Below are 115,343 nucleotides of genomic sequence, written 5' to 3'. Positions count from 1 at the left end.
CTCGCCGCTGGCGGCATTTTCCAGATAGTCGGTGCTGAACTGGTAGTTATCAATAGCGATATCTTGGTCGTCGATGCAGCTACCGTGGAAATGGGCGATGGGTAGCCCTTCCAGCTCATCAAGTCGGTACAGCGCAACGCTGACATCGCCCTGGGCGCAGGCGCACAGATCGTTTTCCAGCGTTCGACGGACATCTTCCCAGCTCTCAAAGCGTGTCTGGTTAAAGCTGTTCAGGTAGAGCTTAAAGCTTTTTGATTCAATCAGATTGAGACTGGTGTAATCCAGCTCGACATGACCCACGGCAACCTGCGGTAGCCCTTTTGCATTCAGCCATGACAGTTCATACAACGTCCAGATATCCGCACCGTGAAAAGGCAAATTATCTGCTTTTAAATCCAGCGGATCGCGATTCAGGCTGCGCGGGACGCCCTGCAACAAACTTGCGTCGTAAATATCCCGATAATCAGTTGATTTACCGAGAGTCAGGCCGTCAAGCGCCTGATGGTTTTCATAAGAAGACATGTTTCACCGTCATAAACCAGATACACTATGCGTCAAGTGTATCCTGCTTTTGTTAAGAGAGAAATCGGTGGACGAACAGACAGCACAGGCCCTGAAGGCCTTTACAACACGCTATTGTGACGCCTGGCATGAAAAAAACGCCAGTTGGCCGCTGAGCGAAGAACTCTACGGCGTTCCTTCACCCTGTGTTATTTCTTCAACCGGTGAGGCAGTGTACTGGCAGCCGCAACCTTTTGAAGGAGAGGCGAATGTAAACTCGGTTGAACGGGCTTTTGATATTGTGATACAACCCGCAATTCATGCTTTTTATACCACCCAGTTTGCCGGGGATATGCCCGCGCAGTTTGCCGATGAGACATTGACGCTGCTGCAAACCTGGAGTGTGGATGATTTCAGACGCGTTCAGGAAAACCTGATCGGTCATCTGGTCACACAGAAACGTCTCAAGTTATCGCCGACGCTTTTTATTGCCACCCTGGAAAATGAACTCGAGGTCATTTCGGTGTGCAATCTGTCTGGAGAAGTGTGCAAAGAGACGCTGGGCACGCGTAATCGTACTGTCCTGGCCGCCTCTCTTGCGGATTTCCTGACTCAGCTTAAACCTCTTCTGTAATCCCCATCGCCCATTTCTTTGTGAGAGATCTCTTACAAACCCTGTAAGAGATCGCCAGGATATAAGTAAAAGCCTAACCCATTGCTAACGCAGTAAATCAATGATAATCAATTGGTTATCTGTTGAATGCTCACTTTCAAATGAAAATATCCTTAAGGTATTGCCTGTAAGTGCCTTGTAAGACATGACGAAACAGGCGATTCTATGTCTGTCGACAAGGAGTCGCACACCGAAGTGAACATCAGGATGATGACACTTCAGCAGGACACACCAGGACGGTGTAGCAAGGAAAGGCTTCAGGATGAAGTGAAGAGGACAGCGCAGGATGCGTTAATGGACACCTCCAGGAGGGAGAACGAGAGCCGGTCAGGATGTTCGGTGGGTCAGGATGGCCAGGAAACTTCAGGATGAAGTTGATCGCACTGGGGTGGTGTGAAGCAGGATGCTGACGTTCAGGATGAACAGGTCGCAAGACCACAGGAAAAGTTGTCATGGATGAGCAGGGAGCACTAAAAGTAGCTGGATGGCTGCGAAACGAACCGGGAGCACTGTTTATACAGTGCTCCCTTTTTTTATTTGCCCGTCTATAAATGCTATTCTTCGCGCCAATTTTTCATCAATGAGGTTTTTATCGTGACGACTCATGAACGTGTGCGCCAGCAGTTACATGCGCTTGAAGCTCTGCTGCGTGAACATCAACACTGGCGAATGGACGAACCACAAGCTCACCTGTTTACCAGCTCACAGCCTTTTTGTATGGATACCATGGCGCCTGTCGAATGGTTGCAATGGGTGCTGATCCCTCGTATGCATGCGTTGATCGACAACGCGCAGCCGCTCCCGGACGCCTTTGCTATCGCCCCTTATTATGAAATGGCACTGGAGGCCGATCATCCTCAGCGCGAGATACTCCTGCAGGCGTTGCAGGAACTGGATGCGTTGTTCACAAGCGATAAAGCCTGATGCTGGAAATTCTGTACCAGGACGAGTGGCTGGTTGCCGTCAATAAACCCTCCGGTTGGTTAGTTCACCGAAGCTGGCTGGATCGCGATGAAAAAGTCGTGGTGATGCAAACGGTGCGTGACCAGATTGGTCAGCACGTATTTACCGCTCATCGACTCGACAGACCCACTTCCGGCGTACTGCTGATGGGATTATCCAGCGAAGCCGGGCGTCGGCTTTCGCAGCAATTTGAACAGCATCAAATCCAGAAACGCTACCATGCAATTGTCCGTGGCTGGTTAATGGATGACGCTGTACTGGACTACCCGCTGGTGGAAGAGCTGGATAAAATTGCCGATAAGTTTGCCCGTGATGATAAAGGGCCACAGCCTGCGGTGACGCATTATCGCGGCCTGGCGACCGTTGAAATGCCGGTGGCGACCGGACGCTACCCAACGACCCGTTATGGTTTAGTCGAGCTGGATCCCAAAACGGGTCGTAAGCACCAGCTCCGGCGCCATCTGGCGCATTTGCGTCATCCCATCATTGGTGACAGCAAACACGGTGATTTGCGCCAGAACCGCAGTGCCGCAGAACATTTTGGTTGCCAGAGATTGATGCTGCATGCGAGCCAGCTTGAGCTGACACATCCATTCACTGGCGAACCGCTGACGATTCGTGCCGGGCTGGACGCCGTCTGGATGCAGGCATTATCACAGTTTGGCTGGTGCGGACTTCTCCCTGAGAATGAAAGGGTTGAGTTTAGTGAGCTCTCCGGTCAGGATGAGAATCATCAGGTTTAATTCAGGGAGAAAATCGTCATGGCGGAAATTGGTATTTTTGTCGGCACAATGTATGGAAACGCGCTGCTGGTTGCGGAGGAGGCGGAAGCTATCCTTACCGCGCAGGGTCATAACGCGAAAGTGTTTGAAGATCCCGAATTGACCGACTGGCAGCCGTATCTGGATAAAGTCGTTCTGGTGGTGACCTCAACGACAGGTCAGGGCGATCTTCCCGACAGTATTGTGCCGTTGTTCCAGGGCATCAAAGAGAGTCTCGGTTTCCAGCCAAATCTGCGTTATGGCGTGATTGCATTGGGCGACAGTAGCTACACCAATTTCTGTAACGGCGGTAAGCAATTTGATGCGTTATTGCAGGAACAAAGCGCGCAACGGGTGGGGGAAATGTTGCTGATTGATGCCGGTGAGCATCCTGAACCTGAAAGCGAATCAAATCCCTGGGTTGAACACTGGGGCACGTTACTCTCCTGAACCCATGCCCCAATGAGGGGCATCTCTTCATTGTTATTTACCACTCAACAAAAGGCGATGCGCCAGGTGTTGCCTGTGACGTTCAGTTTGCGCGAGCGTTAGGCATCTGCACCAAAAGCGGCGGCGCCAGGTAAGATAACGGCGATCGATACGCACTGGATTTGGCAGGAAGGTAATCAACGCCTGACCAAAGAACCGTTTGAAATTAAAGGCGGTATGGGCCAGGTGATGAAAGCGCACGAGTTGTATCAGCGACACGGTCTGGGGGCGCGATGATGCTATGGGAATGCAGTACCTGATCCCTAACTGGACATTCGACAACAAGCGCCCGTGCATGGTACGCTAAGAGTTATGGTACCGCTCCCATGAGAGGCGGTTCTTCTCTCGGTGTATGCTTAACAGAGTCAACATGCATTAAGGATGCTTTATGAAAATAGTGATCGCGCCGGACTCATATAAGGAAAGTTTGAGTGCTCTTGAAGTGGCGACCGCCATCGAGCAGGGGTTTCGCGAAATCTGGCCTGATGCGGATTACGTGAAGATTCCGGTTGCTGACGGTGGAGAAGGAACGGTTGAGGCCATGGTGGAGGCGACGGCGGGTCGTATTGTTCGTGTTAACGTGACGGGACCTCTGGGTAAACCTGTTGACGCATTTTACGGATTGTCTGGCGATGAGCGCTCGGCCTTCATCGAAATGGCTGCTGCCAGCGGTCTGGAACTCGTCCCATCAGGACTGCGCGATCCGCTAAAAACGACCTCGTGGGGGACGGGTGAGCTTATTCGACACGCCTTAGATGCGGGCGTCGAACATATCATTATCGGTATTGGCGGCAGCGCCACGAATGATGGCGGCGCGGGCATGATGCAGGCGCTGGGCGCGAGATTACTGGATTCCCAACAAAACGAAATAGTGCCGGGCGGCGCAGCGCTGGAAACGCTCGCGCAGATCGAGATCGGCCAACTGGATACGCGCCTTGCCGCGTGCCGCATTGAAGTGGCGTGCGATGTGACCAATCCATTGACCGGAAACGAGGGCGCGTCGGCTGTTTTTGGTCCGCAGAAAGGGGCGACACCGGAAATGATCGTACGCCTGGATAAGGCACTGGCGCATTACGCGCAGTTGATTGCCCGCGATCTCAATGTTGATGTCTCCGGGCTGGCCGGCGGCGGCGCGGCGGGCGGAATGGGCGCGGCGCTGTACGCGTTTTGCGGTGCTGAATTGCGCAGAGGGATTGAGATAGTGACCGATGCCCTGCAGCTGGATGCCTGTGTCGTCGATGCAGATTTGGTGATTACCGGGGAAGGGCGGATCGACAGCCAGACGGTTCACGGCAAAGTCCCCGTCGGCGTTGCCAGCGTCGCGAAACGCTACAATAAGCCGGTGATCGGCATTGCCGGGAGTTTAACGGCGGATGTCGGTGTGGTGCATCAGCATGGCATTGATGCCGTGTTTAGTGTGATTTATAACATTTGCACACTCGATGATGCGCTGAAAAATGCCGCCGAGAATGTGCGGATGACCGCAAGAAACGTGGCTGCGACCATCAGGCTGGGGCAGCTTATACGCTGAGTGTCTGTTGAGACTCGCTTATCTGGCCTGGGCATGCGAGCCATCAGGCCAGATAAGACGCATTGCCATTCGGTCCTGGCGTTTTATCCCAGCATCTTTTTGGCTTCCCGCGCAACGTTATCCATTTCATCGAGCAGCTCCAGCAGTTCCGGCTCCAGCTCTTCTTCTTTGATCCCGCTACGCAGTTGTTGCTCAATGAACTGGCAAAGGCTTTTCATGCGCGGTACGCCGCTGTAACCGCAGCTACCATGCAATTTGTGGATTAAATCAACAAGGCCTTCCGGGTTTTCGCCGACCAGTTGCTCTTCAATCTTATTGCGAACCTCTGGCAAGAAGTCGAGCAACATTTGCAGCATATCCCGCGCCAGGGAGGATTTTCCGGCAGCCTGCCTGAGCGCCAGTTGCCAGTCGAGCGTGGCATTCGGGTTGAAGATAAATTCGGCCGGTTCGGGTACCTGTGGTCGGTTTATCACTCCCGTTCCTGGCTTGTAGCGCAGCAGCAGGTTGTAGAGCTTCTCTTCTTCAATCGGTTTAGCCAGATAGTCGTTCATTCCCGCACTCAGCAACTTCTCTTTTTGCCCCGCCATGGCATGTGCGGTGACGGCAATCACGGGGGTTTGCTGTTGGTGAGGGAGTTGATGAATCAGTTCGCAGGCGCGAATGCCATCCATATCAGGCATCTGAATATCCATCAGGATCAAATCAAACTGCAGCTGTTTGGCGCGATCCACCGCCTGATGGCCGCTGTCGCAAAGCTCGACGTGCTGCACGATATCTTCCAGCAGAGCGCCGATCAGCTTCAGGTTGGCAGGGTTATCATCCACCGCCATAACCGACATCGCAATTTTGCTTTCATTAACGGGCAGTAGCTCGGTGCTTTGATTCAGATGGCAATATTCGCTCAATACAGGCAGTAAACGGGTAGAGGTCAGCGGTTTCAATAGACAGGCGGCCGCGCCTCCCTGTTTGAGTTCTTCCGCGTTGATTTGCGCATGGCAAGGTAGCGCCAGGAGCAGGAATTCGGTCATTGATGCCGCTTTTGCCAGTCTTTCATGCTGCATGGTGAGTGGCTCGCGGAGCGTCACCGGCACGCTCAGCAGCAGAATATCGTAGTGATCGATCGGTAAGGCTGAAAACGTCGGGCTATAAATCACTTCAAGCGGCGTATCACTCAGCAGATCCAGGGTGCATTGTGCGGCGGTGGCATTAGGTTCGACATACGCCAGACGTTTACCCGCCAGACAGCGGGTCGAGGGACCATCGCTGATAACGTTAGGGTTGAGATCGAGATTGATGTGGAACCAGAAGGTGGAGCCGCGATTAGGCTGGCTGTGGAACGAGATATCCCCACCCATTTCGTTGACCAGTTTTTGCGTAATCACCAGCCCTAACCCGGTTCCCCCGTGGCGGCGCGAAATGCTGGCGTCAGCCTGGCGGAATGCCTGGAACAACCGCGACTGATCGCGTTCAGGAATACCGATACCGGTATCGCGGATCTGCACTTCAATCTGCACCTTGGTGTTACTGAGCGCGCGTTTCTCCACCAGAATATCGATATTACCGCTTTCGGTGAATTTAATGGCGTTCCCCACCAGATTGGTGATCACTTGCTGTAAACGCAGCGGATCGCCAATGACGTTGTCTGGCACGTCATTTTTAATATTGAGCGTCAGCTCCAGCCCTTTATCGTGCGAGGAATGGGCTAAGAGGGTCACGACTTCGTCGAGCGCATTACGCAGCGGGAAGGGAATACTCTCCAGTATCAGTTTGCCTGCTTCCAGCTTGGAGAAGTCGAGCACATCATTAATGATCGCCAGCAGATTATTCGCCGAACGTTCAATGGTATTCAGGTGATCGCGCTGGGTTGGGTTTAACTCGGTTTTTAACGTCAGACGGGTAAAGCCAATCACGCCATTGAGCGGGGTACGCAGTTCGTGGGACATGTTCGCCAGAAACTCAGACTTAATGCGTGCGGCCTCCTGGGCGCGTTTTTTCGCCAGGTCCAGTTCAACGTTCTGGATCTCCATCTGTTCCAGCGTTTCACGCAGGTCCGAGGTCGCCTGATCAATGTTGTGCTGCATCTCTTCATGATAAGCCGCAAGCGACATGGCCATCGAGTTGATGCCATTTTTCAGCATATCCAGCTCGCCGAGCATGAATCCTTCAACGCGACTGTCGAGCTGCCCACGGCGGATCCTGTCAACGGTATTCACCATATTACGAATAGGACCGGTGACGTCGCGCATCAGCCGCCAGCCGAAAATTAACGCGATGCCGATGCAAAACAGCATCATGACGCTGGAAATAAAGATTTCTTTGTACTGCTGTAGCCGCACCGAGCGAAGATCCAGTTCCAGCGCCACATATCCCAACATGTTTTTGGTGTTTTTGGCGTCGCTCACCGCAGACTCATCCGGCGAATAGCTCTCGGAAATAATGGGCGTGCGAAGGATCATGATATCCCCGTGGCGGGTCACACTTAGCCTGCGGGGGAAGGGTGCGCCAGTGGCGAGCTGCATGTCTGTCGGATCGAGGTGAAAATTCGAGGTGACGAACAGCCGATTGTTTTCATCAAAGACCGAAATCGCCCGCACAATATCGGAATGACGGCGATGCAGGACACTGATCAACTGACCGATGGATTCGCGGTTCTGCAGATTCATGCCATATTCGCTGGAGACAGCAAGGGGTTCGATAATGCTGGCACCGGCATCTTCCAGTTGACGCTGCAAGTCGTGATAGCGATGCACGACGAAAAAGATACTGAGCAGTAAACCAATAAGGACAGTCGGTGCCAGGATCAGAATCATCATGCGTGCGCGCAGGCTGTAGTTGGTCATGGAGTTCCGTTATGGGACAATTAGGGTCACACTGTTAAATTGAGAAAAATCTCGTCAATGGCGCAATTCTACTCTGCAAAACGACGCGTGACGACGCGTCAGATCATAACCGTTACAGTCAATGACCTGGATCCCTTTGGCCAGGGCGTTGCTCGCCACAACGGAAAGGCCTTGTTTATCCCGGGATTGTTGCCGCAAGAAAGCGCTGAAGTCGTGATTACCGAAGATAAAAAACAGTACGCCCGCGCCCAGGTTAAACGTCGTCTGAAAGAGAGTCCGGAGCGTGAAACGCCACGCTGTCCGCATTTTGGCGTCTGCGGTGGATGTCAGCAACAACATGCCAGCATTGCTCTGCAACAGCAAAGCAAAAGTGCGGCGCTCGCGCGTTTAATGAAAAATGAGGTTTCTGAAGTCATTGCCGGTTCTGCGTGGAATTACCGTCGTCGCGCGCGACTGAGCCTGAACTATCAGCCCAAAACGCAGCATCTTCAGATGGGATTTCGCAAAGCCAACTCCAGTGACATTGTTGAAGTGATGCAGTGCCCCGTTTTGGTGCCCCAGCTTGAGGCCTTGCTGCCCGGTCTCAGGGCGTGTCTTGCCGACCTGCAGGCCATTCGCCATCTTGGCCATGTTGAGTTGGTGCAGGCAGAGAATGGCACGCTGATGATCCTGCGTTATACCGGACCCTTAAGTGCGGCAGACAAAGAAAAACTGGAACGCTTTTCGCATTCTGAGGGACTGTTTCTGTTTCTGGCGCCTCAAAGCGACATACTTGAGCCGATTTCCGGGGAGGCGCCCTGGTACGATTCAAACGGGCTACGCTTAACCTTCAGTCCGCGTGACTTTATCCAGGTTAACGCCGGGGTAAACCAACTTATGGTCGCGCGAGCGATGGAGTGGCTGGATATCCAACCCGACGATCGCGTATTAGATCTTTTCTGCGGTATGGGCAATTTTACCCTGCCATTGGCAACGCGCGCGCGTCACGTGGTGGGCGTAGAAGGCGTCCCCGCCCTGGTAGAAAAAGGGCGTGAAAATGCGTTGCGCAACGGATTACACAATGTGACATTCTTTCACGAGAATCTCGAAGACGATGTGACTCAGCAGCCGTGGGCGGCTGAAGGCTTCGACAAAATCTTGCTCGATCCTGCTCGCGCTGGGGCTGCAGGCGTGATGCAACATATTATAAAATTGAACCCTGGCCGCATTGTTTATGTATCCTGTAACCCTGCCACGCTGGCTCGTGACAGCGAAGCGTTGTTGAGCGCAGGTTACCAAATTAAGCGGCTGGCGATGCTCGACATGTTCCCGCACACTGGGCACCTGGAGTCGATGGTGTTGTTTGAGCAGTTGTAATGAATTACGGTTTGCTGACGTTGGCAGGCCTGGTCCCTTAAGGAGAGGACAATGGTTGCGGTAAGAAGTGCACATCTTAATAAAGCGGGTGAATTTGATCCGAAAAAATGGATCACGAGTCTGGGAATCACCAACCAGCCGTCGTGTGAGCGCTTAGCCGAAACCTGGGCGTATTGCCTGCAACAGACACAGGGACACCCGAATGCCGAGTTGTTGCTGTGGCGCGGCGTGGAGATGGTGGAAATCCTCTCTATGCTGAGTATGGATATCGACACGTTGCGGGCTGCGCTGTTGTTCCCTCTGGCGGATGGTAATGTTGTCAGTGAGGATGTTCTGCGCGAGAGCGTAGGTAAGTCCATCGTCAATCTTATTCATGGTGTTCGCGACATGGCGGCAATCCGCCAGCTTAAAGCGACGCACACCGACTCCGTCTCGTCTGAACAGGTTGATAATGTTCGCCGGATGCTGCTGGCGATGGTGGACGATTTCCGCTGCGTGGTGATCAAGCTGGCGGAACGTATTGCGCATCTGCGTGAAGTGAAAGACGCGCCGGAAGACGAACGCGTGCTGGCGGCAAAAGAGTGCACCAACATCTACGCACCGCTGGCAAACCGCTTAGGGATCGGGCAACTGAAATGGGAACTGGAAGATTACTGCTTCCGTTACCTGCACCCGGCAGAATACAAACGCATTGCCAAACTGCTGCATGAACGGCGTATTGACCGTGAGCATTACATCGACGAGTTTGTCGGTCACCTGCGCGCGGAGATGAAGACCGAAGGCGTGAAAGCGGAAGTGTACGGTCGCCCGAAACACATTTACAGCATCTGGCGCAAAATGCAGAAAAAGCAGCTGGCGTTTGATGAGCTGTTCGATGTGCGCGCTGTACGCATCGTGGCGGAGCGTTTACAGGATTGCTACGCCGCGCTGGGGATTGTGCATACGCACTATCGCCATCTCCCCGATGAGTTTGACGACTACGTCGCCAATCCGAAACCCAATGGTTATCAGTCTATCCATACCGTTGTGCTTGGGCCGGGTGGAAAAACCATAGAAATTCAAATTCGTACCCGACAGATGCATGAAGACGCCGAATTGGGCGTCGCCGCGCACTGGAAGTACAAAGAGGGCCCCGCCTCGGGGGCGGCTGCACGTTCCGGTCACGAAGACCGGATCGCCTGGCTGCGTAAGCTGATTGCCTGGCAGGAAGAGATGGCGGATTCCGGCGAAATGCTGGACGAAGTCCGTAGCCAGGTCTTTGATGACCGTGTGTATGTCTTTACCCCAAAAGGCGACGTGGTGGACTTGCCCGCAGGCTCTACGCCGCTCGACTTTGCTTACCATATCCACAGTGATGTGGGGCACCGCTGCATCGGGGCGAAAATCGGCGGACGCATCGTGCCGTTTACCTATCAGCTGCAAATGGGCGATCAGATAGAAATCATCACCCAGAAGCAGCCAAACCCCAGTCGCGACTGGCTCAATCCGAACCTGGGCTATGTCACCACCAGCCGCGGCCGGTCAAAAATTCATGCCTGGTTCCGCAAACAGGACCGGGACAAAAACATCCTTGCGGGTCGCCAGATCCTTGACGACGAACTGGAACATTTGGGCATCAGCCTGAAGGAAGCGGAAAAACATCTGCTGCCACGATACAGCTTTAACGAGCTGGATGAACTGCTGGCGGCAATAGGCGGAGGGGATATCCGTCTGAATCAGATGGTGAACTTCCTGCAGTCACAGTTCAATAAACCCAGCGCCGCTGAACAGGATGCTGCCGCGCTGAAACAGCTACAGCAGAAATCGCAAGCGCCGCAGAACCGTCGCAAAGATGATGGCCGTGTAGTGGTCGAAGGTGTCGGGAACCTGATGCACCACATTGCCCGCTGCTGCCAGCCGATTCCGGGCGATGAGATTGTCGGTTTCATCACTCAGGGGCGTGGTATTTCCGTGCACCGTGCGGACTGCGAGCAACTGACAGAACTGCGTTCCCACGCGCCGGAGCGGATTGTGGATGCAGTCTGGGGCGAAAGTTATTCCGCCGGTTATTCGCTGGTTGTGCGTGTTCAGGCCAACGATCGCAGCGGACTGCTGCGCGACATCACCACCATTCTGGCGAACGAAAAAGTGAACGTACTGGGCGTTGCCAGCCGCAGTGATACCAGGCAACAGCTTGCCACAATTGATATGACTATCGAAATTTACAACCTGCAGGTGCTGGGCCGCGTGCTCGGTAAGCTGAACCAGGTGCCGGATGTGATCGACGCACGTCGTTTGCACGGAAGTTAATTTTAATCTTTAGGCCGGATAAGGCATTAGCCGCTATCCGGCATTTTTTTGCCTGATGGCGACGCAAGACGTCTTATCAGGCCAACATTGGTTACAACTCTCAGGATCTCACATGAATCAAATCGACCGCCTGCTCGGCATCATGAAGCGTCTGCGTGACCCGGAAAATGGCTGTCCGTGGGATAAAGAGCAAACTTTTGCCACCATTGCGCCGCATACGCTGGAAGAGACTTACGAAGTGCTGGATGCCATTGCCCGCGAAGATTTTGACGATCTGCGTGGTGAATTGGGCGATCTGTTATTTCAGGTTGTGTTCTACGCCCAGATGGCGCAGGAAGAGGGGCGATTCGATTTTAACGATATTTGCGCCGCCATTAGCGACAAACTTGAACGTCGCCATCCGCATGTGTTTGCCGATGCGTGCGCCAATACCAGTACCGAAGTGCTTACCCGCTGGGAGCAGATCAAAACGGAAGAACGTGCCGACAAAGCACAGCTTTCGGCACTGGATGACATTCCCCGCAGTTTACCGGCATTAATGCGCGCGCAAAAAATCCAGAAACGCTGTTCAAATGTTGGCTTTGACTGGACAACGCTCGGACCGGTCGTCGACAAGGTTTACGAAGAGATTGACGAGGTCATGTTTGAGGCGCGGCAGGTCGTCGTAGACCAGGCTAAACTGGAGGAGGAAATGGGCGATTTGCTGTTTGCGACAGTGAATATGGCCCGCCATTTAGGCACCAAAGCGGAGACTGCGTTACAAAAAGCGAACGAAAAGTTCGAACGTCGCTTTCGTGAGGTTGAACGTATTGTCGCAGCCCGCGGTCTGGAAATGACTGGGGTAGATTTGGAAACCATGGAAGAGGTCTGGCAGCAGGTAAAACGCCAGGAAATTGATCTCTAAGGAATTTAAGCGGTCAAGGGCGTTTTGTGTGATTTTTTAAATAACAAGCTCTTGATTTGCGTCAAAAACATTTAGCCCAAAGGGGCTATTTTCTCACTCCCAATATTAATGTGAGCCTGATGAAGAGGAGGAATAATGAAAGTTTGTGGCGTACGTCATGTTCGGGTATACTGCTTTCCCGTCTTGGTTATTCCATCGTCTTTTAAACCTAACTTCTCAGGTTCAGCATGACAACGAACTATATTTTTGTGACCGGCGGGGTTGTATCCTCTCTGGGAAAAGGCATTGCCGCAGCCTCCCTCGCAGCCATTCTTGAAGCCCGTGGTCTCAATGTGACCATGATGAAACTGGATCCGTATATCAACGTCGATCCGGGCACTATGAGCCCAATCCAACACGGGGAAGTGTTCGTTACTGAAGACGGCGCCGAAACCGATCTGGACCTGGGTCACTATGAGCGTTTCATCCGCACCAAAATGAGCCGCCGCAACAACTTCACCACAGGTCGTATCTACTCCGACGTTTTGCGTAAAGAACGCCGTGGCGATTATCTTGGCGCAACCGTACAGGTTATCCCGCACATCACCAATGCGATTAAAGAGCGCGTTCTGGCGGGTGGCGAAGGTCACGACGTGGTGCTGGTTGAAATCGGCGGTACCGTCGGTGATATCGAGTCCTTACCGTTCCTTGAAGCGATTCGCCAGCTGGCAGTGGATATCGGTCGTGAACACGCTCTGTTCATGCACCTGACCCTGGTGCCTTATCTGGCCGCGGCCGGTGAAGTCAAAACCAAACCGACTCAGCACTCTGTAAAAGAGCTGTTGTCCATCGGTATTCAGCCTGACATCCTGGTTTGCCGTTCTGACCGTGCGATTCCGGCCAACGAACGTGCAAAAATTGCATTGTTCTGTAACGTGCCAGAAAAAGCCGTTATTTCAATGAAAGATGTCGATTCCATTTATAAAATTCCAGGCCTGTTGAAATCTCAGGGTCTTGACGATTATATTTGTAAACGATTCAGCTTGAACTGTCCGGAAGCTAATCTGTCAGAATGGGAACAGGTTATCTACGAAGAAGCTAATCCGGCAGGCGAAGTGACGATTGGTATGGTCGGCAAGTACATTGAACTGCCGGACGCCTACAAATCAGTGATTGAAGCGCTGAAACACGGTGGCCTGAAAAACCGCGTGACCGTTAACATCAAGCTGATTGATTCGCAGGATGTGGAAACGCGCGGCGTCGAAATTCTGAAAGATTTGGATGCTATTCTTATCCCGGGCGGCTTCGGCTACCGTGGTGTAGAAGGCAAGATCGCTACCGCACGCTTTGCGCGTGAGAACAATATTCCTTATCTGGGCATTTGCCTGGGTATGCAGGTTGCGTTGATTGAGTTTGCGCGTAACGTCGTCGGTATGGACAACGCCAACTCGACGGAATTTGTGCCAGACTGTAAGTACCCGGTGGTGGCCCTGATTACCGAATGGCGTGACGAAGACGGCAACGTTGAAGTCCGTACCGAAAAGAGCGATCTGGGCGGCACGATGCGCCTTGGCGCGCAGCAGTGTCAGTTGGACGACGAGAGTCTGGTGCGTAAGCTGTACGGTACGCCGACGATTGTTGAACGCCATCGCCACCGCTACGAAGTCAACAATATGCTGTTGAAACAAATTGAAGCTGCGGGTCTGCGCGTTGCAGGCCGTTCCGGTGATGATCAGTTGGTCGAGATCATTGAGGTACCGAATCATCCGTGGTTCGTGGCCTGTCAGTTCCATCCGGAATTTACTTCCACGCCACGTGATGGCCATCCGCTGTTTGCGGGCTTTGTGAAAGCCGCCAGCGAGCATCAGAAGCGTCAGGCGAAGTAAGAAGTAAAAAGTTAGAACGGCAACGCGTACCTTAGGTACGCGTTGTTTGTCTGGAGTTTTAGTTTAACTTGTACTGAGGAAAATCTAATGTCCAAAATCGTTAAAGTCATCGGTCGTGAAATCATCGACTCCCGTGGTAACCCGACTGTTGAAGCCGAAGTACACCTGGAGGGTGGTTTCGTAGGTATGGCAGCTGCTCCGTCAGGTGCTTCTACTGGTTCCCGCGAAGCGCTGGAACTGCGCGATGGCGACAAATCCCGTTTCCTGGGTAAAGGCGTAACCAAAGCTGTTGGCGCGGTTAACGGCCCGATCGCTCAGGCACTCCTTGGCAAAGACGCCAAAGATCAGGCCGGCATCGACAAGATCATGATCGACCTGGACGGTACTGAAAACAAATCCAACTTCGGTGCGAACGCAATCCTGGCTGTGTCTCTGGCTAACGCCAAAGCTGCTGCTGCCGCTAAAGGCATGCCGCTGTACGAGCACATCGCTGAGCTGAACGGTACTCCGGGCAAATACTCTATGCCGGTTCCGATGATGAACATCATCAACGGTGGTGAGCACGCTGACAACAACGTTGATATCCAAGAGTTCATGATTCAGCCTGTTGGCGCGAAAACGCTGAAAGAAGCCATCCGTATGGGTTCTGAAGTGTTCCACACCCTGGCTAAAGTTCTGAAATCTAAAGGCATGGGTACTGCTGTTGGTGACGAAGGTGGCTACGCGCCGAACCTGGGTTCCAACGCAGAAGCGCTGGCTGTTATTGCTGAAGCGGTTAAAGCTGCAGGTTACGAGCTGGGCACCGACATCACTCTGGCGATGGACTGTGCAGCGTCTGAATTCTACAAAGACGGTAAATACGTTCTGGCTGGCGAAGGCAACAAATCTTTCACCTCTGAAGAATTTACCCACTTCCTGGAAGACCTGACTAAACAGTACCCGATCGTTTCCATCGAAGACGGTCTGGACGAGTCTGACTGGGATGGTTTCGCATACCAGACTAAAGTTATGGGCGACAAACTTCAGTTAGTTGGTGACGACCTGTTCGTAACTAACACCAAAATCCTGAAACGTGGTATCGACAACGGTATCGCTAACTCCATTCTGATCAAATTCAACCAGATCGGTTCTCTGACCGAAACTCTGGCTGCGATCAAAATGGCGAAAGACGCTGGCTACACTGCAGTTATCTCTCACCGTTCTGGCGAAACTGAAGATGCGACCATCGCTGACCTGGCTGTTGGTACCGCTGCAGGCCAGATCAAAACCGGTTCTATGAGCCGTTCTGACCGTGTTGCTAAGTACAACCAGCTGATTCGTATCGAAGAAGCGCTGGGTGAAAAAGCACCGTACAACGGTCGTAAAGAGATCAAAGGTCAGTAATCTGAACCTTACCTCTTAAGAAAAAACCCGCCTCGGCGGGTTTTTTTATGCCTGCGCTACAGCAGCAGCGGTAGCGTCGCGCTGGCCGTTTGTTGGCTTACATTGCTGTAACCCTCGTCCAGTGCAATCAGCGATGTTGTGAGCAGTTCAACTAACAGCATTACCCCGACTTTGGCATTCAACGCCCCGGCGCTCAGCGGCCCTTCCGGTTTGGCGGCCACCAGTTGGAAATCACTCAATGAACCCAGCGGGCTACGCGGCGTATTACTCAGCACCAACACCGGAACGCCACGCTTGCGGGCAAGCTTAACCACATGCAGTAAATCGCGGGTCGAGCCTGAACTGGAGATCGCCACCACCAGCGTCTCTTTTGAAAGCGCTGTAGCATTCATGGCGGCACGATGCATGTCGCTGAACAGCTGCGCAGGTTTACCGAGTCGCAGGAGTTTGTAATGCAAATACTCCCCAAGAATTGCACTGGCGGCCACGCCGTAGATCTGCACAGCGTGCGCTTGATGCAGCGCCAGCGCGGCTTTTTCCAGCATCGCTCTGTCGAGTAATTTTGCCGTGTCCTGCAATGCCTGCACAGACTCATTGACGACGTTATCAATCTCATCGCCACTCTGCTGAACGGGTTGCCCCTGCTGGATATCCAGCGCCAGCGCCATCTTAAATTCGTTATAGCCTTTACATCCCAGCGTGCGGCATAAGCGCGTGACGCTTGCTTCACTGGTATCACTTTCCCGGGCCAGTTCGGTAATCGTCAGGTAGAGCACTTTTGCCGGATCGTTCAGGACAAACTCTCCCAGCTTTTGCTGAGTCGGGCTGTATCCGGAAACCCCCTGGCGCAGCCTCAGCAGCAGATTTTCATTTTCTGACATGCAAGATCCTTAATGCGTTTCTCTGCGGCTAGTGTGGCGGAAAGCAGGGGGGCGATGCCAGTTATTTTAAAAAAGTATGATCCGCTTCCTGGATTTTTGGTGATAATTTTCACTTTTATATATTTGTGTGGTAAAAATTTTCATCGATTGATGGGGAAGTGAAAAAATGATGCAAATATTCAGCGGTGCCTCCTCGGGTGCCTGGTTTGAAAAGGCGCAACGATTCGGTAAATCGTTCATGCTGCCGATTGCGGTGTTGCCTGCCGCGGGCTTGTTATTGGGGATCGGTGGCGCGCTCTCGAATCCGAACACCATAACAGCCTATCCGTTTTTGGATATCGGCTGGTTACAGGCCATTTTTACGATCATGAGCAGCGCGGGCTCGATTGTATTTGCCAACCTCTCGGTGCTGTTTGCTGTTGGGGTAGCGGTCGGGCTGGCGAAAACCGATAAAGGTACGGCCGGGCTTGCGGCGCTGCTGGCATTTTTAGTGATGAACGCCACGATCAACGCCTTGCTGATCCTGACCGGTACGCTGGCGCTCGAGAATCCTGGCGCGGTCGGGCAGGGGATGACGCTGGGTATCCAGACCCTGGAAACGGGGGTCTTCGGCGGCGTGGTGATTGGTCTGGTGACCTGCGTTCTGCATCAGCGCTTCAACAAAATTGCATTGCCGCAGTTCCTGGGCTTCTTTGGCGGCTCACGTTTTGTGCCAATCATCAGTTCGCTGGCGGCGATTCTGGTTGGCGCGGCGATGACCGTGGTGTGGCCGCATTTCCAGAAACTGATTTTTGGTCTGGGTGGCCTGGTGGATGCGACAGGGTATCTGGGGACGTTTCTGTACGGCTTTATTCTGCGTATGCTCGGTCCGTTTGGCCTGCACCATATCTTCTATCTGCCCTTCTGGACGACGGCGCTGGGGGGAAGTGAAATCGTCAATGGTCAACTGGTTGAAGGTACGCAGCGTATTTTCTTCGCCCAGCTTGCCGACCCTGCTGTTCAACAGTTTTACATCGGCACTTCGCGTTTTATGTCCGGTCGCTTTATCACCATGATGTTCGGCCTGATTGGCGCGTGTCTGGCGATGTATCACACGGCAAACGCTGAGAACAAGAAACGGGTTGCCGGGTTGCTGTTGTCTGCCGCGCTGACCTCTTTCCTGACGGGGATCACCGAACCGATTGAGTTCTCCTTCCTGTTTGTGGCGCCGGTTCTGTATGTCATTCATGCCTTCTTCGACGGGCTGGCGTTTATGATCGCGCATATTCTGCATATCACGATCGGCCAGACGTTCTCTGGCGGGTTTATCGATTTCATTCTCTTTGGCGTGCTGCAGGGCGAGGCCAAAACCCACTGGATGTATGTACCGCTGGTCGGTGTACCGTGGTTCTTCCTGTACTACTTTACGTTCCGCTACCTGATTAACCGCTTTGGTTTTCTGACGCCGGGGCGTGAGAAAGAGACAACAGTAGAAAGTGTGCTCCCGCAAAGCGAACGCGCGGCGGCAGTGATTGCCGGATTGGGCGGCAAAGACAACCTTGAAGAGGTGGACTGCTGTGCAACGCGTTTGCGCGTCACGGTCAAAGAGGGCGCAAAGGTGGATGAAGCGGCATTGAAAGCGACCGGCGCGCGTGGCGTCATCCTGCGTGGTAACGGGGTCCAGGTCATTTATGGCCCGCACGTCACGATCATCAAAAATGAAATTGAAGAGACATTATCGCAATGAAAACTGTACTGGATAACCTGAAAGGCAAGTTAGTCGTCTCCTGCCAGGCGCTGGAACATGAACCCTTACACAGCCCGTTTATTATGTCGCGCATGGCGCTGGCGGCAGCACAAGGCGGAGCGGTGGCGATCCGCGCAAATAGCGTGGTGGATATTGCCGCCATCAAACAGCAGGTCTCTTTACCGGTGATTGGCATCATCAAGCGTGATTACCCGGACAGCGAGGTATTTATTACCGCCACGATGAAAGAAGTGGATGAGCTGATGAGCGTGGGACCGGAAATTATTGCTCTCGACGCCACAGCGCGTCCACGCCCGCAGGGGCAAACGCTGGAGGCGCTGGTTGCGCAGATCCGTTCCCGCTATCCGGCAGTTTTACTGATGGCGGATATTGCCAGCGTAGAAGAGGCGGTCACGGCGCAGGCGCTGGGGTTTGACTGCGTAGGGACCACGCTCTATGGCTACACCGCAGAGACGGCAGGCCACCGCTTACCGGAGAATGACTGCAACTTTTTACGCGATGTGCTGGCGGCTGTGACGGTCCCGGTGGTGGCGGAAGGGAATGTCGAAACGCCGGAGCTGGCAGCGCGCTGTCTTGCGTTAGGCGCACATACCGTTGTGGTGGGTGGTGCGATCACCCGTCCGCAGCAGATCACGGAACGCTTTATTGCGGCAATCACCGCCTAAAGCACCGATGGGGCATGATACTTTGGCGGGGATCTGCGATAATTATCGTTTATCCCCACATTGAGATGATTATGCAGTACCCGATTAACGAGATGTTCCAGACCCTGCAAGGTGAGGGTTATTTTACCGGTGTCCCCGCCATTTTTATTCGTTTACAGGGATGCCCGGTTGGCTGTGCCTGGTGCGACACCAAACACACCTGGGATAAGCTTGAGGATCGGGAAGTTTCCCTGTATAGCATCCTGGCGAAAACCAAAGAGAGCGACAAATGGGGCGCGGCGAGCAGCGAAGATCTGCTGGCGGTAATTGGCCGACAGGGTTATACCGCACGTCATGTGGTGATTACCGGCGGTGAACCCTGCATTCATGATTTGATGCCGCTCACCGAGTTACTGGAAAAGAACGGTTTCAGCTGCCAGATTGAGACCAGCGGCACCCACGAAGTCCGCTGTTCGACCAACACCTGGGTGACGGTTTCTCCGAAAGTGAATATGCGTGGTGGCTATGACGTGCTCTCACAGGCGCTGGAGCGAGCCAATGAAATCAAGCATCCGGTTGGGCGGGTTCGCGATATCGAAGCGCTGGATGAACTGCTGGCCACATTGACCGATGATAAACCGCGCATTATTGCTCTGCAGCCTATCAGTCAGAAAGAAGACGCGACGCGTCTGTGCATTGAAACCTGTATCGCCCGCAACTGGCGTCTCTCCATGCAGACGCACAAATATCTGAATATCGCGTGACTTAAAAGCCGGATGGCGCTGCGCTTATCCGGCCTAAAAGGACGACGGGTTTTGTAGGCCGGGTAAGGCGAAGCCGCCACCCGGCAAAAAGCAAAAATCACTCGCCGCGATAAATGCAGCCCGCTGTGCAGGTTTCTTTCACCATCACCGCGCTTAGCAGAGGGACGACAGGTTTAACCTGGTCCCAAATCCAGTGCGCCAGCACTTCGCTGGTCGGATTCTCCAGACCAGGGATATCGTTCAGATAGTAGTGATCCAGACGATCGTAGGTCGGTTTGAACGCCGCTTTGAGTTCGGCGAAATCGATGATCCAACCTGTGTGCGGATCGACTTCACCGGTAATTTCGAGTCGCACCATGAACGAATGACCGTGCAGACGGCCACATTTATGCCCGGCCGGTACATGCGGCAGGCGGTGGGCGGCTTCGAAGGTGAAATCTTTAAACAGGGTGGTGGTCATGATTAGCTCTCAATGATACGAAAAACCGCCGTAGGGTACCGGAAAGTACATTTTTTATCATTAACTAAAACGGCGCTCAGCCGCTGATTACGCTATTTATCCCGATTAACTTTTTTATTTTCTTTAATTTCATGGAATTAGATAATCGTTTTTGCTGTTAATAAGTATAGTTAAAACAGGTTAGTCCATTTGGTTATTTGTTATTTCCATCCCTTCTTTAATTGTTACTATCCTCGCCGTTAACCTTATCATCAGTTTGGGTTTTATTGCTTAAATCCGCATAGCTTACTGGAACATAACGACGCATGACGACACAGGCCCCACCTTCCGCTTTGCTTCCGCTGAACCCGGAGCAACTGGCACGCCTTCAGGCGGCCGCGACCGATCTTACGCCTACGCAGCTTGCGTGGGTTTCCGGCTATTTCTGGGGCATGCTGAATCAGCAACCCGGTTCGACGGCTGTGGCACCCGCGCCTGCGGCTGAAATGCCGGGCATCACGTTGCTTTGCGCATCGCAAACCGGCAATGCGCGCCGTGTGGCCGAAGCCCTGCGCGACGATCTGCTGGCGGCAAAACTCAGCGTCACGTTGGTCAACGCGGGCGACTACAAATTCAAACAGATCGCCAATGAAAAACTGCTGATCGTTGTCGCGTCGACCCAGGGGGAAGGGGAGCCGGCAGAAGAAGCCGTCGCATTGCATAAATTCCTGTTCTCGAAAAAAGCGCCAAAACTCGACGGCACCGCGTTTGCAGTCTTTGGACTCGGCGATACCTCCTATGAGTTTTTCTGCCAGTCCGGTAAAGATTTTGACAGCAAACTGGCGGAGCTCGGCGGTGAACGCCTGCTGGATCGCGTCGATGCCGATGTGGAATACCAGCCAGCCGCAAGCGAGTGGCGTGCCCGGGTGGTAGAGGTGCTGAAAGCGCGTGCGCCAGTTGCCACACCTTCACTGTCGGTTGCGACAGGGGCGGTCAACGAAATTCATAGCAGCCCGTATACCAAAGAAGCGCCGCTTACTGCGAGCCTTTCCGTTAATCAGAAAATTACTGGTCGTGATTCTGAAAAAGACGTGCGTCATATCGAAATCGATTTAGGCGATTCTGGCCTGCGTTATCAGCCTGGCGATGCGCTGGGCGTCTGGTATCAAAACGATTCGGCGCTGGTCAAAGAGATTGTTGAGCTGCTGTGGCTGAAAGGGGATGAACCCGTCACCGTCGAGGGCAAAATTCTGCCGCTTTCAGACGCATTGGCGTGGCATTTTGAACTGACGGTCAACACCGCCAATATCGTTGAAAACTATGCCACGCTGACGCGCAGTGAATCGCTGCTGCCGCTGGTGGGCGATAAAGCGAAGTTGCAGCACTACGCCGCGACCACCCCGATAGTCGATATGGTGCGCTTCTCTCCGGCGCAACTGGACGCCGAAGCGTTAGCCGGTCTGCTGCGTCCGCTGACGCCGCGCCTCTACTCCATCGCCTCGTCGCAGGCGGAGGTGGAGAGCGAAGTGCACGTCACCGTTGGCGTGGTGCGCTATGACATCGAAGGCCGTGCCCGTGCCGGTGGCGCCTCCAGCTTCCTCGCCGATCGCGTAGAGGAAGAAGGTGAAGTGCGCGTGTTTATCGAACACAACGACAACTTCCGTCTGCCAGCCAATCCGGAAACACCGGTCATTATGATTGGCCCGGGTACCGGTATCGCGCCGTTCCGCGCCTTTATGCAGCAGCGTGCGGCAGATGAAGCGCCGGGCAAAAACTGGCTCTTCTTCGGCAACCCGCACTTTACGGAAGATTTCCTTTACCAGGTCGAATGGCAGCGCTACGTCAAAGAGGGCGTGCTAAACCGCATCGATCTGGCCTGGTCACGCGACCAAAAACAAAAAATATACGTACAAGACAAACTGCGCGAACAGGGCGCGGAGCTGTGGCGCTGGATCAATGATGGTGCCCACCTTTATGTCTGCGGCGACGCTAATCGCATGGCGAAAGACGTTGAACAGGCTTTGCTGGACGTGATTGCTGAATTCGGCGGTATGGACGCCGAAGCAGCGGATGAATTTTTAAGTGAGCTGCGCGTTGAGCGCCGTTATCAGCGAGATGTCTACTAATGAGCGAAAAACACCCTGGACCTTTAGTGGTCGAAGGCAAGCTGACTGATGCCGAGCGCATGAAGCTGGAAAGCAACTACCTGCGCGGCACCATTGCTGAAGATTTGAATGACACGCTTACCGGCGGTTTCAAAGGCGACAACTTCCTGCTGATCCGCTTCCACGGCATGTACCAGCAGGACGATCGCGATATCCGCGCCGAGCGTGCCGAACAGAAGCTGGAGCCGCGTCATGCGATGCTGCTGCGCTGCCGTCTGCCAGGTGGGGTGATCACCACCAAACAGTGGCAGGCGATTGATAAATTCGCCCATGACAACACGATCTACGGCAGCATCCGTCTGACTAACCGTCAGACTTTCCAGTTCCACGGCATTTTGAAGAAGAATGTGAAACCAGTGCATCAGATGCTGCACTCGGTGGGGCTGGACGCGCTGGCAACCGCCAACGACATGAACCGTAACGTGCTCTGTACGTCGAACCCGTACGAGTCCGAACTGCACGCCGAAGCTTACGAATGGGCGAAGAAGATCTCGGAACACCTGCTGCCGCGTACTCGCGCCTATGCGGAGATCTGGCTCGATCAGGAGAAGGTTGCGACCACCGATGAAGAACCGATCCTCGGTCAGACCTATCTGCCGCGTAAGTTCAAAACCACGGTAGTGATCCCGCCGCAGAACGATATCGATCTGCACGCCAACGACATGAATTTCGTGGCGATTGCCGAAAACGGCAAACTGGTGGGCTTTAACCTGCTGGTGGGCGGTGGGCTTTCCATCGAACACGGCAACAAAAAAACCTATGCCCGTACGGCGAGCGAATTTGGCTATATTCCGCTGGAGCACACGCTGGCGGTGGCGGAAGCGGTGGTCACTACCCAGCGCGACTGGGGTAACCGTACCGACCGTAAAAACGCGAAAACCAAATACACGCTGGAGCGCGTCGGCGTTGAGACGTTCAAAGAAGAGGTGGAGCGTCGCGCGGGCATTAAATTTGCGCCAATCCGCCCCTATGAATTTACCGGACGTGGCGATCGCATCGGTTGGGTGAAAGGCATCGACAATAAATGGCATCTGACGCTGTTTATTGAGAACGGTCGTATTCTGGATTATCCGGGGCGTCCGCTGAAAACCGGTCTGCTGGAGATCTCGAAGATCCACAAAGGCGAGTTTCGTATTACCGCCAACCAGAATCTGATCATCGCCGGGGTGCCAGAGAGCCAGAAAGCGAAGATCGAAAAACTGGCGCGCGACAGCGGTCTGATGGACTCAGTCACGCCGCAGCGCGAAAACTCAATGGCCTGCGTGTCGTTCCCGACCTGTCCGCTGGCGATGGCGGAAGCAGAGCGTTTCCTGCCGACGTTTATCGATAATATCGACACGCTGATGGCGAAGCACGGCGTCAGCGACGAACATATTGTGATGCGTGTGACGGGGTGTCCGAACGGTTGCGGTCGCGCCATGCTGGCAGAAGTCGGCCTGGTCGGGAAAGCGCCAGGGCGTTACAACCTGCACCTGGGCGGTAATCGCATCGGGACGCGCATCCCGCGGATGTTCAAAGAGAATATCACCGAGCCGGAGATTCTGGCCTCTCTCGATGAACTGATTGGGCGCTGGGTGAAAGAGCGTGAAGCGGGTGAAGGCTTCGGTGATTTTACCGTGCGTGCGGGCATCATTCGCCCGGTGCTCGATCCGGCCCGCGATTTCTGGGAATAACGTCTCATTGCCGGATGGCGGCGTGAACGCCTTATCCGGCCTACGGATTTTGTAGGCCTGATAAGCGTAGCGCCATCAGGCAAAGCAAACAGTGAGGAACCTATGTCCGTATTCGATTTACAGGCGTTGAACGCGCTGCCGAAAGTTGAGCGGGTGATGGCGCTGGCGGAAATCAACAGCCAGCTGGAAAAACGGGACGCTGAAGGGCGCGTGGCGTGGGCGCTGGAAAATCTGCCCGGCGAATATGTGCTCTCTTCCAGCTTCGGCATCCAGGCGGCAGTCAGCCTGCATCTGGTCAATCAGATCCGCCCGGATATCCCGGTGATCCTCACCGATACCGGCTATCTGTTCCCGGAAACCTACCAGTTTATAGACGAGTTAGCAGACAAGCTCAGGCTGAACCTGAAGGTTTATCGCGCGACGGAGAGCGCCGCATGGCAGGAAGCGCGCTACGGTAAGCTGTGGGAGCAGGGCGTTGAAGGTATTGAAAAATACAATGAGATCAACAAAGTCGAACCGATGAATCGGGCGTTAAACGATCTTAACGCACAAACCTGGTTTGCTGGCCTACGCCGGGAGCAGTCCGGCAGTCGCGCGCATCTGCCCGTGTTGGCGATTCAGCGTGGGATCTTTAAAGTGCTGCCGATTATCGACTGGGACAACCGTACGGTTTATCAGTACCTGCAAAAACATGGCCTGAAATATCACCCGTTGTGGGATCAGGGGTATCTGTCGGTTGGTGACACTCACACGACCCGCAAATGGGAACCCGGAATGGCCGAAGAGGAAACCCGTTTCTTCGGACTCAAGCGCGAGTGCGGGCTGCACGAAGGTTGAGTTTTCCCAATGCAATTAACGCCTCCTGCCGCAAGGCCGGGGGCGTTTTTTTAATCTGTGAACCGCTAGGCTTTCTCTGCTTTTGCCAGCTCTTTCACCAGCGGCAGCATGATGCGAACCACGTCACGGCTACGATGCTCAATGCGTCCAGGCAGCGCCTTGTCGATATGCTGCTGGTTATCCAGCCGCACGTTGTGCCAGCTATTTCCGGCAGGGAAAGAGGCGGTTTTCGCGCGTTGCTGATAACCGTCTTTTTTACCCAGGTTCCAGTTAGTGGCTTCAACAGAGAGCACCGCAATCCCCGCTTTATCGAAAACCTCTGCATCGTTGCAGCATCCCGTTCCTTTTGGATAATTCTTGTTAAAACCGGGGTTGGAACTGGCGGCGATGCCATGATGACGGGCGATGGCCAGGGCGCGATCGCGCGTCAGTTTACGCACCGCTTCCGGCGTTTTTTGCCCGCTATTAAAGTAGAGCTTATCGCCGACGATCAGGTTATCGAGATTGATAACCAGCAGCGTATTTTTCTTCTCGGTGGCGCTCATCCGCTTAAGCAGGTTTTCGGCACCCAGTTTTCCCTCTTCTTCGCCGCTGGTGGCGATAAAGCGGATGCTGTATTCGGTGGTAACATCTTTCAGTCTTTCCGCCAGTTCCAGCATGACGCCCAACCCTGCTGCGTTATCGTCAATGCCCTGTAACGTCAGCCCGCCAAGATTGGCATCGGAGTCCGCATCGCTTTGCGGTGCGTAGGTATCCAGGTGCGCCATAATAATAATCTGCTGTGGCACTTTACCTTCATGCGCGGCAATAACAGTACTGCCCGTAATGTTATGCCAGTTTTTGCGATTGTCCCTGGCGGTATAAATATAACGACTGTTAAACGTCCGAATATCACTGCGATATCCCATCTGTTCAAATTGCTGACGAAGATAATCGGCAGACAGCATTTCCGCGGGAGAACCGGTCATTCGTCCCGGAAAAAAAGTCGCAATATGTCGAGCCTGGGTATTTGCAATAGTGCCAGTGTTCGGCGACGTCGCGTGTGCGGGAAGGATAAAGCATACGCCGAGCGCCAGGGCAGCGGTACGGTGGCGCAATGCGGAAAACATAGTGAGTCCTTAAATGCAAAGCAGAAATTTTTACCCGCCTAGTATGAAACCGTGACAGAAGTAAGACAATTTCATTTGCTCCGAAATGCCCGAATTTCGGTGGGTTAAGCACTTTTTGATATTTGCTTTCTCAAATCGTTATTCTTTTGAGGAACTACTCATTCCAATTCGTAATTTCATTCGTTCCCTTGCGCTCCCTATAGTCACTCTATTCCTGATTGGTAGCGAGTTGTAACTTGTGAACTATTTGCCCTTATTTGTTGCGATAAAAGAGAGACCCGTCCTGGTGGTGGGGACGGGTGAGATTGCCGATCGCAACGTCGCATTCTTGCATCGTGCGGGTGCGCAGGTGCAGGTAGTCAGCGACGCGGATTTTGTGGAATCGCAAATCGACAGCGTGGTGCTGGTCGTTGCCGCCACCCGTGACCGTGAACTCAACCAACGGATCTCCAGGGCCGCACAAGCCCGCCATCGCCTGGTCAACGTGGTGGATGATCCGCCGGAATGCTCATTTATCTTCCCGTCGATTGTCGATCGTTCACCGTTGTTAGTGGCGATCTCCTCCGGTGGTACCGCGCCGGTTCTGACGCGCGTGCTGCGGGAAAAAATCGAAGCGTTGCTGCCGACGAGCCTGGGGCGCATGGCGGAAAAAGCCAGCTACTGGCGTAATCATCTGAAAACGCGTCTGACCAGCGTGACTGAACGCCGTCGTTTCTGGGAACGCGTTTTCCGTGGCCGCTTTGCAAGTCTAATGCATGCCGGTAATGAGTCTGCCGCGCAGCAGATTCTGGAAGATGAGTTGGATAATCCAGGGAGTAGCGCCGGGGAACTGATTCTGGTGGGCGCCGGGCCGGGAGATGCCGGGTTGCTGACCCTGCGCGGCTTACAGGTACTGCAGGATGCCGACGTGGTGTTCTATGACCACCTGGTGAGCGACGGCGTGCGGGAGCTGATTCGTCGCGATGCTGAACAGATCTGCGTGGGTAAACGGGCGGGTGAACACGCCGTGCCGCAGCACGAAACCAATCAGATGCTGATTGCGGCAGCGAAGGCGGGCAAAACCGTTGTCCGTCTCAAAGGGGGCGATCCGTTCATTTTTGGGCGCGGTGGTGAGGAACTTCAGGCGGCCGCCGAAGCGGGTGTGCCGTTTCAGGTGGTTCCGGGGATCACGGCGGCATCCGCCGTCACTGCATATGCCGGTATTCCGCTCACCCATCGCGATTACGCCCAGAGCGTGACGTTTGTGACGGGGCACTACAAGGCTGACAGCACCCCTTTTGATTGGGCGCATCTGGCCCAGAGCCGACAGACGCTTGCTATCTATATGGGCACGATGAAAGCGGCGGAAATCAGCGAACAACTCATTCAACACGGTCGCGATGCGACAACGCCGGTGGCGGTGATTTCTCGCGGAACGCGCGTCGATCAGCACGTTGCGACCGGCACACTACACAACCTTGCACACCTTGCGAAAGACGCCCCTATGCCCTCTCTGATCGTCGTAGGGGAAGTCGTGCAACTTCACGACACGCTCGCCTGGTTTCAACACACAACAGACGCAGAAGGCTTCGGTTCTTCTGTTATAAATCTGGCTTAAGGAACGGTTATGGACCAAAAACGACTCACCCACCTGCGGCAACTGGAAGCGGAAAGCATCCATATCATTCGCGAGGTGGCCGCCGAATTCTCTAATCCGGTGATGATGTATTCCATCGGTAAAGATTCCAGCGTGATGCTGCATCTGGCGCGTAAAGCGTTTTATCCAGGCTCGCTGCCGTTCCCGCTGCTGCATGTTGATACGGGCTGGAAATTTCGCGAGATGTATGAATTTCGTGACCGCACTGCCAAAACCTACGGCTGCGAATTGCTGGTCCACAAAAACCCGGAAGGGGTGGCGATGGGGATAAACCCCTTCGTCCACGGTAGCGCGAAACATACCGACATCATGAAGACCGAAGGGCTGAAACAGGCGCTGAATAAATACGGTTTTGATGCCGCGTTTGGCGGCGCGCGTCGCGATGAAGAGAAATCCCGCGCCAAAGAACGTATCTATTCCTTCCGCGACCGTTTTCATCGCTGGGACCCGAAGAACCAGCGTCCGGAACTGTGGCACAACTACAACGGGCAGATAAACAAAGGCGAAAGCATTCGCGTTTTTCCGCTCTCCAACTGGACCGAACAGGATATCTGGCAGTACATCTGGCTGGAAAATATTGAGATCGTCCCGCTGTATCTGGCGGCTGAACGCCCGGTGCTGGAGCGTGACGGTATGCTGATGATGATCGATGACAATCGGATCGATCTGCAGCCTGGCGAAGTGATTAAAAAGCGGATGGTGCGTTTCCGTACTTTGGGCTGCTGGCCGCTGACCGGCGCGGTGGAGTCGAATGCGCAAACGTTGCCGGAGATCATCGAAGAGATGCTGGTTTCAACCACCAGTGAACGTCAGGGGCGCGTAATCGACCGCGACCAGGCGGGCTCCATGGAGCTGAAGAAACGTCAGGGGTATTTCTAAGGAGCCGCTATGAACATCGCACTTGCCCAACAAATCGCTAATGAAGGCGGCGTCGAAGCCTGGATGGTCGCCCAACAACATAAAAGTCTGCTGCGCTTTTTAACCTGCGGTAGCGTGGACGACGGTAAAAGTACGCTGATTGGCCGCTTGCTGCACGATACGCGCCAGATTTACGAAGATCAGCTTTCTTCGCTGCACAATGACAGCAAACGTCACGGTACGCAGGGCGAGAAACTCGATCTGGCGCTGCTGGTGGATGGCCTGCAGGCCGAACGCGAGCAGGGGATCACGATTGACGTGGCCTACCGCTATTTCTCTACCGAGAAACGTAAATTTATCATTGCCGATACCCCGGGCCATGAGCAGTACACCCGTAATATGGCGACAGGCGCCTCAACCTGCGATCTGGCGATCTTACTGATCGATGCCCGTAAAGGGGTGTTGGATCAGACCCGTCGCCACAGTTTCATCTCTACGCTGCTTGGGATCAAACACCTGGTGGTCGCGATCAACAAAATGGATCTGGTGGATTTCAGCGAAGAGACATTTGTCCGTATTCGCGAAGATTACCTGACGTTTGCCGAACAGTTGCCGGGGAATCTGGATATTCGTTTTGTCCCGCTCTCTGCGCTGGAAGGCGATAATGTGGCGTCTCAGAGCGTGAACATGCGGTGGTACAGTGGTCCGACGCTGTTGGAAATGCTGGAAACTGTCGACATTCAGCGCGTGGTCGATACCCAGCCGATGCGTTTCCCGGTGCAGTATGTGAACCGCCCGAATCTGGATTTTCGCGGTTACGCCGGAACGCTCGCGTCTGGCACCGTGAAGGTTGGCCAGCGAATCAAAGTGCTGCCCTCCGGCGTTGAATCCAGCGTGGCGCGCATTGTGACCTTTGACGGCGATTTGCCACAGGCCCATGCGGGTGAAGCCATCACCCTGGTGCTGAAGGATGAAATCGACATCAGTCGCGGCGACCTGCTGCTTGATGCCAGCGAAGCATTACCTGCGGTGCAGCGTGCCGCCATTGATGTGGTCTGGATGGCGGAGCAGCCGCTGTCGGCGGGGCAGAGTTATGATATTAAGATTGCCGGGAAAAAGACCCGCGCCCGTGTTGATCATGTTCAATATCAGGTTGATATCAATAATCTGACCCAGCGCGAGGTTGAAAATCTGCCGCTGAACGGCATCGGCCTGGTGAATTTCACCTTCGATGAACCCCTGGCCCTGGAGAGCTATCAGCAAAACCCGGTGACCGGAGGGCTGATTATTATAGATCGCCTGAGTAATGTGACCGTCGGGGCGGGTATGGTACGCCAACCGCTCGCAGAATCTGTCTCAACGCCGTCTGAATTCAGCGCGTTTGAGCTGGAACTGAATGCATTGGTTCGCCGTCACTTCCCGCACTGGGGTGCGCGTGATTTGCTGGGAGGCCAATAATGGCGCTGCATGACGAAAACGTCGTCTGGCATGCGCATCCCGTAACACCGCAACAGCGCGAGCAACACCACGGTCACCGTGGTGTCGTTCTGTGGTTTACCGGGCTTTCCGGCTCGGGTAAATCCACGGTGGCGGGGGCGCTGGAAGAGGCGCTGCATCAACGCGGTGTGAGTACATATCTGTTGGATGGCGACAACGTACGCCACGGCTTGTGCAGCGATCTCGGCTTTAGCGAAGCCGATCGCAAAGAGAACATCCGTCGGGTGGGGGAAGTCGCCAATCTGATGGTCGATGCCGGACTGGTGGTGTTGACGGCGTTTATTTCCCCGCATCGCGCCGAGAGACAGGCGGTACGTGAACGCGTCGGGAGCGGGCGCTTTATCGAAGTCTTTGTGGATACCCCGCTGGCCACCTGCGAAGCGCGCGATCCAAAAGGCTTGTACAAAAAAGCGCGGGCGGGTGAGTTACGTCATTTCACCGGCATTGACTCGGTTTATGAAGCGCCAGAATCACCAGAAATTCACCTGGATGGTGAACAATTAGTAACAAATTTAGTCCGCCAATTATTAGATCTACTGAGAGAGGGCGATATGATCAGATCCTGAGACACTACCGGGCTTGCGTGCCTGGCTCGTCAAGGTCACAGGATTTCATATGCGTAATAGCCATAACATTACTATCACAACGTCAGATACGTTCACCGTCGAAGACGAAACCACCTGGTCGCTATCCGGGGCCGTGGTCGGTTTCGTGTCGTGGCTGCTGGCGTTGGGTTTCCCTTTCCTCATTTATGGCTCTAACACGCTGTTTTTCTTTCTTTATACCTGGCCCTTCTTTCTGGCGCTCATGCCCGTTGCCGTGGTGGTAGGCATTGCCCTACATTCACTGATGAAGGGCAAACTGCTGTTCAGTATTATCTCAACCTTGTTAACCGTCGGCGCGATGTTTGGCGCTTTGTTCATGTGGTTGCTGGGGTAGGTCGCTTCTCTTCTTTTTTGATGACTGCTGCGGCTGGTCATAATTCAAACCGTAACCAACAATTAGATTATGTTCTCCCTGTTCGAGGTGTGCGGATCGGGGGATAAATGTGGTACATTTGCCCGCGTTGTCGCGGCATTCCCGCCCTCTGAGTAGAGTCTCAGAGGAAGTTATGGGATGATGGCGCCGTTTTTCAGGGGGCAGGATGGGTAAACTAACGCTGCTGTTGCTGGCTTTACTGGTCTGGCTGCAGTATTCACTGTGGTTCGGTAAGAACGGCTTACACGACTATAGCCGCGTCAATGATGACGTCGTCGCGCAGCAAGATACAAATGCGAAGCTCAAAGCGCGTAACGATCAGCTTTTTGCCGAAATTGACGATCTTAATGGCGGCCAGGAAGCCATTGAAGAGCGTGCTCGCAACGAACTGAGTATGACTAAACCGGGCGAAACCTTTTTCCGTCTGGTGCCCGATGCGTCTAAGCGCGCTCAGACGACGGGGCAAAACAATCGATAAACAGCCAAGGATTTAACATGGCAGCCACTTTTTTGGACGTTTGCGCCGTGGTGCCGGCTGCCGGATTTGGCCGTCGGATGCAAACGGAATGTCCGAAGCAGTACCTCTCAATCGGTGATAAAACCATTCTTGAACACTCGGTTCATGCGCTATTGGCGCATCCCCGGGTGACGCGTGTTGTCATTGCGATCAGCCCCGGCGACAGCCGCTTTGCACAACTGCCTTTGGCGCAACATCCGCAGATTACGGTCGTCGATGGCGGCAATGAGCGCGCAGACTCCGTGCTCGCCGGGCTGCAGGCCGTCGGCGAAGCGCAGTGGGTGCTGGTACATGACGCCGCCAGACCTTGTCTGCATCAGGACGATCTCGCCCGCCTGCTCGCCCTCAGTGAAACCAGTCGTACGGGAGGCATCCTTGCCGCGCCGGTACGCGACACCATGAAACGCGCCGAGCCGGGTAAAACCGCCATTGCGCATACCGTGGAGCGTACCGATTTATGGCATGCGTTAACCCCGCAATTTTTCCCCCGCGAGCTGTTGCACGACTGCCTGACCCGCGCGCTCAATGACGGCGCGACCATCACCGATGAAGCCTCCGCGCTGGAATATTGTGGTTATCATCCTGCGCTTGTTGAAGGGCGCGCTGATAATATTAAAGTGACCCGTCCGGAAGATTTGGCGCTGGCTGAATTCTATTTGACCCGAACCATCCACCAGGAGAATGCATAATGCGAATTGGACACGGTTTTGACGTACACGCCTTTGGTGGCGTAGGCCCAATTATCATTGGTGGCGTGCGTATTCCGTATGAAAAAGGGTTACTGGCGCATTCGGATGGCGATGTTGCGCTGCATGCGTTGACCGACGCGTTATTAGGGGCGGCGGCGCTGGGGGATATCGGTAAACTTTTCCCTGACACCGATCCGGCCTTTAAAGGGGCGGACAGCCGTGAACTGCTGCGTGAAGCTTGGCGTCGTATACAGGCCAAAGGCTATACCCTGGGTAACGTGGATGTAACCATCATTGCCCAGGCACCAAAGATGTTGACGCATATTCCGCAAATGCGCGTGTTCATTGCCGAAGATCTCGGCTGCCATATGGATGACGTTAACGTTAAAGCGACCACCACGGAAAAACTCGGCTTTACCGGGCGTGGGGAAGGGATTGCCTGTGAAGCGGTGGCGCTCCTCATTAAGGCAACGAAATGACACAGTTTGAAAACCTGACTTACCTCCACGGGAAACCACAAGGGAGCGGTTTGTTGAAAGCAAACCCGGAAGACTTTGTGGTCATCGAAGATTTAGGCTTCGAGCCAGACGGGGAAGGTGAGCATATTCTGGTGCGTATTCTCAAAAACGGCTGCAATACCCGTTTTGTGGCAGATGCGCTGGCAAAGTTCCTGAAAATTCATGCCCGTGAAGTCAGCTTTGCCGGGCAGAAAGACAAACACGCGGTCACGGAGCAGTGGCTGTGCGCGCGCCTGCCGGGCAAAGATCTGCCCGATCTTAGCGCATTTCAGCTAGAAGGTTGTAAAGTGCTGGAATACGCTCGTCACAAGCGTAAGCTGCGGTTAGGTGCCCTGAAAGGTAACGCGTTTACGCTGGTTCTGCGCGAAGTGAGCCATCGTGATGACGTTGAAGCGCGTCTGCAGGCGATTAGCGAGCGGGGTGTGCCGAACTATTTTGGCGCGCAGCGCTTCGGCATTGGCGGCAGTAACCTGCAGGGCGCGCTACGTTGGGCGCAAAGCGATGCACCGGTACGCGATCGCAATAAACGCAGTTTTTGGTTGTCGGCAGCCCGCAGTGCGTTGTTTAATCAAATTGTCGACGAACGTTTGAAAAAAACAGACTTTAATCAAGTTGTTGACGGCGATGCGCTACAATTAGCGGGGCGCGGCAGCTGGTTTGTTGCCACAACCGAAGAACAGGCTGAATTACAACGCCGCGTCGATGATAAAGAATTAATGATTACAGCTGCGTTACCTGGCAGCGGTGAGTGGGGAACCCAGCGTGAGGCGCTGGCGTTTGAAGAAGCTGCCATCGCCAGTGAAACTGAGCTGCAATCGCTGTTGTTGCGGGAAAAGGTGGAGGCTTCGCGCCGCGCCATGCTGCTGTATCCGCAACAATTAAGCTGGAACTGGTGGGATGACGTAACCGTCGAGTTAAGCTTTTGGCTACCGGCAGGGAGTTTTGCCACCAGTGTTGTAAGGGAACTTATCAACACATTGGGTGATTATGCGCATATTGCTGAGTAACGATGATGGGGTTCACGCGCCTGGTATACAAACGCTGGCAAAAGCCCTGCGTGAGTTTGCTGACGTACAGGTGGTTGCCCCCGATCGTAACCGCAGCGGCGCGTCTAACTCGCTGACGCTGGAATCTTCGCTTCGCACTTTTACCTTTGATAACGGTGATATCGCCGTACAAATGGGGACGCCAACGGACTGCGTATATCTCGGGGTCAACGCATTGATGCGTCCGCGTCCGGACATTGTGGTGTCAGGAATTAACGCGGGCCCGAATCTGGGTGATGATGTCATCTATTCCGGCACGGTCGCTGCGGCGATGGAAGGACGTCACCTCGGTTATCCGGCGCTGGCGGTCTCACTGGATGGTCATAAACATTACGATACCGCCGCCGCAATCACCTGTACTATTTTGCGTGCTCTACGTCGTGAACCTCTGCGAACCGGCCGTATTCTGAATATCAACGTACCGGATCTTCCGTTGGATCAAATCAAAGGCATTCGTGTAACGCGTTGCGGCACCCGTCATCCGGCGGATAAAGTGATCCCGCAGCAAGATCCTCGTGGTAATACGTTGTACTGGATTGGCCCGCCAGGCGATAAATGCGACGCCGGGCCGGACACCGATTTTGCTGCGGTCGATGAAGGCTACGTCTCCGTAACGCCGCTGCATGTGGATTTAACCGCCTACAGCGCGCATGATGTTGTTTCAACGTGGTTAGAAAGCGTGGGAGTTGACACGCAATGGTAAGCAGACGCGTACACACCCTTCTTGAACAATTGCGCGCTCAGGGGATCCGCGATGAGCTGGTGCTGAACGCACTTGCCGCAGTACCGCGCGAAAAATTCATTGATGAAGCGTTTGAACACAAAGCCTGGGAAAACATTGCATTGCCGATTGGCCAGGGACAGACGATTTCGCAGCCCTATATGGTGGCGCGAATGACGGAGTTACTGGAACTGACGCCGCAATCCCGGGTGCTGGAAATAGGTACCGGTTCGGGATACCAGACGGCGATACTGGCGCATCTGGTGCACCATGTATGCTCCGTCGAGCGTATCAAAGGGCTGCAATGGCAGGCGCGTCGCCGCCTGAAGCAGCTCGACTTACACAATGTTTCGACCCGTCATGGCGATGGCTGGCAAGGCTGGCAAGCTCGTGCCCCGTTTGATGCCATCATTGTGACGGCTGCGCCGCCGGAGATTCCCACTGCGTTAATGGCACAGTTGGATGAAGGCGGTATTCTCGTCTTGCCTGTGGGTGATGAGCACCAGTATTTGAAACGGGTGCGTCGTCGGGGAGGCGAATTTATTATCGATACCGTGGAAGCCGTTCGCTTTGTTCCTTTAGTCAAAGGTGAACTGGCATAGCGCATTCCTGAATACCTGGATTTTTCCTGGTTATTTTGTAAAGGGTAAGCGTATGGTGAACACGTTTTCCAGTGTTCAGCCTGATGCATTGCACGGTTATTACGTCACTGGTTATTAACCAAAATTTTCCTGGGGGATAAATGAGCGCGGGAAGCCCAAAATTCACCGTTAGCCGCATTGCGGCATTGTCACTGGTTTCGCTGTGGCTGGCAGGTTGTTCCAACACCTCTAATCCGCCTGCACCCGTCAACTCTGTTGATGGCGGCGCACCGTCAAGCACCAATTCAGGTATGCTGATCACCCCTCCACCAAAAATGGGGACAGCGGCGACGCAACAAACGCCGCAAATTCAGCCCGTGCAGCAGCAGCCTCAGATAACCCAACCTGCGCAAATCCAGCCTGTCGCGCAACAGCCCGTGCAGACGGAAAATGGCCGTATTGTTTACAACCGCAAATACGGCGACATTCCGAAAGGTAGCTACACCGGCGGCAGCACCTACACCGTTAAGAAAGGCGACACTCTTTTCTATATTGCCTGGATAACCGGAAACGACTTCCGTGACCTTGCTCAGCGCAATAATGTTGCAGCTCCCTACGGGTTGAACGTAGGACAAACGCTTCAGGTGGGTAATGCATCCGGCGCGCCAATTACGGGTGGAAACGCCATCACCCAGGCGGATGCAGCACAGCAAGGAGTTGTGACCAACCCTGCACAAAATTCCACCGTTGCTGTTGCGTCCAAACCGACAATTACGTATTCTGAGGACTCAGGTGAACAAAGTGCTAATAAAATGTTGCCGAACAACCAGCCTGCTGGGACAGTTGTCACAGCCCCTGTAACGGCATCATCAACGAGCGCAACCCAACCGACTGCAAGCAGTATGTCTACCAGTGCGCCAATCTCTAAATGGCTCTGGCCGACCGACGGCAAAGTGATCGAAAACTTCGCGGCTACCGAGGGTGGCAATAAAGGTATCGACATTGCAGGCAGTAAAGGACAGGCAATCGTCGCGACCGGAGATGGACGCGTTGTGTATGCCGGTAATGCTCTGCGCGGTTACGGTAATTTAATTATCATCAAACACAATGATGATTACCTGAGTGCCTACGCCCATAACGATACGATGCTGGTCCGGGAACAACAAGACATCAAGGCGGGGCAAAAAATCGCTACCATGGGTAGCACCGGAACCAGTTCAACACGCTTGCATTTTGAAATTCGTTACAAGGGGAAATCCGTAAACCCGCTGCAATATTTGCCGCAGCGATAAAGCGTCGGAACCAGGCTTTCACTTGCTAGTTCCGTCAAGGGATCACGGGTAGGAGCCACCTTATGAGTCAGAATACGCTGAAAGTTCATGATTTAAATGAAGACGCGGAATTTGATGAGAACGGAGTAGAGGCTTTTGATGAAAAAGCCTTGAGTGAAGAGGAACCCAGTGATAACGACCTGGCTGAAGAAGAGCTGTTATCGCAGGGTGCTACACAGCGTGTGTTGGACGCGACTCAGCTTTACCTTGGTGAGATTGGTTATTCGCCACTGTTAACGGCCGAAGAAGAAGTTTATTTCGCGCGTCGCGCACTGCGTGGAGATGTTGCCTCTCGCCGTCGGATGATTGAAAGTAACCTGCGTCTGGTGGTGAAAATTGCCCGCCGTTATGGCAATCGCGGTCTGGCATTGCTGGATCTGATTGAAGAGGGCAATCTGGGACTTATCCGTGCCGTCGAGAAGTTTGACCCTGAGCGTGGGTTCCGCTTCTCAACATACGCAACCTGGTGGATCCGCCAGACGATTGAACGGGCGATTATGAACCAAACCCGTACGATTCGACTGCCGATTCACATTGTTAAAGAGCTGAACGTCTATCTGCGTACTGCGCGTGAGTTGTCGCATAAACTGGACCACGAACCAAGTGCGGAAGAGATTGCAGAGCAACTGGATAAACCGGTTGATGACGTTAGCCGCATGCTTCGTCTTAACGAGCGCATTACCTCGGTAGACACCCCGTTGGGTGGCGATTCCGAAAAAGCGTTGCTGGATATCCTGGCCGATGAAAAAGAAAACGGTCCGGAAGACACCACGCAAGATGATGATATGAAACAAAGTATCGTCAAATGGCTGTTCGAACTGAACGCCAAACAGCGTGAAGTGCTGGCACGTCGTTTCGGTCTGCTGGGATATGAAGCTGCGACACTGGAAGATGTGGGCCGTGAAATTGGCCTCACGCGTGAACGTGTTCGCCAGATTCAGGTAGAAGGCCTGCGTCGTCTGCGTGAAATCCTGCAGACTCAGGGGCTGAATATCGAAGCGTTGTTCCGCGAGTAAGCAAAGTTCTATCAAGAAAGGCCAGTCTCAATGAGACTGGCCTTTTTCTTTTGCGTGACTCGTCCTGAACAGTTGTAGGCCTGATAAGCGAAGCGCCATCAGACAATGTTTCCCGGAATCACCCCATCATCTTGCGGACCAGTTGCGTAAATTGCTCGCGCTCTTCATCACTTAAACGACCCAGAAACTCCTCATCAACGCAATTTCCCAGCGGCGTAACGCTCGCCAGTAATGTTTCCCCTTCTGTCGTCAGATGCACGAAACGACGTCGCTTATCCTGAGGATCGTTTTCCCGCTTCACCAGGCCCCGACTTTCCATCCGGCTCAGCATTTCAGCCAGCGTCGCTTTGGTACTGACCGCGGCTTCCATGAGGGCTACCTGCTCAATGCCGGGGCGCTCCGCAATGGCACGCATCACCGCATACTGAGGTTTGGTCAGACTCGGTAATTCATGCTGCCAGCGAGCAGTATGTTGCTGAAAAAGCTGACGTAGCAGGTGAAACGCTTTGTTTCGTAACTCCATGAGAACTCCGGGATGACTGTCTGCGTCTATCATAACGGGTTCCAGCCAGTTTTTTAATGTGGGAATTTTTAAGCGTTCAGTGCGGCGCGTTACGCTGCGACTTGTCGTGACGATATCTCAGGCGTATTTTATTCAAAACGTTCGTATGCGAACAAATATTGAGGCGATGAATGAGACTGATTGTTGGAATGACTGGCGCCACGGGTGCACCGCTCGGCGTCGCGCTACTTCAGGTGCTGCGCGAGATGCCAGACGTTGAAACCCACCTGGTGATGTCGACGTGGGCGAAAACCACTATTGCGCTGGAAACGCCCTGGAGTGCCCGCGAGGTTGCTGCGTTGGCCGATTATCGCTACAGCCCCACGGACCAGGCGGCGACCATTTCATCTGGCTCATTCCACACCGACGGCATGATTATCATTCCGTGCAGCATGAAAACGCTGGCGGGGATTCGCGCCGGTTACGCCGATGGCCTGGTGGGCCGTGCTGCCGACGTGGTGCTGAAAGAGGGGCGCAAGCTGGTGCTGGTGCCGCGCGAAATGCCGCTCAGCACCATTCATCTGGAAAACATGCTTGCACTTTCGCGCATGGGGGTGGCGATGGTGCCGCCCATGCCCGCGTTCTACAACCATCCACAAAGCGTTGATGACATCACACAGCACATTGTGGCGCGCGTGCTGGATCAATTTGGCCTGAAACACCCGCACACCAGGCGCTGGCAAGGATTGCAGCAGACACTGAATTTTTCTCAGGAGAATGAATAATGGCATTTGATGATTTGCGAAGCTTTTTACAGGCGCTCGACGACCACGGGCAGTTGCTGAAAATTAGCGAGGAGGTCAACGCCGAGCCGGACCTGGCTGCTGCCGCTAACGCCACCGGGCGTATTGGTGACGCTGCACCAGCGCTTTGGTTTGATAACATTCGCGGTTTTACCGACGCTCGCGTCGCAATGAACACTATCGGTTCCTGGCACAACCACGCGATTTCTCTCGGCCTGCCGCCCAATACTCCAGTCAAAAAGCAGATTGATGAGTTTATCCGCCGCTGGGATAACTTCCCCATTGCGCCGGAGCGTCGCGCTAACCCGGCATGGGCCGAGAATACCGTCGACGGCGAAGAGATTAATCTGTTCGATATTCTGCCGCTGTTTCGTTTAAACGACGGCGACGGCGGTTTTTATCTCGATAAAGCCTGCGTGGTGTCCCGCGACCCGCTTGATCCTGAACATTTCGGCAAGCAAAACGTTGGTATCTACCGCATGGAAGTGAAGGGAAAACGTAAGCTCGGCTTGCAACCGGTGCCGATGCACGATATCGCCCTGCACCTGCATAAAGCGGAGGAGCGCGGCGAAGATCTGCCCATCGCGATTACGCTGGGTAACGATCCGATCATCACCCTGATGGGCGCGACGCCGCTGAAATACGATCAGTCCGAATACGAAATGGCGGGCGCGCTGCGCGAAAGCCCGTACCCGATCGCCACCGCGCCGCTGACCGGTTTTGATGTGCCGTGGGGGTCAGAAGTCATTCTCGAAGGTGTCATCGAAAGCCGCAAACGTGAAATCGAAGGACCGTTCGGCGAATTTACCGGGCACTACTCCGGCGGGCGCAACATGACGGTGGTGCGCATCGATAAAGTCTCTTATCGCACGAAACCGATTTTTGAATCGCTGTATCTCGGCATGCCGTGGACCGAAATTGACTACCTGATGGGACCGGCCACCTGCGTCCCACTTTACCAGCAACTGAAAGCCGAATTCCCGGAAGTGCAGGCGGTAAACGCCATGTACACCCACGGCCTGCTGGCGATTATTTCCACCAAAAAACGCTACGGCGGTTTTGCCCGCGCGGTTGGCCTGCGTGCAATGACCACGCCGCATGGTCTGGGTTACGTGAAAATGGTGATCATGGTCGATGAAGACGTTGACCCGTTTAACCTGCCGCAGGTGATGTGGGCGCTCTCCTCGAAAGTGAACCCAGCGGGCGACCTGGTGCAGTTGCCGAATATGTCGGTGCTGGAACTTGACCCCGGCTCCAGTCCGGCGGGGATCACCGACAAACTGATTATCGACGCCACCACGCCGGTCGCGCCGGACAAGCGCGGTCACTATAGCCAGCCGGTGGTTGATTTACCGGAAACCAAAGCCTGGGCTGAAAAACTGACCGCCATGCTGGCCGCACGTAAATAAGGAGAAGATGATGATTTGCCCACGTTGTGCTGATGAACAGATTGAAGTGATGGCGACATCGCCGGTGAAAGGTGTGTGGACGGTTTACCAGTGCCAGCACTGCCTCTATACCTGGCGTGATACCGAACCGCTGCGCCGCACCAGCCGCGAACACTATCCCCAAGCGTTTCGGATGACGCAAAAAGATATTGATGATGCGCCGATGGTGCCGAGCATTCCGCCGCTGCTGGCGGAGGATAAGCGCTAATAAAACAGTGCCGGGTAAGGCTTCATCTTACCCGGCCTACAGGGTTATCCCCGAGGGTCAATGCCTCCGGGGATCATTGGGGTTACACCAAACTTTTCAACCGATAAATCCACTCCAGCGCCTGGCGCGGCGTCAGGGAATCGGGATCAAGGTTCTCCAGCGCTTCAACGGCAGGGGAGGTCTCTTCCGGGGCTGACAGCAGGGACATCTGTGTACCGTCTACCTGCGTGGCGGCGGCATTCGGCGAAAGGCTTTCCAGCTCGCGCAGCTTCTGGCGTGCGCGTTTAATCACCTCTTTCGGCACGCCCGCCAGCGCGGCAACCGCCAGACCGTAGCTCTTGCTGGCTGCGCCATCCTGCACGCTGTGCATAAACGCGATAGTTTCACCGTGCTCCAGCGCATCCAGATGGACGTTGGCAACGCCCTCCATTTTCTCCGGCAACTGAGTCAGTTCGAAGTAGTGGGTGGCAAACAACGTCAACGCTTTGATTTTATTTGCCAGATTTTCTGCACAGGCCCACGCCAGCGACAGGCCGTCGTAGGTGGAAGTGCCGCGGCCAATCTCATCCATTAACACCAGGCTGTTTTCGGTGGCGTTGTGCAGGATATTGGCGGTTTCAGTCATCTCCACCATAAAGGTTGAGCGACCGGAAGCCAGATCGTCCGCCGCGCCGACGCGGGTGAAAATACGGTCGATAGGACCGATCTCCACGCTTTGCGCAGGAACATAGCTGCCGATGTAGGCCAGTAACGCAATCAGCGCAGTTTGACGCATATAGGTACTTTTACCGCCCATATTCGGACCGGTAATAATCAGCATCCGCCGCTGCGGAGAGAGGGTTAGCGGGTTGGCGATAAACGGTTCAGAGAGCACCTGTTCCACCACCGGATGGCGACCTTCGATAATCCGAATACCGGGTTTATCCGTGAAGGTTGGGCAGGTGTAGTTCAGCGTATACGCGCGTTCGGCGAGATTGATCAGTACGTCCAGCTCAGCCAGTGCAGCCGCGCTCTGTTGCAGGTCTGCCAGGTGTGGCAACAGCAGGTCAAACAGCTCGTCATACAGCTGTTTTTCCAGCGCCAGCGCCTTGCCTTTGGAGGTGAGAACTTTGTCCTCGTACTCTTTCAGTTCAGGGATAATGTAGCGCTCGGCATTCTTCAGCGTCTGGCGGCGCACATAGTTGATTGGTGCAAGATGGCTCTGGCCACGGCTGATCTGAATGTAATAACCGTGCACCGCGTTATAGCCAACTTTCAGGGTATCCAGCCCAGTCCGTTCACGTTCGCGAATTTCCAGTCTGTCGAGATAGTCGGTTGCGCCATCTGCCAGCGCACGCCACTCGTCCAGTTCTTCATTGTAACCCGGAGCAATGACGCCGCCGTCGCGGACCAGCACCGGCGGTGCATCGACAACCGCCCGTTCCAGTAGCTCACGCAGCTCCGTAAACTCGCCCATTTTTTCACGCAACATCTGTACGGGATCGCTGTTCACCGTTGCCAACTGAGTGCGCAGTTCTGGCAACTGCTGGAAGGCGTGACGCATGCGGGCGAGATCGCGTGGGCGGGCGGTTCGCAGCGCCAGACGGGCGAGAATACGTTCCAGATCGCCAACCTGTCGCAGTACCGGTTGCAGTTCGCCGGTGGCGTCCTGCAACGCGCCAATGGTTTGCTGGCGTTCGGTCAGAATTTTGGTGTCGCGCACCGGCATATGCAGCCAGCGTTTGAGCATTCGACTGCCCATTGGGGTAACGGTGCAATCAAGCACGGAAGCCAGCGTATTCTCCACGCCCCCCGCCAGGTTTTGCGTGATCTCCAGGTTGCGGCGTGTGGCCGCATCCATGATGATGCTGTCCTGCTGGTGTTCCATGGTGATGGAGCGAATGTGCGGCAGCGACGTGCGCTGAGTATCCTTCACGTACTGCAACAGGCAGCCCGCGGCGCATAATCCGCGCGGAGCGTTCTCCACACCAAAGCCAATCAGATCCCGCGTGCCAAATTGCAGGTTCAGCTGCTGGCGAGCAGTATCGATTTCAAATTCCCACAGCGGACGGCGGCGTAAACCGCGACGGCCTTCAATCAGCGCGGTTTCAGCGAAATCTTCCGCGTAGAGCAGTTCGGCGGGGTTGGTCCGCTGTAACTCAGCGGCCATGGTTTCACGGTCGGCGGGCTCGCTCACGCGAAAACGCCCGGAACTGATATCCAGCGTGGCGTAACCGTAGCCTTTACCGTCTTGCCAGATAGCGGCCAACAGGTTGTCCTGGCGTTCCTGCAACAACGCTTCATCACTGATGGTGCCTGGCGTAACAATACGCACGACCTTGCGCTCAACCGGGCCTTTACTGGTCGCCGGATCGCCTATCTGTTCGCAAATCGCAACGGACTCGCCCTGATTGACCAATTTGGCGAGGTAATTTTCGACCGCATGATGCGGGATGCCCGCCATCGGGATAGGTTCGCCTGCAGAGGCGCCGCGTTTGGTCAGCGAGATATCGAGCAGTTGAGACGCACGCTTAGCATCGTCATAAAACAGTTCGTAAAAATCGCCCATGCGATAGAACAGCAGGATCTCAGGGTGCTGTGCTTTCAGCTTGAGATACTGCTGCATCATGGGGGTATGAGAATCTAAATTTGCTATTGAAGTCATTGGTTTGTGATGTCCATTTTCTTTAATTTTAATGAGTGAGTGATTTTTATTGTTCTCATTAAGTTTCACGGCGTCTCATTGGATCTCATGAACGTCTGCATATCAGTTCATGACTACATAGAGAGCATGATAACGGACTCTTTATGGCAGGAAAACAAGCGGCAGAGTCTCTGTCGTTTAAAACGCCAGAAATGATGACGTCAGGTGATAAGCGCAACATTGTGATTAGCGAAAATCGGGGCTTGTACATTTCTCGCGGTACAACTGGAGTAGCGTCTTTCATTTGCCGTTACAGCCGCCCTACAACTGACCATCAGATTATATGAAGTCGTGTAGAAACCTTGGTATAATGGTTAGAGATTACACATTCGATAGCTGAGGAACCGCGATGAGCAATAGCAAAAAAACGCAGGCGTATTATGTTAAGCCGTCTCGTGCCGACATCGTTCGCTCGGTAGCTACGTCAACCGCAGTTGAAACGGGTCAATCCTCTGAGAAGATCGAAGCTTCGCTTGAAGCTACGCGCAAAAAATTCGCCCATCTTCGCCTTGCCGTTTAGTCACTGCGCAACGCCGTTTTGACCCAATAGCACATTGGGTTGTAGTCCATCGACATACCTGCATGGATAGCCGAAATGTATTTGGCTTTGTTTTGCTCCCAACTTTGATAATCCAGTGGTTTGTATCCTCCCTGAACCGCCATCACATCGGCTAAAAGTCGCGATAAACGTCCGTTGCCTTCCCTGAATGGATGGATGAGTATCAACTCTACATGGGTTACAGCAATAGCCTCAATGAGTTGTTCCTTGCTCATGTCGGTACAGGGTGTATATCGGGCCAGGTACTTAGTGTCGAATTCGTGTAGTAGTTTTGGCAACTGTGCAGAGGGGGCGAACATAAAGCTACCCTTGCTGATGTTTACCGCTCTTTCTTGCCCAGCCCACTCGTAGATGTTCCCCAGCCAGCGGCGGTGCCAGTTTTTCAGCAGAGCAATGGTGAGCTGTCCTGATGGAAACTGTTCTTCAAAAACAAACCGATAGAGTTGTTCTAACAGGACAAGTTCTGCCTCATCCATCTCATCAGAATGAGTAATCCCCAGCTTGTTTGCCAGAATTTGCTCGCCAGAGTTTTTCTCATACTGTCCTTCACTACCGGAGACATGGTATCGGCTCATGGGAACATCCTGCGTTAATGAGGGAAGAAATCGTTGGAAAACCAGAAAATTATAACGCTGGACGCGTAGGACAACAATTTTTCATAATCAGCTAGTTACAAGATCTCCGGTTAAAATATAGTTTTCTATTTTAATAGAAAAAATCGTTAAAAATCAGTATTAACAGAGTAATGCATCATGGGAGATTTAAAATCTAAATTTGCTATTGAAGCCATTGGTTTGTGATGCCCATAGCCGTTCCCCCCCGCCCAATTTACGGATTAACTGACCCGAATTAATAATCTGCATCTCTCGGTACACCGCTGCATCGGGAAACATTTCGCCATGGCATGATGTTATTTCAGGTCGCAAAATTAATATCGCTGACTATTAATTCCAATTGCATTAATAATAATAGAAGCAAGAATCAAACATGCCCTTAAAATGCAACAAACGGTTCGTTTGAAATATATTTTTTAGCTACCATGATGGGTAATTCTACTAATTATGGTAGTAGAAGTGATTGCAGGGATGGGGTAATGAAATTCATCGCTATTTTAATTTTATTTCATGTAAATCAATGCGATAGGTGTATTTGGTTGCAATGTAAAATGCAAAGAAGACCTTTTAAAAGCCTTTGCCAGGATTAATCCTATAATAGCCTGAAACCCTCTAAATATGGTGGGTAATGGCCAGATAATATTGAATTGACGAAAAGCTTATGTACACTTGTTTCCTGTTTGTTAAAAATTCCAGGATAAAATAGGGCCTTATTCTGTAAGGCTATTGCGGTAGCTATACCCAAATGATAGTAACCCCTATAAAGTATCTGGAATATTCTTAACGATAGCATTCAAATCAAATTTACCTCTCATGTTGATCATTATCTAAATATCGCTACGGAAAAGCATATGAAAATGCGCGTACTGTTTTCACTTCTGTTTGTAATGGCAGTGGCGGGCTGTAAAGCGCCGCAGAAACCTGTGATTACCGACGATACCATTGTTACCAGCCAGGTGAATGGCGTCACGTTAACCCACCGACATGTTGTTGTTCCGCCTGCGGAATTTACGCCAGTGAACGAACCTTATCGCGCAATGTATCCGGCTTCTCTGATGAGCCGCCCAGACTACAGCGGAAAGGTCATCCGTACCCTTGAGACCGGTAAAACCTACACGGTACTGGGACAGGTAGAGTCCTTCTGGATGGCGCTCGCCGACGAGGGCAACGATCAACTGATCGGTTATGTGCCAATGCGGGCCGTGATTAAGGCCGACCAGTATGAGGCGACGGTACGTAAGCAAGCCATGCGACCAAAAGCGCGTAAGAAAACGACCTGCGTAGACGTAGACGGTAACAGCAAAGCCTGCAAAGACAACGCCAACGGGACCTGGATCCTGAACTAAACGGGCTTCACGAGCTTATTTTTATGAATAATAAAAATTTTCACAGGATGTGGTTGGCGTTTTTCGTGGTGCTATTCACCCTGGTTAGCGGTTGTTCATCGTCTTCACACAGCGATCCCTCCCGCTACAATCTGCAGTTTCAGGCCCATCCGCAAATCAATGATTCGGCGCCGCTCAAAGTGAGAGTGCTGCTGCTGAAATCTGATGCGGATTTCATGTCCAGCGACTTTTATTCCCTACAGAACAACGCGTCGGCCACGCTTGGCGCGAATCTGCTTAACAGCGATGTGTTCTTTCTGATGCCTGACCAGCTTTCGAAAACCCTGAGCGGACAAAGCTCGCCTGAAGCACGCTACATCGGTGTGATGGCGGAATACCAGATGCTGGATGGAAAAAAGTGGCGCGTCTCTCTCCCGTTGCCTGTCCCTGGCGAAAATCATCTTTACCAGTTCTGGAAAGGGTCCGCAGACGAACTGCAGGCCAGCGTCTTTCTTGACGTAAACGGGATCCGGGTCATCAGCCAGTAACGCGCTTCATAACAGGAATCACATCATCATGACGAAAGCAGAAAAGGTCGTCTGGACCGAAGGGATGTTTCTGCGTCCACACCATTTTCAGCGGACAGAAAGTTACCTGCTCAACCACGTGCGTGAATGGGGAGCGCTGCAACGATCGTATCTGTGGGGATTTCTCGATGTTGAACTGGACGAGGCGATGCTCCGTCAGGGATGCATTGCGCTGAGCTACGCGAGTGGGCTACTTCCCGACGGCACCTTTTTCCACCTGCGTAATGGCCGCAACGCGCCGCCGCCGCTGAAAATCCCTGACAACCTCACCAATGAAAAGGTCGTGCTGGCATTGCCGGTTCGCCGGGGTGAGCGTGAAGAAGTCATCTTTAGTGAAGAGCAGGCTTCGCTGGCGCGCTTCATGGCCTATGAGCAAGACGTTGAAGACGATAACGCGATGTCGGTAGGCGACGCCACGGTACAGTTTGGTCGGCTGCGCCTGAAGCTGATGCTGGAAAACGATCTGACGGCGGAATGGACCGCTATCGGCGTGGCGTTCGTCACTGAGAAGCGTAACGACAATCACGTGCGGCTGGATAACACCTATATTCCGCCGATGCTGAATGCCAACAACAGCCCGCAGCTTTACAGCATGATTAACGATCTCCACGGTTTACTGGTTCAGCGCAGCCAGCAGATCGGGGGACGTTTGCGCCAGCCTGGGCGTTTTAACACGTCTGAACTGATTGAATTTACGCTGCTGTCGCTGGTGAATCGCCATCTTGGCGAGGTGTCGCATTTCAAAACGCTCCCGCTGCTGCACCCGGAAACGCTCTGGCGCAGCTGGCTGCCGTTTGCCACTGAACTCGCTACCTGGACGTCGCAGCGCACCGCAGAAAGCATACTGCCCGTATACGATCATGACGATCTGGCGGGCTGCTTTAGCAAGCTGATGCTGATGCTCCGTCAGGGGCTGTCGCTGGTGATGGAAGACCATGCGATTCAGTTGCCGCTCAACGAACGCTCCCACGGCCTGAATATTGCCACCGTACCGGAAACGAGCATGGTGCGTGAGTTCGGTTTCGTGCTGGCCGTGAAAGCCAACGTGCCGGGCGAGCAGCTGCAAACCCATTTCCCTGCGCAAATGAAAGTGGCGCCCGTCTCTAAAATCCGCGATCTGGTTCAGCTTCAGTTGCCGGGCATTATGCTGCGCGCTATGCCCGTCGCGCCGCCGCAGATCCCCTGGCACGCTGGCTACAGCTACTTCGAGCTGGAAAAGGGGGGAGAGTTGTGGAACGAGATGGATAAGTCCGGCGCGTTCGCCCTGCATCTTGCGGGGGAGTTCCCTGGACTCGATATGGAGTTTTGGGCTATCCGTAGCCCGACAGAATAATAAGGCGAGCGCTTACTATGCAGGAACGACAGGATCCCGGCAGCGATGCCGCGTTTACCACAGCGAGTGGGAATAACCCGCTGGTGGCGGCCGCCAATCCGCTGCTCAATGCGATTGCGCAAATCCGTCATTCGGTTTCTCACGATGATCAATTGGCGTTGCGCCAGCGCTTAATTGACGAAATTCGCCGCTTCGAAGTGCGCTGCCAGCAGGTAGGATTGCCGTATGAAGTGATCGTCGGCGCACGCTACTGCCTGTGCACGGCGCTGGACGAAGCCGCCGCGCTCACCCCCTGGGGCAGCAGCGGCGTCTGGTCCAGCAGCGGACTGCTGGTGACCTTTCATAACGAAACCTGGGGCGGGGAGAAGTTCTTCCAGCTGTTGGCGCGTCTGTCGCAGAATCCGCGTGAACACCTCCTGTTGCTGGAGATGATCAACTACTGTCTGCTGCTCGGTTTCGAGGGGCGCTATCGGGTGCTGGATAACGGTCGTACCCAGCTTGAAACCATCAAGCAGCGGCTGTGGCAGATGATCCGTGGCGTGCGCGGTAGCTATCCGCCCGCGCTCTCTCCGCATCCGGAAGATCGTCCTGTGCTGCGCAAACTCTGGCGGCCGATGGTGCCGCTGTGGGCCTGCGTGGCGCTGGGCGGTTTTATCGCCTGCCTGTTCTATATCATTCTTAACTGGCGCCTTGGTGACAGCACCAATCCGGTGCTGGCGAAGATCTACCAGTCTCAACTGCCGGAAACCACGATTCAACATCCGGCGCCACAGCTGCCTGCGGTGCTGAACCTGCGCGGTTTCCTGAAACCTGAAATTGATGCCGGGCTGGTGGTGGTGAAGGATGAAGCGGATCGCAGCGTGGTGATTCTGAAAGGTGACGGTCTGTTCGCTTCCGCCTCCACGGTGGTGCGTGACCGCTATGAACCGGTCATCGACCGCATCGCCCAGGCGATGAATAACGTCAGCGGCAAAATTCTGGTGGTGGGGTACAGCGACAACCTGCCGATTCGCAGCGCGCGCTTCGCCTCCAACTATGAACTTTCGCTGGAACGCGCACGCTCAGTACAAAAACAATTGCAGGGAAGACTCTCGCAACCTGAACGCGTGAAAGCGGAAGGGCGAGGCGAGATCAATCCCGTCGCGCCAAACAACACGCCAGAAAACCGCGCCCGTAACCGCCGTGTGGAAATTACTCTGCTGGTGTCGCCTGAAAATACCCAGGCTGAGCTGAACGGATTGCCGCAAGGAAACTAAGGATGCTGACAACTCTTCTTTCCATTCTCACCAATCGCGTGCTGTGGAGCCTGCTCGGCGTAACGGCGCTCGCTGCGGTGATCTGGATGATTGGCCCGCTGCTCTCCATCGTGGATACCCGGCCGCTCGAATCTGAACAGAACCGCATCATCAGCATCGCGGTGGTCTACCTGATTTGGGCCCAGAGCCACATTCTGCCGCGTTTGTATAACGCCTGGCTAAACCGCAAGTTGATGGACAAGCTCAATGAGAACACCACCAGCCCGGAAGCGGCGGATCCCCAGAAACGGCTGAACAGCGAGGAGCAGGTCCTCGCAGGACGTTTCGACGAAGCGGCGCAGATGCTGAAAAAAGCCCACTTCAGCAAAGCGGGTAACCGCACCCAGTGGACCCAGCGGTTCAGTACGCAATATCTCTATCAGTTGCCGTGGTATGTGATCATCGGCGCGCCGGGTTCCGGCAAAACGACAGCGCTGGCCAATTCCGGGCTGCAATTCCCGCTGGCGGATCGCTTCGGTAAAACCGCGCTGCGGGGCATCGGCGGCACCCGTAACTGTGACTGGTGGTTTACCAACGAGGCGGTGCTGCTGGACACCGCCGGGCGTTACACCACGCAAGAGAGTGAACAGGTGCAGGATGCCAGCGAATGGCTGGAGTTCATCGCGCTGCTGCGTAAATACCGCCGCCGCCAGCCGATTAACGGCGTCATTATCACCATCAGTATTTCTGACCTGCTGACCCAGTCCGCCGAGGCGTCCCGCCAGCAGGCGGTAAACCTGCGCCAGCGTCTTTCTGAACTGCATGAGCAACTGGGTATTCGCTTCCCGGTCTATGTGATGGTGACCAAGGCCGACCTGCTCAAAGGTTTCCGCGCCTGGTTTGCTGATTACGACAAAGTGCAGCGCGATCAAATTTGGGGCTTTACGCTCCCCTGGGAGCAGACCAAACACGCCGACTTTGATCTGATGGGCAACTTCACCCGGGAGTTCTCGCTTCTGCAACAGCGTCTGGATGCGGGGCTGCCGGAAACCATGCTTAAAGAGCACGATGCGAAAACCCGCGCCGATGCGTATCTCTTCCCGCAGGAGTTCGCCGCGCTGCGGCCGCTGCTGGCGGACTACCTGAGTACGGTCTTCGCCCGTTCTAACTTTGAAACTGAGTTCTCACCGCGCGGGATCTACTTCGCCAGCGGGACTCAGGAGGGGATGCCGTTCGACCGCGTGATGGGCGAACTGAACCGCGCGCTCTCGTTACCGGAAGGCGAGGAAAGCGATAGCTGGGATTCTGTCAGCAAGGCGTCGCCGATCCCGGGCGCGAAAGGCCAGAGTTTCTTCATCAAAAACCTGCTGCAAAACGTCATTTTCCAGGAAGCGGGTATCGCCGGGGAAAACCGTTGGTGGGAACTGCGCAATCGTGCCGTTACCTGGTCTGGCTATGCGGCGATCCTCGCCCTGCTGGTTATCCTTAGCGGGCTGTGGCTCATCAGCTTTAACCGGAACAAAGCGTATCTGGAAGAGGTGGATGCAAAAGTGCCGCACCTGGAGCAGCAGAGCAAAGCGTTGCAAAACCAGCCACAGCGCGATCTGTTTGCCCTCCTGCCACTGCTCAACGATCTGGTGGAACTACCAAAAAGCAACGCATTTGACGTCAACGATCCTCCGGTGACTCGCCGTATGGGGCTTTATCGCGGTGATGACGTCAGCGACGCTTCGCAGTCTCTGTATCAGAAAGCGCTGGATCAGATGCTGTTGCCTGCCGTGGCGATGCACATCACCACCTGGCTACGTAACGATAACGGCAGCGATGTGGAATACAGCTACGAGGCGCTGAAGGCGTATCAGATGCTCTATCAGCCGAAGCATTACGACGGCAAGTTTTTGCACTCGTGGGTGATGCTGAATTTACAACGCAATCTGCCGCAAAACGTCACGCAGGCGCAGCTTCAGCAGCTCGAATGGCATCTGACGCAACTGCTGGAGCCGCAAATTCAGTCTTCGCCGTATGCCCAGGACGAGACGCTGGTGGCGCGCGAGCGGGCACTGATCAACCAGCAGCCGCTCTCCACCCGTGTCTATGGTCGCCTGAAACGTCTGCTTGAGCATGATGAAAATCTGCAGCCGGTTTCGCTGACGGATCTGGGCGGCCCGCAAAGCGAACTGGTCTTTTCACGTAAAAGCGGCAAACCGGTGAGTGAAGGCGTGCCGGGCCTATACACCCCGGACGGCTACTGGAAAAGCTTTAACGGTCAGATTGACAACGTGACCACCGCTCTACACGAAGATGACGTTTGGGTGCTGGGCGCGACGTCATCGCAGGAAGACAAACCGCAGATCGATAACGCCGTACGCCAGCTCTACATGCGTGACTTTATCGCGAACTGGGATCGCTTCCTTGCTGATATTCAGCTCAACAACAGCGCCGATCTTTCTCAACGCATCAATACGGCGCGCCTGCTCTCCAGCGCTAACTCGCCGCTGCGCCGTCTGGTTCAGAATCTGAGCCAGGTGCTGGATCTGTCGCACAATGCGCCTGCGCCCGAGGATGCCGGGAAAGCCCAGGAGCAGGGCAACCGGGCCACCCGCACGCTGGAAGCGCTGTTTAGCAACAATGACGCAGCGCCGACACAGAGCGCGGTCATGACGCAAACCCCTGAACAGCGGGTTACCGAGCATTATGCGCCGATGATTGAGCTTGCGCAGCCGCTGGAGAAGGGCGGTAAAACGCTCGTCTTTGATGATTTTCTCAAGCAGGTTGATGAGCTTTACCGCTACCTGACGGCCGTCCAGGACGCCGCTAACAGCGGCATGCCGGCACCGGGCGGCGAAGCGATTAGCCGTCTGCAGGCCAGCGCGGGTCGTCTGCCTGGCGGACTGCAAACCATGTTCAGCAATATGGCAGTGGGTGCCAGCAGTGACACCCAACGCCGTGACCTGGAAAATGTCCGCAAGCGGATTAACGTTGAAGTCGGCGGTTTCTGTCGCCAGGCGATTGCCGGTCGTTACCCGCTGGTTCGCAGTGCCGGCACAGAGGTCACGCCTGACGATCTCGCCCGCATGTTCGCGCCGGGCACCGGGCTGATGGACACCTTTTTTCGCGACAATCTGACCAACAAGGTGGATACCACTCAGGCGAACTGGCGCTTTATGCCGGGCATCGATGGCAAAACCCTGCCGGGGAGTGAAGGGTTGCTGCGCCCGTTCCAGCAGGCGCAGTCAATCCGGGACGCGTTTTTCGCCAACGGTGCAACCACGCCCTCTTTCAAGGTGACGGTGCGCACTGTGCGGATGGACAACACCATTCTGAACCTGACCCTGGACGTGGACGGGCAGCAATTGCGCTACAGCCATGGACCCCAGGCGGTGCAGATAATGAACTGGCCGGGACCGGGCGGCACAAATCAGGTGCGTATGCAGTTAGGGCTGGCGAATGGCAGCACGGCCACACTGGTGACTAACGGTGCCTGGGCGCTGAACCGCTTTTTCGATAAAGCGCGCACCAGCCCCGGCGCGGGCAGCCTGAGCCGTCAGGCTACCTTCAGCGTGGACGGTCATCAGGTCACGCTGGAGTTTGCGCCAAACAGCATTCGTAATCCGTTCCAGCTTCCCCGTTTCTCATGCCCATAACCGCAAGGACAGCCGTATGACGAATCCCCCTGCGATGAACCTCTACAGCTGGTATGGCAAATTACCCAGCGCAGGCGACTTTCTGCAGCGTCGTTTTCCTGACGCGTTACAACGCCAGTGGTCCCACTGGTTTCAGGTCGGCCTGCTGGCCTGGCAACAGGAAGAGCAGCGCAGCGGCGAGCGCCAGTTCGCCAAAGCCCCGGTATGGAATTTTGTCGTGCCGCCGATGCTGGGTAGCCAGATGATCCAGATGGGCTGCCTGCTGCCAGCACGAGACAGCGTAGGGCGGCAGTATCCGGTCTGCGCCCAGCTTAGCTTTACGCCTGCTGAGTGGTCGCCGCGTCTGTTGGGGCAGGCCGAAAGCTGGTATCAGCAGCTTGGCCGGGTGGTATTACACGCGGTGCGCAACGGTTACTCCGCCGCGCAACTGGAGGAGGCGTTGATGATGATTCCGCCGCCGCAACCCGTTGAGCCGCAGATGCGCTCCGACATCCTGGATGTGATCGGTTATGCCGAAGACGACCCGATAACCCTGGGGTGGCCGCAGGCGGCAGAGTGCTTCGACCCGCAGCGTCAGGCCAGCTTCTGGTGGACCAACCGCTGCGATGGTTACCCGCTTTACACCCACGTTCACAGCGGAAACTTTACCGGGCAGCTTTTTACGCTGCTGTTCGATCCGGCAGGCGGTGCCCGGCCAGGTCGTCACGGCCTCTATCCGCCGATGTTTGAATAAGCAGGGACTCCATGAATATTGATGAAATTCTCGCGCCGATTAGCCACGAAAACCCCTGCGGCGAAAATCTTGAGTACGACGCTGACTTCCAGGCCATGGGGCAGGCAAGCCAGGGCAAAGCCGAACAGCAGTTCGGCGACACCATTATTCCAGCGGAACCTGCCGACTGGAATACGGTGGAAAAGCTCGCCACCCGCCTGTTGGGGCGTACCAAAGATCTGCGCGTCATGCTGGCGTTAACCCATGCCTGGACACGGCGTCGGGGGCTATCGGGATACGCAGATGGGCTGTTGCTGGTAGAGCAGGCGCTTTCCCGCTACTGGGAACCGCTGTACCCACGGCTGGAAGAGTATGGCGAAACCGATCCGTTCTACCGTATTAACGCCCTCGCGGGGCTGGGCGATAAATCCGATCTCACTTTCGCGCTGCGTAATGCCTCGCTGTTGCGCTCAAACGGCGACGAGATTTCGCTGCGCGATGCCCAGGCGCTGCTCGATGGCAGCAAAACCGAATGCCCGGATTATCCCGGTGGCCGTCCAAGGCTGATTGATGAACTGGCCCGCGGTGGCCAGCCCGGCACCGAGGCGGTTTTCTTGATTAACGAACGGCTACTGGCGATCCGCGATCGGCTGGTCGGGCACCTCGGGGAGAGCGGCGTACCGGAAATGGAACAACTGCTGAAAACCGTTGGGTTGGTGGCCAGCGCCTGTCAGATGACCGATATCAGCACGTTGTTGCCGGGCGCTGAGGCGTCGGTTGAACAAAGCGCAACGCCGCCGACCGCCGCAGTTGCGCCCGTTCAGCAGGTCACGGACTGGCGCAGCGTGCAGGTCACCAGTCGCGCCGACGCGCAGCTGATGCTGGAGAAAGCGAAGCAGTATTTTGCGCAGTATGAACCGAGTCACCCCGCGCCGTTGATGATTGAACGGGTGCAGCGGCTGTCTGAACTCAACTTTATGGACATTATTCGCGACCTGGCGCCGGACGGCGTAAATCAACTGGAAAACATTTTTGGACGCCGCGAATGACGCGTCCAGGCATTATGACGACAGGCACGACGTCTGCCGTTTCACCTTCACCGCGCATCTTTGACGGAGAACATCATGGCATTGAGTAACAGTGGGCAGAAATTCATCGCACGTAACCGTGCCCCCCGCGTGCAGATCGAGTACGACGTAGAGATCTACGGTGCAGAACGTAAAATTCAGCTGCCGTTTGTGATGGGCGTAATGGCCGATCTGGTGGGCAAACCGGTTGAAAGCCTGCCGGCGGTTGACGAGCGTAAATTCCTTGAAATCGACATCGATAACTTCGACGAACGTATGAAAGCGCTGAAGCCGCGCGTCGCGTTCCACGTGGACAACACGCTGACCGGCGAAGGTAAGCTCAACGTCGATCTGACCTTCGACAGCATGGATGACTTCCTGCCGGATGCGGTGGCCCGCAAAGTTGAACCGTTGAACAAGCTGCTGGAAGCGCGTACTCAGCTCTCCAACCTGCTGACCTATATGGACGGCAAAAACGGTGCGGAAGAGCTGATCGCTAAAATTCTGCAGGATCCGACGCTGCTCAAATCCCTGAGCCAGTTGCCGAAAAATGACGATAGCGCGAAAGGTAGCGAGGAATAATCGATGAGCAACCAGACTCAACAACAAGAGCTGCAGGCAGATCAGGCGTTCAGCCAGGACGAATTCAGCGCGCTGCTGAACAAAGAGTTTCGCCCCAAGACCGATCAGGCGCGTTCGGCGGTGGAAAGCGCGGTAAAAACGCTGGCGCAGCAGGCGCTGGAAAATACCGTCACCTTCTCAAACGACACCTACCGCACCATTCAAAATCTGATTGCCGGTATTGATGAGCAGCTCTCGCAGCAGGTGAATCAGATTATTCACCATGACGAGTTTCAGAAACTGGAAAGCGCCTGGCGTGGCCTGAGCTATCTGGTCAACAACACTGAAACCGACGAGATGCTGAAGATCCGCTTTATGAGCATCTCCAAACAGGAACTGGGCCGTACCCTGAAACGTTACAAGGGTGTGGGCTGGGACCAGAGCCCGATCTTCAAGAAAATCTACGAACAAGAGTACGGGCAGTTTGGCGGCGAGCCGTTTGGCTGCATCGTCGGTGACTACTATTTCGACCATAGCCCGCAGGATGTTGAGCTGCTGGGGGAAATGGCGCGCATCGGTTCTGCGGCACACTGTCCGTTCATTACCGGTACTGCACCCGGCGTGATGCAGATGGAGTCCTGGCAGGAGCTGGCCAACCCGCGCGATCTGACCAAAATCTTCCAGAACACCGAATATGCCGCCTGGCGTTCGCTGCGTGAATCGGAAGATGCCCGCTATCTGGGGCTGGTGATGCCGCGTTTTCTGTCTCGTCTGCCGTATGGCATTCGGACTAACCCGGTCGACAGCTTTGATTTTGAAGAGCAAACCGATGGCGCTAACCACAACAATTATTCCTGGGCGAACGCCGCCTACGCGATGGCCGCCAACATCAACCGCTCGTTCAAAGAGTACGGCTGGTGCACCTCGATTCGCGGCGTGGAGTCCGGCGGAGCAGTCGAAAATCTGCCGTGTCATACCTTCCCAAGCGATGATGGCGGCGTGGACATGAAATGTCCGACCGAAATTGCCATCAGTGACCGTCGTGAAGCTGAGCTGGCGAAAAACGGTTTTATGCCGCTTATTCATCGCAAAAACTCCGACTTTGCGGCGTTCATCGGCGCGCAGTCGCTGCAAAAACCGACGGAGTACCACGATCCGGATGCCACTGCCAATGCCCGTCTGGCGTCACGTCTGCCCTACCTGTTCGCCTGCTGCCGTTTCGCGCACTACCTGAAGTGTATCGTGCGCGACAAAATCGGCTCCTTCCGCGAGCGCGAAGAGATGGAACGCTGGCTGAATGACTGGGTGATGAACTACGTGGACGGTGACCCGGCCAACTCCTCCCAGGAAACCAAGTCCCGTAAACCGCTGGCAGCGGCCGAAGTGCAGGTGCAGGAAATCGAAGACAACCCGGGCTACTACGCCGCGAAGTTCTTCCTGCGCCCACATTATCAGCTGGAAGGCCTGACCGTTTCGCTGCGTCTGGTTTCTAAACTGCCGTCGCTGAAGACGCAGGACGCGTAATGAAGATTACCGGCTCTACGGGGCCGGTAATCTATCTGGTAGATATTACCGCCAGTAAATAAGGACATACGATGAAAAGTAATATTTTAATCGCAGCCAGTTTGCTGGCCGCCTCTACTCTGGCGATTGCTGATAGCGAAACCTATTCTTATCCGCGTGCTGATGCGCTACCTCAGGATGACACGTCTAATTTTCTCCGTGATCCCGCTTTATTAACCGGTTTTGATTTGAACCTGAGTGCTGAACGTTTTGCGAAAGCATGGCTTTCAAAAACTAACGAGCGTGAACGTATTAAGGCTGACATGTATCTTCTGGGTGTGGTTGATGCATCAGAGGGCATTGCGTGGTGCAAGGGTAAGCCATTTCTTCCCAATACTCTCCATGAATATCTTTATGCTCGTTTTGCCAGCCTGTCGAAGCAGGAGGGAGAACAACGTGCTTCTAAAGTTATCACTGACGGTATGAAAGAGTTGCGGCCCTGCAAACGGGAGAATAATAAATGAGACCATTATATGAGCAGTTGAAACGCCAGCATTACTCTGCAAACCAGACCCGTGCTGGATTTACATCCGCAGAACAACTTTTTTCAGAAATTGGCTACGATTACTCAACGATAATTAAACAGCAACCCGCTTACGAAAATACATGTGCAGTCCGGATGAGTCTGGCATTATTGAAATGCAATATCGATTTTACGGGGCGCTTACCTGTAAAGTCAGGTCCGTATAAAGGCAAGGCAATTGAGGCTGGTGCAAAATTGCTGGCTGATCAGTTGTATAAGTCACATGTGTTTGGAAAAGCTGAAATTTATACTGACCGTCAGGCGGGCGCGCGATCTATGCTTGGAAGAAAGGGCGTCGTTTTCTTCAATAAGATTGACGGTTACGGTGGTGGACATATCGATCTTATAGAGCCTCTAAGTAGTAATTCGTTTATTTGTAACTCCGATTGCTTTCCTTATTGTAAGGAAATATGGTTCTGGGAATTGGCATGATTCCCGATGTTATTTTTAAATGGAGTTGTCTGTTTCTGGTTTTTATAAGTTTTGTGGCTAATGGCGGCAATAACAATCTATTATCTTGCTGAAAAAATGAAGTCAAGACTTTGACGTGCACCAGCATTTCAGTGAGAAACGAAGACCAAAAATAATTAGAATTAGAAAAGCGATTTTCCCAAAAAGAAGACCAGCAGACATTGCAGTAAATGTCTCAAGTGTAATGACATACCATGCTGACTGAAAAATATCGATAACAGTGAAAATCCCAATAATGAAAAACACGACTGTTAATATTAATGAGGCAATCTTTTTCATTCACTAATTCTTTCTTGTTAAAACGTAATTGAAATTATTCTAGATGATGCAAAGGTTGGTTGTCTAGCACTTAGTCACCGTCATGAATGGCTGGGTATCATTTAGGGTGGTTGCAATCGCTGCCACTCTGGATATTCTGATCGAATATGATTTCGTCAGATTAGAGGCAGAGGTAAAATATGGACGGTTTTATTCAGCCCCATGCTTTCCTGTTTGCCATATAAGTGCTTTTTCGAAAGCAATAATGTTAATCCACGAAGAGTAGATATTATGGCTATTGATATGTTTCTGAAGGTCGAGGGTGTTACGGGCGAATCTAAAGATTCTAACCACACTGGCTGGACTGATATTACCTCCTTCTCCTGGGGCGCGTCCCAGCCGGGAAATATGAGTGTCGGCGGCGGTGGTGGTGCAGGTAAAGTTAATTTTAACGATCTGCACGTCAATGCACTTATCGACAAATCTACCACCGCCGTTTTGAAACACTGCGCGAGCGGTAAGCACCTGAGCAAAGTTGAACTGTCTGTCTGTAAAGCGGGCGGCCAGCAGGTTGAATACACCCGTATCACGCTGGAAGATGTGCTGGTGACTGCGGTTCAGTACACCGGCGCAGACAACGGCGATACCGTTGGCGTGACCTATGCATTCCAGGCTGCGAAAGTGAAACAGCAGTACTGGGAGCAGACCACTGCGGGTGGTAAAGGTGCTGAAAGCAGCGCTGGCTGGAATATCAAAGAGAACAAAGAAGCATAATTTCGCATGTGGCCGGGGAGTAATCCCCGGTCATTTAAATCGTTACCAGAAATTAAATTATTCAAATTATAGGAGGTCTGATGACTGGGCAGTCAAGAGTTGCACCGGGTTACTGTGTGGTTCAACAGCCTGGTACCTTAGATTTTCAGGCTCGTTTATTGTTCAATAATAGCAATAGTGACGCTGCACGATATTTCATGCAGATTAACAAGGATACACCTTGGTTAAAACCAGGCCAGTTACTCATCGTTGCTGATCCCGACAACCAAAATCAGTCCCTGCAACTGAATCACCTCGCTGTAGCTAAGCAAAAAGTTAATACATCATTAGCTTCTGCTAGTCCAACTGTTGCCGACTATCTTAGCGCGAATTACGAAAACATTGCTGCGTTAACTTCATTAGGGGATAAATTAGCTGGTAATGTAGGTGATTTTGGTGAAAAATATTTCAAACAAATAGAAAGCATTCTGATTAAGATTGAAAAGACTTACCAAAATCAGTTTATTACGCAAGGTTCCCTCATCGGCCAGCAGTTTTACGCGGAAAGAAATGCTTTATTTTCGCAGCTAAAGCCCTTACTCAATAAGATAAGTAAGTTAACTCTTAATATTCAGGCTTATGAAAGTATAAAAAAAGCATTAGGGCTTTCTAGTCGCTCCATTGTTCATGAGTGGAGTACGGTTGGTGTTGGTGGAATACCAGGGTATTCGGATTACATAATGCGGTCAGCACGTGCCGCAAGCATTATGAAGGCAGGAGGCTGGATCTCTTTAGGTTTCGCCTTTTTAAATACTTCTAATGAAGTCTATAATGCGTGTACAACAGGTCGTGAAAATGAATGTGGCAAGGTTGCTGTGACTGAATACAGCAAGTTTGGTGGTGGTACACTCGGTGCAGCCGGAGGTGCATGGGCCGCGTCGTTGGGTACAGGAGCGCTTTGTGGTGCAATGGGAATACCTACCTTAGGTACTGGTGCTCTCGTATGTGGAATTGTTGTAGGGCTTGGCGCTACTTCTGCGGGGGCATGGATAGGTACAGAAGGAGGGGCTCAATTAGGTGAAGAGATCAGCAACTTGATATTTTCAGGGGATGAGTGAATGTTTGAATATTTACGTTTAATCTTGCTTTCTTTTGTTTTTTTGGGATTGCTTATTTCTTTGTTTTTTTACTTTTATTTTTATCGTAAATATTCTGCAGAGCTATCAAAATCATTTCATTTTTTGAGTGATAGGCAATGCTTAGATGTAAATGATTATCTATTTTATGAGCAACTTGGCCTGCCCGGCTTTGCGCATCGAGTGTTATTAATGAAAAAGATTCTGTCCGGCAAAGCCACCACAACAAAAGGTAAAATAATTCTTTCTCCGGAGGTAAGTCAGTTAATAGCATCGACTTACAATTTTTCATGGATAAAAACGTTTTACAAAATGACAATTTTTGTAGCATTTTTAATGCTGCTATTGCTTTTAATGGTTGCCACAGGAAAATAAAGGCATGCCATGCTTAAGCTTAACAAATGTAACGTTATTGGCTCTTGTGATTTTGTTTGCCGCTCTTGTTATCATGGACTTCTACAGTTCTTGTTATTTTAGAAAGCACGAAAATGATTATAAATTACTTCTTTCAGAATATCGGCAAAGAGGCTACGATCTCGATCTGATGACAAATTATGCATCATTTTTTGGTTCGCTGGCGAATTATCAAAAAATAATCTGGTTTGTTCGTCTTCGCAAAGGCGTGAAGATGAAGTTTTCCAAAGACAGAAATGTACAGGTTGAAGCCTATCAATTCGTTCAGTCTTTACCGGAAGAGAGAATCAGCTGGATATTGAAACTGCATCGACGCTATAAAGCTCAGGCCTTACTTTTTACATTATGGCTCCTTACCGGCATTATTTTTCTAAATATAGTCAAATAGCTTAAATCAGCTATTAACCCCCAAACGCCGCCGTTCTCACCCTGAGAGCGGCAGCGTTTGAGCGCTAATCATACCAGCAGGAATACGCCATGCGATTCACGATTATTTCGACAAAACCCGGTCATCAGCCGCCGCAGAGCCGCTGTGATTTTTACGCCCCGGGGGGCACCATTGGTCGCGGTACGGATAACAATCTGGTGCTGCCGGACAATGATCGCACCATCTCGCGTCTGCAGGCCATCGTCCATGTGGATGCGCAGGGCGAATGCCGCATGACCAATCGCGGCAGCGTCACCCGCGTGGTGCTGAACGATATTCCGCTGGAGCGGGGCCGTCAGGTTGAGCTTCAGGATGGCGATATTCTCGGTATTGATGATTATCGTATCGAAGTGGCCGATCTTATTCAGGATACCCAGCCGATTAGTCGGATGGCCGCGAGTATCGCTTCCCGTCCAACGGTGACGCCTGTTTCAGCGGCAGAACCGAAGCCGGTCAGTGCGTCGCAACGTGTTGACGCGGCGCCAACCGCCGTACCGACGGAAATCTGGGATAGCCTGATGCAGGAGTTTTCCATCTCCGACAGCATCTCCAGCGGCCGCGCGAAACCGCAACCTGCCGCATCTCACGATCCGTTCTCACAGCCCAGCGAGCCGGGGCGCAATGCCGACGATCCGCTGGCGCTGTTCAGTGACAGCAATCCACAGCTTGAGCGCAAAAACGTCAATACCGATGCGCTGTTTAGCGATGAAGCGCTGTTTAAAACTGAGAGCATCTTTAACGACGTCACGCCAACCACGCTGGTGGCGCCAGAAGACAACAAGCCGACATTGCCAAAAGAAGAGGCGTTGGATGAACTCGATCCGCTGGCGCTTTTTGGCGGCTCAGCCAGCGCACCCGCCGCGCGCAATGACGATCCGCTCGGGCTAATGGGCGGCGCGCCGTTAACGCACCCAGACGAAATTATTACTGAGCAGCCCGTCATGGAGCAGGAAGATAACGCGCTTGCGGATTCACCGCTGTTTGCGCCAGACGTGCAGGAGGAACCGCGCGCTGAAGAGGAGGCGTTAGGGCGTCAGGATTACGCCGGGTTCACAATGCCGACGCCGCAGGCCGTCGCACGCAGCAACGCCCAGCCGCCAAAAGGACGGTTGCGTATCGACCCGGTAAAAAACGCCGCGTCACCGTCGGCCATCGCCCATAACACCGGGAAGGGCGACGTCCTGCAGGGCGAATTACTGGACGCGTTGCTTGAAGGCATGGGGCTGAGCGAAATGCAGCCGGTGCCGCAGTTCGACCGTGAAAATATGCGCCAGCTTGGCCAAATCCTGGGCATGTTCTCGCAGGGGACGGTGGCGCTGCTCTCATCGCGTTCCATTCTTAAGCGCGGCGTGAAAGCGGATATGACGATGGTGCTCGACGATGCGAACAACCCTTTCAAGCTGCTGCCTTCCGGTAAAACGGTACTGATCCAGATGTTCGGTACCCCGATGCCGGGCTTTATGCCGCCGACAAAATCGGTGCGTGACGCGCTCATCGATTTGCAGGCGCATCAATTGGGGATGATCTCCGGTATTCGCGCCATCATCGCTGCCATGTTGCAATCCTTTAACCCGGAGCAGCTTGAAGAGCAGGCAAAACAGAATGGCGTGAGCTCCCGCCTGGCGCTGCCGGGCAGTCGCAAAGCCGCGCTGTGGGACTATTTTGTTCGCAGTTATGGCGAGACGGCCGGTGAAATTGAAGATGACTTCCACACCCTGTTTGGCGAAGCCTTCCTTCATGCTTATGACATGGAGGTGAATCAATACAAAGACTCACAGAGTGGATCGGAAGAAAAATGAAGATCGCAACGGCTTCTCTCTCCCGCCAGGGAACGCGCGCCAGCAACCAGGATCAGACGGGAGAAACCATTGGGGAACGTTCAGCCTGCTTTGTCGTCTGTGACGGCATCGCCGGGCTGCCCGGCGGCGAGATGGCCGCTGAGCTTGCCCGTAACAGCATTATCTCCCGCTTTGATGGCGACAAACATCTTAACGCCCAGCATATCCGTGACTACGTACAGACGGCGAACCGCACCATTCTCAGTGAACAGCAGGCCGTGCAGGATTATCACCGGATGGGCACGACGCTGGTCAGCCTGTTTATCGACAGAGATTATCGTCTGGCTTACTGGGCGCACGCCGGGGACAGCCGCCTGTACCTGTTTCGCCGTGGCTGGCTGTGGCAGGTGACGACCGATCACAGCCTGATTCAGCAGATGAAAGACGCCGGTCATCAGACGGAAAACCTGAACAGTAATCTGCTTTATCTGGCGCTGGGTATTGAGAACGGCGGTCCGGAAGCCAGCTACAGCGACGTGGTGCCGGTTGAAGACGGCGATGCCTTTTTGCTTTGCACCGATGGCTTCTGGCATGGCGTCAGCGAAGAACAAATGCAGCAGTCGCTGCATATGGTTAATACGCCGCAGGAGTGGCTGACATTAATGCAGCAAATTATTCAAAAAAACGGCGAACAGGAGGGCAATGCACAGGATAACTACACCGCGATTGCGGTGTGGATGGGAAGTCCTCAGGACACCACCTTGCTGCATACGCTCTCTGACGCAACTCAATTTCTTCCCTGCGGAACTGATTAGACATACAAGGATTGATATGAAAATTTGGCTATCGGGTTTGGCGCTTCTGGTGGTGGCTACCACCGCGCAGGCTGAAAACTACCGCATCGTACAGTCGCCTGCGCAAAAGCTGGATATCTGGATCGACGACATTAAAGACAAAACGCCGCAGAGCTGGTGTAAGTCAGAGGTGGCGTTGCGTATTGTGGCGAACGGCACTAAAGAGGTCGCTATCCTCGAAAACTTTGTCCCTCGTCTTGGCGCGTTGCTGAAAAACCAGTGCGGCAAGCTGGATAAGCTGACGTGGAAACTGAACGATCCCGCGGGCGTCACGCTGGCGCGGGGCACGGCAAACAAGGCGCAGGACTGGGCATTGGTGGTCAAACAAGAGAAGACGGCCACCGCCCGCGTCGAACTCGTGCCGCCTGAGCTAAACCCGGAGTCGAACTCGGTTGCCGCAGACCGTACGCCGTGGCAGGAATTTACGCTGCAGGATGGCTGTCATCTGCGTACTTTCTGGCAGGGCGGTACCTCTGCGCCAGCGTTGTTTATTCCGGACTCCGACAAAACCCGTTGTGAAAACGGCAGCTGGCTGAGCGGTCATACGGTCATCTCTCAGACCCGTAATGGGGCTAAAAAAGAGATGCCCGTTACCTGGATCCACGGTTTCCCGGTGATGGGATTGAGTGAGAAGGTCGATCCGGAAAAGGCGCTGATCACCTCCGTTAATAAAGAACGCATGGTGTTCAGCACCCAAAACAGCCACCAGAGCTGGATGCTTCTGCCTTACGACCCGGCGCTGGGCGGCTGGAAGATAGACGGCACGGTCGCGGTAGAAATTTCCCGCGAGATGGCCAGCGACGATGCGAAGCTGCAGGCGCGTATTAAAGCGGTCAAGCAGACCTGGAGTCCGTGGCTTGCCCCAGGGACTTCTCTCAATATTGTCCTGATCGACACGCTGCGCCCTCAACTGCGCGATCCCGCTATTGGCGCCTGGCGCGCGGTGAATTAAGGAGCGGCTATGAATACGCTTTATCGACATCTGGCGGGCGAGTTCCTTAACGACGCACTGCTACGCCTTGAATCACAGATCAAAGCCCGACCCGCAGACGCCGACCTGCGAGCCGCCTTCGTGCAGTTTTTAACGCTAAGCGGAAACTGGGCGCGCGCATTGACCCAGCTTAAGAGCTGGCTGGCGCTGAAGCCTCAGGCGAAGCCCACCGTGACGCTGCTTGAACAGTCCATTCAGGGCGAACAGCAGCGTGCGCAGGTACTGGCAGGTATGGCCGCTCCCGCAATGCCACACGCGCAGTGGCCGTGGCTGACCACGCTCGCCGCCGCGCTCACGGAAAGCGGCGAACACGCCCACGCGCTACGTCTGACGGCGCTGGAACAGGCGCAGGCGAGCGCAGGTCAACTCGCATTCGACAATGAAGAGACGCAGGACTTCGAATGGCTGATGGACGGCGATGCCCGGTTGGGTCCCGTGTGCGAAACGATCGTCAACGGCCGCTATTTCTGGCTACCGTTTAGCGCCATTGCGAAGATCCAATTTCAGGCGCCCGCCAGCGTCACGGATCTGGTCTGGCGCCACGCGCTGGTATGCCTGACCGACGGCAGCGAACAGGTCTGCCAGATCCCTGCGCGTTATCCCTTTGCCAATGAGGCGGCAGATGCCGTCAAGCTGGCACGCACCACCGAATGGCGACCGCTGGATAACGACGGCCTGCTTTATCTGGGGCAGGGGCAGAAAGCCTGGCTGAGCGAGCAAAGCGAAAATCCGCTGCTTTCACTGAGTCTCGTGACGTTTGCCCCGGACGCGGCAAATGAGTAATCCCGCAGGTGAAGGCGATCTGCAGCGCAGCGGCTGGCGTGCCCGTAGCGGGCAGGAAAACGTCGGCGCACGCGACAAAATGCAGCCCTCGCTGTTGGATCGCCTGACGGATAACGCGCCGGAACAAAAACGCGAGTCGGCCAACAGCAATCTGATTACCCATGCCGCGCTGCGTCGCCATGTGCTGCGGGATTTGCAGTGGCTGTTTAACACCATCAATCACGACTCGTCATACAACCTGAGCGCGTTGCCGCAGGTGAGTCGTTCCGTCGTGAACTTTGGCGTCGCCCCGCTGGCGGGCAAGCGGATGTCGGATATTGAATGGCACGATATCCAGCGCAAGCTGACCGAAGCCATCATTCATTTCGAGCCGCGTATTTTGCCTCAGGGGCTACAGGTGCGCTGTGTCTCTGACACCTCCTCGCTGGATCTGCATAACGTTTTATCGATCGAGATAAAAGGGCGACTGTGGTGTGTGCCGTATCCGCTGGAGTTTCTGTTTCGTACGGACGTCGATCTGGAAAACGGCCATTTTGAACTCAAAGACGCGGGGTAATCATGGAAAGTAAACTGCTCGAGTATTACAACCGCGAACTGGCCTACCTGCGCGAGATGGGGGCGGAGTTTGCCGAACGTTACCCGAAGGTCGCAGGGCGGTTGGGCATGCGCGGCATTGACGTGGCGGACCCTTACATCGAGCGGCTGATGGAAGGCTTCGCATTTCTGACCTCGCGCGTGCAGCTGAAAATGGACGCGGAATTTCCGCGATTTTCCCAGCGTATGCTGGAGATGATCGCGCCGAATTACCTGGCCCCCACGCCGTCAATGGCGATTGCAGAGCTACAGCCCGACAGCAGTCGTGGCGATCTGAGCAACGGTTTCCTGGTTCCACGCGGCACTATGATGGATAGCCTGGCGCTGAAAAAAAACGGCGTCACGTGCAGTTATACCACCGCGCATGAGGTCAATCTGCTGCCGCTGAAAATAGAGAAAGTGGCGCTGGGCGGTATTCCCGCCGATCTGCCGCTGGCGCAACTTGGCCTGAGCCAGCGCGGTGCCTGTAGCGCATTGCGTATTCGCATCGCCTGCGATGGCCCGCAAAACCTAGGACACCTCGATTTTGACCGACTGGCGTTTTTCCTCAGTGGCCCGGACATTGAAGCGCTGAAGCTGCTGGAGCTGGTGATGGAGCATCACGTCGGCATCGTCTGTCAGACCCTGAGCGAGCAGCCATTGCGCGAGGTGCTCCCGCCAGACGGCCTGCGCCAGGAAGGTTTTGAGCCGGAACAGGCGCTGCTCCCGGACGATCTGCGCAACTTTGACGGGTATCGCCTATTGCAGGAGTACTTCGCGTTTCCGGCGCGTTTCCGGTTCATTAGCCTGAGCGGGACAGGCAAGCTGATTCAACGCTGCGAAAGCGAAAAAGCCTTCGATATTTTCATTCTGCTGGGTAAAACCGATGAGCAACTGGAGCGGGTGGTTGATGCCAGCCATCTGGCTATGCACTGCACCCCGGTCATCAACCTGTTCCCCAAAGTGGCAGCGCGCCAGAAGCTCAGCGAAGGCCAGCACGAATACCATCTGGTGGTGGATAACATCCGCCCGCTGGATTATGAAATCTACGCGGTAAAGGCGATTTACGGCAGCGCCGACGGTCAGCGTGACGACCAGACGTTTCGTCCGTTCTGGAGCACCTGGAGCCAGGACGCGGGCAACTACGGCGCCTATTTTTCTCTGCGCCGCGAACAGCGCGTACTCTCTGAACATGCCCTGCGCTACGGCACGCGAACCGGCTATGTCGGCTCGGAAGTGTTTGTTTCGCTGGTGGACGAGCGGCACGCGCCGTGGCAGGACGCCCTGCGCTATATCTCCGCTGACGTCCTGTGCACCAGCCGCGATTTACCCCTGATGCTACAGCAGGAGCTGGGGCAATTCATCATGGCGGACTCCATGCCGGTCAAATCCCTGAACCTGCGAAACGGTCCAACGCCGCCGCGCCCGGCGCTGGCGGAAGGGTTTAGCACCTGGCGACTCATCAGCCAGCTACAGATGAACTACCTCAGCCTGATGGACAGCGAAAACGAAGAGGGCGCGGCGGCGCTGCGTCAGTTGTTAGGCCTCTATGCAAACCTGGCGGAGACGCCGGTTGCACGCCAGGTGGACGGTGTTCGCCACTGCGTGCTGGAGCCGGTACACCGTCGCGTACCGGAACCCGGCCCGGTGGTGTTCGCCCGCGGGATCGGCATTACGCTGACGGTGGACGAGCGCGCGTTTTCCGGGGCCAGCCCGTGGCTTTTCGGCAGCGTGCTGGAGCGCCTGTTTGCCCGCCTGGTCTCCATCAACAGCTTCACGGAGTTCACTCTGAAAAGTCAGCAGCGCGGTGAGATTGGCTACTGGGCGCCGCGAATGGGGAAAAGGGCGCTGATATGAGCGACGTGACCCCCGCACCGCTGCGCGTGCATCGTCTGACGCCACTGCCGGAGCCGTTCTGGCGTGACGTCAGAGAGACACCGTGGCGCTACGATCTGTTTCAACTGTTACGGCGTATTGATGCGCAGGGTGGCGAACGTTACCCGCTGGGACGTGCGCCGCTGCCCAAATTTGAGCCGTTACGTATTGGTCAGCAGCCGTCAATGGGGTTTGCGCCCTCGACGGTCGCGCACGTGCGCCAGCGCGAAGATCAAGGCCTGCATGAGGTCTCGATCCTGAGCTTCGGCCTGTTTGGCCCCAACGGCCCGCTGCCGGTTCATATGACGGAATATGCCCGTGAGCGTATTCATCATCACCAGGACGATAGCCTCAGCGCATTTGCCGACCTGTTTCACCATCGCCTGACGCTGCTGTTTTATCGCGCCTGGGCGGATGCGCAGCCTGCCGTCTCGCTCGACCGCGCCGACAACAGACGCTTTGAGGGCTATCTGGCGTCGCTGATCGGTATGGGGCAGCCCGGTCAAATGGAGAAAGGCAGCCTCAGTCCGCACGCCCGCTTTACCCACGCCGGGCACCTGACCCGCCACGGACGCGATCCGGAAGGGCTGGAGAAAATCCTGCGCGACTATTTCAAGGTTCCGGTGAAGCTGGTTAGCAATGTGCCGCAGTGGATGCCGCTTACCCGGCGTGAACAGGCGCAACTGGGTGAAGGGCGTCGCCTGCCGCGCATGGGCGAGTCCGCATTTCTCGGGATTGCGGTACGCGACGTGCAGCACAAGTTTCGTCTCGAGATAGGCCCGCTGAGCGCACAAGAGTACAACCACTTCCTGCCCGGTACGGCCCAGGTGACGGCGCTGCGCGACTGGGTTCGCCAGTACGCCGGCCTGGAATATGAATGGGAAACGCGCGTGATACTGCGTGCTGAGGCGGTGCAGGGTGCCACCCTCGGTCGCGACGGGCGGTTAGGCTACAACACCTGGCTGGGTATTCAGCCTGAGCCCATACCGCGTGGCGATCTGCTCTATCCCGCAGAGCGGTAGTTTCTTCTACAACATTGTTATCAACGGAACCGAACATGTCAGAAATCAGCCGTGCCGTTCTTTTCGGCAAACTGGACACGCTGTTATTTACCTCTCTGGAAAGCGCTACCGCGTTCTGCAAGCTGCGCGGCAACCCTTATGTTGAGCTGGTGCACTGGCTGCATCAACTGATGCAACAGCAGGATGGCGATTTGCAGCAGGTGATCCGTCACTTTTCACTCGATGAACAACAGCTGACGCGGGATATTGTCGCCGCGCTGGATGCGCTGCCGCGCGGGGCAAGCTCGGTCTCCGATCTCTCCGAGCATATCGATAGCGCCGTTGAGCGTGCCTGGGTGTATGGCTCGTTGAAATTCGGCGTCAGCCGTATTCGTGGCGGGCATCTGCTGATCGGCCTACTGAAAACCTGGAATCTGGCGAACGTGCTGAAGAGCATCTCTGCCCAGTTTGGCCGTCTCAATGTTGAGGTGTTGATCGCGCAGTTCGACACTATTTGTGCACAGAGTAAAGAGGCGCAACAGGCCGCTGCTGCGGTGGATGCGCCAGCCGGTACGGTGCCTGCCGCCCAGGGGACCCTGGCCCAGTATGGGCAGGATCTGACGGCGCGAGCCCGGGAAGGCAAAATCGACCCGGTGGTCGGGCGCGATGAAGAGATCCGCCAGATGGTCGATATTTTAATGCGCCGCCGGCAGAACAATCCGCTACTGACCGGGGAAGCCGGGGTCGGTAAAACGGCGGTGGTGGAAGGCCTGGCCCTGCGTATCGCCGAAGGCGACGTACCGGAACCGTTGCAAAACATTCAGCTGTGGCTGCTGGACATCGGCATGCTGCAGGCGGGCGCAGGGATGAAAGGCGAATTCGAGGCCCGACTCCAGGCGCTGATCAATGAGGTACAGTCCAGCGCGACGCCGATCATCCTGTTTATCGATGAGATCCACACCCTGATTGGCGCCGGTGGCCAGCAGGGAACCGGCGACGCCGCTAACCTACTGAAACCTGCGCTGGCGCGTGGGCAGCTGCGCACCATTGGCGCCACCACCTGGGCGGAATACAAAAAGTATATTGAGAAAGATCCGGCGCTGACCCGCCGCTTCCAGACGGTGCAGGTGCACGAGCCGGACGAGGCGAAAGCCGTCCTGATGCTGCGCAGTACCGTGTCGCCGCTGGAGACCCATCATCAGGTATTACTTCTTGATGAAGCGGTCAGCGCGGCGGTGAAGCTTTCGCACCGCTACATTCCGGCGCGTCAGTTGCCGGATAAAGCGGTCGCCCTGCTCGATACCGCCTGCGCCCGCGTGGCGGTCAGTCAGAGCGCACCGCCGCCTCAGCTTGAAGACTGTCTGCGACACCTTGCCGCACTGGAGGTGGAAATGGAGATTGCAGAGCGTGAAGCGCGCGTCGGCGCGGGCGAGCCTGAACGCGTCACAGCGTTAAAAGCGGCGCGCGATGACTACGAAGCGCAGCGCGACGTCCTGACCCGTCGCTGGCATGAAGAACGCAGTCTGGTCAGCGAGATCGTGGGCCTGCGCGCCGCGTTATTTGCCGCCGGGGATGACGAGACGACTGAACTGCGCAGCCAGCTTGCCCAGCAGCAGCAGGCGCTGAAATCGTTGCAGGGCGATGCGCCACTGCTGTTCGCGGCGGTGGATGAAAACGTGGTGGCGGCAGTGGTTTCTGACTGGACCGGCATCCCGCTTGGCCGGATGGTGAAAAATGAAATCGACGCGGTGCTGAACCTGGCCGACACGCTGAATCAGCGGGTGATTGGACAGCGCCACGGTCTTGACCTGATTGCCCGTCGCGTCAAAACCTCGCGGGCGAAGCTTGACGATCCGAACAAACCGGTCGGCGTATTTATGCTCTGCGGCCCGTCCGGCGTGGGGAAAACGGAAACCGCGCTGGCACTGGCGGAGTCGCTGTATGGCGGTGAACAGAATGTCATCACCATCAACATGAGCGAATTCCAGGAGGCGCACACCGTCTCTACCTTAAAAGGTGCGCCTCCGGGTTATGTGGGTTATGGCGAAGGTGGCGTGTTAACCGAAGCCGTACGCCGTCGTCCCTATAGCGTCGTGCTGCTGGATGAAATTGAAAAAGCGCATCCGGACGTGCATGAGATTTTCTTCCAGGTCTTCGACAAGGGCTGGATGGAAGACGGCGAAGGGCGACACATCGATTTTCGCAATACCATTATTATTCTCACCTCCAACGTCGGCACCGATCTGATAGGCGCCATGTGTGCCGATCCCGAACTGATGCCGGAGCCGGACGCGCTCGGCGCTGCGCTGCGCCAGCCGTTGCTGCAGGTGTTTCCGCCTGCGCTGCTGGGACGTCTGCTGGTGGTGCCGTATTACCCGCTCAGCGACGAGATGCTCGGGCAGATTGTTCGCCTGCAACTTCGACGCATCCAGCGTCGTCTCGAAGAGAATCACACTATCCTCTCGACGTTTGACGACAGCGTCGTGGAACAGATTGTTCAGCGCTGTACCGAGGTGGAGTCCGGTGGACGTATGGTGGACGCTATTCTGACCAACACCTTACTGCCCCAGATGAGCCAGATTTTACTTACCGCCAGCCGCAGCGACGCGCAGTACCGACGTCTGCATGTCACCTGTGAGCACGGCGAGTTTCACTGTCAGTTTGCCGCGTAACGCAATCATCAAGAGAACTGTTAAAGATGACGGATAATGATAACAATCGGACTGTCCCCAATGCGCTCCCTGTCGGGTACCGTTTCAATGAGTTTGAAATTAAAGAAGTAATTGGCGGTGGGGGATTCGGCATCGTTTATCGCGCCTGGGATCATCAGCTCGAACGCACTATTGCGATCAAAGAGTTTATGCCCGCCTCCCTGGCGTTGCGCGGCGATGATATGACGCTGGTGCTGCGCAGCGAGCGATTCAGCAAAGCGTTTTCTGCGGGCCTGAACAGCTTTATTCAGGAAGCGCGTTTGCTGGCGCGTTTTAATCATCCCAACTTGCTGCACGTGCTGCGATTCTGGGTGCAGAACGACACCGCGTATATGGGCACGCTGTTCTACAGCGGCACCACGCTCTCGCGCTTGCGCGAGGAGAAGCCGGAGCAGATTAACGAAGCCTGGATCCGTCGCATGCTGCCGATGCTGTTTGGGGCGATTAAGACTATCCACGACGAGGGTTATCTTCACCGTGATATCTCGCTGGATAACATTCAGATTCAGGAGAACGGTCTGCCGGTGCTGCTCGATTTTGGCTCGGCGCGCCGCACCATTGGCAATCTCTCCGACGAGACGGAAACCATGTTGCGCCCCGGTTTTGCGCCGATCGAGCAGTACACCGACGATAACGAAAGCGAGCAGGGGCCGTGGACCGATATTTACGCTCTCGGTGCCGTCTTGCGCACCCTGATCGTTGGCTCACCGCCGCCGGTGAGCGTGGTGCGTTCGATTCAGGATACCTGTAAGCCGCTGGTGGAATTGCAGCCACAGGGATACTCGCTGTCGCTGTTGCAGGCTATTGACCGCGCGCTGGCGCTGCGCATGGAAGACAGACCGCAGTCGATCGACGAATTTGCCGCGCTTATTGAGATGCCGGTCGCGGGTATCGATGAGGTGATGAGCGCAAAAAAACCGGGCACCATGCTGGTGCCGGTCGAAGAGAAAAGCGTGTCGGTCGCTGTGTTTGACTGGCGACGTTACACGATCCCGGCGATTGGCGCCGCAGGCGTACTTGTGGGAATTGTGACGGGGGCGATGCTGTTCAGCGGCGGTCACGAGACGGAAAATCAGACTGCGGAAGTTCGTCCGGCTGAAACGCCGACAGCGACCGCCGTCAGCGAACCGGTCGCGGCTCAGCAAACCACCACCGCGCAGGTTCAGCCGCCTGCCGCTGCGGACTCCAGTCCGTCGCCAGTAGTAGAAGCCAGCCCTGTCGCGTTGATCTATATCCGTATGCTGGAGGGGGAAAACCTGCGGGTAAACGGCGAGCGTAAAGCGCTGCGTCCGGCAACGAACGGCTATGCCTCTCTTAAACTCCCGGCAGGACAATTCACGATTGAATTGCAGGGAAGCGGTAAAACGCGGGCCCAAATCCTCGATATCGCGAAACCTGGCACCTGGCTGGTGAACCCGTAAACGAAGCTGGTTACAGGACGGAGCGCATGTATAACATCAAATTTATCTACCTTTTTAACGAGAATGTATCGCCCGCGTTATTTGCAAAAATCATCCGCCCGTCCGTTGCCGGACAGTGGATTATGTCGGTACCGGATAATTCGTTACGCTCGCTGTTCACGCGCTACGATCTCCTCCACTCAATAACCGGGGCGAATCCGTATCAGTCAGGGCGAAATACCCGCACGCTGATCGTGCAGGATTTAGACATGGGCAGGGTCGTTGCGATTGATGAAAGTCATCGTAACTGGTCGTCGGTGACGGAAGTTTTTTATATCAATGAAAAAGGCAGGCTCCAGCCTGCCTCGCCCACCGGACTGGGCTGGTATCCGGTGAGCACTATCGTCGACCGATACGAAACCATGGTGAGAACCTACGGTTCCCGCCCCGAGCCTACGGTGCTGCCAACGCAGGTCGTGAAAGCCAAAACGGCGCAGGTGCCGGACCAGCCGACGCCGGGCAAAGAGGGCAAAACCTATGCCGCACAGTTGCAGGAGATGACGAAGGCGGAACGCTGGCAGGCGCGCAAAGAGCTGATTGGTCAGGGCAGTAATAGCCTGTACCCGGATGCGCAAATCGCGGCTAAACGGCTGGCGGCCAATAATATCGCCGTGGAAAAAGCGAAGCTCGCGGGGAATGTTTACAAGACCGTTAATCCGTTAGAAGCGACGCCGAACGTGCCGGAAGGGTGGAAAGATATTAGTAATGACAGTGCGTTACTGAATAAATTTGGTCTTAAAAGCAAAATGCTTTACGACAATGAAACGTCACCGGATTTTCTGGCGCGTGTCTATCAGCCTGATCCTGACGTCTTTGGCAATGATATGAATCCTACGCTGGTGTTCAGGGGATCACGAGAACCCGGACTTGCGTCATTAAAAGACAACGTCTCTTCGCTATTGAGCAAAGGGGAATTGGCTCCGGTTAAAAACGGCGCTGACTGGGCAAACAATGGCGCACAGGGCATGGGGATGGAGTCTGCCTATTATCGAAATGCAGTAGGCATGGGGAATATTTTGGCGAGCTCGGGCCAAAACATCGATATCGCCGGACATTCGCTCGGCGGCGGGCTCGCATCTGCAACGTCAATGGCCAGTGGTAAAGCGGGTTGGACATTCAACGCTGCGGGGCTTAACAGTGACACGGTTGAACAATATGGCGGGAGTGTGCTGGGAAGCACGGACAATATTCAGGCCTACCGTGTTGAAGGTGAACTGCTGACCAAAATTCAGGAAGTGAATCTTTGGGAAGATTTAAAAACGGTGAAGGGACATGTACCGGCATTAATTCTCAAAGAAGAGATCTCTGCCCTCAGCCCTAACGCGGCCGGGATTGCACACGATCTTCCGGGCGGGACCGGAAGCGCACTGGACCGCCATGGGATCGATCAGGCAATTAACTGTATCGAGCAGCAGAAGGACGAGGACATCTCAATCATCAGGAGTCGCTTGTGAAAACGTTTTTAGTAGGCTGCTTCGCACTGTGTTTTACGTTCATGATTCAGGGGTGTAAACAAGATATGGATTTAAATCCGCAGGATTACTTTAGCGGCCAGCAACTCACATTAGCCAATGCGATTGAACACGGTGACGTCGATGACGTTGTTAAACTGGCTTCAGAAATTGATTTAAACAAACCCGGGAAAGAGGATATGACGCTCCTGTTCTGGGCCATCATGAATGCGATCTACGATAAGAAAACGCCCACACAATTAAAGATGATGACCGTACTGGTTAAGGCAGGTGCCGATCCGCTCCAGCCGCGCCCAGCGGGAAAAAGCAGTCCGGCGGAATACGTTTTAAAAGCTGACAGCGGTGACTGGATTAAGGCGTTGCTTGACGGCGGTTTATCGCCAGATGCGAAAGATAAAACGTATAAAGAGCCCATCATTTTTGAAACGATCAAGGCCAAAAATACCGAGACTCTGGCGGCGATGCTCGATATGGGAGCCAATATCAATATCACTGACTCGTTAGGTAATACGCTTCTCATTGAGGCGCTAAATTTTGGCAAATACGATCATGTGTTGTTATTGCTAGAACGCGGAGCCGATGCTGAAATTCGAGGCCACGGTGGCTTGACGATGGGAAGCCTGCTTCAACGCCTTTTGGATGGCGCAAAAGAAGGTAGCGAGCAATATCAAACGCTGACCAAAATCAAAGAGACGTTCATCCAGCACGGAGGGACGTGGCCGCCTGCGCCTGTTAAATAACGTTCTGATGGAATATCAATTCGCCTGTATGGATAGCCCTTTTCATTCAGGTATACACAACCAGATTCTCCTTTAGTTTTCTGCTTTTTTACCGCCACACCTTTTTGTGCCGCATAAAACAATTACGGAATAACGATTATGCTTAACCGAATTACCGTCCAGCTCCCGGTTGAGGGGCTGCTGTTCTGGAAACTGTCTGGCCGTGAGGCGATGTCTGAATCGTTTGCTCTGACGCTGACGCTGCTTGGCACGGACGCGCGCATTGACCGCAGTAAACTGCTTGGACAACCAGTGACGGTGACACTCCCAACGCAGAGCCTGCTCACGCCGCGCTACATCAACGGCAAGGTGACGCGGGTGGCGGTCAGCGCCGTGGAGCTGACGGGAACCCGTTACGCGGTCTACCAGCTGACGGTGGAGCCGGATCTGTGGCCGATGAAGCGTGACCGTAACCTGCGTATCTTCCAGGGGCAGACGGCACCGCAGATCGTTAAGACGCTGCTGGGGGAACATCAGGTCAATGTAGAAGATAAACTGACCGGCAGCTATCGGGTATGGGACTACTGCGTGCAGTATCAGGAGTCGAGTCTGGACTTTATCAGCCGCCTGATGGAGCTGGAGGGGATCGCCTTCCACTTCCGCCACGAGGCAGACAAACACACCCTGGTGCTCACCGACGCTGCGACGCAACATCTGCCGTTCAGTGGCTATGAGTTCATTCCCTACCATCAGACGCCGTCGGGTGGCAGCACGGATGAAGAAGGCATCAGCCAGTGGGCGCTGGAGGACAGCGTGACGCCGGGGATTTACAGTCTTGACGACTACGACTTCCGCAAACCGAACGCGTGGCTGTTCCAGGCGCAGCAGAACCCGGCCTCGCCCCAGCCTGGCAGCATTGACGTGTACGACTGGCCGGGGCGGTTTGTGGATCACGGTCACGCCGAGTTCTACGCCCGTATCCGTCAGGAGCGCTGGCAGGTGGAACACCAGCAGATACAGGCCACGGCGACGGCCGCTGGCATCGCGCCTGGGCACACGTTTACCCTGAGCAACGCGCCGTTTTTCAGTGATAACGGTGAGTATCTGACCACGGCGGCGAGTTACCACTTTGAAGAGAACCGCTACGCGAGCGGAGAGGGGGAAACTATTCACCGCACCGACTTCACCGTTATTCCATCATCGGTGGCGTATCGTCCGGCGCAGACCACGGCGTGGCCGCGCACCTACGGCCCGCAGACGGCAAAAGTGGTGGGGCCGCAAGGGGAGAGTATCTGGACCGACAAATACGGCCGGGTGAAGGTGAAATTCCACTGGGACCGTCTGGCGAAAGGCGATGACACCAGCTCGTGCTGGGTGCGAGTCTCCAGCGCATGGGCGGGTCAGGGGTACGGCGGGGTGCAAATTCCGCGTGTGGGTGATGAAGTGGTGGTGGATTTCATCAACGGTGATCCGGACCGCCCGATTATCACCGGTCGCGTGTACAACGAAGCGAGTATGCCGCCGTGGGCGCTACCGGCAGCGGCCACCCAGATGGGTTTCATGAGCCGGAGCAAGGACGGCGCGGCGGACAACGCCAACGCCCTGCGTTTTGAGGATAAGGCGGGTGAGGAACAGGTGTGGATCCAGGCCGAGCGTAATCTGGATATTAACGTTAAAAATGATGAATCCCATTCGACAGAAAAAAACCGTACCCAATATGTGGGGGAAAATGAAACCCTGCGGGTAGCCAAAGATCAGCAGGCGGGGATCAAAGGGGACGTCATTTGTCTGGCAGGAAAAAGTCGAAGCGATAAAGCCGTGAACAACTATACGCTTTCTGCGGGCAATACGTTACGGCTGGAGTGTGGTGAAAGTGCGATTGAATTATCGAAAGATGGCAGCGTTAATATTATCGGTAATAACTTCAATTTCACCGCGAAACAGCAGGCACAAATTAATACGCTTTCTGGCGAACTGCATTTAAATCCGAATGGTGGCAGCAATGCTATCGATCCCCCAGGGGCTGCCCATCAGGCCGATCTCCAGCATGAAGTGGACAGTTTCTTTGTGTTTAATGCCAGCAAGTAAGAGTAACCGGGTAGCGTTGACCACAGCGAAGGCGATAGTTACGTAATGAAATGGATAGGTTTTACTCTATTTATAATAATCACACTGATTTATATCTGGGATGGAAAGGATCTGTTTACAAAAAAAGAGTGGCGTGGCTTTGGAATGAAATTTATCTCAGTGCTGATTGGCGCATTTGCCTTGGTGTTTATTCTGGTTGGCATTTAAAAGTTTATCCCCATAATTACTAAAGAAACAGCGCGTGCGTTATCTGCAATTATACCAGTTTCATTCATGGCAATATTAGTGTCAAAGTTTTCCGTCGTTATGCTTAGTGCCATCTTTGATATTATTATACGTTTCCATGAACGCTATAATACTGCTGCGAACTATTCAAAGTTATCATCATTGTTTAACAAGTATGGGCCAAAATTACGTGTTCTGGCAAAATGTCTGGCATCGTTTGGCTGTATCCTTATGTTCTATGGTATTTGGTTTGGCAGTACGGTCTGAGTTGAAGTGGTTTATGAACACCAGGAGTCACTATGCTTTTCCCGTAGCTTATCAGCGTGGGAAAAAACGGGTGCTATCCAAAGTGGGTCGGTAGACACCGCAATCATCATGATGACCACTTCGAGGCAAATAAACTCAGCCTTGAAATTATCCTGGCGACGCTGAATATTGAAAAAAGCTAAGTCAGGGTAATATTGACCTCTTATGTATAAACAACCTGATATTACCCCGGATAAAGCCATGCTTCAGCCATAAGTTTCAGAACGCCGGTCTCGCATTGTTGTATAGACAAAGGCCACGATAAATATCACCGTGAACAATACGACGATGGTGGGGGCGGGGGCACTGTCGATAAAAAACGACAGATAAACGCCCAGAAATGAGGTGATGACTGAAAGCACGGTGGCCAGCATCAGCGCCTGGGCGAAACGGCGGGTGAGTAAAATGGCTATCGCGCCAGGGGCAATCAGCAGAGATATCGACAAAATGATGCCCACGGATTTTAGCGTGGCGACAATGGTTAAGGCTATCATGCACAGCAGCCCGTAATGCAGCAACGTGGTGTTCAGACCGCTGGCTCTGGCCTGATTCGGGTCAAAAGCGTGCAGCAATAAATCCTTCCATTTCAGACCGATAACCAGCGCTATCCCCAGCGCAATTAGTGCGGTTTGCAAAATATCGGTCAGCGAAACGCCCAGCATGTCGCCAAACAGAATGTGGTCCAGATGAACGTCCGACTGGATAGAGACATACAGCACCAGCCCCGCGCCAAACATACCAGAAAAAACAATCCCCATGATGGTATCGCGCTTAATACGGCTGTTGTCGTCGAGATAACCTGTCGCAACGGCGCAGAGCAATCCGGCGATGAACGCGCCGATAGCCAGCGGAATACCGGCTATCCAGGCCAGCACAATCCCCGGAAAAACCGCATGACTCATCGCATCGCCCATCAGCGCCCAACCTTTCAATACCAGGAATACCGAAAGCAGTGCGCAGGGCACCGCGACAATGGCGGAGACGGCCAGCGCATTGAGCATAAAGTCGAACTGGAAGGGTTCCATCAGTGTGGTTAAGAGCATGAGGACTCCTTGTTCATTCGCGCGCGGCGACGGTTTGCCAGCAGGCCATGTTTCGGCGCGAAGACAAACGCGGTCAGGAACAGCAAGGTTTGCAGGACGACGATAATCCCGCCCGTCGCGCCATCCAACCAATAGCTGAGCCAGGCGCCAAAAAAGCTGGTCAGGCTGCCGATAGCCACGGCGATGACCAGCAGGCGAGGGAAGCGGTCAGTCAACAGCCAGGCGGTTGCGCCGGGGGTCACCACCAGGCAGATAACCAGAAACGCGCCGACCGTTTGCAGCGCCGCGACGGTGGAGACGGAGAGCAGCGTGAAGAACAATAACTTTAACCGACCCGGATTGAGCCCAATGGAACGGGCATGATTTTCATCGAAAAAGGTCACCATCAGATCTTTCCATTTCAATAGAAGGATCGTCAGAGAAACGGCGCCAATAATGGCCAGTTGCACAATATCTTCCGGCGCGATGGCTAACACGTTGCCAAGAATAATGGTCTGAATGTTGACCGACATGGGATTGAGCGAAACCATAAACAGCCCAATGCCAAAGAACGACGAGAAGATCAGACCAATAATGGCGTCTTCTTTCAGACGCGATCGCTGGTTGAGAAACAGCATGCAGCCTGCGGCGAGTCCCCCGGAGAGAAACGCGCCGAGCGAGAAGGGCAATCCCAGCATATACGCCCCCGCCACGCCGGGGACGATAGAGTGCGATAACGCGTCGCCAATCAGCGACCAGCCTTTGAGCATTAAATAGCAGGAGAGAAAAGCGCACAGCCCGCCGACCATCGCTGACACCCACATGGCATTGAGCATGTACTGGTAACCAAAGGGTTCCACAAGCCAGTTCATGATTAATCTCCCTCGTTGGCGGTTCGGTGCGAGATAAACGGGCGCTCGTCATCGGTAATGATGTGCTCTTCGCTGCCACTCAGCGCCACATGGCGCAATACGCCGCTGAACGCCAGTTCGAGATTTTCTGCCGTGAAGGTGGTTTCAGTGGGGCCGCTCGCCAACACTGTCCCTTTGATCATCACCGTGTAATCACAAAACTCCGTCACCGACCCCAGGTTATGGGTGGATACCAGCATGGTGCGGCCTTCATCGCGCAGTTCACGTAACAGGGTGATGATTCGCGCTTCGGTTTTCACATCCACGCCGGTAAAAGGCTCGTCCAGCAGAATCACCTGACCATCCTGGGCAATCGCTCGGGCAAGAAAAACCCGCTTTTTTTGCCCGCCGGAGAGTTCGCCTATCTGGCGATGGCGGTACTCCAGCATGTCCACGCGAGCCAGGGCGGCGTCAACGCTCGCGTGGTCGTGTGCCTTCGGACGACGTAGCCAGCCCATGTGACCGTAACGCCCCATCATCACGACATCTTCCACCAGCACTGGAAATGACCAGTCCACCTCTTCTGACTGGGGGACATAGGCGATCAGATTCTGCTTCAGCGCTTTGTTCACCGGCTGCTGCAAGATCGATATCTCTCCGGCCGCCAGACGGACAAATCCCATCAGCGCCTTAAACAGTGTGGATTTACCCGAGCCGTTGACGCCCACCAGGGCGGCAATCGAGCCGCCGGGGATCTGAAACGTGGTGTTCCGTAGCGCAGTGTGACCGTTGCGATAGGTCACCGTGACACTGTCGGCGGTAATGGCAGCGTGGCTCATTTCTGACTCCTCAGACCGTCATTGATACCGCTGACGATGGTTTCGGTGGTGACGCGCAGTAAATCCAGATAGGTCGGTACCGGGCCATCGGCAGTACTCAGGGAATCGACATACAGTACGCCGCCGTAGTGCGCGCCAGACTCACGGGCGACCTGACGAGCGGGTTTATCAGAGACGGTACTTTCACTGAAGACGGTGGGGATCTGATGCTGTCTGATCGCGTCGATCACTTTGCGTACCTGTTTCGGCGTGCCCTGCTGATCGGCATTGATCGGCCACAGATACAGCTCCCTGAGATTGTTATCCCGCGCCAGGTAGGAGAATGCGCCTTCACTGGTGACCAGCCAGCGTTTATCGGTGGGGAGTGTTGCCAGTTCGTCGCGCAGCGGATCAAGCGTCTGGCGAATCTTCACCTTATAGCTCTCGGCATTTTTTTGATAAACCGCTGCGTTTTGCGGATCGTACTTCGCCAGCGCATCGCGAATATTATCGACATAAATGAGCGCGTTTTCTGCCGACATCCAGGCGTGCGGGTTGGGTTTGCCATTGTACGGACCTTCGCTAATGCCCATCGGTTGCACGCCCGCAGAGACCGTGACTTCCGGTACGCCAGAAAGATGCTGATAAAATCGGGCGAACCACAGCTCCAGGTTCATGCCATTGGAGAGAATAAGCTGCGCGCCTTGCGCCCGTTTGATGTCGCCGGGGGTGGGCTGATATTCGTGAATCTCGGCCCCCGGTTTGGTTATCGAACTGACTTCCGCCGCGTCGCCCGCCACATTTTTTGCCATATCAGCAATGACCGTAAAGGTGGTGATTACCTTGAATTTCTCTGTGGCCCAGGCGGGCGTCAGTGTTAGTGATGCCAGGACACCAGTAAGGAAAAAGGACGTCAAACGAGGCAGGTTCGGCATAGTATCCCTCATGGAAAAGTGGTTAATTATTCTTCAAATATAGCCTTTGCTATGTTATATAGCACACAGCATAGTTAAATGAAAATAATTCTTATTTGCGTGGCTGGCTAAGCATGTGTCACCTTCGGGTGATAGTCTGCAGGGGGAATAAGTTGTAAAATAAATGCACTTTAATGTGGTGGAGGCACTATGTCCGGCAAGCGAATCGCGCGTGAAAAACTGACGATCAAAAAAATGATCGCGCTATACGAGCGCCAGTGTCCACAGGCGTTAGATGAACCAGGGCATTACGCCGCGCTGTTCGCCTATGCACAAAAACGGCTGGACAAGTGTGTGTTTGGTGAGGATAAACCGGCCTGTAAACAGTGTCCGGTGCACTGTTACCAGCCAGCAAAGCGTGAAGAGATGAAACAGATTATGCGCTGGGCGGGGCCGAGAATGCTCTGGCGTCACCCGATGTTGACCGTGCGTCATCTGATTGACGACAAACGCCCTGTCCCGGAATTACCGGAAAAATATCAACGTAAAAAGTGAGTGTGAAATGCCTGATGGCGCTGCGCTTATCAGGCCTACGGACAAACCCCACCTGTAGGCCGGATAAGGTGCTTGCACCGCCATCCGGCAACGCTTCGTTTACACCAACGCATCCTTATCAATACCCAGCCGCTTCATCCGTGAAAGCAGCGTGGTTCGCTTAAGCCCCAGACGTTGGGCTGCGCCTTTCGGTCCTGCCACGACGCCATTCGTCTCTTTCAGCACACGCAGAATCAACTGAAATTCATCTTCGCCATCCTGTGCAACTTCGGTGGCGACCGGCGGCGTGGTCTGCGTGAATATGCCGACATCCGGAAGCGAGAGTTGTAACACATTGCCCCGGGTCAGCAGCACGGCGCGCTCCACCACGTTTTCCAGTTCGCGAACGTTACCAGGCCACTCCATATTGCTCAGGGTACGTAGCGTTTCTGCGGGGATGCTGTCGATGTTACGTCCCATCCGACGGGCGATTTTAAAGGTGAAGGCTTTTACCAGCAGTGGAATATCTTCCGGGCGTTCGCGCAGCGGTGGGAGCTGGATCGGGAAGACATTCAGGCGGTAATAGAGATCGTTGCGGAACTCGCGATCGGCCACCATCTTTTTCAGATCGCGGTTGGTGGCGGCGATCAGTCGCACATCGGTCTGGATCAGCTTATTGCTGCCCAGGCGTTCGAACTCCTGCTCCTGGAGAACGCGCAGCAGTTTGGGCTGCAGCTCCAGCGGCATGTCGCCCACTTCATCGAGAAACAGCGAACTTTTATCTGCCAGCTCAAAACGCCCGATGCGCTGGGCGCTGGCCCCGGTGAACGCGCCACGCTCATGACCAAACAGATCGCTTTCCAGTAGTCCGGCAGGCATCGCGGCACAGTTCATTTTCACCATGCGACGCGTGTTACGTCCGCTCAGGTTGTGAATCGCGCGGGCGATCAGTTCCTTACCGGTTCCGGTTTCTCCCAGAATCAGGACCGTACTGTCGCTTTGCGCCACCATCTCGACCTGCTTGAGGACGTTGTACATCGCCTCACTGCGTCCAATGATCTCGCCAAAATCACTGTCGACATTATTCAACTGTTCGGTCAGCGCCAGGTTTTCGTCCACCAGGCGTTCCTTGAGACGGTGGATTTCCTGATAGGCGAGGGCATTATCGACGGCAATCGCCACGCGTTCGGCGATTTGACGCAGCAATTTCAGGTTGGTGGTGGTGAAGATTTTTTCTTCGCATTGTGCCAGTTTCAGTACGCCGAGCATGGTGTTGCCGGACATCAGCGGCAGCAGGCACAGCGTTTGCAGTTGATTACCCCAGGTGTCGAACAGCATACGTTCGTAAGGGGCAAGCGCATCCCTTTCATTCAGGTTAATCAGCAGCATCTCTTTGCTTCTGAACACCCGTTCAGTGAGGGTGCCTGCTTCATCCACCTCACTTTGCTGGTGAGCGGGATGCGTTTTATCCAGATAATGGGTAGACCAGATATTCAGTTTATTTTTGTGATGGCTGCGCAGAACAATACTGATTGCGTCGATGTTGAAGTAGTAGTGGATCTCTTTAGCCACTTCGCTGACCAGCTCGTCGATGTCGAGACGCGAGAGCACCGCATTGGTGATCGCCACCAGAATACGGAAGTTATCGCGTTCGCGGCACAGCAAATCGTAATCGACGTTGTTCGAAACCCGACACTGAATCTGCTCGGCAACCACCGAGACAATCTGCGTAATGGTTTGCAGGCGTTGGTACTCTTTTTCGCTCCACGGGCGGTCTTCATTGCGGATAAATTCACAGCCGCCAAAGATACGTCCGTCTGCCGCCAGCGGTAGCAGGCAATAGTGGCCAAATTCACCGTATAACCCGGAGGAGGCTAACTGTGGCCAGGTTTCCGTAAACTCATGGAAGTTACAGTGCAATGCGTCGGGACGAGACAGAATACGGCGAACGGGGCCGTGCGCCAGCACCGTTTCGTCCTCATATTCGATCGGCTTACTGTTTTCTTCGCGCGTCGCGTAATAGCGTGCGCGCTGTGTTTGTGCCTGCCATAACACAATAGCCGCGCTGTCGGCTAATGCCGAACGCCTGACCAGTTGGGAAAGCGCTTCACTGAGCGAAGCCAGATCGGGCTGCTGCAATAATGTACGAGTAATATCAAACAACCCTTGCTGTCCGAGATCGCTCATCGGTGTATACGACATGTTGCTTTTCCAGGAAAGTACCGCACTGCGGCAAGAAAACAAAATTATAGGTTTTGTAGGCCGGATAAGCGTAAGCGCCATCCGGCATGATTACAGAATTAACAAATACGTGGCAGAGGTTCGGAGTGCGGCAAATCAAGGGTACGTTTGACGCCATATAAACCTGCGAGACGAACGCCTTTACGCTCGACCACTTCGCCAATCAACGCGGCATCACGTCCCAGAGGATGTGAACGGAGCGCTTCCAGTACCTGTTCAGCCGCCTGACGTTCAACGGCAATCACCAGCTTACCTTCGTTGGCAAAGTTAAGGGCATCCAGTCCCAGCAGTTCGCACACGCCACGCACCGCCGGTTTTACCGGGAGGGCAGTTTCAGACAACTCAATACCGCAACCGCTGGCAGCGGCGAATTCATGAGTGACCGCGTTTACGCCACCACGAGTGGCATCGCGCAGCGCCTTCACGCCGGAAATATTGCGTAACGTCTGAATCAGCGGGGTGAGTACGGCGCAGTCGCTCACCAGTTCGCCATCCAGCCCCAGCTGTTCGCGTAGATTGAGAATGGTCGCGCCATGATCGCCCAGCGTACCGCTTACCAGCAGAACGTCGCCTGGGGTCAGGGTTTGCGCGCCCCAGTGAATATCGGCCGGAATAGCCCCCATTCCCGCAGTGTTGATGAACAGCTTGTCTGCCGCGCCGCGCTGAACGACTTTAGTGTCGCCGGTCACAATGGCGATACCCGCTTCGCGAGCCGTTGCCGCCATACTGTTCACCACGGTTTTCAGCGTCTCCATCGGCAACCCTTCTTCAAGGATAAAACCGCAAGACAGATAACGCGGGATCGCGCCGCTGACCGCAACGTCGTTCGCGGTGCCGCAAATGGCCAGTTTGCCAATGTTGCCGCCGGGGAAAAATAACGGGTCAATGACATAGCTGTCGGTCGAGAAGGCCAGACGATCGCCTTCTGCCATTAACTGCGCCAGATCCAGACGCGCCTGATCTTCTTGTTCCGCCAGCCACGGGTTGGCAAAAGCTTCCATAAACAGACTGTTGATCAGCTGCTGCATGGCCTGTCCGCCACTTCCGTGGGCGAGTTGTACGCTATTCATGCTTCACACTCCTGCTGACGATACTGATACCAGGCGGCACATGCGCCTTCGGAAGAGACCATCAGTGCGCCAAATGCGGTTTGTGGATTACAGGTGTTACCAAACAACGAGCATTGATTCGGCTTGCATTTGCCGGTCAACACTTCTCCGCAACGTGCGCGCGGATCGTCGTATACCTGCTGCGGCGCTGGTTGGAAATGAGCCTCGGCATCAAACCGTTGGTAGTCTGGCATCAGATGAACGCCAGATGATTCAATCACGCCAAGACCGCGCCATTCGCTGTCACCCGTCACGCAGAACACCTCGGCAATCGCCTGTTGCGCCAGGGCATTACCGGCATCCGGCACCACACGGCGATACTGGTTTTCGACCAGACTATGGGCTGCGATTTTCTGCTCAACCAGCATGGCGACGCCCTGCAACAGATCAAGCGGTTCGAATCCTGCGACTACCAGCGGACGGTGGAACTCGCTGGCAATAAAGTTATAGGCATCGGTGCCAATTACCATGCTGACGTGACCCGGTGCGAGGAAGGCATCGATGCCGCTGTCCGGCTGTTCCAGCAGGCAGCGCAGCGTGGGGATAAGCGTGATGTGCTGGCAGAAAAAGTAAAAGTTCTGCACGTCTCGCGCTTTTGCCTGCTGCAGCGTAATGGCGGTGGTCGGCATGGTGGTTTCAAAACCCAGCCCGAAGAACACGACTTTACGCGTCGGGTTTTCCTGCGCCAGTTTGAGCGCATCCATCGGGGAGTAAACAATGCGGACATCGGCGCCGCGCGCTTTGGCCTGCAGGAGAGAACCCTGCTTGCCCGGTACGCGCATCGCATCGCCAAAAGTGCAGAAAATCACTTCCGGGTGGCTGGCGATTTCGACACAGCTATCAATTCTGCCCATCGGCAGTACACAGACCGGGCAGCCAGGACCGTGAATAAACTCCACGTTCTCGGGCAATAACTGATCGAGGCCGAATTTGAAGATAGCGTGGGTATGGCCGCCGCAGATTTCCATGATACGCAGCGGGCGTTCGGCAGTGTAAGGGAGATGGACCGCGCGCTCACGCAGATGGTCAATTAACTGCATCACCTGTTCCGGTGCGCGATATTCGTCAACAAAACGCATTATTTTTCCTCACCAAACAGCAAAGCGCCGACGTCCGGCTCAACTTCAAACATGTTTTGTAGCGCATCGAGGGTATCGCGCGCTTCGGCTTCATTAATGACACTCATGGCAAAACCGACGTGGACCAGCACCCACTGGCCTAAACGCGGCTCACCGTGTTCATCGCAGCTGCCGACCAGCGTCAGGTCGACGTCGCGCTGAATGCCGCAAACGTCGACTTTCGCCTGGTTACCGTCAATGGTACGGATTTGACCCGGAACGCCTATGCACATCGCTGTGACTCCAGCCAGTTCAGCCACTGATCCATCCCTTCACCGCTGGTGGCGGAAATCAGAATGATTTCAATCTCCGGGTTCACTTCACGTGCGCTGGCGATGCACTTCTCAACATCGAAGTTGAGGTAGGGCAGCAGGTCGATTTTGTTGAGCAGCATCAGCGAGGCGGCAGCAAACATGTGGGGGTATTTCAGCGGCTTATCTTCACCTTCGGTGACGGAAAGCACCGCCACTTTATGACGTTCGCCGAGATCAAAACTGGCCGGGCACACCAGGTTGCCGACGTTTTCAATAAACAGAATGCCGTTGTCTTCTAAAGGCAGACGCGGCGCGGCATCGGCAATCATCTGCGCGTCAAGGTGGCAGCCTTTACCGGTGTTCACCTGGATGGCCGGCGTGCCGGTGGCGCGAATACGGGCTGCATCGTTGACGGTCTGCTGGTCGCCTTCAATCACCGCACACGGCACGCGCTCTTTCAGCTTCATCAGCGTTTCGGTGAGCAGCGTGGTTTTGCCGGAGCCAGGGCTTGAGACAAGGTTAAGCACCAGATGCTGGCGGGCAGCGAAGCGAGCGCGGTTACGTTCTGCCAGGCGGTTGTTTTTGTCCAGCACGTCGATTTCAACTTCCAGCATACGGCGCTGGCTCATGCCTGGCGCATGGGTTCCGGCTTCGCCGTGCCCATAATGCAGGTCGCCTTCTTCCGTCTGGCTGGGGGTAAAACTGGACGTCTTCACGCCGGTAATATTGAGCGCCGGGCGAGCCGCCGGGGCAAATGGCGCACTACGAAACGCCGAATGAGGGTTATGTTCATCGCCCTCGATATAAAGGTTGCCTTCAGCGCAACCGCATGTTGTACACATCGCTCACTCCTGGTCTATTTCTATTCTTCTAATCTGTAAGCCGTCATCGGCCACGATTCTCAGTGTGTCGCTGTTGCATTGCGGACAACGGCGGACGCGCTGTGTCAGCAGCGTGACGTATTGCTGACAAGACTCGCACCAACATTCGGCTTCTTGTTCTTCGAGGTGCAGTTTACAACCTTCCGCCAGGGTGCCGCGGCATACCAGATCAAAACAAAAGGCGAGAGCACTGGTTTCGACACAAGAAAATGCGCCAATTTTGAGCCAGACCCCAGTTACCTTTTGCGCACCGTGTTGTGCGGCCTGTTGTTCGATCAATTCCAGTGCCCGTTGGCAGAGGGTTATTTCGTGCATATCGCCTCCCATCATCTATTGCTGCGGTAAAAGCAATAAACATGCCAGTTATTGTTTTTGGCACGCTGACACTGACGACGATGACGAAATGACATGTCGTCACTGCATTATTTTCTTGTATATATATGAAAAATAAACAATTTAAAGTTGGCATGGAACGTGCTTAAGGCAGGCTATCTCACGTAAACGGGTAACCTGACATGACAATTTGGGAAATAAGCGAAAAAGCCGATTACATCGCTGAACGGCACCGTCGCCTACAGGACCAGTGGCGTATCTACTGTAATTCGCTGGTTCAGGGGATCACCCTGTCGAAAGCGCGCCTGCATCACGCAATGAGCTGCGCGCCGGACAAAGATCTTTGCTTCGTTCTTTTTGAACACTTCACGATCTACGTCACCCTGGCTGACGGTTTCAACAGCCACACCATTGAGTACTACGTTGAAACGAAAGATAGCGAAGAAAAACAACTCATTGCGCAAGCGCAGCTGACCATCGACGGCAAAGTCGACGAGCATGTCAGCAACCGCGATCGCGAGCAGGTGCTGGAGCACTATCTCGAGAAAATCGCCAGCGTTTACGACAGCCTGTATGCCGCCGTGGAAACCAACACTCCGGTAAATATGCACCAATTGGTAAAGGGACAAATCCCGGCGGCGTAAGCCAGAGGTTTTGCCCGTTTTGTTCGCGATGCGGTCTGAAGCCGCGTCACGACTGTTTTGGGGATGGGAGTGTCGACGAGTGTCGAAAATGACACTTGATGGACATGTTTTCGTCAAAAATGACTATCACCTGAGGAATGCCTGGTGAATCGTTTTGTAATTGCTGACTCCACGCTCTGTATTGGCTGCCACACTTGTGAGGCCGCCTGTTCAGAGACGCATCGCCAGCATGGCCTGCAGTCAATGCCGCGCCTGAAAGTGATGCTTAATGAAAAAGAATCCGCGCCACAACTTTGCCATCATTGCGAAGATGCGCCGTGCGCGACCGTGTGTCCTGTCAACGCCATCAACCGCGTAGATGGCGCTGTACAGCTGAATGAAAGTCTGTGCGTAAGCTGCAAACTGTGTGGGATTGCCTGCCCGTTCGGCGCGATAGAGTTTTCCGGCAGCCGTCCGCTGCATATTCCGGCTAACGCCAATACCCCGAAAGCGCCGCCTGCGCCTCCTGCCCCGGCTCGCGTCAGCACGCTGCTGGACTGGGTGCCGGGTGTTCGCGCCATCGCTGTGAAATGCGATTTGTGCAGTTTTGATGAACAAGGTCCTGCCTGTGTACGGATGTGCCCAACCAAAGCGCTGCACCTGGTTGAAAACACCGATATCGCCCGCGCCAGCAAACGTAAGCGTGAGCTGACGTTCAATACCGATTTTGGCGATCTCACCTTGTTTCAGCAGGCTCAGAGTGGGGATGCAAAATGAGCGTAATTTCACTGATTAATAGCGGCGTGGCCTGGTTTGCCGCCACGGCGGTTCTGGCGTTTCTGTTCTCCTTTCACAAAGCGTTGAGCGGCTGGATTGCGGGCGTGGGTGGGGCCATTGGCAGCCTGTTCACGGCGGCGGCGGGTGCCCTTGCGTTGACTCACGCATTGGCGGTCAGCGGTGTGATGCCGTTTATCGGACATACCCTGCAAGTGACGCCGTTAAATGCTATCTGGTTGATTACGCTCGGTCTGTGCGGGCTGTTTGTCAGCCTGTACAACATTGACTGGCATCGTCATCCGCAGGTGAAAGCCAACGGTTTGCTGGTGAATTTATTAATGGCGGCAGCGGTCTGCGCCGTGGTCGCCAGCAACCTCGGCACGATGGTGGTGATGGCAGAAATTATGGCGCTGTGCGCCGTGTTCCTGACCGGTGGCAGTAAAGAGGGCAAGCTGTGGTTTGCGCTTGGCCGTATTGGCACACTGCTGCTGGCGGTTGCCTGCTATCTGGTGTGGCAGCGCTACGGCACCCTGGAGCTACGTCTGCTCGACCTGCGCACGCAGGCATTGCCGCTCGGTTCCGACATCTGGCTGCTCGGCGTGGCCGGTTTTGGTCTGCTGGCCGGAATTATCCCGCTGCACGGCTGGGTGCCTCAGGCGCACGCCAACGCCAGCGCACCCGCTGCGGCGCTGTTCTCCACCGTTGTTATGAAGGTCGGTTTGTTAGGGATTCTGTCTCTGTCGCTGATTGGCGGCAATGCGCCGCTGTGGTGGGGTATTGCACTGCTGGTGTTGGGCATGATCACCGCGTTTGTCGGCGGTCTGTATGCGTTGATGGAGCATAACATTCAGCGTCTGCTGGCCTACCACACTCTGGAAAACATCGGCATTATTCTGCTCGGCCTTGGGGCTGGCGTGACCGGTATTGCGCTGCAACAACCGGCGCTGATTGCGCTCGGTCTGACGGGCGGTCTCTACCACCTGGTGAACCACAGCCTGTTCAAGAGCGTCCTGTTCCTGGGGGCTGGCAGCATCTGGTTTCGTACCGGTCATCGCGATATCGAAAAACTGGGCGGCATCGGCAAACGTATGCCGGTGATTTCTATCGCCATGCTGGTTGGGTTGATGGCGATGGCCGCGCTGCCGCCGCTGAACGGCTTTGCCGGTGAGTGGGTTATCTACCAGTCTTTCTTCAAACTGGGTAACAGCGGCACATTTATTGGCCGTTTGTTAGGGCCGTTGCTGGCCGTTGGGCTGGCGATTACCGGTGCGCTGGCGGTGATGTGTATGGCGAAAGTCTATGGCGTTACCTTCCTCGGCGCGCCGCGGACCAAAGAGGCGGAGAACGCCTGTTGCGCGCCATTCCTGATGTCGGTGAGCGTAGTGGCGTTGGCGATTTGCTGCGTGTTGGGCGGTGTTGCCGCGCCGTGGCTGCTGCCGCTTCTCGCCTCTGCCGTTCCTCTGCCGCTGGAAACCGCGAATACCACGGTTTCTCAGCCAATGATTACCCTGCTGTTGATTGCCTGTCCGCTGCTGCCTTTCATTATCATGGCGATTTTCAAAGGCAACCGTCTGCCGTCGCGTTCACGCGGTTCGGCATGGGTGTGCGGTTACGATCACGAGCAGTCAATGGTGATCACTGCACACGGTTTTGCCATGCCGGTGAAAGAGGCCTTTGCTCCGATACTCAAACTGCGTAAATGGCTCAATCCGGTCTCACTGGTTCCGGGCTGGCAGAACGCGGCCGCGCCGGTGCTGTTCCGTCGTCTGGCGCTGATTGAGCTGGCGGTGCTGGTGGTGATTGTGGTTTCACGAGGAGCCTGAGAATGAGTGTTTTATATCCGTTAATTCAGGCGCTGGTGTTGTTTGCCGCTGCGCCGTTACTGTCTGGTATTACCCGCGTGGCGCGTGCCCGTTTGCACAACCGTCGCGGACCGGGCGTTTTGCAGGAATATCGCGACATTATCAAACTGCTGGGTCGCCAGAGTATTGCGCCTGCGGATTCCAGCTGGGTTTTTCGCCTGACGCCATTTGTGATGGTGGGCGTGATGCTGACCATCGCTACCGCGCTGCCGGTGGTGACCGTTGGTTCTCCGCTGCCGCAACTGGGCGATTTGATCACCCTGATCTACCTCTTCGCGATCGCCCGTTTCTTCTTTTCTATCGCCGGTCTGGATACCGGTAGCCCGTTCACCGCGATTGGCGCCAGCCGTGAAGCGATGCTCGGCGTACTGGTAGAGCCGATTCTGCTGCTGGGCCTGTGGGTCGCGGCGCAGGTGGCCGGTTCCACGCACATCAGCAATATCGCCGACACGGTTTACCACTGGCCTGTGGCCCGCAGTATTCCGCTGATTCTGGCGCTGTGCGCCTGCGCCTTCGCCACGTTTATCGAGATGGGCAAACTGCCGTTTGACCTCGCGGAAGCGGAGCAGGAGTTGCAGGAAGGTCCGCTGACCGAGTACAGCGGCAGCGGTTTTGCGGTGCTCAAGTGGGGCATCAGCCTGAAACAACTGGTGGTGCTGCAAATGTTTGTCGGCGTGTTCCTGCCGTGGGGACAGATGGAAACCTTTACTGCGGGCGGATTGCTGCTGGCGCTGGTGATTGCCGTCGTCAAGCTGGTCGCTGGCGTACTGGTGATCGCGCTGTTCGAAAACAGCATGGCGCGTCTGCGTTTTTGCGCCACTTCACGCGTGACCTGGGCCGGTTTTGGGTTTGCGTTTTTAGCCTTCGTCTCCTTGCTGGCGGCGTGATTAAGAGAGTTTGAGCATGTCTGAAGAAAAATTAGGTCAACAATACCTTGCGGCGCTGCACCAGGCATTTCCGGGCGTAGTACTGGACGAAGCCTGGCAGACCAAAGATCAGCTGACGATTACGGTGAAGGTGAACTACCTGCCGGAAGTGGTCGAGTTCCTGTATTACAAGCAGGGCGGATGGTTGTCCGTGCTGTTCGGTAACGACGAACGCCAGCTGTGCGGCCGTTATGCCGTGTACTACGTACTGTCGATGGAGCAGGGCGTTAAATGCTGGGTCACCGTCCGTGTTGAAGTGGATGCCAATACTCTAGAATTCCCGTCTGTTACCCCACGTGTTCCGGCTGCGGTCTGGGGCGAACGTGAAGTCCGCGACATGTACGGTCTTATCCCGGTAGGTTTGCCGGACGAGCGTCGTCTGGTATTGCCGGATGACTGGCCGGATGAACTCTATCCGCTGCGTAAAGACAGCATGGATTACCGTCAGCGTCCGGCGCCGACTACCGACGCTGAGACTTACCAGTTCATCAACGAACTGGGCGACAAGAAAAACAATGTGGTGCCGATTGGCCCGCTGCATGTGACCTCCGATGAGCCGGGTCACTTCCGTCTGTTCGTTGACGGCGAGAACATTATCGACGCCGACTACCGTCTGTTCTATGTCCACCGCGGCATGGAGAAACTGGCGGAAACCCGTATGGGGTATAACGAAGTCACTTTCCTGTCGGATCGCGTCTGCGGGATTTGCGGCTTTGCCCACAGCACCGCCTATACCACCTCCGTTGAAAACGCGATGGGCATTGTGGTGCCGGAACGTGCGCAGATGATCCGCGCCATTCTGCTGGAAGTGGAGCGTCTGCACTCGCACCTGCTGAACCTCGGCCTGGCCTGTCACTTCACCGGCTTTGACTCCGGCTTTATGCAGTTCTTCCGCGTGCGTGAAACCTCCATGAAAATGGCGGAGATCCTCACCGGGGCGCGTAAAACCTACGGTCTGAACCTGATCGGCGGGATTCGCCGCGATCTGCTGAAAGAGGACATGATCCAGACTCGCCAGCTGGCGCAGCAGATGCGCCGCGACGTGCAGGAGCTGGTGGATATGCTGCTCAGTACGCCGAACATGGAGCAGCGTACCGTCGGTATTGGTCGTCTGGACCCGGAAATCGCCCGTGACTTCAGTAACGTTGGTCCGATGGTTCGCGCCAGCGGTCATGCCCGCGACACCCGCGCCGATCACCCGTTTGTGGGTTACGGTCTGCTGCCGATGGAAGTTCACAGCGAGCAGGGCTGTGACGTGATCTCCCGTCTGAAAGTGCGCATCAACGAAGTCTATACCGCGCTGAATATGATCGATTATGGCCTCGACAATCTGCCGGGCGGCGCGCTGGCGGTGGAAGGCTTTACCTATATTCCGCATCGCTTTGCACTGGGCTTCTCGGAAGCACCGCGTGGGGATGATATCCACTGGAGCATGACCGGCGACAACCAGAAGCTGTACCGCTGGCGCTGCCGTGCGGCGACCTACGCCAACTGGCCGACGCTGCGCTACATGCTGCGTGGCAACACCGTTTCCGATGCGCCGCTGATTATCGGTAGTCTCGATCCTTGCTACTCCTGTACTGACCGTATGACCGTCGTCGACGTGCGTAAGAAGAAGAGCAAAGTCGTGCCATACAAAGAACTTGAGCGCTACAGCATTGAGCGTAAAAACTCGCCGCTGAAATAAGGAATCGCCATGTTTACCTTTATCAAAAAAGTCATCAAAACCGGCACACCGACCTCGTCTTATCCGCTGGAGCCGATCGCGGTTGATAAAAACTTCCGTGGTAAGCCGGAGCATAACCCGCAGCAGTGTATTGGCTGCGCGGCCTGCGTGAATGCCTGTCCGTCAAACGCGCTGACGGTCGAAACCGATCTGGCCACCAATGAACTGGCCTGGCAATTCAACCTTGGTCGCTGCATCTTCTGTGGCCGTTGTGAAGAAGTCTGCCCGACGGCGGCGATTAAGCTGTCGCAGGAGTACGAACTGGCGGTATGGAAGAAAGAAGACTTTCTGCAGCAGTCTCGCTTTACGCTGTGTAACTGTCGCGTGTGCAATCGCCCTTTTGCCGTTCAGAAAGAGATCGATTACGCCATTGCGCTGCTTAAGCACAACGGTGACAGCCGCGCGGAAAATCACCGTGAAAGCTTTGAGACCTGCCCGGACTGTAAGCGCCAGAAATGCCTGGTGCCGTCCGACCGTATTGAACTGACTCGCCATATGAAAGAGGCCAGCTGATGAGCAATTTATTAGGCCCACGTGATGCCAATGGTATTCCGGTACCGATGACGGTGGACGAATCCATCGCCAGCATGAAAGCGTCGTTACTGAAAAACATTAAGCGTTCGGCGTACGTCTACCGTGTGGACTGCGGCGGTTGCAACGGCTGCGAAATCGAAATTTTCGCTACCCTCTCTCCGCTGTTTGACGCCGAGCGTTTCGGTATCAAAGTGGTACCGTCGCCGCGCCACGCAGACATTCTGCTATTTACCGGCGCGGTCACTCGCGCAATGCGCTCACCGGCGTTACGTGCCTGGCAATCTGCGCCAGATCCGAAAATTTGTATCTCCTACGGGGCCTGCGGCAACAGCGGTGGTATATTCCACGATCTTTATTGCGTCTGGGGCGGCACCGACAAAATCGTACCGGTGGATGTCTACATTCCTGGCTGTCCGCCAACGCCTGCAGCGACGTTGTACGGCTTTGCGATGGCGCTGGGTCTGCTGGAGCAGAAAATCCATGCGCGTGCGCCAGGTGAACTGGATGAACAGCCCGCTGAGATCCTGCATCCGGAGATGGTGCAACCGCTGCGCGTGAAGATTGATCGCGAAGCACGTCGTCTGGCCGGTTATCGCTATGGCCGCCAGATTGCCGATGATTACCTGCGCCAGTTAGGGCAGGGCGAGCATCAGGTGGCGCGCTGGCTCGAAGCAGAGAACGATCCGCGTCTGACCGAGATCGTCACGAATCTTAACCATGTTGTTGAAGAGGCGCGTATCCGATGAGTGAAACGGTGGTGTTCAGTCAACTGAGCCGTAAATTTATTGATGAGAATGATGCAACGCCCGCCGAGGCGCAGCAGGTCGTCTATTACAGCCTGGCGATTGGCCACCACCTGGGGGTCATTGATTGTCTGGAAGCGGCGTTGACCTGCCCATGGGATGACTACCTGGCCTGGATTGCCACGCTTGAAGAGGGCAGTGAAGCCCGCCGTAAAATGGAAGGCGTACCGAAGTACGGCGAAATCGTCATCGATTTTAGCCATGTGCAAATGCTGGCGCGCGCGTTTGATAACGCGCTCGCCGTGCAGACGCCGCCACAACAGGCGTGGAGCAAGCTGATGCTCAGCATGCTTCATGATATTCATCAGGAAAGCGCCATCTATCTGATGGTGAGGAGACACCGTGACTGACGTTTTATTGTGTGTCGGCAACAGTATGATGGGTGACGACGGCGCAGGCCCGCTGCTGGCGGAGATGTGTGCCGCAGCGCCGAAAGGCGACTGGATTGTCATTGACGGCGGCAGTGCGCCGGAAAACGACATTGTGGCGATTCGCGAATTACGCCCGAGCCGCCTGCTGATTGTTGATGCCACCGATATGGGGCTCAATCCCGGTGAGATCCGCATCATCGATCCTGATGACATCGCCGAGATGTTTATGATGACCACCCATAATATGCCGCTCAACTACCTGGTCGATCAGCTTAAAGAGGATGTTGGCGAGGTGATTTTCTTAGGGATTCAGCCGGATATCGTCGGGTTTTACTATCCGATGACTCAGCCGATCAAAGATGCCGTAGAAACGGTTTATCAGCGGCTGGAAGGCTGGGAAGGGCACGGTGGATTTGCGCAGTTAGAGGCTGAGGAATGACAACGCCGGATGGCGGCTTCGCCTTATCCGGCCTACAAAACCACGTAATCGTGTAGGCCGGATAAGCGTTAACGCCATCCGGCACTGCCCGTTACGCTAAATCTTCCCCGTTACTGGCAATCACTTTCTTATACCACCAGAACGATTTTTTCCGCGTCCGTTCCAGCGTACCGTTTCCGGCGTCATCCCTGTCGACATACACAAATCCGTAGCGTTTACTCATTTCGCCGGTAGACGCCGAAACCAGATCGATACACCCCCAGGTGGTGTAGCCCATCAGCGGTACGCCGTCTTCGATGGCATCGGCCATCGCCCGAATATGCTCGCGCAGATAGCTGATACGGTAATCGTCGTTGATGTTGCCGTCGGCATCGATTTCATCTTTCGCGCCGAGACCGTTTTCCACCAGAAACAACGGTTTCTGATAGCGGTCGTACATCATGTTCATGGTGATGCGCAGACCGAGCGGGTCAATGCCCCAGCCCCATTCGCTTACCGTGATGTGGGGGTTACGCAGGGACTTCACCACGTTCGCCGCACTGGTGTTCTTTGTGTTCATCTCCGCCGAGGCGCAGCGTGACGCGTAATAGCTGAAGGAGACGAAATCGACGGTATTTTTCAGGATCGCATCGTCTTCCGGGGCTTTCTCAATCACCACGCCTTTTTCGCGGAATACGCGAGCGGAATAGGCGGGATACGCGCCGCGTGCCTGCACATCAATAAAGAACAGGTTTTCGCGATCTTTTTCCAGCGCCGTCCAGACATCTTCCGGTTTGCAGGAGTACGGGTAAAAGTTACCGCCCGCCAACATACAGCCGACCTGGTTTTGTGGGTTAACCTCGTGGGCGATTTTGGTCGCCAGCGCGCTGGCGACCAGCTCATGGTGCGCGGCCTGGTATTTCACCTGATCCTGGTTTTCTCCCTCTTCAAACACCAGACCGGCACCGGAGAACGGGCTGTGCAGCATAATGTTGATTTCGTTGAAGGTGAGCCAGTATTTCACCAGACCATCAAAGGCCTCGAAGCAGGTACGCGCATAACGGGTGAAAAACTCGACCATTTTGCGGTTGCGCCAGGAGCCGTACTCGGTGACCAGATGCATCGGCACATCGAAGTGGCACAGGGTGACTAACGGCTCGATACCGTACTTTTTGCACTCGGCAAACACCGCGCGGTAAAACGCGATGCCTTCCTCGTTCGGCGTCAGTTCGTCGCCGTTAGGGTAAAGGCGGCTCCAGGCGATGGAGGTACGAAACACCGTGAAGCCCATTTCTGCCATCAGCGCGATATCATCTTTATAACGATGATAAAAATCGATAGCCTCGTGGCTCGGATAAAACTCGTCATCCCGCAACTGGAAACGCTTTTCCTGACCCAGTTTCACCGGCATACGGCGCTCGCCGTGTGGGATCATATCGACGGTGGTCAGCCCTTTGCCGCCTTCCCGGTATGCCCCTTCAGACTGGTTGGCGGCCAGTGCGCCGCCCCATAAAAATCCTTGCGGAAATACAGACATAGTAAACCTCAATTAATGCCAGTCAGACGCTGGCGCCTTTCGCAGTATTCGGTTGTGCGGCCTGGTTTTTTCTGGCCTGTTCAGCCGCATCTTCGACAGGAATATCTTCAAAGCCAAGGAGTAACGTCAGCACAAAGGACAGCACCACTGCTAATGCCATTACCCCAAACACCCACACGATGGTCATCGGATTGGCGGGGTCGAAGAACTGAACGCTGGTGAACAGCCCCGGTGCGGCCATTGAGTGGCTGGCAAGACCGGCCATCCCGGCGACTGCGCCGCAGATAAAGCCGCTGATAAGACTCGCAATCAGCGGGCGTTTCAGACGTACCGCCACCCCGTAGAGCGCCGGTTCAGAAATCCCGGCCATAATCGCGGAAGCGGCGGCGGCCAGCGCCGTCTGGCGCAGTTCCGGGTTTTTGGTTTTCCAGGCGACGGCTAAAGAGGAGCCGCCGAGCGACAGGTTGGCGCCAATTTCTGACGGCATAACCATGCCTTCTTTGCCCGTTTCGGCGATGGTCTGGATGATGGTTGGGGTAAAGACGCGGTGCATCCCGGTCATTACCAGCAGCGGCCACAGTGCGCCCATAATGGCGACGGAAAGCCAGCCGAGATAGCCGTGGATGGTGTAGACCAGCGCGGAAATGGCGCTACCGATCCAGATCCCAATCGGGCCAATCAGCACGATGGCAAGCGGGGCGGCGATCAGGACGATCAGCATCGGCTTCAGGAAGTTTTTGGTCACCGCTGGCGTAATACGATCGACCCAGCGTTCGATGTATGACAGACACCAGGTCATCACCAACGCCGGGATCACCGTGTAGGTATATTTCACTGCGGTTACCGGGATCAGGGCGAACTCCACGTGCTCACCCTGGGCCGCTTTCGCCATCAGGTCGATAAAGCTCGGATGTACCAGCACGCCCGCGATGGCAATCGCCAGCGACATATTGGTTTTGAATTTAATGGCGGCTGACGCCGCGACCATCAGCGGCAGGAAGAAGAACGCGCCGTCGCCGATCACGGTCAGAATGGTCAGCGTCGAAGAGCCTTTCACCAGCACACCGGTCATTTCCAGGATCATGGCCAGCAGTTTCAGCATCGATCCGCCGATAATCGCCGGGATCAGCGGGGACATGGTGCCGATCAGCGCGTCAAGGATCCCCGCGCCAATGCGTTTGAGCGTCAGCTTCGGTTTGCCGACGGGCGCTGCGGGCTGCATCTCTCCAGGCAGCAGATTCACGATTTCACGATAAGCCTGTGAAACGGTGTTGCCGATGATCACCTGACATTGGTTGTCATTGCGGACCACGCCGAGTACGCCGCTGAGCGCTTTTAAGGTCGCGCTATCGACACGTGAGTCTTCTTTGACGACGAAACGCAAACGCGTCATGCAGTGTGTGACGGCAGTAATGTTGTCGACACCACCCAAAGCCGACACGATGGAGCCCGCCAGTGCCGCATAATTCTTGGACATCGGAATTTACCCTGTTTTATCAGTAAGGTACGTTATATCGCCATGCTTCGTTGCCTGGAATCTGGCGGTGAGGAAACACACAATAGGAAACCGGTTCCACAAAATCATGATTAATTTTTAGTTTTGTGGCAAGATCAATTTGTGATCATTTTTATAATTGTGATTATGATCACTCGTTATTTGAGGGGGGATTTGCCATCCAGGACAATCCTGATTGGGTGAAGTACACTGCGTGCCATTGCGTACAAATGGATGAGTAATATGACGACGATGCTGGAGGTGGCGAAGCGCGCCGGTGTGTCGAAGGCGACGGTTTCCCGGGTGCTTTCAGGTAACGGCTACGTCAGCCAGGAGACCAAAGACCGCGTGTTTGAGGCTATCGAAGAGAGCGGATATCGCCCTAATTTGCTGGCGCGCAGTCTGGCGGCCAAGAGCACCCAGACGCTCGGCCTGGTGGTGACGAACACCCTGTATCACGGCGTCTATTTTAGCGAGTTGCTGTTTCATACGGCGCGTATGGCGGAAGACAAAGGCCGTCAGTTGCTCCTTGCCGATGGTAAGCACAGCGCTGAGGAAGAGCGTCAGGCGATCCAGTATCTGCTCGATCTGCGCTGCGACGCGGTGATGATCTACCCGCGTTTTCTCAGCGTCGATGAGATAGATGACATCATCGACAGCCATTCTCAGCCGATTATGGTGCTTAACCGTCAGTTGCGAAAAAACAGCAGCCACAGCGTCTGGTGCGATCAAAAACAGACCAGCTTTAACGCCGTCACGCAGTTGATTGCCTCCGGTCACCAGCAGATCGCATTTATAACCGGCTCAATGGATTCCCCGACCGGTGTGGAACGTCTTTCAGGTTATAAAGATGCGCTGGCGCATCATGGCATCGCCTTAAATCATGACCTGATTGTGAACGGAAAATGGACGCCCGCCAGCGGCGCGGAAGGCGTCAACACGCTGCTCTCACGTAACGTCAATTTCACGGCGCTGGTCGCCAGTAATGACGACATGGCGATTGGCGCCATCAAACAACTCCATGAGCAGGGAATGAGCGTGCCTGCGCAGGTGTCGGTGATAGGGTTCGATGATATTGCGATGGCACCGTATACCATTCCTGCGCTTTCCAGCGTCAAAATTCCGGTCACTGAGATGGTTCAGGAGACGATTGGGCGGCTTATCTTTATGCTGGACGGCGGGGCATTTACGCCGCCCAAACCCTTTACCGGCGAGCTTATCCGCCGCGACTCGCTAGCGCTGTCACATCCGGGCTAAGGGTTGTCAATTGTCATCGTCACTAGTGACGATGACACCTCAAAATCACACAGCACAAATAAAAATTCGTTTAATAATAGACAGTTAAAAACTGGCACGAATTATGAATACTTCGGCACATAATCTGTCATTGCTGGAGAATTTGATGAACCGTTTCATCATTGCTGACGCTACGAAATGCATTGGTTGCCGTACTTGTGAAGTGGCCTGTGTGGTATCCCATCAGGAAGACCAGGACTGCGCGTCGCTGACCCCTGAAACCTTTTTACCGCGCATCCATGTTATCAAAGGGGTGAACGTCTCCACGGCGACGCTGTGCCGTCAGTGCGAAGACGCACCGTGCGCGAATGTCTGCCCGAACGGTGCAATCAGCCGTGATAAAGGGTTTGTCCACGTCATGCAGGAGCGCTGCATTGGCTGTAAAACCTGCGTGGTGGCGTGCCCGTACGGTGCGATGGAAGTGGTTGTCCGTCCGGTGATCCGCAACAGTGGGGCGGGCCTGAACGTACGTGCAGAAAAAGCAGAAGCCAATAAATGTGACCTGTGCCATCACCGCGATGCGGGCCCGGCCTGTATGGAAGTGTGTCCGACTCACGCTTTGATCTGCGTGGATCGCAACAAGCTTGAGCAACTGAGCGCAGAAAAACGTCGCCGTGCGGCGCTGGATTCTACCGCATCGCTGCTTTTCTGATATCTGAAAATCCGCGTAAAATACGGTAGTACTTATGCCGGATGGCGATGCTCACGCATCTTATCCGGCCTACTGTTCGCATCCCCGTAGGCCTGATAAGCGTAGCGCCATCAGGCAAACCGGGATAGATGACTGCGGAAACGACTTAATGACACTAAACAATCACTCCGGCGTACAGCTGCGTATTCGCGGTAAAGTGCAGGGCGTCGGGTTTCGCCCCTTTGTCTGGCAACTGGCGCAGCAACTGCAACTGCACGGCGATGTCTGTAATGACGGCGATGGCGTCGTCGTTCGCCTGCTGGAAGAGCCCACCACGTTTATCGCTGAACTGCATCAGCATTGTCCGCCGCTGGCGCGTATCGACAGCGTTGAGAGCGAGCCTTTTGCCTGGTCGCAACGGCCTGCTGACTTCACCATTCGCCAAAGCGCGGGGGGAACGATGAACACGCAGATCGTCCCGGATGCCGCCACGTGCCCTGCCTGTCTGACTGAAATGTGTACGCCTGGCGAGCGGCGCTACCGTTACCCCTTTATCAACTGCACCCACTGCGGTCCGCGTTTCACCATTATTCGCGCCATGCCGTACGACCGCCCGTTTACCGTGATGGCGTCATTTCCGCTCTGTCCGCAATGCGACAAGGAGTACCGCGACCCGTATGACCGCCGCTTCCACGCGCAGCCTGTCGCGTGTCCGGCGTGCGGGCCACATCTTGCGTGGCGCTCTGCCGATGTGCAGGCAGAAAAAGAAGAGGCGTTGCAGGCGGCGGTAGCGATGCTGAAAGCCGGGGGTATTGTTGCCATCAAAGGGATTGGTGGTTTTCATCTGGCCTGCGATGCGCGCAACCGCGATGCGGTAGCAACGCTACGGGCGCGTAAGCATCGTCCGGCAAAACCGCTGGCGGTGATGTTGCCGACAGAAAAAGGTCTGCCGGAAGCGGCACGCCGTCTGCTGACCACGCCCGCCGCTCCGATTGTGCTGGTGGATAAACAGTTCGTTGATTCGCTCTGCGACGGCATTGCGCCCGGGCTTGCGGAAGTCGGCGTGATGCTGCCCGCCAATCCGTTACAGCATTTGCTGTTGCAGGAGGTGAACGGTCCGTTGGTGATGACCTCCGGCAATCTGAGTGGTAAACCTCCCGCTATTACCAACGCGCAGGCGCTGGACGATTTGCAGGCGATTGCCGACGGCTTCCTGTTGCATAATCGCGACATCGTGCAACGGATGGATGATTCCGTGGTGCGTGATAGTGGCGAAATGCTGCGCCGTTCACGGGGTTATGTGCCGGACGCGCTGGCGTTGCCGCCAGGTTTTCGCGACGTGCCACCGATGCTCTGCCTGGGAGCCGATCTCAAAAATACCTTCTGCCTGGTGCGTGGGGAACAGGCTGTCATTAGCCAGCATCTGGGCGATCTCAGCGATGATGGCATTCAACACCAGTGGCGTGATGCGCTGCGCCTGATCCAGAGCATTTATGACTTTACGCCGCAACGCATTGTCTGCGATGCGCATCCGGGGTATGTCTCCAGCCAATGGGCGAGTGAGATGAATCTGCCGACTGACATTGTGTTACACCATCATGCCCACGCGGCGGCGTGCATGGCCGAACACGGCTGGTCGCTGAACGGCGGCGATGTGATCGCCCTGACGCTGGACGGCATCGGGATGGGCGAAAACGGCGCGCTGTGGGGAGGCGAGTGTTTACGGGTTAATTATCGTGAATGTGAACACCTTGGTGGATTGCCCGCCGTGGCGCTTGCTGGCGGCGATCTCGCCGCGAAGCAACCCTGGCGTAACCTGTTAGCTCAGTGTCTGCGTTTTGTGCCCGACTGGCAGCGTTATCCGGAAACCGCCGACGTGCAGCGACAGAACTGGAACGTGCTGGCGCGGGCGATTGAGCGCGGGATTAATGCGCCGCTGGCTTCGTCATGTGGGCGTCTGTTTGATGCCGTTGCCGCCGCGTTAGGCTGTGCGCCAGCGTCGCTGAGCTATGAAGGGGAAGCAGCCTGTACGCTGGAAGCATTGGCTTCACAGTGTCAGGGCGTTGAACATCCGGTGACGATGCCATTGATCGGAAATCAACTGGATCTGGCGACCTTCTGGCAGCAGTGGCTGAACTGGCAGGCAACGCCCGGTGAACGCGCGTGGGCTTTTCACGATGCGCTGGCGCGAGGGTTTGCCGCCATGATGCGTGAACAGGCCGCCTCGCGCGGGATCACGACGCTGGTATTCAGCGGTGGGGTGATGCATAACCGCCTGCTGGCGTCGAGGCTGGCCTTTTATCTTGCTGATTTTACGCTGTTGTTCCCGCAGCAATTACCGGCGGGTGATGGCGGACTTTCTCTGGGGCAGGGGGTGATTGCCGCAGCGCGTGGGTTGAACAATCGTGATATGCCGGATGGCGACGCATAGCGTCTTATCCGGCCTACAACGTGCCATATGCCGTAGGCCGGATAAGGCGTAGCCGCCATCCGGCACAACGTCACTTACGCTGGCAGCGTTTTCAACAGGGTGAAAGCCTCCCTCATTCTGTCTTCACTGACCACGAAGGCGCATAACTGGCCTTCGTCGTTCATCCCTTTGGCAACCATCCCGTCAGCTTCTGCCACGATGTGCCAGTTCAGATCCTGACGCTGGGTTTCCCCGGCCAGATGTAACGGCAATTCCGGTGTTTTGATTTTCACGAGCATGGCGGGCAGCTTCAGCGGAACGTTGCCGCCGAGCAGGTTTTTCGCCAGGTACATTGCGCTGAGCTGAATCGGCTGCAGGAAAGGCAGTACCTGACCATTGATTTCCGCACAGTCACCGAGGGCATAAATGTCCGGATGACTGGTTTGCAGGTAGCTGTCCACACAAACGCCGCGATTGAGAGTTAAACCGGCGCGACGCCCCAGCGCCGTTTCCGGACGCAAGCCGGTGGCGGCGATCACCACGTCGACCTCAACACTGCGTTGGCGATCGAACGTTACACGTATCCCGGACGCCGTTTTCTCCAGCCCCTGAAGCTGTGATTTCAGCAACAGATGTACGCCCATCTCGGTCAGGCGATGCTGTAAGCGACTGCTCACTTCTGGCGGCATGAGTGAAGCAAGAATGCTGGCGGCATTATCAATTAACGTCACGGCTTTACCCGCCCGACAGAAATCCATCGCCAGCTCGCTGCCGATCAGACCACCGCCGACAATCAACACCCGGCGCGCATCGCGCAGTTGCGTTTCACACGCGCGGTACTCCTGCTGACTGTTCAGAGTGAGCATTAACTCACGCCCGGCAACAGGAGGAACAAAGGCTGAAGCGCCAGTCGCCAGTACCAGCTTGTCGTACGCCCACTGCATACCCTGACTTTTCACCACGTGTGCATCGGCATCAATGTCGGTGACCCAGGTGTGCGGGAACAGGCGTAAAGTAAACTGTTCGGCAAACTCCCCCGCCGACTGGCGGGTGAGGTCGTCAGCGCGCTGCGCCTGGCTGATAACGTGGCTGAGGTCGGGCTTGTTATATTCATCAATACTGTCAGCCGCAATCAGGGTTAACGGGATATCAGCATCCTGTTTACGGATGTTTTTGACTAACTGGCGGGCGGCGAAGCCCGAGCCAATAATGACAATTCCGTGGCTCATTTTGCCTCCGTTGCCAGTACGTCGAAGACCTCTTTCCCCAATGAACATTCCGGGCAGAGGAAGTTGTCCGGAACGTCGCTCCACGGTGTCCCCGGAGCAACATCCTGCAGAGGCTCACCTTTGACGGGATCGTAAATCCACTGGCATACGCTGCATTGCATGCAGGGGCCGAGGTCGGCTGCCGCTGCGGCGGCACAGGCGCACGCTTCTTCTTTGGCGGTCGCTGTGACATGGGCTTCCGGCAGCGGAGCGAGCGCCCACTGACGCGCAATCTCGCGACCGTGCTGACGGCACAGTTCCAGCGCATCCAGATCCGGGCGCCATTTGGCTTTCAGGCTCAATGACATTTCAAAACCGGCATCCTGCAAGCGGGTAGAGAGACGGTCAACCGCGCCGCCGCTCCAGCCGTGAGATCCAAAGGCGCTGGCACGTTTGTTACGAAAACGCAGACCGGTCATCTCTTCAACCAGACCGGCGATTTTCGGCATCATCACGTTGTTCATCGTGGAGGTGCCGACCAGCACCCCTTTGGAGCGGAAAACGTTGGTCAGAATTTCGTTTTTATCGCTGCGGGCGACGTTAAAGATTTTCACCGCCACGTTCGGATCCACTTCGTTAATGCCCTGAGCGATGGCGTCCGCCATCATGCGGGTATTGTTCGACATGGTGTCGTAGAAAAGAGTGATGCGGTCTTCCTGATAATCCGCCGCCCATTTCAGGTACATCTCAACGATCTGTGTTGGGTTGTCGCGCCAGACCACGCCGTGGGAGGTGGCAATCATATCGACCGGCAGATTAAAACCGAGGATTTCGGTGATTTTCGGCGTCACCAGGCGGCTGAACGGGGTCAGGATGTTGGCGTAATAGCGCTGGCACTGTTCGAACAGTTCGGTCTGATCCACTTCGTCATTGAACAGACGTTCATCGCAGTAGTGCTGACCAAAGGCGTCGTTACTGAACAGAACCGCATCGCCGGTCATATAGGTCATCATGCTGTCCGGCCAGTGCAGCATTGGGGTTTCGACGAAGATCAGCTGTTTGCCGTTGCCGATATCCAGTGAATCGCCGGTTTTCACCACGTTGAAATTCCACTCCGGATGGTGGTGATGGCCGGTGATAGAATCAATGGCATTCGCGGTGCAGTAGATTGGCGTATCCGGGATCTGCATCATCAGTTCGGTCAGCGCGCCGGCGTGGTCCTCTTCTGCGTGGTTGATGATGATGTAATCAATGTCTGCGAGGTCAATTTCACTGCGCAGGTTTTGCACGAATTCACGGCTGAACTTATGGTCGACGGTGTCGATCAGCACATTTTTTTCTTCACGGATGAGATAGCTGTTGTAGCTGCTGCCGCGCAGCGTTTTATATTCAGTCCCGTGAAAATCACGGACTTCCCAGTCACGTTGGCCAACCCAATGAATGTTATTTTTAACCAGAATAGACATAGCAACCTCAATGAATTCAGTGTTTTCCCAAAAAGATGTCTTTCTGATTGCAGGTTGCATGCCAACTTTTTAATATTTTGATTTTAAACAGTTTTTAAAATTATACTCCTAAATTAGTAGTCAAAATGACTATTAATAAAATGGTCAGTATGACAATATGAATGGTCAAAATGACAATGAGGGCGTTATGCGTTTTTCCGTTGATGTACTGGCGAGTATCGCCATTGAATTGCAACGCGGTATCGGCCATCAGGACAGATTTCAGCGCCTGATCACGACGCTTCGGCAGGTGCTGGAATGTGATGCCTCCGCATTGTTGCGCTACGAGGCGCGCCAGTTTATTCCGCTGGCGATTGATGGTCTGGCCCGCGATGTGCTCGGCAGACGCTTTACGCTGGAAGGGCATCCGCGTCTGGAGGCCATCGCCCGCGCCGGGGACGTGGTGCGCTTCCCGGCCGACAGTGATTTACCCGACCCCTATGACGGATTGATTCCAGGACAAGAGAGCCTGAAAGTCCACGCCTGTATTGGCCTGCCGCTGTTCGCCGGACAGAACCTGATTGGCGCGCTGACGCTCGACGGCATGGCGCCAGACCAGTTTGATGTTTTCAGTGATGAAGAACTGCGTCTGATTGCCGCGCTGGCGTCCGGGGCGCTGAGTAACGCGCTGCTGATTGAACAACTGGAAAGCCAGAATATGTCGCCGGGTTCATCCTCCGCGTTTGAGCCAGTGAAAGAGACGCAGATGATTGGCCTTTCGCCCAGCATGATGCAGTTAAAAAAAGAGATTGAGATTGTGGCGGGCTCTGACCTTAATGTGCTGATCAGCGGTGAGACGGGGACGGGTAAAGAGTTGGTGGCAAAAGCCATCCATGAAGGCTCGCCGCGTGCGGTGAATCCATTGGTCTATCTCAACTGCGCCGCGCTGCCGGAAAGCGTGGCGGAGAGTGAACTATTTGGTCATGTCAAAGGGGCGTTTACCGGGGCCATCAGCAACCGCAGCGGTAAGTTCGAAATGGCCGATAACGGCACCCTGTTTCTGGACGAGATTGGTGAACTGTCATTAGCGCTGCAGGCCAAGTTGCTGCGCGTATTACAGTACGGCGATATTCAGCGTGTTGGCGACGATCGTAGTCTGCGCGTTGATGTACGCGTACTGGCGGCGACCAACCGTGATCTGCGCGAAGAAGTCCTGGCCGGGCGTTTCAGGGCCGACCTGTTTCACCGTTTGAGCGTCTTCCCGCTTTCCGTACCGCCTCTGCGCGAGCGCGGTGAGGATGTGGTGTTGCTGGCGGGCTATTTTTGCGAGCAGTGCCGGCTGCGATTGGGGCTTTCACGCGTGGTGCTGAGTCCAGCCGCGCGCAGTCATCTGCTGAATTATGGCTGGCCAGGAAACGTGCGCGAACTGGAACATGCGATCCATCGTGCCGTGGTACTGGCGAGGGCAACGAAAGCAGGGGATGAAGTGGGGCTGGAAGCCACGCATTTTGCGTTACAGGACGCGTCGGTTATACCACCGCCGGAACCGACGACAGAATTGCCGCTCAATCAAAATCTGCGTGACGCGACGGAGCGTTTTCAGCGGGAGATGATCCGCCGGGCGCTGGCGCAAAATAATCATAACTGGGCGGCCAGCGCGCGGGCGCTTGAAACAGACGTCGCCAATCTGCACCGACTGGCGAAGCGTCTGGGACTCAAAGATTAGAGAATGCCTGCCTGATAAAAATCCTGCAGGTTAATGGCGCCGGTGAGTTTGCCGTTTTCATCCACCACCGGGGCGGCGGTAATTTTGCGCTTCATCAGGATCTCTTTGGCGTCAATGGCGCGGCTTTGTGCCTGTAGCGTGACGCCATTGTGGGTCATTGCGTCACTGACCGGCGTGGTGAGCGCGCCGCCGCCCACTAACCAGCGACGCAGGTCGCCGTCGGTAAATACGCCTTTCACATAGGCTTCATCGTCACAGACCGCGACCAGACCCAGCCCGGTTCGGCTCAATTCCAGCATCGCGTCCATTACGCTGGTGGCAAGCTGAACCTGAGGCACCGCATCGTCCCGACGCATCAGATGATGCACGTTATTCAGCAAACGCGCGCCCAATGCGCCAGCCGGATGGGAGCGGGCAAAATCTTCCTCGTTAAAACCGCGCGCCTGCATCACTGCCATCGCCAGCGCATCGCCCATCATCAGGGTGTTTACCGTGCTGGAGGTCGGCGCCAGATGCATCGGGCAGGCTTCACGTTCGACGGAGATATCCAGCACGGCTTTCGCCGCCAGACCCAGCGGGGAGGAGGGTTTTCCGGTCATCGCCAGCAGGGCGACCGATTTGTCTTCGAGGCGTGGAATGATGAGATCCAGCTCTTTCGCGCCGCCGGAATAGGAGATAAACAGCATGACGTCACGGCTTTCGATCATCCCCAGATCGCCGTGCAGCGCTTCCGCCGGGTGAACGAAAAAAGCCGGAGTGCCGGTGCTGGCGAGGGTTGCCGCAATTTTTTTGCCAATATGACCGGACTTGCCGATACCGGAGACAATCACCTTGCCTTCGCAGTGGATAATGGTATTCGCGGCGCGGACAAAATCATCGCCCAGACGCTCTGGCAGACGGCTCGCTTCCTGTAGCTCCAGCATTAATGTCTGACGACCCGCGTTCAGTAGTGCATCACTCATTGGTTTCTCCGGTTATGATCACTTCAATCCCTTTTGCCGATGATCAGGGACAACAAAAACTGCCGCTGTTCCCGCTTATTCACGCAATAGCAGTACGCGATGATAGTGCATTCAGAGGGGGGGAATCATAGAAAAGGATCATGTTGAAGAGGGATTCATCACTGGCGTGATAAAAGGAATCGCTATTTTTGCTGCTAAAAATAGGTAGCGATAGCGACTACCGCTTCCTTGTGCGGCGGAGGATGCTTTACCATACTTCACTCTGGCTGAATTTGTTTAATGGATGGCTCATGTTCAAGCGTCGTTATGTAGCATTACTTCCCCTTTGTGTGTTGTTGGCTGCCTGTAGCAGCAAACCGAAACCTTCAGAGACTCAAACGACAACGGGGACGCCGTCCGGCGGTTTCCTGCTTGAGCCCCAACACAACGTGATGCAGATGGGCGGCGATTTCGCCAATAACCCCAATGCGCAGCAGTTCATCGACAAAATGGTGAGCAAACACGGCTTCGACCGCCAACAGTTGCAGGAGATCCTGTCACAGGCCAAACGTCTGGATTACGTGCTGCGTCTGATGGACAGACAAGCCCCGACGGCTCAAGCGCCTACCGGACCTAACGGCGCATGGCTGCGCTATCGCAAGCAGTTCATCACCCCGGATAATGTGCAAAATGGCGTGGTGTTCTGGAATCAGTACGAAGATGCGCTGAATCGCGCATGGCAGGTTTATGGCGTACCGCCGGAGATCATCGTCGGGATTATCGGGGTTGAAACGCGCTGGGGGCGTGTGATGGGTAAAACGCGCATTCTGGATGCGCTGGCGACGCTGTCGTTCAACTACCCACGCCGGGCGGAGTACTTCTCCAGCGAGCTGGAAACCTTCTTACTGATGGCGCGTAACGAACAGGATGATCCGCTGAACCTGAAAGGTTCTTTTGCGGGCGCGATGGGTTACGGACAGTTTATGCCGTCCTCCTACAAAGAGTATGCGGTTGACTTCAACGGCGACGGTCATATTAACCTGTGGGATCCGGTCGATGCCATCGGTAGCGTTGCAAACTACTTTAAAGGACACGGTTGGGAGAAAGGCGATACGGTGGCGGTGATGGCTAACGGCCAGGCGCCAGGCCTTGCGAATGGCTTTAAAACCCAGTACAGCATCTCCCAACTTGCTGCTGCCGGGTTAACGCCGCAGCAGTCGCTGGGTAATCATCAAAATGCCAGCTTGTTGCGTCTTGATATCGGCACCGGCTACCAGTACTGGTACGGTTTACCGAACTTCTATGCCATTACCCGCTATAACCACAGCACCCATTATGCCATGGCGGTCTGGCAGCTTGGTCAGGCCGTCGCGCTGGCACGTGTGCAGTAATTCTCTTTTGCCGGATGGCGGCTTTGCCATATCTGGCCTACGGGGCTGAGTTCCTTTGTAGGTCGGATAAGATGCCTGAGCATCGTCATCCGGCGCTATTTTTAACGCGGTTAATCTATTTCCTGAATCCTCCTCGAAAAATCGTCACCTCATCCCCATCTCATTGAGGGAAGTGGTATCTTGTCCGGCATATTTTTTAACTGACAGAGGTCGGAATGACTGACAGTGAACTGATGCAGTTAAGTGAACGAGTGGGGCAGGCGTTAAAAACACGCGGCGCCACGGTAACGACAGCGGAATCCTGTACGGGCGGCTGGGTAGCGAAAGCCATTACCGATATTGCCGGGAGTTCCGCCTGGTTTGAACGCGGGTTTGTTACCTACAGCAATGAAGCAAAAGCGCAGATGATCGGCGTTCGCGAAGAGACGTTGGCCCAGCATGGCGCGGTCAGTGAACCCGTGGTGGTGGAAATGGCGATTGGCGCGCTGAAAGCCGCCAGAGCGCACTTCGCTGTCTCGATAAGCGGAATTGCCGGGCCCGACGGCGGTAGCGAAGAAAAACCCGTTGGTACGGTCTGGTTTGCCTTTGCCAGCGCCAGTGGCGAAGGGATTACGCGTCGGGAATGTTTCAGCGGCGACCGCGAGGCAGTGCGTCGTCAGGCGACGACTTACGCGCTGCAAACCCTCTGGCAACAATTTCTACAAAACACTTGATACTGTATGACCATACAGTATAATTGCGTCAACAGAACAGAATTCATTATCCGGTTTCATCCGGCATGACAGGAGTAATAATGGCTATCGACGAAAACAAACAGAAAGCGTTGGCGGCAGCACTGGGCCAGATCGAAAAGCAATTCGGTAAAGGCTCCATCATGCGCCTGGGTGAAGACCGTTCCATGGATGTGGAAACTATCTCCACCGGTTCGCTTTCACTGGATATCGCGCTGGGTGCTGGCGGTCTGCCGATGGGGCGTATCGTCGAAATTTACGGACCGGAATCTTCCGGTAAGACAACCCTGACGCTGCAGGTTATTGCCGCCGCGCAGCGTGAAGGTAAAACCTGTGCGTTTATCGATGCAGAACACGCACTGGACCCGGTTTATGCCCGTAAGCTGGGTGTCGACATTGACAACCTGCTGTGTTCTCAGCCGGATACCGGTGAGCAGGCGCTGGAAATCTGTGACGCGCTGGCGCGTTCGGGTGCGGTTGACGTTATCGTGGTCGACTCCGTTGCGGCGCTGACGCCGAAAGCGGAAATCGAAGGCGAAATTGGCGACTCTCACATGGGCCTCGCGGCACGTATGATGAGCCAGGCGATGCGTAAGCTGGCAGGTAACCTGAAACAGTCCAACACGCTGCTGATCTTCATCAACCAGATCCGTATGAAAATTGGCGTGATGTTCGGTAACCCGGAAACCACCACGGGTGGTAATGCGCTGAAATTCTACGCTTCTGTTCGTCTGGACATCCGTCGTATTGGCGCGGTGAAAGAGGGCGACAACGTGGTCGGTAGTGAGACCCGCGTGAAAGTCGTGAAGAACAAAATCGCAGCACCGTTTAAACAGGCTGAGTTCCAGATCCTCTACGGTGAAGGCATCAACTTCTATGGCGAACTGGTTGACCTGGGCGTGAAAGAGAAGCTGATCGAGAAAGCGGGCGCCTGGTACAGCTATAACGGCGAGAAGATCGGTCAGGGCAAAGCGAATGCGACGAACTGGCTGAAAGAGAATCCGGCGACGGCGAAAGAAATCGAGAAGAAAGTACGCGAACTGCTGCTGAACAACCAGAATTCAACGCCAGATTTCTCCGTTGATGATGGCGCAAACGTTGCGGAAACCAACGAAGATTTTTAATCGTTAACCGTGTCTGATGGTGACGCTCTGGCGTTTTTATCCGGCTTATAATCAGAGGGCTGCATTTATGCGGCCCTTTTTGCATTTTATTTTTCGAAGGTTGTTATGAGCGAATCTACACCGCGCCGACCCGCTTATTCCCGTCTGTTAGACCGTGCAGTTCGTATTCTGGCGGTACGTGACCACAGTGAACAAGAGTTGCGTCGTAAGCTCTCAGCACCGGTGATGGGTAAAAATGGGCCGGAAGAAATCGACGCGACCGCAGAGGACTATGAACGGGTTATCGCCTGGTGCTATGAACACCAATATCTTGATGACAATCGGTTTGTCGTTCGCTTTATCGCCAGCCGTAGCCGCAAAGGTTATGGTCCGGCACGGATACGCCAGGAATTGAATCAGAAGGGTATTGCGCGTGAAGCAACGGAAAAGGCCATGCGTGAATGCGAGGTTGACTGGTTTGAGCGCGCGCGCGACCAGGCCTTTCGAAAATACGGCGATCCACTGCCGACAGACTTTTCAGAAAAGGTAAAGGTTCAGCGTTTCTTGCTCTATCGTGGCTACCTGATGGAAGATATTCAGGATATATGGCGAAATTTTGATGATTGAGCACATACGGGATTTTACTTCCCCGTAAAGAAAACTTATCTTATTCCCACTTTTTTCCGTTCGGGCGAGGGTTGTTTTAGGATGACCGCCGTCTGCGACGAATATTCCTTAAATACACAAAATCATTCAAGTCGCATCAAGGCGGCAAGTGAGTGAATCCTCAGGGCTTACTGGAGTAAGTGACTGGGGTGAACAAGCGCAGCCACCGCAGAGGCGGTTTGAAGGATGAAGTGTAGATTGATTTCAGGATAATTATGAGCAAGAGCACCGCTGAGATCCGTCAGGCGTTTCTCGACTTTTTCCATAGTAAGGGACATCAGGTAGTTGCTAGCAGCTCTCTGGTTCCAAACAATGACCCAACTTTGTTGTTTACCAACGCCGGGATGAACCAGTTCAAGGATGTTTTCCTTGGGCTCGACAAGCGTAATTATTCCCGCGCAACAACCTCACAGCGTTGCGTGCGTGCGGGTGGTAAACACAACGATCTGGAAAACGTCGGTTACACTGCACGTCACCATACTTTCTTCGAAATGCTGGGTAACTTCAGCTTCGGCGACTACTTCAAACACGACGCGATCCAATATGCGTGGGAGCTTCTGACCGGTGAAAACTGGTTTGCCCTGCCAAAAGATCGCCTGTGGGTGACCGTCTACGAAACCGACGATCAAGCCTTTGAAATCTGGGAAAAAGAAGTCGGCATTCCGCGCGAACGTATCATCCGCATTGGTGATAACAAAGGTGGAGCGTATGCGTCTGACAACTTCTGGCAGATGGGCGACACTGGTCCTTGCGGCCCGTGCACCGAGATTTTCTATGACCACGGCGACCACATCTGGGGCGGCCCTCCGGGAAGCGCGGAAGAAGATGGCGATCGCTACATTGAGATCTGGAACATCGTCTTCATGCAGTTCAACCGTCAGGCTGACGGCACCATGGAACCACTGCCGAAACCTTCTGTGGACACCGGTATGGGGCTGGAACGTATTGCGGCTGTGCTGCAACACGTTAACTCCAACTATGAAATTGACCTGTTCAGCTCGTTGATTAAGGCCGTGGCGAAAGTCACTGGCGCGACTGACCTCAACAACAAGTCGCTGCGCGTAATCGCTGACCACATTCGTTCCTGCGCATTCCTGATTGCCGATGGCGTTGTTCCGTCGAACGAAAACCGTGGCTATGTGCTGCGTCGTATCATTCGTCGTGCGGTTCGTCACGGCAACATGCTGGGCGCGAAAGAGACCTTCTTCTACAAGCTGGTTGGTCCGCTGGTTGAGGTGATGGGATCTGCCGGTGAAGAGCTGAAGCGTCAGCAGGCTCAGGTTGAACAAGTTCTGAAAACCGAAGAAGAGCAGTTTGCCCGCACGCTGGAGCGTGGTCTGGCGCTGCTGGATGACGAACTGGCGAAGCTGACCGGCGACACGCTGGATGGCGAAACGGCTTTCCGTCTGTATGACACCTACGGCTTCCCGGTTGACCTGACGGCGGACGTTTGCCGTGAGCGCAACATCAAAGTTGATGAAGCAGGATTTGAAGCCGCCATGGAAGAACAGCGCCGTCGTGCGCGTGAGGCCAGCGGTTTTGGCGCGGACTACAATGCGATGATTCGCGTTGATGGCGCGTCAGAGTTTAAAGGCTATGACCATCTGGAACTGAACGGCAAGGTCACCGCGCTGTTCGTTGATGGTAAAGCGGTAGATGTGATTAATGTAGGGCAGGAAGCGGTTGTCGTGCTGGATCAGACGCCGTTTTACGCTGAATCCGGCGGTCAGGTTGGCGATAAAGGCGAACTGAAAGGCGCAGGCTTCGCATTTGCGGTGAGCGACACGCAGAAATACGGCCAGGCGATTGGTCATGTCGGTAAGCTGTCTGCGGGTTCTCTGAAAGTGGGCGACGCCGTGCAGGCCGATGTGGATGATGTGCGCCGCGCGCGTATTCGTCTGAACCACTCCGCAACGCACCTGATGCATGCGGCATTACGTCAGATTCTGGGCACGCATGTGGCGCAGAAAGGTTCTCTGGTTAACGATAAAGTTCTGCGTTTCGACTTCTCCCATAATGAGGCCATGAAACCGTCAGAAATCCGTGCCGTGGAAGACCTGGTGAACGCGCAGATTCGTCGCAACCTGCCAGTTGAAACCGATGTCATGGATCTGGACGCTGCAAAAGCGAAAGGGGCAATGGCGCTGTTTGGCGAGAAGTATGACGATCGCGTTCGCGTACTGAGCATGGGCGATTTCTCCACCGAGCTGTGCGGCGGTACGCACGCCAGCCGTACCGGGGATATTGGCCTGTTCCGTATTGTTTCTGAGTCCGGTACTGCGGCAGGTGTTCGCCGTATTGAAGCGGTCACCGGTGAAGGTGCAATCGCGACTCTGCATGCGGAAAGCGATCGCTTAAACGATATTGCGCAACTGCTGAAAGGCGATAGTCAGAATCTGGGTGACAAGGTTCGTTCTGTACTGGAACGTACGCGTCAGCTTGAAAAAGAGTTACAGCAGTTGAAGGAACAGGCTGCGGCGCAGGAGAGTGCGAATCTTTCCAGCAATGCTGTCGATATCAACGGCGTGAAGCTGCTGGTCAGTGAGCTGGCGGGTGTTGAACCGAAAATGCTGCGTACCATGGTTGATGATCTGAAAAATCAACTGGGGTCGACGGTTATCGTTTTAGCAACGGTAGATGAAGGTAAGGTTTCTCTGATTGCGGGCGTGTCTAAGGATGTGACCGACCGTGTGAAAGCCGGAGAACTGGTAGGTATGGTCGCTCAGCAGGTGGGCGGTAAAGGCGGTGGTCGTCCGGACATGGCGCAAGCCGGTGGTACGGATGCTGCGGCTCTGCCTGCAGCGTTAGCCAGTGTGAAAGGCTGGGTCAGCGCAAAACTGTAATAACTATAAGCGTTAGCGAGCGCCGTAGATCTGGGTTTACGGCGTTTGCATCAACGCTATCGACAACGATAAAGTCAGGTTGAAGTTGTGTATATCGGCTAAACTTAGGTTTAACAGAATGTGATGCCGTGACTGCTTACACTAAGGTGTTTGTCATCGCTTACTTTTTGGCGTTATATGATGGATAATGCCGGGATACAGAGAGACCCGACTCTTTTAATCTTTCAAGGAGCAAAGAATGCTGATTCTGACTCGTCGAGTTGGTGAGACCCTCATGATTGGAGATGAGGTCACCGTGACAGTTTTAGGGGTGAAGGGCAACCAGGTACGCATTGGCGTAAACGCCCCGAAAGAAGTCTCTGTCCATCGTGAAGAGATCTACCAGCGTATCCAGGCTGAAAAATCCCAGCAGTCCAGTTACTAAGGTTTCCGCGTCTCATCTCGTTCGGTGAGGCGCAACCTGATTCCCGCTCTAAACCCTCTTTTTTATCCCATCAGCTCCATTTTCTTATTCTGCCTCTGTGTTTGTTGACCGACTTTTCCGTTCGCCTCGTTTTTTTGTTCCTCATTGATGCGTGTTAAACACCGATTTGTTTGTTGATAAAACACTCTTTTTGCCGTTTTTGCAGACTAATTGCGCGTGAAGTGTGCAAACGATAAAAGTGCAGGAAAAATTGTTTGACTTATAAGTCCCAGAAAGTAATATGTGCGCCACGCAGCGACGAAGAGCTTTTAACGAGTTCTCCGAAGCACTCGCAAGAGGCGTTTGGTGAGGTGGCCGAGAGGCTGAAGGCGCTCCCCTGCTAAGGGAGTATGCGGTCAAAAGCTGCATCCGGGGTTCGAATCCCCGCCTCACCGCCATTTGCATCCGTAGCTCAGCTGGATAGAGTACTCGGCTACGAACCGAGCGGTCGGAGGTTCGAATCCTCCCGGATGCACCA

The 115,343-nt window shown here is 54.8% G+C and carries 104 protein-coding genes, 2 tRNA genes and 1 pseudogene (1 of these 107 cut by a window edge); 84 read left to right on the top strand and 23 right to left on the bottom strand.

Features of this window, described 5'->3' with window-relative positions:
- Positions 1-522, bottom strand: the 5' portion of a protein-coding gene (queF, locus tag AC07UY_RS12710; protein ID WP_494701238.1) for an NADPH-dependent 7-cyano-7-deazaguanine reductase QueF. The gene continues 327 nt to the left of window position 1, outside the view; the window shows 522 of its 849 coding nt (coding positions 1-522); its start codon is at positions 520-522; its stop codon lies beyond the left edge, outside the window.
- A 67-nt stretch (positions 523-589) separates the two neighbouring features.
- On the opposite strand from queF, the gene syd reads away from it, so the two are divergent.
- The 6 genes and pseudogenes from syd (at position 590) to AC07UY_RS12680 (ending at position 4,918) form a co-directional block, all read left to right on the top strand.
- The gene (syd, locus tag AC07UY_RS12705; RefSeq protein ID WP_494701239.1) at positions 590-1,135 is read left to right on the top strand and encodes a SecY-interacting protein; all 546 of its coding nucleotides are present in this window, start codon (positions 590-592) and stop codon (positions 1,133-1,135) included.
- Positions 1,136-1,768: 633 nt separating this feature from the next.
- On the top strand, positions 1,769-2,098 hold the full coding sequence (locus tag AC07UY_RS12700) for a YqcC family protein (RefSeq protein WP_494701240.1): 330 nt from the start codon (positions 1,769-1,771) through the stop codon (positions 2,096-2,098).
- The gene (gene truC, locus AC07UY_RS12695) at positions 2,098-2,880 is read left to right on the top strand and encodes a tRNA pseudouridine(65) synthase TruC (protein WP_494661542.1); all 783 of its coding nucleotides are present in this window, start codon (positions 2,098-2,100) and stop codon (positions 2,878-2,880) included. The genes AC07UY_RS12700 and truC overlap by 1 nt, the downstream gene beginning before the upstream one ends.
- 18 nt (positions 2,881-2,898) lie before the next feature.
- Positions 2,899-3,348 carry a flavodoxin gene (locus AC07UY_RS12690; RefSeq protein WP_203360172.1) on the top strand — a complete coding sequence of 150 codons (450 nt, stop codon included), beginning with the start codon at positions 2,899-2,901 and terminating at the stop codon, positions 3,346-3,348.
- A 117-nt stretch (positions 3,349-3,465) separates the two neighbouring features.
- Positions 3,466-3,694 (top strand): annotated as a pseudogene (gudD, locus tag AC07UY_RS12685) (glucarate dehydratase); the annotation flags it as partial.
- A gap of 81 nt (positions 3,695-3,775) precedes the next feature.
- Positions 3,776-4,918, top strand: a complete 1,143-nt coding sequence (locus tag AC07UY_RS12680) for a glycerate kinase (protein ID WP_494661541.1) — start codon at positions 3,776-3,778, stop codon at positions 4,916-4,918.
- Between the two features lie 83 nt (positions 4,919-5,001).
- On the opposite strand, the gene barA is transcribed toward AC07UY_RS12680, so the two are convergent.
- Positions 5,002-7,758 carry a two-component sensor histidine kinase BarA gene (gene barA / locus AC07UY_RS12675; RefSeq protein ID WP_494661540.1) on the bottom strand — a complete coding sequence of 919 codons (2,757 nt, stop codon included), beginning with the start codon at positions 7,756-7,758 and terminating at the stop codon, positions 5,002-5,004.
- A gap of 57 nt (positions 7,759-7,815) precedes the next feature.
- Here barA and rlmD point away from each other — a divergent pair, with 57 nt between their 5' ends.
- The 5 genes from rlmD to eno all read left to right on the top strand — a co-directional run bounded on the left by rlmD (position 7,816) and on the right by eno (position 15,555).
- Positions 7,816-9,114, top strand: a complete 1,299-nt coding sequence (gene rlmD / locus AC07UY_RS12670; protein WP_494701241.1) for a 23S rRNA (uracil(1939)-C(5))-methyltransferase RlmD — start codon at positions 7,816-7,818, stop codon at positions 9,112-9,114.
- 51 nt (positions 9,115-9,165) lie between these two features.
- Positions 9,166-11,403, top strand: a complete 2,238-nt coding sequence (relA, locus tag AC07UY_RS12665) for a GTP diphosphokinase (RefSeq protein WP_203360176.1) — start codon at positions 9,166-9,168, stop codon at positions 11,401-11,403.
- Between the two features lie 112 nt (positions 11,404-11,515).
- Complete coding sequence (mazG, locus tag AC07UY_RS12660; RefSeq protein ID WP_203360177.1) at positions 11,516-12,307, top strand: nucleoside triphosphate pyrophosphohydrolase; 792 nt, start codon at positions 11,516-11,518, stop codon at positions 12,305-12,307.
- A gap of 227 nt (positions 12,308-12,534) precedes the next feature.
- Positions 12,535-14,172 carry a glutamine hydrolyzing CTP synthase gene (gene pyrG / locus AC07UY_RS12655; protein ID WP_135324499.1) on the top strand — a complete coding sequence of 546 codons (1,638 nt, stop codon included), beginning with the start codon at positions 12,535-12,537 and terminating at the stop codon, positions 14,170-14,172.
- 87 nt (positions 14,173-14,259) lie between these two features.
- Positions 14,260-15,555: a phosphopyruvate hydratase gene (gene eno / locus AC07UY_RS12650; protein WP_203360178.1), complete on the top strand. Its 1,296-nt coding sequence runs from the start codon at positions 14,260-14,262 to the stop codon at positions 15,553-15,555.
- A gap of 56 nt (positions 15,556-15,611) precedes the next feature.
- On the opposite strand, the gene AC07UY_RS12645 is transcribed toward eno, so the two are convergent.
- The gene (locus tag AC07UY_RS12645; protein WP_494661537.1) at positions 15,612-16,436 is read right to left on the bottom strand and encodes a MurR/RpiR family transcriptional regulator; all 825 of its coding nucleotides are present in this window, start codon (positions 16,434-16,436) and stop codon (positions 15,612-15,614) included.
- Between the two features lie 166 nt (positions 16,437-16,602).
- On the opposite strand from AC07UY_RS12645, the gene AC07UY_RS12640 reads away from it, so the two are divergent.
- The 3 genes from AC07UY_RS12640 to queE all read left to right on the top strand — a co-directional run bounded on the left by AC07UY_RS12640 (position 16,603) and on the right by queE (position 19,591).
- Complete coding sequence (locus AC07UY_RS12640) at positions 16,603-18,162, top strand: PTS transporter subunit EIIC (RefSeq protein ID WP_494661536.1); 1,560 nt, start codon at positions 16,603-16,605, stop codon at positions 18,160-18,162.
- Positions 18,159-18,848: an N-acetylmannosamine-6-phosphate 2-epimerase gene (locus tag AC07UY_RS12635; RefSeq protein WP_203360181.1), complete on the top strand. Its 690-nt coding sequence runs from the start codon at positions 18,159-18,161 to the stop codon at positions 18,846-18,848. Before AC07UY_RS12640 ends, AC07UY_RS12635 begins: the two co-directional genes overlap by 4 nt.
- Positions 18,849-18,919: 71 nt before the next feature.
- Positions 18,920-19,591 carry a 7-carboxy-7-deazaguanine synthase QueE gene (gene queE / locus AC07UY_RS12630; protein ID WP_203360182.1) on the top strand — a complete coding sequence of 224 codons (672 nt, stop codon included), beginning with the start codon at positions 18,920-18,922 and terminating at the stop codon, positions 19,589-19,591.
- Between the two features lie 97 nt (positions 19,592-19,688).
- Here queE and queD read toward each other — a convergent pair whose 3' ends face one another.
- Positions 19,689-20,051, bottom strand: a complete 363-nt coding sequence (gene queD / locus AC07UY_RS12625; RefSeq protein ID WP_203360183.1) for a 6-carboxytetrahydropterin synthase QueD — start codon at positions 20,049-20,051, stop codon at positions 19,689-19,691.
- Between the two features lie 305 nt (positions 20,052-20,356).
- Here queD and cysJ point away from each other — a divergent pair, with 305 nt between their 5' ends.
- The 3 genes from cysJ to cysH all read left to right on the top strand — a co-directional run bounded on the left by cysJ (position 20,357) and on the right by cysH (position 24,705).
- A complete protein-coding gene (gene cysJ, locus AC07UY_RS12620) occupies positions 20,357-22,156 on the top strand; it encodes an NADPH-dependent assimilatory sulfite reductase flavoprotein subunit (RefSeq protein ID WP_494701242.1) in 1,800 nt (599 codons plus the stop codon).
- Positions 22,156-23,868: an assimilatory sulfite reductase (NADPH) hemoprotein subunit gene (cysI, locus tag AC07UY_RS12615; RefSeq protein ID WP_494661534.1), complete on the top strand. Its 1,713-nt coding sequence runs from the start codon at positions 22,156-22,158 to the stop codon at positions 23,866-23,868. The genes cysJ and cysI overlap by 1 nt, the downstream gene beginning before the upstream one ends.
- 102 nt (positions 23,869-23,970) lie before the next feature.
- Positions 23,971-24,705 (top strand): phosphoadenosine phosphosulfate reductase, encoded by a 735-nt coding sequence (gene cysH / locus AC07UY_RS12610; protein ID WP_494661533.1) that lies wholly within the window; start codon positions 23,971-23,973, stop codon positions 24,703-24,705.
- 65 nt (positions 24,706-24,770) lie between these two features.
- Here the strand turns inward: cysH and AC07UY_RS12605 are convergent, their stop codons facing one another.
- On the bottom strand, positions 24,771-25,814 hold the full coding sequence (locus AC07UY_RS12605) for an aminopeptidase (RefSeq protein WP_494701243.1): 1,044 nt from the start codon (positions 25,812-25,814) through the stop codon (positions 24,771-24,773).
- A gap of 247 nt (positions 25,815-26,061) precedes the next feature.
- Between AC07UY_RS12605 and cysG the strand changes: the two genes are divergently transcribed.
- The 13 genes from cysG to rpoS all read left to right on the top strand — a co-directional run bounded on the left by cysG (position 26,062) and on the right by rpoS (position 37,202).
- Positions 26,062-27,411 carry a siroheme synthase CysG gene (cysG, locus tag AC07UY_RS12600; protein WP_494661555.1) on the top strand — a complete coding sequence of 450 codons (1,350 nt, stop codon included), beginning with the start codon at positions 26,062-26,064 and terminating at the stop codon, positions 27,409-27,411.
- Positions 27,412-27,420: 9 nt separating this feature from the next.
- Positions 27,421-28,329 carry a sulfate adenylyltransferase subunit CysD gene (gene cysD / locus AC07UY_RS12595; RefSeq protein ID WP_203360188.1) on the top strand — a complete coding sequence of 303 codons (909 nt, stop codon included), beginning with the start codon at positions 27,421-27,423 and terminating at the stop codon, positions 28,327-28,329.
- Between the two features lie 9 nt (positions 28,330-28,338).
- Entirely contained in the window at positions 28,339-29,766 is a 1,428-nt protein-coding gene (cysN, locus tag AC07UY_RS12590) for a sulfate adenylyltransferase subunit CysN (protein ID WP_203360189.1), read from the top strand.
- Positions 29,766-30,371 (top strand): adenylyl-sulfate kinase, encoded by a 606-nt coding sequence (gene cysC, locus AC07UY_RS12585; RefSeq protein WP_203360190.1) that lies wholly within the window; start codon positions 29,766-29,768, stop codon positions 30,369-30,371. The genes cysN and cysC overlap by 1 nt, the downstream gene beginning before the upstream one ends.
- Positions 30,372-30,420: 49 nt before the next feature.
- The gene (locus tag AC07UY_RS12580) at positions 30,421-30,744 is read left to right on the top strand and encodes a DUF3561 family protein (protein WP_203360191.1); all 324 of its coding nucleotides are present in this window, start codon (positions 30,421-30,423) and stop codon (positions 30,742-30,744) included.
- 205 nt (positions 30,745-30,949) lie between these two features.
- Positions 30,950-31,261: a cell division protein FtsB gene (gene ftsB / locus AC07UY_RS12575; protein ID WP_192613270.1), complete on the top strand. Its 312-nt coding sequence runs from the start codon at positions 30,950-30,952 to the stop codon at positions 31,259-31,261.
- 17 nt (positions 31,262-31,278) lie between these two features.
- Positions 31,279-31,989, top strand: a complete 711-nt coding sequence (gene ispD / locus AC07UY_RS12570; protein WP_203360192.1) for a 2-C-methyl-D-erythritol 4-phosphate cytidylyltransferase — start codon at positions 31,279-31,281, stop codon at positions 31,987-31,989.
- Positions 31,989-32,468 carry a 2-C-methyl-D-erythritol 2,4-cyclodiphosphate synthase gene (ispF, locus tag AC07UY_RS12565; protein ID WP_192613268.1) on the top strand — a complete coding sequence of 160 codons (480 nt, stop codon included), beginning with the start codon at positions 31,989-31,991 and terminating at the stop codon, positions 32,466-32,468. Before ispD ends, ispF begins: the two co-directional genes overlap by 1 nt.
- Positions 32,465-33,514 (top strand): tRNA pseudouridine(13) synthase TruD, encoded by a 1,050-nt coding sequence (gene truD, locus AC07UY_RS12560; RefSeq protein WP_494701244.1) that lies wholly within the window; start codon positions 32,465-32,467, stop codon positions 33,512-33,514. The genes ispF and truD overlap by 4 nt, the downstream gene beginning before the upstream one ends.
- Positions 33,495-34,256 (top strand): 5'/3'-nucleotidase SurE, encoded by a 762-nt coding sequence (gene surE / locus AC07UY_RS12555; RefSeq protein ID WP_203360194.1) that lies wholly within the window; start codon positions 33,495-33,497, stop codon positions 34,254-34,256. The genes truD and surE overlap by 20 nt, the downstream gene beginning before the upstream one ends.
- On the top strand, positions 34,250-34,876 hold the full coding sequence (locus AC07UY_RS12550) for a protein-L-isoaspartate(D-aspartate) O-methyltransferase (protein WP_192613265.1): 627 nt from the start codon (positions 34,250-34,252) through the stop codon (positions 34,874-34,876). The genes surE and AC07UY_RS12550 overlap by 7 nt, the downstream gene beginning before the upstream one ends.
- Before the next feature lie 140 nt (positions 34,877-35,016).
- Positions 35,017-36,147 carry a murein hydrolase activator NlpD gene (gene nlpD / locus AC07UY_RS12545; protein WP_494701245.1) on the top strand — a complete coding sequence of 377 codons (1,131 nt, stop codon included), beginning with the start codon at positions 35,017-35,019 and terminating at the stop codon, positions 36,145-36,147.
- A gap of 62 nt (positions 36,148-36,209) precedes the next feature.
- Complete coding sequence (rpoS, locus tag AC07UY_RS12540) at positions 36,210-37,202, top strand: RNA polymerase sigma factor RpoS (RefSeq protein WP_000081498.1); 993 nt, start codon at positions 36,210-36,212, stop codon at positions 37,200-37,202.
- Between the two features lie 118 nt (positions 37,203-37,320).
- On the opposite strand, the gene AC07UY_RS12535 is transcribed toward rpoS, so the two are convergent.
- The gene (locus AC07UY_RS12535) at positions 37,321-37,725 is read right to left on the bottom strand and encodes a MarR family winged helix-turn-helix transcriptional regulator (RefSeq protein WP_203360196.1); all 405 of its coding nucleotides are present in this window, start codon (positions 37,723-37,725) and stop codon (positions 37,321-37,323) included.
- Positions 37,726-37,895: 170 nt separating this feature from the next.
- Here AC07UY_RS12535 and AC07UY_RS12530 point away from each other — a divergent pair, with 170 nt between their 5' ends.
- Genes AC07UY_RS12530 through AC07UY_RS12520 form a run of 3 tightly spaced genes read left to right on the top strand, consistent with a single transcriptional unit; the run spans position 37,896 to position 40,163 of the window.
- Complete coding sequence (locus tag AC07UY_RS12530; protein WP_203360197.1) at positions 37,896-38,489, top strand: non-oxidative hydroxyarylic acid decarboxylases subunit B; 594 nt, start codon at positions 37,896-37,898, stop codon at positions 38,487-38,489.
- Positions 38,489-39,916 carry a non-oxidative hydroxyarylic acid decarboxylases subunit C gene (locus tag AC07UY_RS12525; RefSeq protein ID WP_203360198.1) on the top strand — a complete coding sequence of 476 codons (1,428 nt, stop codon included), beginning with the start codon at positions 38,489-38,491 and terminating at the stop codon, positions 39,914-39,916. The genes AC07UY_RS12530 and AC07UY_RS12525 overlap by 1 nt, the downstream gene beginning before the upstream one ends.
- 10 nt (positions 39,917-39,926) lie before the next feature.
- A complete protein-coding gene (locus AC07UY_RS12520; protein WP_203361219.1) occupies positions 39,927-40,163 on the top strand; it encodes a non-oxidative hydroxyarylic acid decarboxylases subunit D in 237 nt (78 codons plus the stop codon).
- 82 nt (positions 40,164-40,245) lie between these two features.
- Here the strand turns inward: AC07UY_RS12520 and mutS are convergent, their stop codons facing one another.
- The gene (gene mutS / locus AC07UY_RS12515) at positions 40,246-42,807 is read right to left on the bottom strand and encodes a DNA mismatch repair protein MutS (RefSeq protein WP_494701246.1); all 2,562 of its coding nucleotides are present in this window, start codon (positions 42,805-42,807) and stop codon (positions 40,246-40,248) included.
- Between the two features lie 388 nt (positions 42,808-43,195).
- Here mutS and AC07UY_RS12510 point away from each other — a divergent pair, with 388 nt between their 5' ends.
- A complete protein-coding gene (locus AC07UY_RS12510) occupies positions 43,196-43,366 on the top strand; it encodes a hypothetical protein (protein ID WP_192613263.1) in 171 nt (56 codons plus the stop codon).
- On the opposite strand, the gene AC07UY_RS12505 is transcribed toward AC07UY_RS12510, so the two are convergent.
- Positions 43,363-43,980 carry a Fic/DOC family protein gene (locus tag AC07UY_RS12505; RefSeq protein WP_494660812.1) on the bottom strand — a complete coding sequence of 206 codons (618 nt, stop codon included), beginning with the start codon at positions 43,978-43,980 and terminating at the stop codon, positions 43,363-43,365. The genes AC07UY_RS12510 and AC07UY_RS12505 overlap by 4 nt on opposite strands.
- 890 nt (positions 43,981-44,870) lie before the next feature.
- Between AC07UY_RS12505 and AC07UY_RS12500 the strand changes: the two genes are divergently transcribed.
- From AC07UY_RS12500 to AC07UY_RS12365, 28 genes are all read left to right on the top strand, one after another.
- Complete coding sequence (locus AC07UY_RS12500; RefSeq protein ID WP_494660813.1) at positions 44,871-45,365, top strand: SH3 domain-containing protein; 495 nt, start codon at positions 44,871-44,873, stop codon at positions 45,363-45,365.
- A gap of 23 nt (positions 45,366-45,388) precedes the next feature.
- Positions 45,389-45,892 (top strand): type VI secretion system lipoprotein TssJ, encoded by a 504-nt coding sequence (gene tssJ, locus AC07UY_RS12495; RefSeq protein ID WP_203360202.1) that lies wholly within the window; start codon positions 45,389-45,391, stop codon positions 45,890-45,892.
- 28 nt (positions 45,893-45,920) lie between these two features.
- Positions 45,921-47,264, top strand: coding sequence for a type VI secretion system baseplate subunit TssK (tssK, locus tag AC07UY_RS12490; protein WP_203360203.1), 1,344 nt, complete (start codon positions 45,921-45,923; stop codon positions 47,262-47,264).
- Positions 47,265-47,281: 17 nt separating this feature from the next.
- Positions 47,282-48,520 carry a DotU family type VI secretion system protein gene (locus tag AC07UY_RS12485; RefSeq protein ID WP_494660814.1) on the top strand — a complete coding sequence of 413 codons (1,239 nt, stop codon included), beginning with the start codon at positions 47,282-47,284 and terminating at the stop codon, positions 48,518-48,520.
- A gap of 2 nt (positions 48,521-48,522) precedes the next feature.
- Entirely contained in the window at positions 48,523-52,143 is a 3,621-nt protein-coding gene (gene tssM / locus AC07UY_RS12480) for a type VI secretion system membrane subunit TssM (protein WP_494660815.1), read from the top strand.
- Positions 52,144-52,159: 16 nt separating this feature from the next.
- Positions 52,160-52,876 carry a type VI secretion system-associated protein TagF gene (tagF, locus tag AC07UY_RS12475; RefSeq protein WP_203360206.1) on the top strand — a complete coding sequence of 239 codons (717 nt, stop codon included), beginning with the start codon at positions 52,160-52,162 and terminating at the stop codon, positions 52,874-52,876.
- A gap of 11 nt (positions 52,877-52,887) precedes the next feature.
- The gene (gene tssA, locus AC07UY_RS12470; RefSeq protein WP_494660816.1) at positions 52,888-53,904 is read left to right on the top strand and encodes a type VI secretion system protein TssA; all 1,017 of its coding nucleotides are present in this window, start codon (positions 52,888-52,890) and stop codon (positions 53,902-53,904) included.
- 75 nt (positions 53,905-53,979) lie between these two features.
- Positions 53,980-54,504, top strand: coding sequence for a type VI secretion system contractile sheath small subunit (tssB, locus tag AC07UY_RS12465; RefSeq protein WP_494660817.1), 525 nt, complete (start codon positions 53,980-53,982; stop codon positions 54,502-54,504).
- A gap of 3 nt (positions 54,505-54,507) precedes the next feature.
- Positions 54,508-56,007 (top strand): type VI secretion system contractile sheath large subunit, encoded by a 1,500-nt coding sequence (tssC, locus tag AC07UY_RS12460; RefSeq protein ID WP_494701247.1) that lies wholly within the window; start codon positions 54,508-54,510, stop codon positions 56,005-56,007.
- 71 nt (positions 56,008-56,078) lie between these two features.
- Entirely contained in the window at positions 56,079-56,510 is a 432-nt protein-coding gene (locus tag AC07UY_RS12455; RefSeq protein ID WP_203360210.1) for a Rap1a/Tai family immunity protein, read from the top strand.
- Positions 56,507-57,001 carry a T6SS effector amidase Tae4 family protein gene (locus AC07UY_RS12450; protein ID WP_494660819.1) on the top strand — a complete coding sequence of 165 codons (495 nt, stop codon included), beginning with the start codon at positions 56,507-56,509 and terminating at the stop codon, positions 56,999-57,001. Before AC07UY_RS12455 ends, AC07UY_RS12450 begins: the two co-directional genes overlap by 4 nt.
- A 588-nt stretch (positions 57,002-57,589) precedes the next feature.
- Entirely contained in the window at positions 57,590-58,072 is a 483-nt protein-coding gene (locus AC07UY_RS12445) for an Hcp family type VI secretion system effector (RefSeq protein ID WP_203360212.1), read from the top strand.
- An 80-nt stretch (positions 58,073-58,152) separates the two neighbouring features.
- A complete protein-coding gene (locus tag AC07UY_RS12440; protein ID WP_494660820.1) occupies positions 58,153-59,169 on the top strand; it encodes a hypothetical protein in 1,017 nt (338 codons plus the stop codon).
- Positions 59,170-59,562 (top strand): hypothetical protein, encoded by a 393-nt coding sequence (locus tag AC07UY_RS12435; protein WP_301699653.1) that lies wholly within the window; start codon positions 59,170-59,172, stop codon positions 59,560-59,562.
- A 4-nt stretch (positions 59,563-59,566) separates the two neighbouring features.
- Positions 59,567-59,989 (top strand): hypothetical protein, encoded by a 423-nt coding sequence (locus tag AC07UY_RS12430; protein WP_203360215.1) that lies wholly within the window; start codon positions 59,567-59,569, stop codon positions 59,987-59,989.
- Between the two features lie 89 nt (positions 59,990-60,078).
- Positions 60,079-61,827, top strand: coding sequence for a type VI secretion system-associated FHA domain protein TagH (tagH, locus tag AC07UY_RS12425; RefSeq protein ID WP_494701248.1), 1,749 nt, complete (start codon positions 60,079-60,081; stop codon positions 61,825-61,827).
- On the top strand, positions 61,824-62,621 hold the full coding sequence (locus tag AC07UY_RS12420) for a PP2C family protein-serine/threonine phosphatase (protein WP_203360217.1): 798 nt from the start codon (positions 61,824-61,826) through the stop codon (positions 62,619-62,621). Before tagH ends, AC07UY_RS12420 begins: the two co-directional genes overlap by 4 nt.
- 16 nt (positions 62,622-62,637) lie before the next feature.
- Positions 62,638-63,612, top strand: a complete 975-nt coding sequence (locus tag AC07UY_RS12415) for a hypothetical protein (protein WP_494701249.1) — start codon at positions 62,638-62,640, stop codon at positions 63,610-63,612.
- Positions 63,613-63,621: 9 nt separating this feature from the next.
- Complete coding sequence (locus tag AC07UY_RS12410) at positions 63,622-64,434, top strand: type VI secretion system accessory protein TagJ (protein WP_494660823.1); 813 nt, start codon at positions 63,622-63,624, stop codon at positions 64,432-64,434.
- Positions 64,427-64,990, top strand: coding sequence for a type VI secretion system baseplate subunit TssE (tssE, locus tag AC07UY_RS12405; protein WP_494660824.1), 564 nt, complete (start codon positions 64,427-64,429; stop codon positions 64,988-64,990). The genes AC07UY_RS12410 and tssE overlap by 8 nt, the downstream gene beginning before the upstream one ends.
- A 2-nt stretch (positions 64,991-64,992) precedes the next feature.
- The gene (gene tssF, locus AC07UY_RS12400) at positions 64,993-66,864 is read left to right on the top strand and encodes a type VI secretion system baseplate subunit TssF (protein ID WP_494660825.1); all 1,872 of its coding nucleotides are present in this window, start codon (positions 64,993-64,995) and stop codon (positions 66,862-66,864) included.
- The gene (tssG, locus tag AC07UY_RS12395) at positions 66,861-67,904 is read left to right on the top strand and encodes a type VI secretion system baseplate subunit TssG (protein WP_494660826.1); all 1,044 of its coding nucleotides are present in this window, start codon (positions 66,861-66,863) and stop codon (positions 67,902-67,904) included. The genes tssF and tssG overlap by 4 nt, the downstream gene beginning before the upstream one ends.
- Before the next feature lie 35 nt (positions 67,905-67,939).
- Positions 67,940-70,555, top strand: a complete 2,616-nt coding sequence (gene tssH / locus AC07UY_RS12390) for a type VI secretion system ATPase TssH (RefSeq protein WP_494701250.1) — start codon at positions 67,940-67,942, stop codon at positions 70,553-70,555.
- Between the two features lie 26 nt (positions 70,556-70,581).
- The gene (locus AC07UY_RS12385; RefSeq protein ID WP_494701251.1) at positions 70,582-72,015 is read left to right on the top strand and encodes a serine/threonine protein kinase; all 1,434 of its coding nucleotides are present in this window, start codon (positions 70,582-70,584) and stop codon (positions 72,013-72,015) included.
- Positions 72,016-72,041: 26 nt separating this feature from the next.
- The gene (locus tag AC07UY_RS12380) at positions 72,042-73,508 is read left to right on the top strand and encodes a Tle-like phospholipase domain-containing protein (RefSeq protein ID WP_494701252.1); all 1,467 of its coding nucleotides are present in this window, start codon (positions 72,042-72,044) and stop codon (positions 73,506-73,508) included.
- Between the two features lie 65 nt (positions 73,509-73,573).
- A complete protein-coding gene (locus AC07UY_RS12375) occupies positions 73,574-74,266 on the top strand; it encodes an ankyrin repeat domain-containing protein (RefSeq protein ID WP_494724432.1) in 693 nt (230 codons plus the stop codon).
- Between the two features lie 138 nt (positions 74,267-74,404).
- A complete protein-coding gene (locus AC07UY_RS12370; protein WP_494701253.1) occupies positions 74,405-76,333 on the top strand; it encodes a type VI secretion system Vgr family protein in 1,929 nt (642 codons plus the stop codon).
- A 45-nt stretch (positions 76,334-76,378) separates the two neighbouring features.
- The gene (locus AC07UY_RS12365; RefSeq protein WP_494660832.1) at positions 76,379-76,540 is read left to right on the top strand and encodes a hypothetical protein; all 162 of its coding nucleotides are present in this window, start codon (positions 76,379-76,381) and stop codon (positions 76,538-76,540) included.
- A 530-nt stretch (positions 76,541-77,070) separates the two neighbouring features.
- Here AC07UY_RS12365 and sitD read toward each other — a convergent pair.
- Genes sitD through AC07UY_RS12345 form a run of 4 tightly spaced genes read right to left on the bottom strand, consistent with a single transcriptional unit; the run spans position 77,071 to position 80,490 of the window.
- A complete protein-coding gene (sitD, locus tag AC07UY_RS12360) occupies positions 77,071-77,907 on the bottom strand; it encodes an iron/manganese ABC transporter permease subunit SitD (RefSeq protein ID WP_494701254.1) in 837 nt (278 codons plus the stop codon).
- The gene (gene sitC / locus AC07UY_RS12355; RefSeq protein ID WP_203360232.1) at positions 77,898-78,758 is read right to left on the bottom strand and encodes an iron/manganese ABC transporter permease subunit SitC; all 861 of its coding nucleotides are present in this window, start codon (positions 78,756-78,758) and stop codon (positions 77,898-77,900) included. Before sitC ends, sitD begins: the two co-directional genes overlap by 10 nt.
- Positions 78,759-78,760: 2 nt before the next feature.
- Positions 78,761-79,576: an iron/manganese ABC transporter ATP-binding protein SitB gene (gene sitB, locus AC07UY_RS12350; protein WP_494660834.1), complete on the bottom strand. Its 816-nt coding sequence runs from the start codon at positions 79,574-79,576 to the stop codon at positions 78,761-78,763.
- Positions 79,573-80,490, bottom strand: a complete 918-nt coding sequence (locus AC07UY_RS12345) for a metal ABC transporter substrate-binding protein (RefSeq protein WP_494660835.1) — start codon at positions 80,488-80,490, stop codon at positions 79,573-79,575. The genes sitB and AC07UY_RS12345 overlap by 4 nt, the downstream gene beginning before the upstream one ends.
- Positions 80,491-80,679: 189 nt before the next feature.
- On the opposite strand from AC07UY_RS12345, the gene AC07UY_RS12340 reads away from it, so the two are divergent.
- Positions 80,680-81,024, top strand: coding sequence for a nitrous oxide-stimulated promoter family protein (locus tag AC07UY_RS12340; protein WP_494660836.1), 345 nt, complete (start codon positions 80,680-80,682; stop codon positions 81,022-81,024).
- A 99-nt stretch (positions 81,025-81,123) separates the two neighbouring features.
- Here the strand turns inward: AC07UY_RS12340 and flhA are convergent, their stop codons facing one another.
- The 6 genes from flhA to hypA form a co-directional block, all read right to left on the bottom strand.
- Positions 81,124-83,205 (bottom strand): formate hydrogenlyase transcriptional activator FlhA, encoded by a 2,082-nt coding sequence (flhA, locus tag AC07UY_RS12335; RefSeq protein WP_494701255.1) that lies wholly within the window; start codon positions 83,203-83,205, stop codon positions 81,124-81,126.
- A gap of 98 nt (positions 83,206-83,303) precedes the next feature.
- Entirely contained in the window at positions 83,304-84,314 is a 1,011-nt protein-coding gene (gene hypE, locus AC07UY_RS12330; RefSeq protein WP_494660838.1) for a hydrogenase maturation carbamoyl dehydratase HypE, read from the bottom strand.
- Complete coding sequence (gene hypD / locus AC07UY_RS12325) at positions 84,311-85,432, bottom strand: hydrogenase formation protein HypD (protein ID WP_203360238.1); 1,122 nt, start codon at positions 85,430-85,432, stop codon at positions 84,311-84,313. Before hypD ends, hypE begins: the two co-directional genes overlap by 4 nt.
- Positions 85,432-85,704, bottom strand: a complete 273-nt coding sequence (gene hypC, locus AC07UY_RS12320; RefSeq protein WP_192613227.1) for a hydrogenase 3 maturation protein HypC — start codon at positions 85,702-85,704, stop codon at positions 85,432-85,434. The genes hypD and hypC overlap by 1 nt, the downstream gene beginning before the upstream one ends.
- Complete coding sequence (gene hypB, locus AC07UY_RS12315) at positions 85,695-86,567, bottom strand: hydrogenase nickel incorporation protein HypB (RefSeq protein WP_490469924.1); 873 nt, start codon at positions 86,565-86,567, stop codon at positions 85,695-85,697. Before hypB ends, hypC begins: the two co-directional genes overlap by 10 nt.
- Before the next feature lie 3 nt (positions 86,568-86,570).
- Positions 86,571-86,921 (bottom strand): hydrogenase maturation nickel metallochaperone HypA, encoded by a 351-nt coding sequence (hypA, locus tag AC07UY_RS12310; protein ID WP_162381912.1) that lies wholly within the window; start codon positions 86,919-86,921, stop codon positions 86,571-86,573.
- Positions 86,922-87,121: 200 nt separating this feature from the next.
- Here hypA and hycA point away from each other — a divergent pair, with 200 nt between their 5' ends.
- From hycA to hycI, 9 genes are all read left to right on the top strand, one after another.
- The gene (gene hycA, locus AC07UY_RS12305) at positions 87,122-87,583 is read left to right on the top strand and encodes a formate hydrogenlyase regulator HycA (protein ID WP_203360240.1); all 462 of its coding nucleotides are present in this window, start codon (positions 87,122-87,124) and stop codon (positions 87,581-87,583) included.
- 144 nt (positions 87,584-87,727) lie between these two features.
- Positions 87,728-88,339 (top strand): formate hydrogenlyase subunit HycB, encoded by a 612-nt coding sequence (hycB, locus tag AC07UY_RS12300; RefSeq protein WP_192613224.1) that lies wholly within the window; start codon positions 87,728-87,730, stop codon positions 88,337-88,339.
- The gene (gene hycC, locus AC07UY_RS12295) at positions 88,336-90,162 is read left to right on the top strand and encodes a formate hydrogenlyase subunit 3 (protein WP_494660839.1); all 1,827 of its coding nucleotides are present in this window, start codon (positions 88,336-88,338) and stop codon (positions 90,160-90,162) included. Before hycB ends, hycC begins: the two co-directional genes overlap by 4 nt.
- 2 nt (positions 90,163-90,164) lie before the next feature.
- Positions 90,165-91,088 carry a respiratory chain complex I subunit 1 family protein gene (locus AC07UY_RS12290; RefSeq protein WP_494701256.1) on the top strand — a complete coding sequence of 308 codons (924 nt, stop codon included), beginning with the start codon at positions 90,165-90,167 and terminating at the stop codon, positions 91,086-91,088.
- Positions 91,089-91,104: 16 nt separating this feature from the next.
- Positions 91,105-92,814: a formate hydrogenlyase subunit HycE gene (gene hycE / locus AC07UY_RS12285; protein WP_494660841.1), complete on the top strand. Its 1,710-nt coding sequence runs from the start codon at positions 91,105-91,107 to the stop codon at positions 92,812-92,814.
- Between the two features lie 9 nt (positions 92,815-92,823).
- Entirely contained in the window at positions 92,824-93,366 is a 543-nt protein-coding gene (hycF, locus tag AC07UY_RS12280; RefSeq protein WP_494701257.1) for a formate hydrogenlyase subunit HycF, read from the top strand.
- On the top strand, positions 93,366-94,133 hold the full coding sequence (gene hycG, locus AC07UY_RS12275; RefSeq protein WP_192613219.1) for a formate hydrogenlyase subunit HycG: 768 nt from the start codon (positions 93,366-93,368) through the stop codon (positions 94,131-94,133). Before hycF ends, hycG begins: the two co-directional genes overlap by 1 nt.
- Positions 94,130-94,540, top strand: coding sequence for a formate hydrogenlyase maturation HycH family protein (locus AC07UY_RS12270; RefSeq protein WP_162381904.1), 411 nt, complete (start codon positions 94,130-94,132; stop codon positions 94,538-94,540). The genes hycG and AC07UY_RS12270 overlap by 4 nt, the downstream gene beginning before the upstream one ends.
- Positions 94,533-95,000 (top strand): hydrogenase maturation peptidase HycI, encoded by a 468-nt coding sequence (gene hycI / locus AC07UY_RS12265; RefSeq protein ID WP_494660843.1) that lies wholly within the window; start codon positions 94,533-94,535, stop codon positions 94,998-95,000. The genes AC07UY_RS12270 and hycI overlap by 8 nt, the downstream gene beginning before the upstream one ends.
- 91 nt (positions 95,001-95,091) lie before the next feature.
- On the opposite strand, the gene AC07UY_RS12260 is transcribed toward hycI, so the two are convergent.
- Both AC07UY_RS12260 and ascF read right to left on the bottom strand, forming a co-directional pair.
- Positions 95,092-96,516, bottom strand: a complete 1,425-nt coding sequence (locus AC07UY_RS12260; protein WP_494701258.1) for a 6-phospho-beta-glucosidase — start codon at positions 96,514-96,516, stop codon at positions 95,092-95,094.
- A gap of 22 nt (positions 96,517-96,538) precedes the next feature.
- Positions 96,539-97,993 carry a PTS cellobiose/arbutin/salicin transporter subunit IIBC gene (gene ascF / locus AC07UY_RS12255; RefSeq protein WP_203360248.1) on the bottom strand — a complete coding sequence of 485 codons (1,455 nt, stop codon included), beginning with the start codon at positions 97,991-97,993 and terminating at the stop codon, positions 96,539-96,541.
- Positions 97,994-98,254: 261 nt separating this feature from the next.
- Between ascF and AC07UY_RS12250 the strand changes: the two genes are divergently transcribed.
- The 3 genes from AC07UY_RS12250 (at position 98,255) to hypF (ending at position 102,369) form a co-directional block, all read left to right on the top strand.
- Positions 98,255-99,268, top strand: a complete 1,014-nt coding sequence (locus AC07UY_RS12250) for a LacI family DNA-binding transcriptional regulator (protein ID WP_494701259.1) — start codon at positions 98,255-98,257, stop codon at positions 99,266-99,268.
- Between the two features lie 145 nt (positions 99,269-99,413).
- A complete protein-coding gene (gene hydN / locus AC07UY_RS12245) occupies positions 99,414-99,959 on the top strand; it encodes an electron transport protein HydN (protein ID WP_192613214.1) in 546 nt (181 codons plus the stop codon).
- A gap of 148 nt (positions 99,960-100,107) precedes the next feature.
- On the top strand, positions 100,108-102,369 hold the full coding sequence (gene hypF / locus AC07UY_RS12240; protein WP_494701260.1) for a carbamoyltransferase HypF: 2,262 nt from the start codon (positions 100,108-100,110) through the stop codon (positions 102,367-102,369).
- 74 nt (positions 102,370-102,443) lie between these two features.
- Here hypF and norW read toward each other — a convergent pair whose 3' ends face one another.
- Entirely contained in the window at positions 102,444-103,577 is a 1,134-nt protein-coding gene (norW, locus tag AC07UY_RS12235; protein WP_494701261.1) for an NADH:flavorubredoxin reductase NorW, read from the bottom strand.
- Positions 103,574-105,022 (bottom strand): anaerobic nitric oxide reductase flavorubredoxin, encoded by a 1,449-nt coding sequence (norV, locus tag AC07UY_RS12230; protein ID WP_494701262.1) that lies wholly within the window; start codon positions 105,020-105,022, stop codon positions 103,574-103,576. Before norV ends, norW begins: the two co-directional genes overlap by 4 nt.
- Positions 105,023-105,209: 187 nt before the next feature.
- On the opposite strand from norV, the gene norR reads away from it, so the two are divergent.
- Complete coding sequence (gene norR, locus AC07UY_RS12225; RefSeq protein ID WP_494701263.1) at positions 105,210-106,727, top strand: nitric oxide reductase transcriptional regulator NorR; 1,518 nt, start codon at positions 105,210-105,212, stop codon at positions 106,725-106,727.
- Here norR and gutQ read toward each other — a convergent pair.
- Positions 106,724-107,689, bottom strand: coding sequence for an arabinose-5-phosphate isomerase GutQ (gene gutQ, locus AC07UY_RS12220; RefSeq protein WP_192613209.1), 966 nt, complete (start codon positions 107,687-107,689; stop codon positions 106,724-106,726). The two genes, norR and gutQ, sit on opposite strands and share 4 nt — an antisense overlap.
- Positions 107,690-107,979: 290 nt before the next feature.
- Between gutQ and mltB the strand changes: the two genes are divergently transcribed.
- The 8 genes from mltB (at position 107,980) to AC07UY_RS12180 (ending at position 115,343) form a co-directional block, all read left to right on the top strand.
- Positions 107,980-109,059 (top strand): lytic murein transglycosylase B, encoded by a 1,080-nt coding sequence (gene mltB / locus AC07UY_RS12215; RefSeq protein WP_494701264.1) that lies wholly within the window; start codon positions 107,980-107,982, stop codon positions 109,057-109,059.
- Positions 109,060-109,274: 215 nt separating this feature from the next.
- Positions 109,275-109,772 carry a nicotinamide-nucleotide amidase gene (pncC, locus tag AC07UY_RS12210; RefSeq protein ID WP_494660850.1) on the top strand — a complete coding sequence of 166 codons (498 nt, stop codon included), beginning with the start codon at positions 109,275-109,277 and terminating at the stop codon, positions 109,770-109,772.
- An 80-nt stretch (positions 109,773-109,852) separates the two neighbouring features.
- The gene (gene recA, locus AC07UY_RS12205) at positions 109,853-110,914 is read left to right on the top strand and encodes a recombinase RecA (RefSeq protein WP_494660851.1); all 1,062 of its coding nucleotides are present in this window, start codon (positions 109,853-109,855) and stop codon (positions 110,912-110,914) included.
- A 105-nt stretch (positions 110,915-111,019) separates the two neighbouring features.
- Entirely contained in the window at positions 111,020-111,520 is a 501-nt protein-coding gene (gene recX / locus AC07UY_RS12200; protein ID WP_494660852.1) for a recombination regulator RecX, read from the top strand.
- Between the two features lie 254 nt (positions 111,521-111,774).
- Positions 111,775-114,402 (top strand): alanine--tRNA ligase, encoded by a 2,628-nt coding sequence (alaS, locus tag AC07UY_RS12195; protein ID WP_494701265.1) that lies wholly within the window; start codon positions 111,775-111,777, stop codon positions 114,400-114,402.
- 238 nt (positions 114,403-114,640) lie between these two features.
- A complete protein-coding gene (csrA, locus tag AC07UY_RS12190; RefSeq protein ID WP_000906486.1) occupies positions 114,641-114,826 on the top strand; it encodes a carbon storage regulator CsrA in 186 nt (61 codons plus the stop codon).
- A 344-nt stretch (positions 114,827-115,170) separates the two neighbouring features.
- Positions 115,171-115,263 (top strand) — tRNA-Ser (locus AC07UY_RS12185).
- Positions 115,264-115,266: 3 nt separating this feature from the next.
- A tRNA-Arg gene (locus tag AC07UY_RS12180) sits at positions 115,267-115,343 on the top strand.

The sequence above is a fragment of the Citrobacter sp. GW821-FHT02E08 genome, from assembly GCF_059421685.1.
Note: the sequence above shows the minus strand (reverse complement) of the source record. Positions and strands in the feature narration are given on the sequence as shown.

Excerpts from the sequence above, each read along its gene's own strand:
- truC (WP_494661542.1), top strand. The coding sequence starts at position 2,098 with ATGCTGGAAATTCTGTACCAGGACGAGTGGCTGGTTGCCGTCAATAAA.
- AC07UY_RS12690 (WP_203360172.1), top strand. The coding sequence starts at position 2,899 with ATGGCGGAAATTGGTATTTTTGTCGGCACAATGTATGGAAACGCGCTG.
- AC07UY_RS12680 (WP_494661541.1), top strand. The coding sequence starts at position 3,776 with ATGAAAATAGTGATCGCGCCGGACTCATATAAGGAAAGTTTGAGTGCT.
- barA (WP_494661540.1), bottom strand. The coding sequence starts at position 7,758 with ATGACCAACTACAGCCTGCGCGCACGCATGATGATTCTGATCCTGGCA.
- rlmD (WP_494701241.1), top strand. The coding sequence starts at position 7,816 with ATGGCGCAATTCTACTCTGCAAAACGACGCGTGACGACGCGTCAGATC.
- relA (WP_203360176.1), top strand. The coding sequence starts at position 9,166 with ATGGTTGCGGTAAGAAGTGCACATCTTAATAAAGCGGGTGAATTTGAT.
- mazG (WP_203360177.1), top strand. The coding sequence starts at position 11,516 with ATGAATCAAATCGACCGCCTGCTCGGCATCATGAAGCGTCTGCGTGAC.
- pyrG (WP_135324499.1), top strand. The coding sequence starts at position 12,535 with ATGACAACGAACTATATTTTTGTGACCGGCGGGGTTGTATCCTCTCTG.
- eno (WP_203360178.1), top strand. The coding sequence starts at position 14,260 with ATGTCCAAAATCGTTAAAGTCATCGGTCGTGAAATCATCGACTCCCGT.
- AC07UY_RS12645 (WP_494661537.1), bottom strand. The coding sequence starts at position 16,436 with ATGTCAGAAAATGAAAATCTGCTGCTGAGGCTGCGCCAGGGGGTTTCC.
- AC07UY_RS12640 (WP_494661536.1), top strand. The coding sequence starts at position 16,603 with ATGATGCAAATATTCAGCGGTGCCTCCTCGGGTGCCTGGTTTGAAAAG.
- AC07UY_RS12635 (WP_203360181.1), top strand. The coding sequence starts at position 18,159 with ATGAAAACTGTACTGGATAACCTGAAAGGCAAGTTAGTCGTCTCCTGC.
- queE (WP_203360182.1), top strand. The coding sequence starts at position 18,920 with ATGCAGTACCCGATTAACGAGATGTTCCAGACCCTGCAAGGTGAGGGT.
- queD (WP_203360183.1), bottom strand. The coding sequence starts at position 20,051 with ATGACCACCACCCTGTTTAAAGATTTCACCTTCGAAGCCGCCCACCGC.
- cysJ (WP_494701242.1), top strand. The coding sequence starts at position 20,357 with ATGACGACACAGGCCCCACCTTCCGCTTTGCTTCCGCTGAACCCGGAG.
- cysI (WP_494661534.1), top strand. The coding sequence starts at position 22,156 with ATGAGCGAAAAACACCCTGGACCTTTAGTGGTCGAAGGCAAGCTGACT.
- cysH (WP_494661533.1), top strand. The coding sequence starts at position 23,971 with ATGTCCGTATTCGATTTACAGGCGTTGAACGCGCTGCCGAAAGTTGAG.
- AC07UY_RS12605 (WP_494701243.1), bottom strand. The coding sequence starts at position 25,814 with ATGTTTTCCGCATTGCGCCACCGTACCGCTGCCCTGGCGCTCGGCGTA.
- cysD (WP_203360188.1), top strand. The coding sequence starts at position 27,421 with ATGGACCAAAAACGACTCACCCACCTGCGGCAACTGGAAGCGGAAAGC.
- cysN (WP_203360189.1), top strand. The coding sequence starts at position 28,339 with ATGAACATCGCACTTGCCCAACAAATCGCTAATGAAGGCGGCGTCGAA.
- cysC (WP_203360190.1), top strand. The coding sequence starts at position 29,766 with ATGGCGCTGCATGACGAAAACGTCGTCTGGCATGCGCATCCCGTAACA.
- AC07UY_RS12580 (WP_203360191.1), top strand. The coding sequence starts at position 30,421 with ATGCGTAATAGCCATAACATTACTATCACAACGTCAGATACGTTCACC.
- ftsB (WP_192613270.1), top strand. The coding sequence starts at position 30,950 with ATGGGTAAACTAACGCTGCTGTTGCTGGCTTTACTGGTCTGGCTGCAG.
- ispD (WP_203360192.1), top strand. The coding sequence starts at position 31,279 with ATGGCAGCCACTTTTTTGGACGTTTGCGCCGTGGTGCCGGCTGCCGGA.
- ispF (WP_192613268.1), top strand. The coding sequence starts at position 31,989 with ATGCGAATTGGACACGGTTTTGACGTACACGCCTTTGGTGGCGTAGGC.
- truD (WP_494701244.1), top strand. The coding sequence starts at position 32,465 with ATGACACAGTTTGAAAACCTGACTTACCTCCACGGGAAACCACAAGGG.
- surE (WP_203360194.1), top strand. The coding sequence starts at position 33,495 with ATGCGCATATTGCTGAGTAACGATGATGGGGTTCACGCGCCTGGTATA.
- AC07UY_RS12550 (WP_192613265.1), top strand. The coding sequence starts at position 34,250 with ATGGTAAGCAGACGCGTACACACCCTTCTTGAACAATTGCGCGCTCAG.
- nlpD (WP_494701245.1), top strand. The coding sequence starts at position 35,017 with ATGAGCGCGGGAAGCCCAAAATTCACCGTTAGCCGCATTGCGGCATTG.
- rpoS (WP_000081498.1), top strand. The coding sequence starts at position 36,210 with ATGAGTCAGAATACGCTGAAAGTTCATGATTTAAATGAAGACGCGGAA.
- AC07UY_RS12535 (WP_203360196.1), bottom strand. The coding sequence starts at position 37,725 with ATGGAGTTACGAAACAAAGCGTTTCACCTGCTACGTCAGCTTTTTCAG.
- AC07UY_RS12530 (WP_203360197.1), top strand. The coding sequence starts at position 37,896 with ATGAGACTGATTGTTGGAATGACTGGCGCCACGGGTGCACCGCTCGGC.
- AC07UY_RS12525 (WP_203360198.1), top strand. The coding sequence starts at position 38,489 with ATGGCATTTGATGATTTGCGAAGCTTTTTACAGGCGCTCGACGACCAC.
- AC07UY_RS12520 (WP_203361219.1), top strand. The coding sequence starts at position 39,927 with ATGATTTGCCCACGTTGTGCTGATGAACAGATTGAAGTGATGGCGACA.
- mutS (WP_494701246.1), bottom strand. The coding sequence starts at position 42,807 with ATGACTTCAATAGCAAATTTAGATTCTCATACCCCCATGATGCAGCAG.
- AC07UY_RS12510 (WP_192613263.1), top strand. The coding sequence starts at position 43,196 with ATGAGCAATAGCAAAAAAACGCAGGCGTATTATGTTAAGCCGTCTCGT.
- AC07UY_RS12505 (WP_494660812.1), bottom strand. The coding sequence starts at position 43,980 with ATGAGCCGATACCATGTCTCCGGTAGTGAAGGACAGTATGAGAAAAAC.
- AC07UY_RS12500 (WP_494660813.1), top strand. The coding sequence starts at position 44,871 with ATGAAAATGCGCGTACTGTTTTCACTTCTGTTTGTAATGGCAGTGGCG.
- tssJ (WP_203360202.1), top strand. The coding sequence starts at position 45,389 with ATGAATAATAAAAATTTTCACAGGATGTGGTTGGCGTTTTTCGTGGTG.
- tssK (WP_203360203.1), top strand. The coding sequence starts at position 45,921 with ATGACGAAAGCAGAAAAGGTCGTCTGGACCGAAGGGATGTTTCTGCGT.
- AC07UY_RS12485 (WP_494660814.1), top strand. The coding sequence starts at position 47,282 with ATGCAGGAACGACAGGATCCCGGCAGCGATGCCGCGTTTACCACAGCG.
- tssM (WP_494660815.1), top strand. The coding sequence starts at position 48,523 with ATGCTGACAACTCTTCTTTCCATTCTCACCAATCGCGTGCTGTGGAGC.
- tagF (WP_203360206.1), top strand. The coding sequence starts at position 52,160 with ATGACGAATCCCCCTGCGATGAACCTCTACAGCTGGTATGGCAAATTA.
- tssA (WP_494660816.1), top strand. The coding sequence starts at position 52,888 with ATGAATATTGATGAAATTCTCGCGCCGATTAGCCACGAAAACCCCTGC.
- tssB (WP_494660817.1), top strand. The coding sequence starts at position 53,980 with ATGGCATTGAGTAACAGTGGGCAGAAATTCATCGCACGTAACCGTGCC.
- tssC (WP_494701247.1), top strand. The coding sequence starts at position 54,508 with ATGAGCAACCAGACTCAACAACAAGAGCTGCAGGCAGATCAGGCGTTC.
- AC07UY_RS12455 (WP_203360210.1), top strand. The coding sequence starts at position 56,079 with ATGAAAAGTAATATTTTAATCGCAGCCAGTTTGCTGGCCGCCTCTACT.
- AC07UY_RS12450 (WP_494660819.1), top strand. The coding sequence starts at position 56,507 with ATGAGACCATTATATGAGCAGTTGAAACGCCAGCATTACTCTGCAAAC.
- AC07UY_RS12445 (WP_203360212.1), top strand. The coding sequence starts at position 57,590 with ATGGCTATTGATATGTTTCTGAAGGTCGAGGGTGTTACGGGCGAATCT.
- AC07UY_RS12440 (WP_494660820.1), top strand. The coding sequence starts at position 58,153 with ATGACTGGGCAGTCAAGAGTTGCACCGGGTTACTGTGTGGTTCAACAG.
- AC07UY_RS12435 (WP_301699653.1), top strand. The coding sequence starts at position 59,170 with ATGTTTGAATATTTACGTTTAATCTTGCTTTCTTTTGTTTTTTTGGGA.
- AC07UY_RS12430 (WP_203360215.1), top strand. The coding sequence starts at position 59,567 with ATGCCATGCTTAAGCTTAACAAATGTAACGTTATTGGCTCTTGTGATT.
- tagH (WP_494701248.1), top strand. The coding sequence starts at position 60,079 with ATGCGATTCACGATTATTTCGACAAAACCCGGTCATCAGCCGCCGCAG.
- AC07UY_RS12420 (WP_203360217.1), top strand. The coding sequence starts at position 61,824 with ATGAAGATCGCAACGGCTTCTCTCTCCCGCCAGGGAACGCGCGCCAGC.
- AC07UY_RS12415 (WP_494701249.1), top strand. The coding sequence starts at position 62,638 with ATGAAAATTTGGCTATCGGGTTTGGCGCTTCTGGTGGTGGCTACCACC.
- AC07UY_RS12410 (WP_494660823.1), top strand. The coding sequence starts at position 63,622 with ATGAATACGCTTTATCGACATCTGGCGGGCGAGTTCCTTAACGACGCA.
- tssE (WP_494660824.1), top strand. The coding sequence starts at position 64,427 with ATGAGTAATCCCGCAGGTGAAGGCGATCTGCAGCGCAGCGGCTGGCGT.
- tssF (WP_494660825.1), top strand. The coding sequence starts at position 64,993 with ATGGAAAGTAAACTGCTCGAGTATTACAACCGCGAACTGGCCTACCTG.
- tssG (WP_494660826.1), top strand. The coding sequence starts at position 66,861 with ATGAGCGACGTGACCCCCGCACCGCTGCGCGTGCATCGTCTGACGCCA.
- tssH (WP_494701250.1), top strand. The coding sequence starts at position 67,940 with ATGTCAGAAATCAGCCGTGCCGTTCTTTTCGGCAAACTGGACACGCTG.
- AC07UY_RS12385 (WP_494701251.1), top strand. The coding sequence starts at position 70,582 with ATGACGGATAATGATAACAATCGGACTGTCCCCAATGCGCTCCCTGTC.
- AC07UY_RS12380 (WP_494701252.1), top strand. The coding sequence starts at position 72,042 with ATGTATAACATCAAATTTATCTACCTTTTTAACGAGAATGTATCGCCC.
- AC07UY_RS12375 (WP_494724432.1), top strand. The coding sequence starts at position 73,574 with ATGGATTTAAATCCGCAGGATTACTTTAGCGGCCAGCAACTCACATTA.
- AC07UY_RS12370 (WP_494701253.1), top strand. The coding sequence starts at position 74,405 with ATGCTTAACCGAATTACCGTCCAGCTCCCGGTTGAGGGGCTGCTGTTC.
- AC07UY_RS12365 (WP_494660832.1), top strand. The coding sequence starts at position 76,379 with ATGAAATGGATAGGTTTTACTCTATTTATAATAATCACACTGATTTAT.
- sitD (WP_494701254.1), bottom strand. The coding sequence starts at position 77,907 with ATGCTCTTAACCACACTGATGGAACCCTTCCAGTTCGACTTTATGCTC.
- sitC (WP_203360232.1), bottom strand. The coding sequence starts at position 78,758 with ATGAACTGGCTTGTGGAACCCTTTGGTTACCAGTACATGCTCAATGCC.
- sitB (WP_494660834.1), bottom strand. The coding sequence starts at position 79,576 with ATGAGCCACGCTGCCATTACCGCCGACAGTGTCACGGTGACCTATCGC.
- AC07UY_RS12345 (WP_494660835.1), bottom strand. The coding sequence starts at position 80,490 with ATGCCGAACCTGCCTCGTTTGACGTCCTTTTTCCTTACTGGTGTCCTG.
- AC07UY_RS12340 (WP_494660836.1), top strand. The coding sequence starts at position 80,680 with ATGTCCGGCAAGCGAATCGCGCGTGAAAAACTGACGATCAAAAAAATG.
- flhA (WP_494701255.1), bottom strand. The coding sequence starts at position 83,205 with ATGTCGTATACACCGATGAGCGATCTCGGACAGCAAGGGTTGTTTGAT.
- hypE (WP_494660838.1), bottom strand. The coding sequence starts at position 84,314 with ATGAATAGCGTACAACTCGCCCACGGAAGTGGCGGACAGGCCATGCAG.
- hypD (WP_203360238.1), bottom strand. The coding sequence starts at position 85,432 with ATGCGTTTTGTTGACGAATATCGCGCACCGGAACAGGTGATGCAGTTA.
- hypC (WP_192613227.1), bottom strand. The coding sequence starts at position 85,704 with ATGTGCATAGGCGTTCCGGGTCAAATCCGTACCATTGACGGTAACCAG.
- hypB (WP_490469924.1), bottom strand. The coding sequence starts at position 86,567 with ATGTGTACAACATGCGGTTGCGCTGAAGGCAACCTTTATATCGAGGGC.
- hypA (WP_162381912.1), bottom strand. The coding sequence starts at position 86,921 with ATGCACGAAATAACCCTCTGCCAACGGGCACTGGAATTGATCGAACAA.
- hycA (WP_203360240.1), top strand. The coding sequence starts at position 87,122 with ATGACAATTTGGGAAATAAGCGAAAAAGCCGATTACATCGCTGAACGG.
- hycC (WP_494660839.1), top strand. The coding sequence starts at position 88,336 with ATGAGCGTAATTTCACTGATTAATAGCGGCGTGGCCTGGTTTGCCGCC.
- AC07UY_RS12290 (WP_494701256.1), top strand. The coding sequence starts at position 90,165 with ATGAGTGTTTTATATCCGTTAATTCAGGCGCTGGTGTTGTTTGCCGCT.
- hycE (WP_494660841.1), top strand. The coding sequence starts at position 91,105 with ATGTCTGAAGAAAAATTAGGTCAACAATACCTTGCGGCGCTGCACCAG.
- hycF (WP_494701257.1), top strand. The coding sequence starts at position 92,824 with ATGTTTACCTTTATCAAAAAAGTCATCAAAACCGGCACACCGACCTCG.
- hycG (WP_192613219.1), top strand. The coding sequence starts at position 93,366 with ATGAGCAATTTATTAGGCCCACGTGATGCCAATGGTATTCCGGTACCG.
- AC07UY_RS12270 (WP_162381904.1), top strand. The coding sequence starts at position 94,130 with ATGAGTGAAACGGTGGTGTTCAGTCAACTGAGCCGTAAATTTATTGAT.
- AC07UY_RS12260 (WP_494701258.1), bottom strand. The coding sequence starts at position 96,516 with ATGTCTGTATTTCCGCAAGGATTTTTATGGGGCGGCGCACTGGCCGCC.
- ascF (WP_203360248.1), bottom strand. The coding sequence starts at position 97,993 with ATGTCCAAGAATTATGCGGCACTGGCGGGCTCCATCGTGTCGGCTTTG.
- AC07UY_RS12250 (WP_494701259.1), top strand. The coding sequence starts at position 98,255 with ATGACGACGATGCTGGAGGTGGCGAAGCGCGCCGGTGTGTCGAAGGCG.
- hydN (WP_192613214.1), top strand. The coding sequence starts at position 99,414 with ATGAACCGTTTCATCATTGCTGACGCTACGAAATGCATTGGTTGCCGT.
- hypF (WP_494701260.1), top strand. The coding sequence starts at position 100,108 with ATGACACTAAACAATCACTCCGGCGTACAGCTGCGTATTCGCGGTAAA.
- norW (WP_494701261.1), bottom strand. The coding sequence starts at position 103,577 with ATGAGCCACGGAATTGTCATTATTGGCTCGGGCTTCGCCGCCCGCCAG.
- norV (WP_494701262.1), bottom strand. The coding sequence starts at position 105,022 with ATGTCTATTCTGGTTAAAAATAACATTCATTGGGTTGGCCAACGTGAC.
- norR (WP_494701263.1), top strand. The coding sequence starts at position 105,210 with ATGCGTTTTTCCGTTGATGTACTGGCGAGTATCGCCATTGAATTGCAA.
- gutQ (WP_192613209.1), bottom strand. The coding sequence starts at position 107,689 with ATGAGTGATGCACTACTGAACGCGGGTCGTCAGACATTAATGCTGGAG.
- mltB (WP_494701264.1), top strand. The coding sequence starts at position 107,980 with ATGTTCAAGCGTCGTTATGTAGCATTACTTCCCCTTTGTGTGTTGTTG.
- pncC (WP_494660850.1), top strand. The coding sequence starts at position 109,275 with ATGACTGACAGTGAACTGATGCAGTTAAGTGAACGAGTGGGGCAGGCG.
- recA (WP_494660851.1), top strand. The coding sequence starts at position 109,853 with ATGGCTATCGACGAAAACAAACAGAAAGCGTTGGCGGCAGCACTGGGC.
- recX (WP_494660852.1), top strand. The coding sequence starts at position 111,020 with ATGAGCGAATCTACACCGCGCCGACCCGCTTATTCCCGTCTGTTAGAC.
- alaS (WP_494701265.1), top strand. The coding sequence starts at position 111,775 with ATGAGCAAGAGCACCGCTGAGATCCGTCAGGCGTTTCTCGACTTTTTC.
- csrA (WP_000906486.1), top strand. The coding sequence starts at position 114,641 with ATGCTGATTCTGACTCGTCGAGTTGGTGAGACCCTCATGATTGGAGAT.